Here is a 115,343-nt window from a genome sequence, read left to right as displayed (position 1 = left end):
ATCGCATCGAGTCTATCATAAGCGCTACTTTAGCATCTATCGACAGTTGCCCAAAATCAAGATTGGAGAAGGTGAATTTATTGGCCCCCAGAGCATTAATACTGATGTTATAGCCAGATGGGGAGAATAATAGATTTTTCGTTCTGGTGAACGTGAAGGTCGCTTTGGGGTATAAAAGGAACTGATTTGCTGTTGGTTGGTAGGCATAATGAAAGCTCTCATAAAGACTGTTTACAGATAACGACCTCTGGAAGTTGTCTCCATTATGCAGTTGACCAAGTGACAATAGAACGGCATTACTGTAACCGGTATTGTAATTGAGATTGGAAAAATTACCGGTAAGACTGTATTGATCAGCCACTGGATTTTTTCCAGGAACTACATATTGAGCTTGCAGAGCATTCTGGGTAAAGGAACCTTGAGCCAGTGCATTAAACTTATGCCCTTTACGATTGACAGGAATCACATGCAGTGCTGCTCGTCCTCGAACGCCTGTGTCAGTTCCATAACCCGCCCCAATTGAATACGAATACTTTGACACAGGTTGTAAATGTACTTGTACGGGTACAGTCTGACTATCCCCAATCTGCGGTTTCACCAGAACGGAATTGAAGTATCCACTGTTTGAAAGGTTATCGTTTAATTTAAGGATTTCATCGGTTGAATAGGCTTGCCCCGGATGAAATGGAACAAAACGATGAAGTAATTCGGGACTGATGTATGTTGGATCAAATTGTACCTGACCGAAATAATATAAAGATCCAGTATCAAATATAAGGGTAATTCGTGCCGTATTAGTCTGTTCATCAACCAAAACCTCTGATTTTTGGAAGACTCCATGCAGATAACCCAGATTTTCTGCCGTATTGATCAGACTTTGTTTTGCCTGATTATAGCGTTCGCTAAACAAAGGATCGCCAGCTTTTATAGGTGACTCTTTTATAATTTTGAGCAGCAAAGGGTTTTGGCGACCTTCGCCAAGAAGTTCAATATGGATAGAGGCAACATGAACCTGAGGTCCAGTATTAATGGTGATCGTTATGTTTTGATTGTTTATAGACGCGAGATAAACTTCAGCTTTGAAAAAACCATAAGGTTGTATGGCCTTAATAATCTGTATTCGTAACTCATCCGAGCTGAGTTCGGTTAATGGTTTGACTTCTTGCAGCTCTTTTAAACGCTGCTCCACATTGGCAAGAACTTTACCCGTAATACCATTTATCTTCAACGCAGGAGCTTTGGTGCTCTCAGCCAACAGGGGGAAACAAATAAGGATAAGGATTAGATATACTAATTTTTTCATGCGGCAGCTGTACTAATGTGTAGCATCCACTGCCTCCATTTCTTTCAATTTATAAATCAGATCCAGCGCTTCTCTCGCTGTTAATCTGTCCGGATCAATGCTTGCCAGTTTGTCTAAAACAGGTGAGCGTGCCGGATTGATGATTGGCGATTCAGTGATCGAGTGTTGTTTATGTTCCTGAATATGGCTTAAATAGTGATTTGCCAGTGAGAGTACCTCAGCGGGGATGCCAGCAAGGGCGGCAACTTCCAGACCGTAACTGCGATCTGTAGAACCTTCTTCGACACGATAGAGAAATATAATTCGTCCAGTATCGAGAGAAGCTTTCAAATGAACATTTCGTATGCAGGGTAATTCTTCCGGCAATCGCGTCAACTCGAAATAATGAGTTGAAAATAAGGTATATGCTTTCAGTGTTGTTGCAAGGTATGCACAGCTTGCATAAGCCAGAGCCATACCATCATAGGTACTGGTTCCGCGCCCAATTTCATCAATAAGAACCAGACTTTCATGGGTTGCCTGTCGTAAAATATGAGCTGTTTCAGTCATTTCCACCATGAAGGTTGAGCGTCCGGAGGCCAGATCATCGCTTGAACCGATACGCGTAAAAATGCGATCAATAGGCCCAAGTACCGCTTTATCAGCAGGTACAAAACTTCCAGTGTGCGCTAACAATACTATCAGAGCAGTCTGACGCATGTAGGTTGATTTGCCGCCCATATTAGGACCGGTAATCAGTACCATATTGTGTTCGGGATTCAGCATGAGGCTATTAGAAATAAACTGTTCCTGTACGAGCTGTTCTATAACGGGATGACGCCCTGCATGAATGGTGATTCCTGATTCCTCTACCAGTTCCGGACAATTCCAATTTAAACTTTGCGCCCGTTCCGCAAGAGTGACCAGAACATCCAGTTCAGCAAGAGCCTGAGCAAGTCCGGTTAATTCGTTAATATAATGCTGTATTTCTACCAATAAATTGTCATACAGCCATTTTTCCCGGGCTAAGGCCTTAACCTGAGCTGAAAGTACCTTTTCTTCAAACACCTTGAGTTCGGGAGTAATATACCGCTCTGCATTTTTTAAAGTTTGTTTTCTCAGGTACTCTGGCGGGGCTTTTTCTGCTTGTGTTTTTGATAGTTCAATATAGTAACCCTGTACATTATTGAATCCGAATTTCAGAGTAGAAAGACCTGTACGTTGTTTTTCCGCTTGTTCCAGATGGACCAGTTTTTCGTTTGCATGGGTACTTAAAGTGTTTAATTCATCAAGTTCTTCATCAAATCCAGGAGCAATTACGCCTCCATCCCGGATTAACACAGGGGGATTATCTATTATTGCTGCGACCAATAATTCCTGAAGTATGGGTATAGGGCTGATCTGTTCCTTTAATTGATTGATTAATGGAGATTGATTGTTTTTCAGAGCTTCCTTTAGATCAGGAAGCAATAACAACGTGTTGCGTAAGGCAACTAAATCACGAGGACGCGCAGATTTTAACGCGATACGAGATACAATGCGTTCTACATCACAACAGTGTTTAAGAATATGATGAAGTGCTGCATCCTGTTGCTCGTTTATAATTTCTTTAATACTCTGTTGACGAGCTTGAATCAGGCTGTGCTGTTTCAATGGTCTTCCTAACCATCTTTTTAATAATCGGCTTCCCATGGTGCATGCAGTATTATCCAGAATGGATAACAAGGTATGATTGCTGCCGCCATGAACATTTTCAATGAGCTCCAAATGTTTTTGAGTGGCTGCGTCAAGTTGCAGATAGTCCTGGGAATGTTCCAGGATCATTGAAGTAAGATGGGGTAAAGCCTGTTTTTGAGTGGTTTGTAAATAAGCGAGTAAAGCCCCAGCAGCTATTAAAGCTGTAGGATGTTCCTGTTCGCCAAACGCGGACAGATCCGCTACTGAAAATTGTTCTCGTACCTGTTTGAGCGCGCTGTCAGGACTAAACTCCCAACCTGGTCGGCTTTTGACAGTAAATTCGCTGCAGTAATCGTATAGTTTTGATGATTCCTGTATGAGAATTTCTGCAGGTTGTAAACGATTTAGTTCCGCTATAAGGTGGTTTTCTTCATCTAATTCAAGCAAATGAAAACGGCCACTGCTTAAGTCTACCCATGCCATGCCTGTTTTATGTCTGTGCTGATGCAAGGCTAACAGTAAATTATCTTTTTTGGCATCCAGAAGCGCTTCATCGGTTACCGTGCCGGGTGTAATGATTCGTGTTACTTGTCTTTCAACAGGTCCTTTACTGGTTGCTGGGTCGCCTATCTGTTCGCAAATGGCTACTGATTCGCCTTTTTTTAACAGTCTGGCCAGATAGTTTTCGACTGCATGATAGGGAAGTCCTGCCATCGGAATGGGCTTGTCTGCCGACTGCCCTCGGTGAGTCAGAGTTAAATCCAATAATTGTGCAGCACGTTTGGCATCATCAAAAAATAATTCATAAAAATCACCCATGCGGTAAAACAGCAGCATGTCCGGATAGTCTGATTTGATGCGTAAATACTGCTGCATCATTGGCGTGTGTGATGTGGTCATGAAATCGTGTCAAAATAAGAATGTCGCGATTTTAACAAAACTGTGGTTGTAAGTCAGTAAAGAGATTTTTTGTTTCTAAAAGGTACATTATGTGTCCGGATTAAAATTTTATTTTTTATAGATTGATGATAAGTCCTTCACTTAATGTGAATATTTGCTAGAATTAAGGTGATTTTATATAAAATCTAAATTTAATAGGGAGAATGGTTATGAATCGTTTAGCTATGATAGCTGCAACTGGATTTTTAGCAGTACTGTTAACCGCTTGCGGTGATAATGGTGCTTCTAAACCAACCGATGGTAAAACAGATACTACTGTTGACCAAACACAGACTAAAGGTGATGATGCAGGAAAAACCGATACTGGTACTGCTCAACCATCTACTGATGGTCAAAGTCACTAAGAGTTTTTAACTCTTGTTGATGCCTTAAGAAGCCCCATAAACATATGTTATGGGGTTTTTTCTTTATCAGGATCTACACGTGAATCACCTTAATGTATTAATTAAAGAAATAGCCTCTCATTTACGGGCATCAGAACAACAGCTGGTTACCGCTGAATCCTGTACGGGAGGTTTAATTGCTGGTTATCTGACGGAAATCCCGGGCAGTTCAGTATGGTTTGAACGAGGCTTTGTTACCTACAGTAATTTGGCTAAAAAGGAAATGTTAGCGGTTCCTGGTGAACTATTGGCTCAGTTTGGCGCTGTCAGTGAGGAAGTCGCTTCAGCTATGGCTGTTGGCGCACTGCGACATAGTGCCGGTCATGTTGCTGTATCGGTCACGGGCATTGCTGGACCGGATGGGGGTAGTATTGAAAAACCTGTTGGAACTGTATGCTTTGGCTGGGTTACACGTAATTCGTCTCCATTAACCCTGAAGATGCAGTTTGCTGGAACTCGGCATGATATTCGTGAGGCTGCTTGTCGACAGGCTTTGCAAGGTGTTCTTTCTCTGATTAAACCTTAAATCTTAAACAGTAACAAATGGTCTATTCCTGCCTTTCACTATGATTCAATTAACGAATTCAGGTTAATTTCTTTTCTTGATAATCACTCTGTTGGAAATAGCAGTGCGGACATGATGAATCAGTTTGCCGGCCGCACATATCTGTGTGATAATTTTGTCCTTGCACACTACTACTTGGAATTAATTATGGAAGAGAATAAACAAAAAGCATTATCAGCAGCCTTGTTGCAAATTGAACGGCAATTTGGCAAAGGTTCTGTAATGCGTATGGGCGATAGTACAGTATCTCGAGATATTGAAGCCATTTCTACAGGTTCATTGGGGTTAGATATTGCGTTGGGAATAGGTGGTTTGCCTAAAGGACGTATCGTTGAAATTTACGGTCCGGAATCATCAGGTAAAACAACATTAACTCTGCAGGTGATTGCCGAGTGTCAGAAAATGGGCGGTACTGCTGCGTTTATTGATGCTGAACATGCATTAGATCCTGGTTATGCTCAAAAATTGGGGGTTAATGTTGATGATTTAATCGTCTCTCAACCAGATACAGGAGAGCAGGCTTTAGAAATTACCGATATGCTGGTTCGTTCTGCTGCGGTTGATGTGGTCATTATTGACTCGGTTGCCGCCTTGACACCGAAAGCTGAAATTGAAGGTGAAATGGGGGATACTCATGTTGGTTTACAGGCACGATTGATGTCACAGGCTTTACGTAAACTTACAGCCAACATTAAGCGTTCCAACACACTGGTCATTTTTATTAACCAGATTCGTATGAAAATTGGCGTTATGTTCGGCAGTCCTGAAACAACAACAGGCGGTAATGCATTAAAGTTCTATGCTTCAGTTCGTCTGGATATACGAAGAATAGGTTCAATTAAAAAGGGCGAAGAAATATTAGGTAGTGAAACACGGGTTAAAGTAGTTAAAAACAAAGTTGCGCCACCTTTTAAAATGACTGAATTTGATATTCTATACAATGAAGGTATTTCACGTGAAAGTGAAATTATTAATCTGGGTGTTCAATTGAATCTGATTGAAAAATCTGGAGCCTGGTACAGCTATAAACAAGAAAAAATTGGTCAGGGTAAGGAGAATGTCCGCATGTATTTGAAGGAAAACCCTCAGATAGCTGCCGTTCTGGAACAACAAATTCGTACTGAATTGTTAGAGAAAAAGCTGCCTATGTTAGCGCCAGTGACTGAAGACAGTTTTGAGAGTATTGATGACTAAAGCATTTGATAGCGCCATACGCCTGTTAAGCAGGCGTGAACATGGCGCTATGGAACTCTCCAAAAAGTTAGAACGCAAAGGTTTTGATTCGACTGAAATTAAAGATGCCCTGGATGCCTGCCAGCGTCTTGATTTGCAAAATGATCATCGTTTTGTCGAACAATTTAGTCGGGCACGAATTCGTCAAGGATATGGTCCATTAAAAATCATTCAGGAATTAAAGAGCAAGGGAGTGGATCAGGAACTTATTCTCACTGAACTCGCTAAAGAGCGTGATAATTGGGTCGCTTATGCTTTGGATGTCTGGGAGAAAAAATGTAAGGGACGCACGGATTTGAATTTTACTGAACTACAGAAACAACAGCGCTTTTTGCTTTATCGTGGGTTTAGTATGGATATTATTGACGCGGTGGTGAAAGAGTTGAAGTGATTTTTGATGCATTCTTTTTCGACAGAAGAGGGTGTCTGCATGTGTCTGATGAAAGTGAATCAATAGATATAATTCAATTAACTTAAATGGTAAGTCGTAGAAAATGAAAAGTTCTGAAATTAGAAAGGCATTCTTTGATTATTTTGCACAACATGGTCATCAATTAGTTGAGTCAAGCTCATTAATACCCGCTAATGATCCTACTTTGTTATTTACGAATGCGGGAATGGTGCAATTTAAAGATTTATTTTTAGGGCTTGAAACCCGACCTTATCATCGAGCGGTGAGCGCTCAGCGTTGCGTGCGGGCTGGCGGCAAGCATAATGATTTGGAGAATGTAGGTTATACCGCCCGGCATCATACTTTTTTTGAAATGTTAGGAAACTTCAGTTTCGGCGATTACTTTAAAAGGGAAGCCATTAAGTTTGCTTGGGATTTTTTAACTCAAGTATTGCGGTTACCAACAGAACGCTTATGGATTACTGTCTATAAAGAAGATCAGGAAGCGGAAGATATTTGGTTAAAGGAAATGGGTGTTTCAGCCGATCGTTTTTCTCGTTGTGGAGAAAAAGATAATTTTTGGTCTATGGGGGATACCGGACCCTGTGGCCCATGTACCGAAATATTCTATGATCATGGTCCTGAAATTGCTGGTGGACCACCGGGTAGTCCCGAGGAAGATGGCGACAGATATATAGAGATATGGAATCTGGTATTCATGCAGTTTAACCGGGATAAAGACGGGATCCTCCATCCATTACCTAAACCCTCTGTAGACACTGGTATGGGATTGGAACGGCTGGCTGCCGTAGTGCAGGGTGTTCACAGTAATTATGAAATTGATAGTTTTCAATACCTGATTCATGCTATTGCCAAATTGGGTAGTGATATTGATATCGATCATACTTCATTAAAAGTAATTGCAGATCATATAAGATCCTGTTCTTTTTTAATTGTAGATGGCGTGGTTCCCGGCAATGAAGGACGCGGTTATGTGTTAAGACGGATCATCCGCAGAGCCGTTAGACACGGTAATAAACTGGGTTTGCCTTCTCCCTTTTTCTCTCAATTGGTACAGCCATTAATTGATGTGATGGGTGATGCTTATCCAGAATTAATTACATCTAAAGTACACATAGAAAAAATATTGCTTCAGGAAGAAAATCAGTTTGCACGAACTCTGGAACAAGGTTTAAGGTTATTGCAGGAGCAAATGCAAACAATTAAGGGCAAGCAGTTATCAGGTCAAGTAGCATTCAAATTATACGATACCTATGGCTTCCCTATAGATCTTACCGCGGATATTGCACGTGAGCATGGTTTGGAAGTTGATATGGATGGCTTCAATCACTTGATGCAACAACAACGAGAACAATCACAGGCAGCGAGTCAATTTACTGTAGATTATCATGCCAGTACTCAACTGGATCATCAGTCAGAATTTCATGGGTACGAGCAGGAAACCATGAAGGGAACCATTATTGCGTTGCTTCAGGATGGAACTGAAGTGAGCAGCTTGAGCAAAGGAGCAAAAGGGGCTGTTGTTCTTGATAGAACACCTTTTTATGCTGAAAGCGGTGGTCAGGTAGGTGATAAAGGGTATCTAACCGGCAAAGAATTTAATTTTCGGGTGGATGATACGCAAAAAGTGGGGCAGGCTTTAGTTCACTATGGTGAGGTGGTTGACGGTAGTTTAGCCTTGAATCAATCAGCTGATGCTCGAATTGATGTTCAACGACGAGACGCAATACGTCTGAATCATACAGCAACCCATTTATTGCATGCAGCTTTAAAAGCGGTTGTTGGTCAACATGTACAGCAGAAGGGATCATTAGTTGATGCCGAAAGAGCTCGTTTTGACTTCTCACATTTTGAACCATTAACCCCCTTACACATTCAACAGATTGAATTATTGGTTAATGATCAAATTCGCGCGAATAATGAAGTAGTGACTCAGGTGATGGATATAGAAGCCGCCAAACGAAGTGGTGCTGTTGCGCTGTTCGGAGAAAAATATGCCGAAGCAGTGCGCGTTTTATCTATGGGTGAGTTTTCCAAAGAATTATGCGGTGGAACACACGCGCGCCGAACAGGCGACATAGGACTATTCAAGATTATTGCTGAATATGGAATCGCAAGCGGTGTCAGACGCATTGAGCTGGTTACAGGCCGTTATGCTTTGGCATGGGTCAATGAACAACAGGCACTTTTAAATGATCTGGCGTCACAATTAAAAACCACATCAAGCAGTTTATCTGAGAAATTGTCACACTTAATTCAAGACAGTAAAAAGCAGGAAAAGGAAATCGCAAAACTGCTCAGTGAAAAAGCACAAAAATCAGGTGCTGATTTACTTGCTGAAGTGGAGCAGATTAATGGAATTAATGTACTGATCAAACGATTGGATGGTATGGACAGCCAAACCATGCGCACCACGCTGGATCAACTTAAATCCTCATTGGAGTCTGCAATAATTGTATTATTTGCTGTAGATCAAAGCAAAATGAACGTAATCGCCGGTGTAAGCAAAAATATTATAGGAAAAGCGCCATCTGCCGCTATGTTAGTTAGACATCTTTGTGGCAAAGGAGGCGGTCGTGATGATATGGCTCAAGGCGGGGGAATTGTTCCCGATGATCTGGATGCGAAAATAAAGGAAATCAGAGCAATGGTTGCTGGCTCATAAACTTTATAGTTTGAAGCGTCATCCCGAATGCAAGGAGAGATCTCCTGAACCTGGTACTAAGCCAGTATTTGGAGATCCTTCACAGCGTTCAGGATGACGAAACTGGGAAGCGTCATCCCGAATGCAAGGAGAGATCTCCTGAACCTGGTACTGAGCCAGCATTTGGAGATCCTTCACTTCGTTCAGGATGACGAAACCGGGAGCCGTCATCCCGAATGCAATGAGAGATGTCCTGATTGTGGTACTGAGTCAGTATTTGGAGATCCTTCACTTCGTTTAGGATGACGAAACCGGGAGCCGTCATCCCGAATGCAATGAGGGATCTCCTGATTGTGGTACTGAGTCAGTATTTGGAGATCCTTCACTTCGTTCAGGATGACGAAACCGGGAAGCGTCATCCCGAATGCAATGAGAGATCTCCTGAACGTGGTACTGAGTGAGTATTTGGAGATCCTTCACTGCGTTCAGGATGACGAAACCGGGATGCGTCATCCCGAATGCAATGAGGGATCTCCTGATTGTGGTATGGTTCCTGTATTTGGAATAAGGATTATTTAAGATCAGATGTATTCTGGGAGGAGAGTAACATGAGTTTTCTAAAGGAATTTAAAGAATTTGCCATGCGTGGCAATGTGGTTGATTTGGCCGTTGCAGTGGTTATTGGTGCTGCCTTCGGTAAAATAATATCATCCCTTGTTGATGGAATTGTCATGCCTTTAATTGGTTTGATCATTGGAGGCGTTAATATTGCTGGTGAGTCCCTGACGGTTGGCCATGCTGTGATTAAATGGGGCGCATTTTTACAAACCATCATAGATTTTACCCTCATCGCATTCTCTATTTTTCTGGCGGTTAAATTTATTAACTTATTACGGAAAAAAGAAGAAGAGCAAGAACCAAAATTGACCCCGGTTGAGGTGTTATTGACTGAAATCAGGGATTTAATGAAAGAAAGAAAATAGAATAAATGATCGGAATCGGATATTTTATATCCCTCTCAATCCGCACTTGTATAATAATTAATCAGTTGATTCTTTTTGTGCTATAATTTTGTTAGTTATTTAAATAATAAGGATATTTATGAACGACCTAATGAATTTAATAGCATTAATTATTGTGTTTGGTGTAGGTCTTTGGATAATTAATGCATTTATTCCAATGCCAGGTGCTATAAAGAGTCTTTTGAATCTTTTGGTTTTAATCGTTTTGATCATCTATATTCTGCAGTTTTTTGGAATAATCAAAACAATATTACCGATGATCAGAATATTAAAATAACTGCATTTTAATGACTGTATCCTTGACGCGCTGAATATTCCTTCGAAAAATGATAACTTCTGGAGACTCTCGGCAAAGGTTAATCCTCAATGCCATGAGGGTTATCCAGAGTGCTTGTATTTAGAGAGTCTCCTTGCCTTCGTGATGATGGAATTCTCTGATCTAATGAGATGTTTCGAAAAAAAATATGCATCCAGGGTTTGTTGACAATTGCTCTATAACCTTTTCGTGGCACGGCTTGTCCGTGCAAACCAGCAGATCTCTGGATACCGCGGACAAGCCCTGAATCTTAGTCACAAATTAAGAATCTTGGGGAAAAGTCATATTTGTGCACAAGAGTCAGGGACAAGTCGCGGTACGTGGGCATTTAAGTAGAATGAACAAAATAAATTGTCAACAGACTCTGGTATTTGAACCGGGTCATTTTATTTCTCAAATTAGAATCTACAGAGTATAAATTTTTTTCTCTTGACTTGGACTGTTTGATTTGATGTGCTTGGATATAGCTCTCTATATTGTATCGGATTATTGTTGAGAGTGATGTAACCAGGATGTTATTTATTTATACCAATGTATTAATATAAAGGGAGTTGTATTATGCCAAAGGTACACGATGTTGATAAAAATGCATTTGAGGTAGTGTGTAAAAAATTGGAAGGCATCAAGGACGAACTGAAACATTCACACAGTCTTGATATATTGAAATCCATTATTATTCGCTATGATGAAGTTAATTTAAAATCAGAGTCCATAACTCGTCATACTCAAGCAGATCAAAAGGCTGATAAAAAGCTGAACAGACTTACCTACCGTATTGATGAATTAATTTTTAATTCTATGTGTAATGCACTCGAGGCTATGAAACATGAACTGAAACACTGTAACAGTTCTGATAATTTAAATACCCTGATTCAGCACCGTTCCCAAATTAATACCGATACCAATGCGGTTTTAAGACATATTACAAAGAATCCAACCGCACAAGATAAAATTATCAAATTAGAGATAGGGATAGCCGATCATCTACGAAGAAAAAAACAGGAATTTTCTCTATCAGATGAAAAAAGTACTCAGAAAACTGATGAGAACAGCATCCCAGAACGTGTTAATCATTCGGGTATGAGCGAATTAAACAGGGATCATCAATTGGAGTTATCCAACAAAGATCATACGCAATCAGATAAAAAGGCATCAGAAGCCAATGACTCAGTCGTGAAGCACATTGTAACCAAAATATTTACCAGGCAAAAAATTAAAAGAACCTCTTCGGTGTCGTTTAATTTAGATCCTGTCTTAATCCCTGAACATGTTTCACCGGATCCATTGGATAGTACAGAGCATAGAGACCAAGAGCACTCGGTGGACGCTTCAGTTAATGAGCAGGACCTTCATTTCAAACAAATGAAGGCGAGGGAATTGCAACTGTCTCAGTTTGATAAATTAGTAAATCAGTTAATGAACAAGCGAGATGAGTTTCATAAACGATATCCTCTGGATCTTGATGATGATGGGAAAAAACCATATGGAGCTGCGTGTCAATTAGTCCATAAGCTAACGAGTTATTCTCAATCGTATAAAGATGGAATGATCGATCTTAAGGGATTCAAAGATCAAGCAACCAAAGAAATTCGTGAACAACGTAAAGGAGTTTTAAGTGAACACAGGGGGTGTAAAGAGGTAATGGCTAATATATTATTAGCCCTTGGTACACTTGGAGTAGGTTATGTTTTGGCTGCTTTATTTACGCAAAGTTTCACGCCGATCAAGCTAAATACCAGTACGGTAAATCAATTGGATGAGACCTTAAAAGCAGTTGAACAATCCGAGCGAACCTTTGAGGTCAGCATCCGCTGAGAATGTATTGGTACAGATGTACGCAAACGCCTACGTACCGCGGCTGGTCCGCGGTATCCAATATTCTTATGGATGAAGCAAACACACTCTGATAGCTAAAAATTACAAATACACCAGTCAGTTGGAGCTTTAATGCAGGAATTAACAATAAGAAATTATAAATTTGATAATGCGAAATTTGTTCTGATATTCTGTGTGGTATTACTGCATTTTATTTCACCTCATCGAAGTGGAATATTGACGCAGAGATTTGTTTTTACCTCTAATGTGTATGTTTGTCTGCAGTTATTGGCTATGCCTTGTTTTACTGTTATTTCGGGATTATTCAGTCAAGGTAAACTAACGGATAGTTCCATGGCTAAAATTCTCAGTAATTTAATTGCGCCCTATATTATCTTTGAATTAATTTATTCCTATGTAGCTCGTGATTACAATACCAAGTTATTGATAATAGAACCATTTTATATACTCTGGTATTTATTGTCTCTGGCAATTTGGAGAACAGTGCTTCCTTATTTCCTGCAAATAAAATTCCCTCTATCTACGGCAATTGTTGTGGCTTTGCTTATTGGCTTTTGTGGTAAAATGGGCGATGTATTTGCTTTGGGAACCACTTTTTTATATTTCCCATTCTTTATTTTGGGATTTAAGATAAATCAATATAGAGAGCGAGACTGGAATATAATTTACAAAGGAAGCGCTTTTTTAGTTCTATGTTGTATTGTGTACCTGGTATTCCAGATATCACCTAATAATGTTAAACAGTTTGAACCTATTTACCCTTATTATTCTATTTATCATTCCACCTGGAGCAAAGCGCTTTTTTTACGTTGTTTTTGGATGATGATTTCGGTATTTTTTAGTTTGGGTTTTCTTATCTTGATGCCATCGCGGCGCACTTTTTGGTCAGATTGGGGGCGGCGAAGTATTTATCCCTATTTGTTACACGTGTTTATTTTACTGGGTCTAATTGATTCAGGTTTATATCAGCAGGAGAGTTGGTATTATGTGTGGTTTGTAATTGCTCTTGCATTGCTGACCACCATTGCTTGTTCGATGAAATGGGTTACTCGTATAACCCATAAATTGATAGAGCCTGATTTAAAATGGCTCATAAAGCTAAAAAGAGAATAAAAATCCAGTCTTAAACAGAGCTCATTCGTTTATAAATAAAAAATGGAATACGGGTAATGACAGCCATGATTACATGCCAGAATTTGGGGAAATAAATCAATCGCTTATTTTTGTTTAGCGCGCTCCAGCATTCCCTGGCACAGTCCTTGGGTTGAGCCGCATGGAAAATACCCGGTAGTCCGAAGGTTTGTCTCGTATCAATAAAGCCCAATCGAGCAATAGTAATATGCTGGTTTTTTGTTGCTGATTGTTGTAAACCTTCAAGATATACTTCAATTGCAGCTTTGCTGCCACCATATAAACTGTTTTTTGCTCGGCCTCTACAGGCTGCCACAGAACTTAAAAAGAGTAGGTGATGCTGAGTTTGACTCATATCTAAATACGCTTGAATGAGCAAGGTTGTTGCCAGAATATTGACCTGTACCAATTGTGTAATGGATTGAGCTGTGAGGTGATTATTTCCAGTAAAATCACTGTGCGCTATAAATAAATCCAATTCGTGCTTATCCTGTTTTAAAACAGTCAATAATGTGCTGGCCGGTTGTGTCATATCCATTAATGCAATTTCACAAGGGATTTGATATCTGAGCTCTATATCTCTGGCGATAAGATTCAGTTGATCGTGATCACGTCCAACCAAGCGCAGAGCGTTCCCTTCCTTGGCGGCACAATGAGCGAATTCTTCGGCGATAATTGATGTTGCACCTATAATAACCCAGGTTCGTACAGTCATTCTGTTATCCTTAGTCTATTAGCAAGATCCGAACGCATAGGAGATTGATAGTGTTTGAGAATTTCTGACATATGAACATGATGTTCATACTGGCTACGAAATTGTTCTGGTGTAAGTAATAAATCCTTGGCTAAGTAAATACGGCCATTCAGTTCAGTAATGAGTTGATTCATTGCCATGATGGCTTTTTGAGCTTGGGGATTATTAATAAAATCAATGGCGAGTGTAAAACCAGGTTTACAGAATGATAGCAACCCCTCACCTGATTGAATGAATAATTTCAGTACAGCAAGCGTAGGAATAGCCTGATGGCTTCTAATAATCTGAATTAACTGTTCAATAGTATGATGTGCATTATCCTGATTGAATACTGCCTGAAACTGAATGAGTCCTTTGGGTCCATAAAGTCTATTCCAGTGCTTAATTTTATCCAGGGGATTATTAAATTCCAGTAGTGATAATTGTTCGACAGGTTTTTTACTATTGAAATATAATTTATTGAATAATTTCATATTCCATTGTTTTATTAAACCAAAGGGGAATTTACTGACGCTGTGTGATTTCTCTTCTTTGTAAGGAATGGACTCACAATGATTTGCCACGGAGAGGAGTGAACGTGGTTCTGAGTTTAATAGATCCAACCATGCTACTTGATACTGATATTTAAGACCGTAAGTCGACATGGTTTCAGTGAGTGATTTTATCGAGTCTAATTGTTTATGTTCTACCTGAACACAACGAGTTGCTTTTTTAAGTTTGATCCCAATACGGGTGATAACGCCTGTTAAACCTGCGCCACCAATGGTCGCAATAAATAAATCCTTATGTTCTTCACGGCTGCAGTGATACTTTTTATTTTTTAAAATTAAATCAAACCAGAGTATGTGGTGTCCGAAGCTGCCTTCGTGAGGGTTATTTTTGCCATGAACATCATGGGCAATACCTCCTGCAAGTGTGCCGTGTACTGTGCCAGGTAGTACGTAGGGAATGTACTCTGGATGGAGCAGAAATAAATCTTTTATAGAGACCGCGCCTTGGCACACGGCACTACCTGTGTTGATGTCAAAACTTATCAGATGGTTTAGTCTTGAGCTGTCAATTATAAGACCGTCCTGGTTGAGGCAACTGTCGCTATAACTTAATCCGGCACCTCTTACAAGCAAGGGTAATTCGTGATCATTTGAACAGTATTCTGCTAGTTGTTTTTCATTATCTGGCCGTAAACAGAGTGACTCGCTGTATTTTGCCCGGCTAAAGTTAGTCAATATCGTTTTTTTGCTGCGCATTGAGAGTTCATCAGATAATCATTTTGATTCCAGAGTTTCTCATGATTTATTTATTAATGAAACCCGATCAATGGATAATTTTTTGGCTATAATTTATTTAGAAACCTACGGTTAAGGATAAATTATGAATGATTTAAGCTCTTGGTTGATTGCAGTATTTCTTGTACTTTTTTCTGTAATGGTGAGTGCTGCAGATATTCCATCTGAAGTGGAAGGAACCCAGGATCTGGATCAATTGAGCTGTGTTGATGAGGCCACCCAAAATTGCATTGATAATGCGTGCTTAACTTCTGATGATATTGATTGCGAAGACAATTGTGGAAAATTGGCACAACAGAAATGTCAGGACGCAAACAATGAATAGATATAATGGGTTGACGCAAAAAGCTTCTTTGCAAAATATCAGTAAATTATCCTGAAATATCCTATCATTTCCTATGTTCTTTGGTAGTATTGCATGAATATTATTCTTTTTTATCAAGAACAAGGCTTACGAAAAACCTTAATATTCGGTAAAAAAACCTTTTGTGATTTTTGAAATTATTAAACCAATTAAATTATTGAAGTAAAACAAAAAGAGGTGCTCTCAATGTCAACAGATAAACCCGTTTTTAATAAAACAAATTCAAACAAAAAGAAAATTATGCCCTCCGAACAGAATGAGCCCAGAAAAAGAAAATCACTGGATCTTGATGGTGAAGATACTTCCAATGATAAAAATAACGAAGATCCTCTGATGGTTCTTATGGGCAAATTGCAGCAAAGTGTTGAGCGTATTGACCATTCAATAGAACAGATTAGTGGTATCAATTCAATAAAAAAGATGAGCGAGAGTCTTGCTGAACAGGCTGTTTCCGCTCTTGGCTCGTTCATTTTTGACAAGCAAAATGAACCCAGCTTAACATCTGAGCCAGTGAAACAAAACGTTAAAGCATCAAGACCTTTTAATTTATCACCCATGGCCGATTCTCTTAATGAGGACTCCTTTTTAAATAGCGTGAATACAAATCATCAGGTTAAATCTTCCAGTTCTGCTGATCTTGTATCACCTGAACTGGAATCCTCAACTGAACTCACTATGTCTTAATTGGTTCAGAATGAAGAAACTGTTTGTGATTTTTAAACATCAATTATTAGGAGTGAACTGATGAGCTTGATGGTTTTGGCGCAAAATGAGATTCAACAATCCATTAATATGGAACAGGCAATAAAGATAATGGAGTCTGCTTTTAAAGAATATCATGAGAATAAAGCGTTAACTCCTTTAAGAACTGGCATTTCCGTGGATAAAGAGCATGCCTTAATGTTAACTATGCCCGCATATTTAAGCCAGCAAAATGCCTTGGGATTAAAAGTGGTCTCGGTATTTCCTAAAAATAGAGAGCGAGATAAACCGGTGATCACAGGCGCATTACTGGTTATGAATGAACAGACAGGAGAACCGCAAGCTATTATGGAAGCAGGATATTTGACTGCATTAAGAACGGGAGCTGTTTGTGGGCTGGCGACACAATATTTGGCTCGACCTGATGCCAGACATGTTGCCATTATTGGCAGTGGTGTGCAGGCAATGACTCAATTGGAAGCGGTTTCTTGTGTGCGAACCATTAAAAGGGTCTCTATATGGTCACGTAATTTTGAAAATGCCTTAAGTTTTGCCCAAAAAATAAAATCACGCTTTGAAGTGACGTGCTATGAACAACTTCAGGATGCGGTGAGTGAGGCTGATATAATCTGCACTGCTACGTCAAGTACTGAGCCATTACTCTATTGGTCTCATTTAAAGAAACAAGTTCATATTAATGCCGTTGGTTCTCATACACCTGAGATGCGTGAAATAGCCAATGATGTGCTGGCTAACTCCATCGTCATTGTCGATCAAATGGACGCAGCGCTTAAAGAGGCTGGCGAGGTGGTTTTTGCATTACAGGAAGACTGTATTCAACTCAGCGATATAGTGGAGCTGGGGGCTGTAGTGAGCGGTAAAGAACATCAAATGAATTCTCGTACTACGGTATTTAAATCTGTAGGACTCGCTATACAGGATGTCAGTATCGCGCATGCCGTTTATGTTAACGCATTGGCAAAGGGATTAGGAACTCAGGTTAATTTAATGTAATTCTTTTTTAATGTTGTTGATGGTAAAGAAATCTGTTTTGGAATTCAGTTTTAGTGCACTTGATTTGAGTAATGATCTTACAATTCACTGACTCTTTATATTCAGCGAATATCCTGATCTGTTTTATATTTACGTCAATTCATTGACAGAGTAGATTTTGTTATGCCAAATTAGATGTTCATTACCTAACTTATTAATAAATATCGAAAATGTCATCCCGATTGAAACGAGGGATCTACTGAACGTGGTGCTGTGCCTGAATTGGGAGATCCTTCACTGCGTTCAGGATGACGAAACTTAACCGTCATCCCGATTGAAACGAGGAATCTCCTGAACGTGGTGCTGTGCCTGAATTGGGAGATCCTTCACTGCGTTCAGGATGACGAAATTGCCGGAGTTGGAAACGTCATCCCGAATGTAATGGAGGGATCTCCTGAGTGTGGCGTTGTGCCAGTAATGGGAGATCAACTGCACTGCGTTCAGGATTTAGGCATTTCGGGGTTATTGAGAATGTACTTCTTTATTATGTAGGATATTGATTTCACATCATAATTTATGATGGCATGTACTTTGCATAACTAAAAGGTGGAACTACTTAAATCGTACTTGAGCTAAAAGTACAGATACTACTGTCGAATTCGAATGGATTGATTATGGCTGAGAAAGATGTTTTATCACAAGAAGAGATAGATGCTCTGCTTGAGTCAGTTGATGACAGCTCTGAAGAAGCGTCTCAGGAGCCTGAAGCTCAAAATTCGGCGGTAAAACGCTCATCCAAAAAAAAACCTGTTAATACCGCTGAACACACTATCCAATCAGAAGAACCTATAGATACTCCAGTTGACGAAGGAGTGAAAACATTAAATTTTACTGGACAGGAACGTATAGCTAAGGGCCAATTACCTGTATTGGATAAAATTTATGACAGAGCGGTACGTATGTTTGCTACCGATATCTACCAGCTGACAGCTAAAGATTTTGAGATAAAACAGGAGCCGCTTTTAATCGTAAAACATCGGGATTTCATGGGAGGATTACCCAATCCCAGTTTAATGAGCATCTATAAATTTAAACCCTTGCGTGGTAAGGGAATTATCTTATTTGACAGTACCTTTGTGTACGATTTGGTTGATTATTATTTTGGTGGAAGCTCACAGTTCTATGCACAAAAAGATAAAACCGATTTTACTGCTACGGAATTGCGGGTTATGGAAGTGGTAACTAAAAAGTTGATTTCAAATTTGGTTCATGCCTGGGAACCCATAATTCAACTCGATATTATGAAGTTTAATGATGAAACCAACCCACAGTTGGTTAATATAGCTGAACCCGATGAAATGCTGCTGGTTGCGAGGTTTATTCTAAATTTCGGTAAGGAAACCGGTACATTCTATTTTATTTTACCCTATTCAATGGTTGAGCCCATTAAACAGCAACTGGAGTTGGGGGCTTCTCGGCCTGATGATGAAATCGATCCTGACTGGATTAAATCGCTAAAAGAAGAGTTGATGGATGTTGAGTTAACGGTCAGTGCTGCAATGGCTGAGACCGTTAGTACTCTGGGTAAGGTTATGTCATGGCAAGTCGGTGATTTTGTACCTTTGGAGATGAGCGAAATTGTTACTCTGGACATAGAGGGTACACCAAGTTTCACTGCGACTTTAGGAAGCACTAATGACAAACGAGCATTAAAAATAATAAAAAATATTAGTTATTAGGGGATATGAATGACTCAAGCCAAAGTAACAGCAAATGATCAAGCACAACAAGCTTCTAATGGGGCTCAGGATGCAGATAATGAAAAAATGGAGTTGATATTAGATATACCGGTATCGGTGACTGTTGAAATAGGTCGGACTAAAATGACTATTCGTAATTTACTCCAGTTAAACCAGGGGGGTATTGTTGCCCTCGATCGATTGGCAGGTGATCCACTGGATGTATTAGTGAATGGAACTTTAGTCGCTCATGGTGAAGTGGTCGTAGTAAATGATAAGTTTGGGGTTAGATTAACTGACATAGTCAGCAAAGCAGAACGGATTAAGCGTCTCAAATGATAAAAAAAGCATACTCTCTTTTAATAGTAACGTTCTGTCTGGTTAGTACTATGGCTTATGCTGTTCCGACAGATACTTCCAATATGATTTCTCAAGGCGAATTGACGCGAGTGATTTCAGGATTATTGCTTGTATTACTGGTGATAATCCTGCTTTCGTGGATTATAAGGCGTTTGCAAGGAGCTAATTTCTCCTCTTCAAAAGGCTTTCAATCCTTGGCGAGTCTGACTCTTGGGCCAAAAGAGCGAGTTATATTACTTAAGGTCGGTGTACGGTATCTATTAATGGGCGTGGGCTCCAGTTCCGTAACTCTGTTATATGATTTTGGGGAGCAGTTACCTTCAGGCTTTGATCCGGATAATAAATCAACTTTTGCCGATCTTCTTAAATCTGCTGTCGGAAAATCAAAATGAAAAAACAGTACTCAATTTTTATTACCTTGTTTTTTTGTTTGGTTCCGATGATCGTCTGCGCTGATCCTCTCTCATTACCTGCTGTAACGGTAAATTCAGGAGTAAATGGGGCGCAATCGTACAGCGTGAATCTGCAAATTCTTATTTTTATGACGGTACTGAGTGTCTTGCCTGGACTCTTAATGGCAATGACTGCTTTTACACGAATTATCATTGTTTTGTCTATTTTAAGACAAGCTATAGGTATGGCGCAGACGCCAACCAATCAAATATTGATAGGCATCGCTTTATTTATGACGTATTTTGTAATGTCTCCAGTATTTAATACAATTAATGAGCAGGCAATACAGCCTTATATGGCTGAAAAAATGCAATTTCCCGAAGCATTGACTAATGCCCAAAAACCTCTTCGCGAATTCATGCTCAATCAAACAAGAAAAAATGATTTGTCATTATTTGAAAAGTTTGCAGGTAACAATCCGGCTACTCTGGATGAAATACCGATGAGTGTTGTTATTCCGGCTTTTATTACCAGCGAGCTGAAAACAGCTTTTCAAATCGGTTTTATTTTGTTTTTACCTTTTTTGATTATTGACTTGGTTGTATCGAGTTTATTAATGGCTATGGGTATGATGATGCTATCCCCTTTAATCATTTCTTTACCATTTAAAATCATGTTGTTTGTGATGGTGGATGGCTGGACTTTGGTATTGGGCTCCCTGGCTTCAAGTTTTGCCATGACCTAGGAGATGGTATGACACCGGAAACTGTCGTTTCGCTTATGAGCGAAAGCGTTTATGTCATTTTGTTGTTGTTAAGTGTTCTGGTCTTGCCCGGGTTAGTTGTTGGATTGGTGGTGGCTATGTTTCAGGCGGCAACTCAAATCAATGAATCCAGTTTAAGTTTTATTCCGAAATTATTTGTTACTTTTCTGGTATTGGTGTTTGCTGGACCCTGGTTATTAAAGACTTTAGTAAATTATACAGATTCTTTAATTACCAATATTCCTTTTTTAATTGGATAAAACTGTTCAGAGTAAAAGCAGGGTTATGTGTGCTGAACAGACGATTACATTACAGAGTTTAAGGGATTAGAAATGAATCTGGATTATCAATCAATGATTCGTCTGTTTAGCCAGGTCATTTGGCCAATTGGGCGTATTGGCGGTTTGATGCTTACTGTTCCAGTCTTTTCTTCGGGATTATTGCCTCCAAGAATTAAAATATTTTTTCTTTGTGCTTTATGTTGGACTTGTGCTTCCTTCGTTCCCGAACAATTATCCTTTCTTCATTTTAATGGCCTTTATTTGGTTTATATCCTGCAGGAATTATTTTTAGGAATGTTAATGGGGTTTGTTCTTCAGCTTGTTTTTCAAGTATTTGTGCTGGGAGGTCAAATTATTTCGATGCAGGCGGGATTGGGATTCGCCATAATGGTCGATCCAGCAAGTAAAGCGAGCGTACCATTAATCAGTCAATTTTATCTTATAATGATGACTTTGATATTTTTGGCGTTAAATGGTCATTTGGCATTACTCGATGCACTATTGGAAAGTTTCAGAATGATGCCAATAGGACAGATTCCCCAGGACAACACTATGGTATGGAATGTTATCCTGTTTTCTGGTTGGATGTTTAAAGAAGCTGTATTAATTTCGATTCCCGCTATTTTGTCTTTATTAATAGTCAGTCTGTCATTTGGAATCATGACTCGGGTTGCACCACAGCTCAATATTTTTTCATTAGGATTTCCCATAACTTTGTTAATGGGCTTTGTGGTGATTAAGATTGGGTTATCTACTGTTGGAACACAAATGATTGAGAGTATTCAACATGGAATGCACTTTATTACAGGGATGCTGCACTGATGGCAGAAGAAGAACAGGCTCAGGAAAAAACAGAACAGCCCTCGGCTAAACGTCTCAAAGAATCGAGAGAAAAAGGGCAGGTTGCTCGTTCTAAAGACTTTAATGCAACGGTAATACTTTTATGTACCGGAGTTGGTTTTCTGATTTTTGGAAAACAACTGTCCTATCAACTGATTGATATGATGCGGCAGGCTTTTGAATTTGATGCTCAGATACTTCTAACTCCAACAGTTGCATTTGAACGACTCTATTTATTGGCAAAATCCGGACTGTGGTCATTAGTCCCCATTTTAGTAGTGATTTTTCTGTTGTCCTTAGGGGCTCCCTTACTTATGGGGGGATGGGTTTTTAGTGGTCAAGCCTTACAACCTAAATTTTCTCGATTGAATGGATTAAAAGGTCTTAAGCGAATGGTTTCTCTTAAGGGCTTAGTCGAGATGCTTAAGTCTTTTTTCAAGTTCATTTTAGTGGCTTCTTTTGCAATATTGGTGTTAAAAACTCAAATACCTGCATTATTGGCCTTAGGCAATGCATCCGTTGAAACCGCAATCGGAACCGGGGCTTTTATCATAATTAAGTCATTTGTGTTGATCTCGGCAAGTTTAATTTTAATTGCTGCTGTAGATGTGCCTTTTCAATTGTATGAACACAGTAAAGCAATGAAAATGACAAAGCAGGAATTAAAGGATGAATATAAGGAAACCGAAGGTAAACCGGAAATAAAGAGCGCAATTAGAAGGGCGCAACACGAAATAGCCAGACGCCGGATGATGAATGAAGTTCCCAAGGCGGATGTGATTTTAACGAACCCGACTCATTACGCTGTAGCAATATCGTATAAAAAAAAGGGAAACAAAGCTCCCGTTGTTGTAGCTAAAGGTAAGGATTTGATTGCCTTTCAGATTAGCAAGGTGGCCAAGTCTCATCGTGTTCCTATTATTGCAGTCCCATCACTGGCGAGAGCCATTTATTTTTCGACCAAATTAAATTCAGAAATTCCACGCGGATTATATGTTGCTGTAGCACAGGTTCTTGCTTATGTGTTTCAGTTAAAAGACAGACAACATTATGATTATAAACCTGAAATCTTGCAAAATGTCCCAATCCCACCTGAGTTGGTTCGTGAAGCAGAGGAGGATATTTAATGAATAAAGCGCTTAATTACTTGCATTATTGGATGCGTCAAGGCCTGGGTACACCCTTAATGCTCATCATTATGCTCAGCATGATGATGTTACCTTTGCCTCCTTTTATATTGGATATATTTTTTACTTTTAATATTGCTTTATCACTCGTTGTTTTGTTAGCCGTAATCTACAGCGAACGACCACTTGATTTTGCAGTTTTTCCGACGGTTATTTTACTGGCTACTCTATTACGGTTGGCATTGAATGTGGCTTCAACTCGGGTGGTATTGCTTAATGGTCATAATGGGACCGATGCTGCAGGGCAGGTGATTCAATCGTTTGGAGAAGTCGTTATAGGGGGAAATTATACTGTTGGTCTGGTGGTTTTCATCATATTGGTCGTTATTAATTTTGTCGTTGTAACGAAGGGCGCAGGAAGAGTGTCCGAAGTCAGTGCTCGTTTTACTTTGGATTCATTACCCGGAAAACAGATGGCAATTGATGCGGATCTTAATGCCGGATTGATTAATCAGGAACAGGCTATCAAGCGTAGAACTGATGTTGCTCAGGAAGCCGATTTTTATGGTTCAATGGATGGTGCCAGTAAATTCGTACGCGGTGATGCAGTAGCCGGGATATTGGTCTTGGTCATTAATATTGTGGGTGGTTTGATTATTGGAATAGTTCAACATGGGATGAGTTTTACTGATGCGTTACATAATTATATTTTATTGACTATTGGTGATGGTTTGGTCGCTCAGGTCCCTTCTTTGGTTTTATCTACAGCTGCCGCTATCATTGTTACACGTGTATCCAGCGCTCAGAACATGGGACAAGCCGTGCTTTCCCAAATTTTTGCTAATCCACGCTCCCTTATAATTGCTTCTTCGATTATAGGTTTGATAGGAATTATTCCCGGCATGCCTCATGTGGCATTTCTCATATTAGCGGCAGGCTTGGCTGGTATTGCTTATTTATTTATAAATCAGGCGAAAGAACAGAGCAAAGCTCAGGCAGACAGTCAGGTTGATCTGAGTCAGGTTAAAGAAGCTGGTGTGAGCGAGTTATCATGGGATGATGTAAATCCGGTCGATGTGATCAGTCTTGAAGTGGGTTATCGGCTAATTCCTCTGGTAGATAGTGCTCAAGGTGGAGTGTTACTTTCTCGAATAAAAGGTGTCCGTAAGAAGATTTCGCAGGAGTTAGGTTTCTTAATCCCCTCTGTTCATATTCGTGATAATCTTGATTTGAAACCGAACCATTATCGTCTTAGTCTGGCCGGTGTTGTGATGGGCGAGGCCGCCATCCACCCTGATCGATGGATGGCTATAAATCCTGGTCAGGTTTTTGGTGAACTTGAAGGAATACAAGGGAGGGATCCCGCCTTTGGCATGGAAGCCGTATGGATTAATGAAAGTCAAAAAGAGCATGCTCATACACTTGGTTATACCGTTGTCGATGCTTCTACTGTAGTAGCAACGCATTTGAGCCATATCCTGGATCTGAACAGCCAGCAATTGCTTGGATATGAAGAAACGCAGCAACTTTTGGATAAACTGGCAGTAAGCTCCCCTAAACTGGTTAAAGAACTGGTACCTGACGGTCTTTCTTTAGGAATGGTCAGCAAAGTACTTCAAGGTCTGTTATTGGAGCATATTCCATTAACTGATATTCGAACTATAGTCGAAACTTTGGCGGAAAATGCGCCAAAATCAAAAGATACTGAATTTTTAATCAGTCAGGTTCGGATAGCACTGTCCAGATTAATCACTCAAAAAATCAGTGGGTTAAACGAAGAACTGCCGATTATTACCTTAAAACCAGAGTTGGAACAATTATTGCAGAATACAATACAAAACAGTGGAGTCGGTGGAGTGAGTTTTGAGCCTGGAATGGCGGACAGAATACAACAATCCTTGTCTCAGTTTGCGTTACAACAACAAGCAAAACAAGAAAGTTCAGTATTAGTGGTTCAGCCAGGCATAAGGAGTGTGTTGGCACGATTTGTGCGTAACATATCCAATGACTTCCATGTATTATCCTATCAGGAAATTCCTGATAACAAACAAATAAGAATTATAGGTACAGTAGGTTAGACATAGTTAATGTAAGTAGGTTTCAGAAGCAGGAGGCTTTATGAAATTAAAACGTTTTGTCGCAGCGGATACGCGAAGTGCGATGCAACAAATCAAGGCAACTTTTGGTCCTGATGCCGTTATTTTGTCCAGTCATCATGTTGAAGGTGGTGTAGAGATTGTTGCAGCCATGGATTATGATGAATCCATATTAACTCCTAATGCAGCAGTTGCTGCCGCTGAACCTGCGAGTCAAATTGATCGATATGGAGTACACACCCCTCTCGATGATATGAAACAGGAAATTTTAACCCTGAGAGGCATGCTTGAAGCGCAACTAAGAGGTACTGTGGGAGGAGGAGATCCCCTTCACACCGTACTGCTGCAAAAGCTCCTGTATTTGGGGGTGAGTCATACGACTGCTGCTCTGTGGGCGAGATCTGTACGATCTGACCTTAATGAACAACGCGCCTGGCAATCTATATTAGCTCAAGTCACAGAACAAATACCGATACGTGATACGAACAGAATCGAAGAAGGCGGGGTTTATGCATTTGTTGGACCAACTGGTGTCGGTAAAACAACTACGCTTGCCAAAATTGCGGCACGTTTTAGTTTGCGATTTGGCGCTGATAAACTGGGCCTGGTTACTATGGATACTTATAGAATTGCCGCTCAGGAACAACTGGTTCTTTATGGAAAGATTCTTGGCGTTAAAGTATGCGTCGCACAGGATGAAGTGTCTTTAACCAGGGTATTGCGTCAATTAAGTGATAAAAAACTGATTTTGATCGATACGGCAGGAATGAATCCTGCCGATGAACGTGTTGCACGACAAATGCATGTCTTAAGTACCTATCTTCAATCCATTTCTAAAGTTCTGGTGCTTCCTGCTACAAGCCATTATCAGGTACTGATAGATGCTATTAAACGTTATCAGGCAAATAAAGTCGATCAATGTATTCTAACAAAGTTAGATGAGTCTCTTGCTGTAGGGGGTGCATTAAGTGCCGTCATAGAGTCGAGGTTAGGTGTAAGCTATTTGACACATGGACAGCGCGTTCCAGAAGACATAAAAATGGCTACACGACATCAACTTGTTGAGCTATTTGCTCAACAGGAAATTCAACTGTTCCAGAGTGATAAAGGTTTTAGAGAGGAACGGTCGCGTGTTGGGAGAGAGCATTATGTCGAAGCATAGCAAAAGCATCAAGGATCAAGCTTCTGGTCTGAGAAATTTATCTCGAACCAAGCCTGTAACTGTCATTGCGGTCAGTGCTGGAAAAGGTGGTGTCGGTAAAAGTAATGTGTCGGTAAATTTGGCAGTAGCTTTGGCTCAATTGAACAAAAATGTGATGCTGCTTGATGCAGATCTTGGATTGGCCAATGTTGATATCATGTTGGGTTTACATACTAAATATAACTTATCGCATGTCATTCAGGGCGTATGTCACCTCAGTGATATAATTCTGCAAGGCCCCAATGGAATCAGTGTCATTCCTTCCGCATCAGGAACCGAATTTATGACGCAGCTTACTCAGGCAGAACATGCTGGAATAATCGATTCATTTAATGAACTAACAGATGATTTGGATTACATGATTATTGATACTGCTGCAGGAATATCCGACACAGTATTAAGTTTTACCCGGTCGTCACAAGAACTGATCGTTGTCGTTTGCGACGAACCTACATCCTTAACGGATGCCTATGCTTTAATTAAAGTAATGAGCAAACGTTATGAATGGACGCATTTTCATATTTTGGCAAATATGGTGAGAAATATAAAAGACGGTCGTGAATTATTTAATAAATTATTCAGAGTTTCCGAGCAATTCCTTGATGTTCATCTAGACTATTTAGGAGCGATACCTTTTGATGAGCATATACACAAGGCTGTAAAAATGCAAAAACCGGTTCTCACTGCTTATCCTGATTCGGAAGCCGCTGAAGCATTAAGGGAGTTAGCTGATGCAGTAAGTAATTGGACATATAAGCCTGCATTGGGAGGAAATACGAGCTTTTTTTTAGAACGATTAGTAGCAGGTGATTTTTAAATTATTCACTATACTTAAGTTAGTGTTAGTGGTTTTGTTTTAGATTCTCATAGTTTTAATTATCTTGTGCTGTTATTGTAAGGAGAGTGTCGTGGATGCTTTAGCTGCATACAGCAAAGTAAATCAACAAACCCAGGAAACACTGGTAAAAAGTCATGCGATTTTGGTGAAACGAATAGCTCATCATTTGCTTGGACGATTACCACATAGTGTGCAACTAGATGATTTAATCCAGGCCGGGATGCTTGGCTTACTTGAGGCTGCAAGACATTATGATTCAACAAAAGGCGCTTCATTCGAAACTTATGCCGGAATTCGAATCAGAGGGCATATGCTTGATGAAGTACGACGAAATGACTGGGTGCCGCGTTCAGTATATCGTAATTCAAGAATGATATCTGAAGCAGTACGAAGTCTTGAGCACCGACATGGGCGTGAGGCCAAGGATTCAGAGATAGCAGAAGAATTGGGTTTACCCATAAACGAATACCATGACATGTTGCAGGATTCTGCGAGTAGTCATTTATATGGATTTGATGATTTGGGTGTAACGGATGACATTTTGCATAGTGAAGGCGCTGGGGAGTCCACTGAGCCACATATTAATATCATGCATAAAGATTTAATGAATCGTTTGACTCAAGTGATCGATGGACTCCCTCATAAAGAACGGATGGTATTGTCATTGTATTATGAACAGGATCTGAATTTGAAGGAAATTGGAGAGGTTCTAGACGTTAGTGAGTCTCGAGTTTCACAAATTCTAAGTCAGGCAACCCTACGCATCAAATCGCGGATAACGGAATAAAGAATAACAATGGATGCATTAACTTTAATAGGTTTACTTACTGGTTTTCTGGCGATTATCATTGGCCAAATTCATGAAGGAGGAGACATTAACTCCTTACTTAATTTGTCCGCGTTGTTAATCGTCTTGGGAGGAACTCTTGGTGCTGTCATGGTGCAAACACCAATGGTTACGTTTAAAAGGGCATTTAGGGTCTTACCCTGGATATTCAAACCTCCTAAACTTGATTTTGAAGAATGTAGATCCTTGTTGATTGATATGGCAAGGAAAGCGCGTCAGCTTGGATTGTTATCTCTGGAGGATCATCTTGACGTTGAAACAAATCCCTTGATTAGTAAGGGCCTGGAGTTATTGGTTATAGGTGTTGATAAACAAACGATAAGACAGGTTTTGGAAACTGAGATCGAGCGAAATGAACATCAGGATTTACGTGCCGCGCATGTATTTGAAAGTATGGGGGGATATAGTCCTACAATAGGAATTCTTGGGGCCGTAATTGGTTTGATCCAGGTCATGAGAAATCTGGCAGATCCCAGTGAGCTTGGTCTGGGAATCGCAGTTGCTTTCGTTGCTACAATTTACGGCGTAGGGCTTGCCAATCTTATATTTCTTCCCATGGCAAATAAATTAAAAAGTTGTATTTCTCATAAGGTGCATTTTGATGAGATGATTTTGGAAGGTTTGGTGGCAATAGCGAGTGGCGAAAGTCCTAATATGTTGGAGTTGAAACTTAACAATTTCGGGCGGCACAAGCATCATGAAATCAAGACGAAATAAACCAGAAGAGCATGTAGATAACCACAGATGGGTGGTTTCTTATGCGGATTTTATTACTTTATTGTTTGCCTTTTTTGTGGTGATGTACGCCATTTCTTCAGTAAATATTTCAAAATATAAATCTTTGTCTGACGGGATGAAATCCGCATTTGATAAAAAAGATAAAAATAAGGCTACTCAATCGACTGATGTAATGAAAGATGGTCCCGAAGAAAAAAAAACAAAAGGTACTTATAATGATGGACTTGATGAGTTAAGTAAGTCTTTGGCCACTTTGGAGGACGGTAATTATAAAATTAACCGACAGGATGGATGGATAGAACTACAGATAAAAGCCGGTTCTTTATTTGACTCCGGTGAAGCAGAATTAAAACCGGAAGCATTAATTAAATTGATGCAATTAGCTGAAAAGATTAAGACTTATCCATATCCTGTTGTGATTGAAGGGTATACTGATAACGTACCGATCGAAACGCCGCAATATCCATCCAATTGGGAGCTTTCGGCGACCAGAGCGGCTACAGTCGGAAGAATTTTAAATGGTTATGGAATTGATACAGGGCGTATCCTGGTTACTGGATATGGAGATCAATACCCTATAAGTGATAATTTGACTGAAGTGGGTAGAAGTTTAAATCGAAGAGTTAATATAATAATCGCTGCGAATCGAAAAATCGACAGGCTGATAAATCCTGAAATGGGGCAAACGCATAATGTCAGTTTTGGAGCCCCACTACTGACTGCGCCGCTGAAACAACAAGATACGGACAAAAAGGAATTGAAATGATCACAGCTATTTTATGTATAAATGTTCTGATTTTGATGTTTATTGGACATTATTTATTAAACCAACGCAAACAACTCATAGCTCTTAAGGAACAATTAGGTGTTTTGGAAAAAACTTCAGAACAGATATCTCGAGATCATCCTGTATTGATTAATGCCGATTTATTGTTCTCAAAACAATTAAAAGAAATTAACGAACAGCTGATCAGTATGGATAATCAATTACAAAATCTGGAAAACATCAGAGATAATGATGGAGGATATCAGCATGCGTTACGTATACTGGAAATGGGTGGGAACCAGGAGGAAATTGTGAACAGCTGTCATTTATCAAATGCAGAGGCTGAGTTGTTAATGAATTTGCAGGCTTATCGTGCTGCTATCAGGGCAACCTGATGTTCATTAGTTCGGTGATTGATTTACTAGTATACCATTCTTTAAATTCACTTTAGGCTGTGTTGACACGTTATCAACTTATTCTCAATGCCTAGAGATTTACTCCTGATAGCACCTCACTTTTTAAAAAAGATCATTGATTCAACTTAATTTCAATTTCTATAAGGTTGTCATTCATCATATCGCTATATACCGTGTTTTTATTGTTGTAATATTTTAACTACTATGATATTTTATGTCCTCTATGTCTAATTATGACTCAATTGGAGCTCGGAATTATCAATGAAAGATAAAGCAAAAAAATTAGTTAAAGCAGCTGAACGTTTCCTAAATCAAAAACGTTATGAAAAGGCTGAAGCAAAACTTCAAGAAGCCTTTAAACTTTCTCCTGATAGCGATATTGCCTGGTATACCAAGGGTCTTGTTCATTTGGCTAAAAAAGAATATGCGGAAGCTGTTTATATTTTTGAGAAGGTGGCTGACAGTTATCCTGTATACGAAGTCAGGGCAACTCTGAAAATTAACTTGATCTGTTATGAAGCAAGAAATTTTAGTCCTGAAGAGCTGGAGGAGTTAAAAAAACCTTCTGTTCAAGTGCTCAGGGATGTTTATTGTACACCACAATATCAAAATGAGTTCAATGATTTACGACGAAATCATCAAAAAATAAAAGACTTTGATTACAATAAAAAAATTGAATGGATTCTTTCATTAATGAGATTCAGCTTCAAATATTATTCTGCAGATAACAAACATTTCCCATTTGCAAACGCGTCACTACTAGGATCAACAACTGAGGCAATACAAAAGAGATTCAAATATGTTGGGAACAATGTTGCAAAATTTGTGATAAATAAATTCAATCCTCAAAATATTTCAGCCAGTATTGACAATTATGCGCTGGAGGTATTGGGCAACCTTGAAGATGATGTGTTTTTGGATGAATCACAAGTTATACTTCGTATGATTTTTGAAACCATTCATCAACTTCCCAGAGAGAAACGGGGAGCCTTATTGGATTTCTTACCGTGGGGTGCTAATTCATGGTACTTCCTGGAGTTTTGTAGTACTTTTTTTCGCGATTCCGAAGAAGACAGTTCCGTACCTTTTATGTATCCCGTTAATCATGGGGAGAGCGATGCTTCAATAATGTTATATAATGAGTTTCAAAAATCACTCATGATAGATAATTGTCTGGTTAAGGTTGTTATTCCGGATCTGCTTAAAGAAGATTTGCATCGTCTTTATCACTTTTTCACTACCGTTCAAGCGAATCTGATTGACCCACTAAACAGTATCAAACCTCTGGAAGAATTACCTAATTTGAAACCGCTACTATGGTATTTTAAACATACGTATCAATTTGCTCGTTTAACCGCATTACTTCCAGCCCCAATGGATCAAAAAACCTATGTGCATCATATTGATGGTGCGCAACCTTGTGAAATATCCCCATTAGTGCATTTGTTATTGCTCACACCTACAGAAGACAGTTTGGTGGGTAATTTAAAAAGTAAACTGGCTTTAATTCGTCGGATACAAATGGTTGGTGAAGTCTTTACTCGAAGAGGTTGGGGGAATCAGTTAGACACTATAGATTATGTTGATGCTGAATTGCTTAATGAAATCAGAAATGGATTGTCTCATCTTGAAGATCTGCATTCATTCGCTCATATCTTTGAACTGGAACATAATAACGCACAAATAATTGATCTTTATAAGGAATTGAACCATTTAAGGGATAAAATATATCAGGTGATAAAGAACAGACAAATGCAATTTAACACCTTACCTGATGTGACGTCTCCATTTAAAGTATGGAAAGGCTCCATGACAACGTACTGGAATAGAGTAAAGGATTATTATAAGCAACCAGTACCCTTTAATCCCCAAACCTTTGTTCCTTCTGTTCCATTGCTCGAAAATCAAACTCTTACAAAATTTTTAGATTCGATTAATAAGAACTCTCAATATTATAAAAAAGTATGCAGTATGCTCCGTGGAGAAATACCAATGGAGCAATTGTCCTTTGATGAAACAAAAGATCTTTCGACCCCTGCTGTAAGACAGGCAATAATTAAAAAAACATTGAAAACGGCCTCCAAAAAATACACTGAACTTAAAAATAATTTTATAAAACAAAAATCCGCAGAAAGAAAAGCAGAAGAACAGGCATTGCTCAATACCAAAAAAACGGTGATGCAAAATGATTATCCCCATCTCCGAGCTTTGGGTTTTACATCTTATGACCAATTACATAAACCGGAAAAGATGTCAGTACGATCGTTGTTGCATACCTTGCAGTCGCGGTTTGAATTTCTAAGAAAAATTCTGATCGATTCAGGTGTTAATTTTGATGATACTACATCTGCCGAGGTTGTTAAGTCTCTTATAACGTCTGATGTCGAAGTATTATTAAGTTGCTCCTATTTAATAACTCAGATAGTCAGTATCATGAATAAACTCGATGGTCTTGAGGCATTGGAAGTGATACATCCTCAATTGCCAGTCCGTTTACCGTGTTTTATCGCTTTAAGAAATGCGCTTGAACATAATGATCCGGTAATAGATAGCAAAGACAACAACTTCATACAGATGCAAAGCAATACCAATATTCTGATGGCTCAAATTACTCATGAGTTAATTGATCAATTTTTTGTAGCAACTATGAAGGCAGATCCGATATTAATGGCTGATAATCCGGATGACTTCATTACTGAAAAGGAAACTCCAAGAAGTAAACAGGCCGCAGCGATTGACTGTACGACTTTAGAATATCCTGATTTACCTGTCAGGATGATACCTGTTTATGGTGTTGGAGCGAGAGACTTGTTTTTTAATACAGTTACGTTTAATAGCGAGTTGCATCCTGCTGAGGTACAAGAAAGCAATACAATAAAAATTGGTTTAGACTAGGATGTGTTGACAATTCATCAATTTATTTCCAACAACCCGCGACGTGTTCGCGGGACGTCGAAATCGCAAATATCAACAGCCCCTAATAATGCAACCTATTCAATAGGGATTAATTGTTTTGAAGCACTATGAAATCAGTCAGAGCTATTGTTCCTAAAAACGTGAACTTGTTGCTGATTTTTTAATTTGATATAGTGCTTCTGTCTCAATTAAATGGATTTGATAATGAAATTAATTCACAGTTTATTGCTATTGATTGCAGTAATGCCGGTGTTTGCCCAGAGCGCCAATCCAGTTTTGGATGATCAAGTTACTGTTGTGCAGGGAAAAAATGGAATAACCAGGCATTATACCAATTCTGAACAGTCATTGTCTAATGACAGAACAATAAACTACCCTACCCAAATAGTACGGGTTGTTGGCACTATTGATACTCCAAATACTACTTGTGACGAAGTATTCAGAGAAATCGAGCAACTGTATCTTGATTATCTGTCACATTCCGGGATGTATTATATTAACAGTTACAGCTACTGTGGCTATGATCCTAAAACCGAAATGGCCAATCAATTTATTATTTCCAGTTATTTTGATCCGGTTAATGATAAAGCAGTCAGTGAGTTAACGGACTGGCTTGAGAGCATGAAAGGTGCTGAAATCTATGGTGTACCATTTACGGTTGAAAGTGCTAAAGAATTGATTGTTTCCTTAAAAATTTCTTCAGGATATAAAGAAGGGCGTGACGATCCTAATTTACTGGTTTACAGATCCGATACAACCAATCTTCTTTTTGCCAGTAATTATCAAATGAAAAAAGAATTAATAGATGATATCAGACTGCGATTTTACAGTTATGAGCCTAAAGTGATTTTACCCTTCCTGGAACATTGGTTTTTTCCAGGATCGGCCGACATTTATAAACAGGTATTAGCTTCGTCAAATTATGTTCTGTTAGAGCCTCATCGTATGTTCATTATGAACAAAGAACCGCAACTGTTCACTCCTATGTTAAATGTTGATTTTGCCCATCAATGTTTTGAGTCGAAAACCAAATTCTGTTTATAGTCCGTTTTTTTGCTGTTTTTTTAAGAGCAGGGACAGTCATGATGTTGCATTGCGCAGCATCATGATGTTTCTATCAGGTTCTTTAATAAAACAGATTCATCAATATCAATTCTTTATTGTACTTACACGTCACTTCCTATAGCTAGAAACTGACTTTCACGGTAAAATCACCTCTTTATTTTAGAGAGACACTTATGTTGGAAGTGAATCAAATCAGCCTTAGTTTGATCGATCTCGATAAGCGTATTGAATCGCTTAGGGGGTACCTTTGACTTTGAAGCTAAAAACGAACGTCTGGAAGAAGTAATACGAGAATTAGAATCTCCAACTGTTTGGGATAATCCTGAACAAGCGCAAGCATTAGGGCGAGAAAAAACACAATTGGAAGCCGTTGTACTTTCATTATCTGAATTAGGACAATCTGTTATTGATCTAACAGAGTTATTTGAACTTGCCAAAGAAGAGAACGACGAACAAACCATTAATGAAATTGGTGAGGAAGTTAAAGGCATAGAGCAACAGGTAGCCGGTTTAGAGTTCAGAAGAATGTTCTCCGGAAGAATGGATAATTCAAATGCCTATCTTGATATTCAATCCGGTTCTGGTGGAACAGAAGCTCAGGATTGGGCTGAAATGTTATTGAGAATGTTTTTGCGCTGGGGGGAACAACACGGCTTTGTTACCGAACTGATCGAATGTTCTCCTGGTGAAGTTGCCGGTATAAAAAGTGCTACAATCTATTTTAAGGGTGAGTATGCTTTTGGTTGGTTAAGAACGGAAACCGGTGTACACAGACTAGTCCGTAAATCTCCTTTTGATTCAGGAAACAGACGACACACTTCTTTTGCTGCGGTATTTGTTTCACCAGAAGTTGATGACGATATTGAGATTGAAATCAATCCGGCTGATTTACGTATCGATACTTATCGTGCGTCAGGTGCAGGTGGACAGCACGTTAACCGTACCGATTCTGCGGTTCGTATTACCCATATGCCTTCAGGAATTGTAGTACAATGCCAGAATGACAGAAGTCAACATAAGAACAAAGATCAAGCATTCAAGCAGTTGCGCGCAAAATTGTATGAGTTGGAAATGCAGAAGAAAAATGCGGAGCAACAGGCTTTGGAAGCGACGAAATCGGATATTGGATGGGGCTCCCAGATTCGATCGTATGTATTGGATCAATCGCGGGTAAAAGATTTACGTACTGGTGTTGAAACAAGTAATACGCAGGCCGTATTAGATGGAGCACTGGATCAATTTATTGAAGCAAGTTTAAAAGCAGGAGTAGGGTAGCATGACTGATGAGCATTTAGATGAGAGTGAAGTTTATCATATTCGCAAACAAAAATTAGCTGAGTTAAGAACAAGTGGTTTTAATTTTCCAAATCAATTTCGCAGGGAGAATCTTGCTGCGGAATTGAATAGTGAATTCAGTGAGTACGATAAAGATACTTTGGCTCAAAAACAAATTAAAGCAGTCGTTGCTGGACGAATTGTTCTTAGACGTATTATGGGTAAAGCAAGTTTCTTTCATATTCAGGACGTATCAGGCCGTATTCAGGTATACATCAGAGCCAATGATCTTCCTGAAGTCTATGAGCAATTTAAACATTGGGATCTTGGAGACATAGTTGGTGTCAGAGGTGAATTGTTTATAACCAATACTGGTGAACTCACTTTGAATGCAGAACATGTGGAACTGCTGACCAAATCGTTACGACCGTTACCTGATAAATTCCATGGTTTAGCGGATCAGGAAGTTAAATATCGTAAACGTTATGTCGATTTAATTGCTAATGAAGACAGTAGAAAAACCTTTTTAATTCGTTCACGTTTAATTCAGTCCTTCAGACAATTTATGGATAATAATCAGTATCTTGAAGTTGAAACGCCGATGATGCATCCAATTCCTGGGGGTGCGGTGGCTCGTCCTTTCGTTACCCACCATAACAGTCTGGATATGACCATGTATTTGAGAATCGCTCCGGAGTTGTACTTAAAGCGATTGGTTGTTGGTGGTTTCGAACGAGTATATGAGATAAATCGCAACTTTCGTAATGAAGGAATATCAACACGCCATAATCCTGAGTTTACTATGATTGAATTTTATCAGGCTTATGCTGATTATCAGGATCTGATGAATTTTACTGAGGAATTATTGCATTATTTATGTGATAAAGTATTAGGTACTCGTCAGGTTGAGTATCAAGGTCATCTCCTTGATTTTAACCAGCCTTTTGCTCGTATGTCTGTGAAAGAAGCAATTCTTAAACATCATCCTGATATTAAAGCCGAGCAATTGGAAGACATTGAGGGGTGCAGAGCAATTCTGGATCGTCTGAGTTTGCCTTATAAGGATTCTGATGGACTGGGTAAATTGCAAATGATCGTGTTTGAAGAAACAATTGAGCATCAGCTATTTCAACCTACATTCATTACTGCCTATCCAACGGAAATCTCTCCATTGGCCAGACGTAGTAATGCTGATCCTGAAGTAACTGATCGATTTGAGTTTTTTATAGCTGGCCGAGAAATTGCCAATGGCTTCTCCGAGTTGAATGATGCGGAAGATCAAGCTGAACGGTTTAGAAAACAGGTTGAAGAAAAAGATGCTGGCGATCTGGAAGCAATGCATTTTGACAGTGATTATATTGAGGCACTGGAATACGGTTTGCCACCAACTGCAGGAGAGGGTATAGGAATAGATCGTTTAGTGATGTTGTTTACTAATTCTCAATCCATTCGGGATGTTATTTTATTTCCGCATTTAAGACAGTAATTTTTCGGTGATTTATGGTTTTAGGTATCGTTCAGAAAGCAATAGCCTACACAAAGGAAGTGCAGGATATAGGTTTGTTTGGTGTTATGGCTGATTCACGCTTGTTCGCAGCATTTAGTGGATCTCCTTTTTATTATGTAATGCTTCCATTTATAGGTATTTTGCTGACTCTATCCGCGGCAATTAGCGGATATCAATTAGCACTTGCTGAGAATAAGAATTTCGATAAATGGTTTGGATTCATTATGTCTGGAGTGGGTGCTGTTCTTGCTAGTGTTTCGCTTTATGGGTCTGTTATAGCCTCTGCCCTCAATCTTACTTTTGCTGCAGGACCCTGGCTCTTTTTGAGCAGTGTAGTTTTAGCTGGATTGCACCAGGGAATTATGCTGGGTATTAATGCATACAGAGCATATGAGTCTTTATCCGGGTCTGTTCAACGCATGCATTATATCCAGGCTTCTTTGAATAATGCGTTTATTTTGGGATTATTAACTGCAGTTTCCGGGGCGATTACCTTTGTTATGCTGACTCCTGTTGCTCCGGTTCTGGGTACGGCCTGTGCTCTTACTGCACTTCTTATAACCGGGGTAAATTTAGTCTGGAGAATGATTCCCCATAATTGGAAGCTGTCCATAAAAGAGTTCTTCCATTTAAATAAACCCATTGTGATCACTATTGACCAGCTGGATCTTTCTTCAATAAAAACTGACATTCCTGATCTCAGGGCTACTCTTAGTATTTCTAGCCAGCGTTTATTTAGTCAAATTGAGTACTGTAGTGTATTGAAATCAATGGAATTATCACAAGCCCATGTATATATAAAAGATATTATTAACAGGAAAATTGAATTGCTTAATTCAAGTTCGACACCTCAAAATGAAAAGAATATTCAAAAAGCAGATTTATTAATGCACCTATCGACTCAACTGGATGGCAAACAATCAATTTCCAAGGCTGAGTTATTAAGTGCTTATCCTCTGGCTTTCCAGAGTTTCTGGGCTGAAAAGGGGGAAGTAGAACAGATATTCGATGCCGTAATGGTCTTACAGGATAAATATGAGCCTGTTATAAACGATGATGATGCACATCAATCTGAATTTATACAATCTTGTGTTTAGATGTTCTGAACGATCCTCAGTTTTATACGTGATTCTCGTGAACGTGTTGATTAATCCTGGCATTTAATTGCTCATCAGGCTAACAAAAAGCTAACAGATCATCATTTGCATCATCCTCGCGAAAGCGGGGATCCATGCATCAAATTAGCACCTGATTGTGTTTGTTCAATGGATCCCTGCTTTCGCGAGGATGACGTCATTGTGCTCAGTGTAAATGAACATAACCTATAAAATGATTAGATAAATGTCAGCAGTCCTTAGCGTTTTCACGAGAATGACGTATAAAATTGAGTATGGTTCTGGAACAAGTCGCGGTATGTAGGGGTTATAGAGCAATTGTCAACAGCCCCTGGTATTCTGGATATTCTTGTAAGGAACCGGGTTTATAGTGCTCTTTTTACCCGGTTCTAAAGTAGTTGGTTAATTCAAATGATTACCTATGATGATGCACTGATCCGCCGGTATGTCCGTGATCATTGGAGCCTGAATGACTGCCATGATGGACCGTTCCCCCACCACCAAATATCCCGCCACCACCAAATACGCTGCCTCCACCAAATCCACCTCCGTGTCCATGATGATGGTTATGATGATGGTTATGATGATGTCCACTGCCAGGTGTAACAATAATTGGAGGAGTAAAAATTGAACTACCAAAGAATCCACTATTTCTATATCCAGGAGAGCCACCTACAACGTAGGTACTTCTGCTTGAAAATAAGAAAGGTAAAACACAAATTGAAGCAATAATCAGAGCGGCAATTCCGACAATAGGTATTATTGGTGTGAAAGTAAAGGCAGCTGCGGTAGCCCCAACTGCCATACTTGTTGCAGCTGCTGTTTTAGCAGACGTTGTTAGGGCAATAGCTGTTATAATTCCTGCAGCAACTAATGCTGCTCCTACTCCAGCCATACACTTTAAAAGGAAGCTGTAATTGTTGTTATCATCAGCTTCATTTTTTTTATTTGGTATAGTATTCATTTTTACCTCAAGTTTTGTATCAAGTTAGTAAAGTCATTGAATGCATATATTTTTAAATTATTTTTATATTATTAATGTGCCGAAAGGATTGTACCGGATCAGCGCTAAAAGTCATCACTATTTTATCAATTTTGTGATTTATAGTTTTAATATTGTTCATATTGATAGTCATTGAAATAGTGTCATTATAGGGCTTGTGAAAGACCAGTTTGTTTTCACGATCAGCTAATGTTAGAAAAGTGTAAATTTTCGTTAAAAGAACCTGCTATAATAAAGATGTGTGGTATCTTCAAAATATATATAAAATATTCATATTGAACAATTTATTGAGTCGATTAAACAGATATAGGTGCGAATATGTCAAGCAAAGAAGATGAGATTAAGAAAAATCTACAGGCTGAGCGACTTAAGCAAGAGGCTTTGGGTCGAGAAATCGAACAGATGCGTCTTGAAGAAGAAAAGCGCAAAACTGCGGCATTGTTAGATGAGCAGCTTCCAAAATCGCAACCTGTTGAGGAAGTGACTCGATTCAATCTTCAACCTACTGGAATAGAGTCTGACGATTGGAAGAAAATCGTTGAAGATTTTAAGAAAAAATATCCCAATTCTCCAGTTGAAAATAACGTATTAATTTTTCCGACTAAAGATGATGCCATTGTATTTTTTACTGCTCAGGCCTCCCAGGAGCCGCCCCGCAAATTTCTTGCTTCCGAACTGGACCAAAATGGTAAACCCACGGGTTTTAATGTCTTTTCATGTGGCGATGGTACACTTTATCAAGGCACTTTAAACGAAATTGAAGAGCAATTAAAAACGGAACTGAAGGATAATCCTGATGATCCCAATTTAAAACAAGGTTTAGCGACTATTACACGGTTGTTAAATCCTGCCAAAGGTTTTAGGGAGACCTTGATGCAGGCTAAAGATTCTGAAGGTGCCGATTTGAAAGATGGACATCAGGCAGATCATGGCTCAGTCTCTCCACAAAGATCCAAATCGTAGAGTGACGAATGATTTAAATGTGTTCTCAAAATTTAAGGTTTCGTTGTTCTGCAGCTTATTCTGGTCTTATCTGTAGGATATCAGCATGCAGGAACTCGTTTTGACTGTGGAAGAAGGCTTGAAATATAGTTACTGAATTTCTTTGAATTAAATCGAGAGTTTTGTCCAGTGCTTCTTTTGTACCTAAGCCCTACTTGATATACCCTTTGGAACATAATATTTTGCCAAGGATTCTACTTGAGCACCACCTTCGGCTAATGCTTTTAGAAAAAAGTCTTCATCCAATTTGTTTGTATATTCTTAGGCGCGCCCATAATACCAACGCTTTGTTGGGAATTCGAAAGCTTTCTAAAATTGTGTCATTGATAAATAGTAATTAGCCCACATGATTAATTTGAATCCATGTGGTTAATCTGTTATCATGCAGGTCTTTTTTTAAACTAGACCAGTAATGTTGGTTTAAAATACAGGAGAAGCAACCTCACCATGTCCAAATCTCTACTGACTAAAGCTAAAAAAATCGTTGATATCCTCGAGCGGGAAAGCAACCATTCTTTTGATCCTGAAAAACTCATCAAATTCGATGAAATACCCACATATCATTATTTTATGGGAAAAGGTAAAAAGGATAAGGATGTTTATATCCCTGATGAGGATGAATTAAGAAATGAACATGAGTTACAACAACTCTTGGCGTCAGTGCTTTTTGCAGAAGAGGACCGTATTTTACAAGGTGACACTTTTGTTTCTAGTGAGTATTTTAAAGAAAAACTAACTCAAGCCTATCATTATGTTTCTACAAAATATGCCTCTCAAACTGAAGAGTTTCGTAAGTATAAATTAGACGCCATTGAATTTTTGCTGTGCCAAATAATTGGCCTGCGAGTATTAAAAGAAATTCGTTACAAAAATCTGCCTTTTCCATATGAGCCTATTACTGAAGAAATGGCTGATAAGGAATTTAACGGTCTGATTGATAAAATCGAAAACACACCAATAACCATGGCATTTACTTCTACTATTCCCAATTCTTACGTTGGCTGGTCAGTGTCTGATCGTGTGATGCAACATCAGCGATATGAGGTAACCAATAGTGCTTTTAAAAATAAAGACGGAAGTTATCGTACTCCTGTATCATCATGGCATGCCGACACATTGTCATCGGTTATCAATGGCTTTCTGCGCCAAATAGCAATGAAAAGCCGAAATAGGGGGAATGATTATCATTTTGAGAATAAAAATATGGCCTTAACCGGGCATGTCGTGCGAACAAAATTAACACGAAAATTTGGTGCCCAGCAACACAAACCTTTTCATATACCCTGTTTGATCAATTTTCTACAAACTAACTATAAAGACAGTTTCGTGATTGAAAGCTATCTTGATCTTTGTGCTGGCTGGGGTGATCGCCTGGTTGGAGCATTAGCCTCTTCCTCTTTAGGATTAAAGCGCTATGTCGCTACTGACCCCAATACAACCATTCATGCGGGGTATCAAGAAATAACATCCCGTTATAAACCTGCCGGATTTGAAGTCATCATCCATACGAAACCAATGGAGGATTGCGATATTACAGAATTATGCCCGGATGGAAAACCAAATCAACTCATGTATACCTCACCACCTTATTTTGGCTTGGAAAAATACCAGGGAGCGAATCAATCCTATCTACGTTACATGAGTTATAATGTCTGGAAAGAACAATTTCTCTATGTATTAGTGCAACAAGCAATCAAAGGACTTGTTCTTGGCGGCTATCTGGCAATCGAAATGGGTCGTGATAAGAATATTGATATTCCGGGAGATTTAAACTCTTACCTTAGTAAATGTAAATTTTTAACAGTTTTACATAGTTTTTATCAAAAAAATCATCAAAATTCCTGTACCTATTTGGCACGATTTACTGGTGATTATTCTATAGAGAAACCATTTCTTCATGTTGATGAACCAAAAGCAATCAATAATGTTCAATCTGCTGTAAATCAAAATAGTGAACCGGTAGAACAGAATGAGCTTGTTGTTGCCAGTAATTCAAATCTGTCATATAAAAAACGAAAGGGAATAATTTCTTTTTTTAGCCAAGATGAGAATAAAATAGTCTCTCAATCGATGAAAAAAATTGCATTAGAAAATAATCCAGGTTTTGATGCACGCCTTTCTTTTTTTGAAGTGCGAGAGGGAGCAACAAACACAGAACAAGATCTTCAGAAGCATACTATTAGGTTACTATAGGATTTATTCTCAATAAGACAACTCAGTGTTCGAGTTCTATTTTAGAATTAGGGGCATTGGGTGTCATCTCTTCATTTATAGTAGATATTAGGGTGTTGACAATTCATCAATTTATTCCCAACGTCCCGCGACGTGTTCGCGGGATTCAGGAATGCAGTATTATTAATGAACTTTATGTGTGCATCAAGTTCGAAATGGAGCCCGCGAACAAGTCGCGGTATTTGGGTGTTTAGGAGGAATTAAACAAGTTGAATGTTAATAGATCCTAAAAGTGAATCGGGTCTTAATCATCTTCCCAGCTTAAAGTACCTCCAGCTTGATATTCGATGACACGAGTTTCAAAGAAATTTTTCTCTTTTTTCAAGTCCATCATTTCACTCATCCATGGGAAAGGATTTTCAGCACCAGGGTATTGATCTGCCAAACCAATCTGGTTTAAGCGGCGATTTGCTATGAAATGCAGGTACTCTTCAAACATTTCGGCATTCATTCCCAGTATGCCATGAGGCATTGTATCTTTAGCATACTGATACTCCATCTCTACAGCCTCTCTGACGAGCTTGATAATTTCATCTTTAAACTCAGGCGTCCATAAATGAGGATTTTCAATTTTTATCTGGTTAATCACATCAATACCAAAATTCATGTGCATGGATTCATCACGTAAAATATATTGGAATTGTTCTGACGTACCTACCATTTTATTGCGACGACCCATAGATAAGATCTGAGTAAAACCAACGTAGAAGAATATACCTTCAAAAATCACGTAAAAAGCAATCAAGTCACGTAATAGACGCTGATCATTTTCAAGAGTCCCTGTATGGAAGGATTCATCACCTAAACTTTGAGTGAAAGGTAATGCCCAGGCTGCTTTAGTAGCAACTGACGGTATTTCCCGATACATATTAAATACTTCAGCTTCGTCAAGTCCCAGACTTTCAATTACATATTGATAAGCATGTGTATGCAGTGCCTCTTCAAATGCCTGACGTAATAAATATTGACGGCATTCTGGATTGGTAATGTGTTTATAAACTGCAAGAACCAGGTTATTCGCAACTAAAGAATCTGCAGTTGAGAAAAATCCTAAATTACGCTTGATTATTAAACGTTCATCCTCAGTAAGACCATTAGGATCCTTCCAAAGCGCCACATCGGCGCTCATACTGATTTCATTAGGCATCCAATGATTCGCACAGGCAGTAAGGTATTTATCCCAGGCCCAGCGGTATTTAAAAGGTACCAATTGATTGAGGTCAGCACGACAATTGATTATTTGTTTATCATCAACATGAATACGTGCGGCGCCCATTTCTAAAGCTTCAAGTCCTGTCGCGCCCAGAATTTGAGCCGCGACATGCTCCTGATTATTATATTGCATTAAATTTCTCCTGATTATTGGCACGCTTCACAGTCTGGATCAAGAATAGAACACACTTTCGGTTCTTCATCGATCAGCTTCACTGCGTTAAGAGCACCATCGGTAACTGTTGATTTTTCAGCGTTACTTGCACCTAAACTTCGTAAGTAATAGGTGGTTTTTAAGCCACGTATCCATGCGTGCATATAGAGTTGATCCAGTTTCTTGCCAGAGGGCTGAGCCATATAGATATTAAGAGACTGAGCTTGATCTATCCACTTTTGGCGACGGGATGCAGCTTCAACCAACCACATTGGATCAATTTCAAAAGAAGTAGCGTAACGTTTTTTCAATTCTTCAGGGATTCGGCTAATGGGTTGAACGCTGCCATTAAAGTATTTCAGATCATTGACCATCACTTCATCCCAAAGATTCAAAGCTTTTAAATCTGCAACCAGATAGGGATTCACTACGGTAAACTCACCTGAAAGATTGGATTTAACATACAGGTTTTGGTATGTAGGCTCAATCGATTGTGATACGCCGCAGATATTGGAAATAGTTGCTGTAGGAGCAATAGCCATCACATTGGAATTACGCATACCCTGAGTACGAACTTTAACTCTTAATGTTTCCCAATCCAGTCTTTGCGAACGATCCTGTTCCAGATACTTGTTACGTGCCTGTTGTAACAGATTAATTGAATCGATTGGTAATATACCTTTGCTCCACAAAGATCCTTCATAAGTAGAATAATTGCCTCTTTCTTTGGCCAGATCACAGGAAGCTTCAATGGCATAGTAACTGATTAATTCCATGGACGAGTCAGCAAATTCAATTGCTTCTTTGGAAGTATAATCAATTTTCAGTTCATATAATGCGTCCTGGAAGCCCATGATGCCTAAACCAATTGGCCTATGCTTCAAATTGGAGTTACGTGCCTGCGGAACTGAATAATAGTTAATATCAATGACGTTATCCAGCATACGGATAGCCGTAGTGATGGTTTTTTTCAATTTCTCTTTATCCAGTTTCCCATTTTTTATGTGAGCAGGAATATTAACGCTGCCCAGATTACATACCGCTATTTCTTCTTCAGAAGTATTTAATGTAATCTCTGTACACAGGTTGGAACTATGAATAACTCCAGCATGTTGTTGTGGCGAGCGAAGATTACATGGGTCTTTGAACGTCATCCATGGGTGGCCTGTTTCAAACAGCATGGAAAGCATTTTTCTCCATAATTTAACAGCCGATAGCGTTTTCGCATTTTTAATGATGCCCTGACGCGCCTTTTCTTCACTTTCAACATACAGGGTTTCAAAGGCTTTACCGTATTGATCGTGTAAATCAGGTACTTCATCTGGAGAAAACAAGGTCCAGTCGCCTTCTTCACGTACTCGTTTCATGAACAGATCAGGTATCCATAATGCAGTATTCATATCGTGAGTACGGCGTCGGTCATCACCTGTATTTTTTCGTAACTCAAGAAACTCTTCAACGTCTCTATGCCAACATTCCAGATAAGCACAAACAGCACCTTTACGTTTACCGCCCTGATTTACAGCAACAGCTGTTGCATCAGCTACATTAAGAAACGGAACTACTCCTTGTGATTTGCCATTGGTTCCTTTGATATGTGAGCCCATAGCACGAACTGGTGTCCAGTCATTGCCCAGTCCACCAGCAAATTTTGAAAGCAGGGCATTATCTTTTATTGCACTATAAATACCATCCAGATGATCGGGAACGGTTGTTAAATAGCAACTGGATAATTGAGGTCTGACTGTACCTGAATTAAATAGAGTAGGTGTCGATGACATATAGTCAAATGAAGAAAGCAATTGATAGAATTCAATGGCTTTGGCTTCCTTATCTTTTTCACGAATAGCAAGACCCATGGCGACTCTCATGAAAAATGCCTGCGGTAATTCATAACGAACGCCGCGATCATGGATAAAATAGCGATCATACAAGGTTTGCAGACTTAAGTAGGTAAACTGCATATCACGTTCAGGCAGCAAGGCTTTACTGAGTTTATCCAAATCATAGTCAGCCATTTTGGTATCAAGCATTCCCTGGGCAATCCCGTGCGCTATATAAGCTTTAAAGTATTCAGGGTAGAGCTTGCTCATTTCATCAAAAGTTGCGTCAGATTTGATTTTTAGCTTGGTTAGCGCTTCCATACGTAAGCTATCCAATAGCAGACGAGCACTGACGAATGTATAGTTAGGCTCTTTTTCAACAAGAGTACGCGCGGACATAATCAGTGATTTATGAACGTCTTCAAATTTTGCCTGATTGTATAGGTTACGCAATGCGTCCTTAATTACAGGTTCTGCTGTTACATGTTCCAGATCGCGAATTGATTCATTAACAATAGTATTGACTCTATCCATATCCAGTGGTTGTAACTCTCCATTGGGCATGGTAATCATTAATTGTTTGCTATCGCTGGGTTGTTGTTTTATTTCACTTTGACGTGCCTTGCGATGTTCTTCACGGTACAGAACATAGGAGCGAGCCACTTTATAATGACCGCTACGCATGAGAGCCAGTTCAACCTGATCCTGAATGTCTTCGATATGTATTGCACCACCGCTGGGTAGGCGACGTTTGAATACTTGAGATATTTGACGAGTCAGCTCTTCAATCTGTTGATGAATTCTATCAGATGTCGGCGCGCTTCCACCTTCGTCTGCAATAAATGCTTTTGTAATAGCAATTTTAATTTTAGTGTCATCATAGTTCACTACTTTGCCATTACGTTTAATTGTTTTAAGTAAACCTGGGGCATTAGCAGTCAATTCCAGTTGACTCGTTTGCGGCACATCTTTTACCGGATCAAGAATTTCGGACATTTTTCCTCCACGAAACATGTATTTGTCAACAGTTGATAAGGCTTAATTTACTGTTATTTTAATTATAGCAGAAACCCAACATATAGGATTTTTTTTGAAGCTAATAACAAGATAATGTGTTTTCGTCTGATGATCAAGAGAATAATTTGGGAATATTTTGTGGATAACTTGTGGGTTAAAATTTATAAACTGAGGGAATAAGCGAATATGCGTTTATTTTCATGAGGTTTTCAATTTATAGATTGTTATATTTTTTTTACAATAATTGCATCACTTACATTAGAAAAACCATGGACGTTAAGTTGGAATGAGTCAATATGTGCATACAATTGGCTTGAACTTCCTCCGTCAAGATTGATGGCATCAGTGCAAGAAAGGGGTGGGGCTTTTAACAACTGTGCCAGTTCAAAGGTCGACATGGCTGCATTCGTTGAAACCAGAATAATTACCTTGCCATCCTTTGTGATTCCTAATGCAGAGCGGTCTGCAACGCCGGGTTTGAGACTGGGGATTTGTCCTTTAATTAATAACCTGGGACCGCTTTGAATAGCGAACTCAATGTGCTCATCATGATTGAAGTGACTAATATTAGTTATATGTGGTGTGTTGTTTTTTACATAAAAAATGCCCCACCAACTGATTCGCTTCAATGGATTTTCCAATTTTTTATTATTTATTCTAAGCCCAAGAGGTTTAAATTCATGATCAAAAAATCCACCGTTGATACTTAACAGGGCTTTGCTGTGTTCGGCAAATTGATCGGTGGATGCATTTTTAAGAGAAAGCGATTTGGCATTTACCAGCGCCAATTGATTTTTATTTAAATCGATGCGAAAAACATGAACATGCGACCACGGAGTTAATAGTCCGCCCTCAAGATCCTGGTATTCTATTCCTGGTGATAATTCCTGCCATCGATCCGCTGAACAGGAATTGAATGGAAGTGTTAAACAAATAATCAAAAAAAGAATACGCAATAAATAAGTTATGTTTGCAGGATAAACATTGGTTTGCGAAGACATGTTATTGTATCCTTATGTACATCATTCAACACCACGGAATCTCATATGCAAATTAAATCGCAACATAACAATAGTGAAGTATATAAGTCAACTATTGAATTAACTCAATTGATGAATCAAGTATTGGAAATCGCCAAACAAAAGGGTGCTACAGATGCGGCTGTTGCTGTCAATAATGACAGAGGATTTTCTGTAGATGTCCGTATGGGCGAGGTTGAAACAGTTGCATTCAGTGAAGATAAAGGTGTTGGATTAACGGTATATATAGGTCAAAGAAAAGGTGGAGCAAGCAGTACGGACACGTCACCCGCTGCACTTGAGTCATTGGTACAGGCTGCATGCGATATTGCCAGGGTTAGTGCGGCAGATCCTTGTTTTGGTCTGGCTGATCGCGAGTTAATGACCAAAAAACATCCTGATCTTGATTTATTTCATCCCTGGGATGTGACACCACAACAGGCAATAGAAATTGCTTTAAAATGTGAAAAGTATGCTTTATCTCTGGATAAACGAATTGTTAATTCCGATGGGGTTAGTGTGTCTTCTTATGAGTCGCATCATGCTTATGCAAATACTAATGGTGGGGAAGGTTATATTCATAGTACTCGACACAGCATCAGTTGCTCTGTGATTGCAAAAGAAGGCGAGGAAATGCAAAGAGATTATGATTATACAACGGTGCGAAATGCAGCGGATCTGGTCGATACTGATTTGATTGCGCGAAATGCCGTTGAGCGTGCATTGAGTCGCTTGGGATCCCGGCAGATTGAAACTCAAACGACACCAGTTATATTTTCATCCAGAGTGTCAAGCGGTCTGATTTCCAGTTTTGTTAGTGCTATTAGTGGCTCCAATTTATATCGAAAAAATTCATTTTTGCTTGACTCCATAGGCCAACAGATATTTCCCGAGTACATTCGTATTTATGAACAACCTCATATACCCGGCGCTTTAGGTAGTTCTCCTTTTGATGGGGAAGGAGTTCCAACTCGACCCAATATCCTGGTTGATAAGGGGCGTATAGTGCAATACGTTCTTGGCAGTTATTCAGCTCGAAGAATGGGATTAAAAACAACTGCCAATAGTGATGGCGTGCATAATTTGACTGTAGATCCGACTGCTGGTGGTTTGCCTGAATTATTAAAGACAATGAATAAAGGCTTATTGGTAACTGAACTGATGGGGCAGGGAGTTAATGGTATAACCGGTGATTATTCACGAGGCGCAAGCGGATATTGGGTGGAGAATGGTGAAATTCAGTTTCCAGTTGATGAAGTGACCATCGCTGGAAATTTAAAAGAAATGTTTCACATGATACGTGCTGTCGGTAATGATATAAATCCGAATATTCCAACTCGATGCGGTTCAATATTGATAGAGAAAATGATGGTGGCCGGGAAATAAGGAGAGTTTGGACTTAAGCCTATGTAGTTCCTGGGATATGATGTAGCGATCTTTTTTATAGTGGCACTGTACTTGGTTTCTGCCACATTGAGGAGATCCCTCGCTTCACTCGGGATGACGGCGATTTATTCGTCATCCTGAATTTATACGTCATCCTGAACGCAGTGCTGAGATATCCCCTCATAATTCTAGCGAAGATAATTATCTACCATTCAGTATAAACTGTCGTCTTTACGAACGAAGTGAAGTAATCCAGAATACAGTTCCAATAAAGCTCCGTTCTGGATTGCTTCGCGTTGCTCGCAAAGACGGAAGATTAAATTGACCACTGAGCCTTAAATTAATACATTTCCGGTGTTATAAATTATGAGGAGATACTTCAGAACGCAGTGAAGGATCTCCCATCAAGTGATACGGCACTCGTCTTCCAGCCACATCGAGGTGTTCATTCGTTCCACTCGGGATTACGTTTAAATTAGTTGGTTTGATGATTATTAGTTGGCGATTCAAGTGTGGCGTGAAGATTTAGGATAAAACTCACTCATTACGCTTAGATCGCTTAAGCGTTTCATGTCGCGAACTTAGAATAACTTGATGTATTGCCATTACCTTTAGCGCAGGCTCTACCTACGCCAGATGACTGCAAATCAAGAGATGAATTTCAGATATATTAAATACGATTGACGAATTAAATTAATTTTTATCACGGAATATAATACGGCCTTTGGATAGATCGTAAGGAGTTAATTCTACCTTAACTTTATCTCCTGTAAGGATTCTAATGTAATTTTTACGCATACGACCTGAAATGTGGGCGGTTACAACGTGGCCATTTTCTAATTCCACACGAAACATAGTGTTAGGTAAGGTATCTATAACGGTGCCAGCCATTTCAATATGATCTTCTTTTGCCATAAGTCTCTCAATGATGTTACAAGTTCATAAAGGTGAAATAGTGCACTAATTTGAGAAAAATGGCAATCCAAGCGTGTGATTCATTTAAATTATTAGCATTTATTTCTGGTTTTTATATGGACTTATCCATCAAATTGTACATTTGTGAAAAAAACACGCGTTATTTCTAGGGGCTGTTGACCTTTCCGATTTCGACGTCCCGCGACGTTGGAAATAAATAGATGAATTGTCAACACACCCTGTTTAATATACCTGAGTGTATTTAATCGGTGTAGTTTATTGGCACCTGCACACGGTTTATTTTTGGATGGGATAACCTGCATCCATCCAACTGCGCAACCCACCATTAAGTGAATAGATGTGGGTGTACCCCATTTTTTGTAATGCATCAGCAACTAAAGCACAACGAAATCCACCACTGCAATACACTAATATGGGTCTATGAAGATCCGGGATTAGTTGTTCAATATCACGTTCAATAATTCCTTTACTTAAATGAATTGATGTAGGGATGTATCCATCAGATAATTCATGATCTTCCCGGATGTCTATCACTGTGATTTGTTCTTTGTTATCAATCATTCGTTTCAGATTGTGTGGGCTTATTTCTTTAATTCGTTTTTTAGCATCGTCTACTAAACTGAGGAATCCAGGGGAATGATTTTTCATAAACAATATTCTTCAAATTATTTTTGTTAAGCTTATCTTATTCTAATTAAAGTTGATATCAGTACCATTTTAAATTACAAATCAAGAGACTTAGGCTGTCTTAGAAGAAGTTATAGTAATTTTATACTATAGGTCTGAAAATCAAGTTGGAGAGTATTATGTTAAAAATTACAACTCATGTTTTTATACCTATAGAGGAAGTTGAATTAACCCCAATTCGATCTCAGGGCGCAGGCGGGCAACATGTAAACAAAAATTCTACTGCCATACATTTACGCTTTGATATTAACAAGTCTACTCTGCCTGAGGAATATAAATCGCGTCTTATGCTTTTGAATGATTATCGAATCACTGCAGAAGGTTTAATTATTATTAAGGCTCAGCGGTATAAAAGCCAGGAACAAAACAAGTCAGATGCTTTGCAGCGATTAATTGGAATAATTAAAAAAGCCAGTTATGTGCCAAATAAACGTAGAAAAACAAAACCCTCAAAATCATCAATAACCAAAAGACTGGATAGTAAAACGTTGAGAGGAACAATTAAAAAGTTAAGGCAACCTCCGCTATAAAAAGTCTTCGTTAAGTGGGTTTATTTGTATATTTAATCGAATAATGATGTACTGTAACGTACCGATTCAGGATTGATGGAGGTATCTCAGTGTTATGGATATCGGCACCCCATTTATGGGTTGCATTAGCGGCTACACTTTTTTTAGTGATATTCCACTATTTAAGTCCATGGTTTGCAAACCATTTACCTGGCAATGGAAGTGCTTTTGTCTCTTTTGCTGGCGGTGTGGCCGTAGCCTATGTTTTTTTGCATATGTTGCCTAATCTGGTTGAGTACAATAAACCCATAGGCCGTTTTCTTATGGCTAATCAATGGCTCACTCCGTTTACCGAGTTGTTGATTTATATTGTCGCATTACTAGGATTTCTGATTTATTATGGTTTTGATCTGGTTGCAGAGCGATATCGTGATGAAGGGGACGATGACGGCATGGTTTATGGATTACATCTTACCATGTTCTGTCTCTATAATTTTTTGATTACCTATACCATGTCGTTACGGGCTTTAACCAGTATCTCTGCTACAGCCTTGTTTACTTTTGCTATGGCGTTACATTTTGTTTTGACGGATCGTAAATTCTGTCGATTTTATAGTACACAATTTAATCATTTAGGGCGTTTTATATTGATAAGCGCCTTGTTAGTTGGCTGGATGTGTTCTGTAATTTTTGACCCTGTTAACGTATTAATTGCTGCGTTCATGTTGGCATTTCTTGCCGGTTCTGTTTTATTAAATGTGTTCAGAGAAGAAATTCCTGTATCAGGTCTGGCCAGTTATTATTGGTTTTCTTTCGGTGCCTTGCTCATTATGTTTTTGTTATTATTGCAAACATGGATACTTGTCTGGTATCCCGTATCAATTAAACCAGAACTGGCGAAGTTGACCTCTTCATTATATTAAATGCAACCTCCTAAGGAATTGCCAACATTCTCTATTGAGTACAATTATTTAATCCCTGTGTAAATTATGTACTATAATAAGTGAAGAAATCATAAGCTACATGGAGGTCTTATGGGCTATGTTATAGCTGTCAGCCAATCAAAGGGTGGAAGTACTAAAACAACTACAGCCATCAATTTATGTGGCGCTTTATTAGAGAAAGGCTATAAAGCAATAGTTGCGGATATGGATAAAGATAAACCTGATGCTATAAATTGGGCTAAACAAGGGGAACACATCAATTTCGTAATTGAACTTTTTGAAGAAAAACCCATGGATACAATGGAGTCATTAAGAAGAAGTTATGATTTTATTGTTCTGGATACTCCTCCCAACTACATGCCTGCAGCATTTAAAGCAATAATGCTTTCAGACTTAATCATTTTACCGTGTTCTCCAAGCTTTTTGGATCAAAGTAATCTGACGGATGCTATATCCATACCTAGAATGGCACAAAAACCTTTTAAAATTTTGGGTTGCAAAATCAATAAACGACATAAATTATCGGAAAAATTATTGTCTGAACTCATTAAATCTGGACAGGCATTTGAAACGTCCATATCCACTAAAGCAGCTGTATTGGAAAGTCCATTTCAGGGGAAATGGCTAGGAAATTATCGTCCTGGCTGTGATAGTCATAAAGAGTTTTTGTCTTTAGCAGACGAGGTCATTAAAATTGCTAATATATGGGCGAAACCTTATCCTCCTATTCATTCTCAAAATGCAGATACAGTGGCACAAAGAGTAAGTCCTGTATAGGCAATTGAAGGAGCACAAAATGCAAAATTTTTGTCTATCTGATGCGATCCTTGAACGATTTAAAGCTGTTGAACAGGAATTGGGATATTCTGAACATATTGTAAAGCTAGACTGTAACACCATTGATACATGGGAATATCGCGAACGAAGCTCTTTTGATTTAGGATGTATTGATTCGTTAGCTTTAAGTATTAAACATGCGGGGCAGTGTCAGCCTATCATTGTCGTCAGAGTCTCTGAGATTTTCAAACCTAAAGATAATCCATCGGCACAATATGTTGTCATTGCAGGGTACAGGAGATGGATGGCGTGCAAGACTCATCAGCTTGAAGTTCAGGCAGTGATTAGAAGTTTAAGTTTTGAGCAGGCAATAACTGTTCTTATAAGCGATTATGAGAAAGAAACGGTTTCTGATTATTCTAAGGGAATGTTATATCATACTCTATTAACTTCAGCGAAAATTACTCGTGATCAATTAAGTCACCGATTAAATATGAGTCGACAACAACTTGAGAATTACCTTGCATTCGCTCAGGTACCTTCAGAACTTTGGAGCGCGGTAGGTGACATGTCCAAAGTATCTGCCAGGACAGCAAGTACAATCAAAACCATATCTGATAAAGGAACCGTCTATCTTGATGCCTTATTCAGTATTGCAAAAAAAATTGCTCAAGGCTTTGGTGAAAAGCGAATACTCAGGGCAGTTGAGGCTAATATTAATGATCAGCTGAAACGCAGATCACCCGAGAACCTCGGCGATCATCAAATTGAATTTAATGGAAAAATTTTGATGAACCTGCATCAAGGGCGAATCAAATTGGATAAATCGCTGGTAAATCATGGTAATTTTAAAGAGTTGGTCGGAACTCTGGAGAAAAATATAACTGATTTTGCCAATTATTATTTTAAGGATAATTTCAAGGGATGATCCCAGTGACCCAGTTTATTGGGATTTTTTAGAGTTAACCCCAATAAATGAAGAAATTCTTTTCTACTGATGACGGTGGCGCCCAAGCGGAGTAAATGATTGGTTGGCATTTGGCAATCTATGAAATCAAATTCCCAATCTTTAAGTGTCTGGCATAAATAATATAAAGCAATTTTTGAGGCGTCAGTCACTTTATGGAACATGGATTCACCAAAAAAACCTTTTCCCAGACTGATACCGTATAATCCTCCAACCAGCTTATCATCTTGCCATACTTCAAATGAATGGGCATAGCCCATAGTGTGAAGGGTAGTATAGGCAGTAATCATTTCATGGGTAATCCAGGTATTATTGAAACGTCCTGAACAAGTAGCGCATGAAGTTATGACCTGTTGAAATGCGGTATCTATGGATAATCTAAATGGTTTTTTTAAAGATTTATTAAGACTCCTTGATACGTTCAATTGGTCAGGAAGCAGAATCAATCTGGGATTGGGTGACCACCACAGAATAGGACATCCTGGTTCAAACCAAGGGAAAATACCTTGAGTATAGGCTTGAAGTATGCGCTGTGGACATAAATCACCGCCTATAGCAAGCAATCCTTGTTTGTCGCTGGTTTCAGGGTCCGGGAAAATATAGCCAGTATCAACCAATGTAGTCCTTAATCCTTAAGGTAATATTATAAAGAACACAGCCAACAGAATGCGTTGGCTGTATCGTTCAGAGTACTGTTTTTATTGTGAATCCAGATATTTCTCTGCATCCAGAGCAGCCATGCAGCCAAAGCCTGCTGAAGTAATTGCTTGTCTGTATACATGATCAGCAACATCACCACAAGCAAATACACCGGGTATCGAGGTGCTGGTCGCCATACCATCCAGACCGGATTTTATGGTGAGATAGCCGTCTTTCATTTTTAATTGGTCGGTGAACAATCCTGTATTGGGAGTGTGGCCAATAGCTATAAAAACTCCATCTAAAGTTAATTCTTGTTTTTCATCCGTAAGTACATTGCGGATGGTCGCTCCAGTAACTTTTTTTCCATCACCCAGTACTTCATCCAGAGTTGAGTTCCATATCAATTTAATGTTACCAGTACGCGCCTTCTCAAACAGTTTATCCTGGAGAATTTTTTCAGAACGTAAACTATCTCTTCGGTGAATCAACGTAACAGATGCAGCAATATTTGATAAATAAAGTGCTTCTTCAACCGCTGTATTTCCACCTCCAATGACGCACACTGCTTTGTTACGATAGAAAAATCCATCACAGGTTGCGCACGCTGAAACGCCTTTTCCCTGATATGCTGATTCTGATTCCAGTCCCAGATATCGAGCAGAAGCACCTGTCGCAATGATTAACGCGTCACAGGTATAAGTCGTGCTGTCTCCTTGTAATGTAAATGGAGCTTGCGCTAAATCAGCTTTGACAATATGATCAAAAATGATTTGAGTATCAAAGCGCTCAGCATGCTTTTGCATCCGCTCCATCAGAGCAGGTCCTTGCAGACCTTCAACGTCGCCAGGCCAGTTATCTACCTCGGTGGTAGTGGTTAATTGACCACCTGGTTCCATGCCAGTGATTAACACTGGATTTAAATTGGCTCTTGCGGCATAGACTGCGGCGGTGTAACCTGCTGGACCAGAACCAAGTATGATTAAGCGGTGGTGATTGCTTGTGCTCATCGTCTCTGCCTTCCTTATATTTTGTGTTAAGATGGCAAATATTATGACAAAAACGAAAATAATAAAATACCTATGGCAAAACAAGACTCGGGAAAACAGGCTGGAACCCCTAAAAAATCCATGCCGAATTATGTTGCAAAGCGCTTGAGTGAAGGCGGTTTCATACTCATTTTATCAATTGCACTTTTTGTGCTGTTGTCATTATTTACTTATAAAGTAAGTGATCCGGGGTGGTCGCATGCTACCCGGCCTGGAGTCGATATTGCCAATGCTGGTGGGCAAGTTGGTGCTTATCTGGCGGATGCATTGTATTTTGCTTTTGGTTATTTTGCATTTTTGCTACCAATAGCTTTTGTATACGTTGCCTGGGCGATATTAAAGGATTTTCAAACTTTAAAATTCATTGACAGAACAGTTCTGATGCTTCGTTCAGCTGGATTTCTATTGATGGTACTTGGTGGTTGTGGCCTGTTAACTCTTGAACCGGAAATTAAAGCAGTGGACTCTATTCATAGTGCAGGGGGAATTATAGGCCAGGCAGTAAGTAATGGATGGTACCACATGTTGAATTTCCAGGGCGCTACCCTTGTTTTATTAGCCATGTTTTTAGTAGGGACTACCTTATTGACTGGCTTGTCTTGGCTTAAATCGATTGAATTAATTGGCAAGTATACACTTGTGGGCATTAATGCCACGTATATGGCTCTGAAAAAAGTAATTAATTCAGGTAAATCCAGAGTGGCATCTATTAAATCCAGTGAAATAGCTCCGGAACCTGCTGAAGTATCCAATAAAGAAAAATCCCTACCGCAATTATTCAGACCAAAAAAAGAAAAAGAGAAAGAAAAAGATCGTGAAAAATCCCCTCCAATTCTCATCGCTCCCGAGGAAGTTAAACCTGAGGTGATAAAAAATGTACGTGAATCCAGAGAAATTCGTCCTGCCAAGTTAATTACATCGGGCACCTTACCGGGATTAAATTTATTGGATAAAGGCCAGCCGGGTAAACCTATGGGTGGTTATACACATCAGGAACTAGAAAATGTATCGCGAGATGTAGAGCAACATTTATTGGATTTTGGTATACAGGCCGACGTAGTGGCTGTCCATCCCGGACCGGTCGTTACTCGATTTGAATTGCAGCTTGCTGCGGGTGTTAAAGTCAGTAAATTGACCGCATTAGCCAAAGATTTAGCCCGTTCACTCTCTGTGATTTCTGTTCGTGTTGTAGAAGTTATTCCAGGCAAAACGGTGGTTGGCCTTGAATTGCCAAATCACTCGCGGGAAGTGGTTCGATTATCAGATGTTTTATCTGCTGATGTATATCAACAGGCTCATTCACCACTCACATTGGCTTTGGGAGTGGATATTGCCGGGCATCCTATGATTGTGGATTTAGCTAAAATGCCTCATTTATTGGTAGCTGGTACGACTGGTTCAGGAAAGTCAGTGGGTATCAACGCGATGATATTAAGCATCTTGTTTAAAGCAACACCTGAGCAAGTTCGTTTGATTATGGTGGATCCCAAGATGCTTGAATTATCTGTATATGACGGTATTCCGCATTTATTAACACCCGTTGTAACCGACATGAAAGAGGCAGCCAGTGCATTGCGTTGGTGTGTTGAGGAAATGGAACGAAGATATAAACTTATGGCTGCTATGGGAGTGCGTAATTTAGCAGGTTATAACTCTAAAATCGCGGAAGGAATTGCTAATGGTACACCATTTGTTAATCCTTTATGGAAACCAGTAGATTCTATGGATGATACAGCGCCTCAATTACAAGCACTGCCTTATGTTGTTGTTGTGATTGATGAGCTTGCTGATATGATGATGGTGGTTGGCAAAAAGGTTGAACAATTAATTGCACGTATCGCTCAAAAAGCTCGAGCTGCAGGGATTCATATGATTCTTGCTACACAAAGACCCTCTGTTGATGTATTGACCGGACTGATTAAATCTAATATTCCAACACGTATTTCATTTCAAGTATCATCAAAAATTGATTCTCGTACTATACTTGACCAACAGGGCGCAGAACAGTTATTGGGGCATGGAGATATGTTGTATCTGGCTCCTGGAAGTGGGGCACCTTTACGTGTCCATGGCGCTTTCGTGGATGATAAGGAAGTCCATCGAATTGCTGATGATTGGCGAGCCAGAGGTGAGCCTGACTACATTGAAGACATTTTAAAGATGACCAGTGATGGGGGCGAAGGAGGATTTGACGAAGAAGGGCAATCAACAGAAGATGATGATCCTTTATACGATCAGGCCGTAGAGTTTGTTATTCAAACTCGTAAAGCAAGCATTTCTGCGGTGCAAAGAAGATTAAAAATTGGATATAACCGTGCAGCACGAATGGTTGAGGAGATGGAGCGAACTGGAATAGTTGGTCCACTTGATGGTGGATACCGGGATGTCCTGGTTTCATCAGTAACTGAGGAATGAGAATGAAAAAATTAATTTTAATGATCCTGTTTTGTTTTACCAGTAGTTTGTTCAGCCAGACTTCGGGAGAATTATTACAAGAGAAACTTAATGCGATCAGAACAATGACTGCAAATTTTAATCAGATAGTAAAGGCAAAAAAGAAGGAAGTATCTCGTTCTTCAGGTACCATGGCTTTACAGAGACCTGGACGTTTTCGTTGGCAAACGATCGATCCAATGGAACAGCTTGTTGTTGCTGATGGAACAAAAATGTGGGTTTATGATGTCGATTTAGAGCAGGTCACTGTTAAAAAGCAGGAAAAAGGGTTAGGTGGAACTGCCGCGTTATTTTTGAGTGGTTATGATGATACAGTCACCAGAGATTTTGAAGTAACCCAGAAAACTGTTGGTCAGGTCACTACCTTCGATTTAAAATCGAAATCCCCCAAAGAAAATTTCCAGCAGATTAAATTGATTTTCACTGAGGATAAGTTAACAGGTCTGGAGTTGCACGATCAATTAGGACAAGTAACTACTGTTAAATTAGTTCAAATAAAATCGAATCCTAAGTTACCCACTAAACTGTTTCAATTTAAGCCGCCAAAAGGGGTCGATTTAGTCCAGCAATAAAAAACAGACCGTTTTGATCTGTTTGCGGATTCAAATCGGTCAGCTTTAGCTAGTTTAGATAATGGCAAAATTCATAATGGTATTTACCAATGAGCTTGTTTAATACAGAACCTGTCCCTCCTTTAGCTGAATTTTTAAGACCCAAGCATCTTGATGATGTGATAGGACAAAGTCATTTGCTTGGTGAAGGTAAACCCTTACGACTGAGTTTTACCGGCGGGAAACTTCATTCCATGATACTCTGGGGGCCACCCGGGGTAGGCAAAACTACAATTGCACGTTTAACAGCTCAGGCGTTTGACTGTGAATGGATAGCATTGTCTGCCGTATTTTCAGGTGTTAAAGAAATACGCGCTGCCATGGAACAAGCGCAGGAACATTTAATTCATGATAAACAGACTATTTTATTTATTGATGAAATTCATCGCTTTAATAAAGCGCAACAAGATGCATTGCTTCCTTATACTGAATCAGGGCTGGTAACCTTTATTGGAGCGACCACCGAGAATCCTTCCTTTGAAGTAAACTCAGCACTGCTCTCACGCGCTCAGGTTTATGTTTTAAAGTCTTTAACGGAGGAGGAGTTAAAGGAGTTATTTCAACGTGCCTGTACAGCTGTTTTATCTCATTTGCAATTTGATGATGAGGCTGTGGACGTCATTATCGCTTGTTCTGACGGTGACGCAAGAAGGCTTCTTAATTTGCTTGAACAAATTAATACTGCGTGTACTGCAATGAATGTTACTGCAGTAACTAAAGAATTTGTAACGAATGCATTGGCTCCAAATTCCAGACGTTTTGATAAGGGTGGCGATAATTTTTATGACCAAATTTCTGCATTACATAAATCGGTACGTGGTTCTGATCCCGACGCAGCATTGTATTGGTTATGTCGTATGCTTGATGGTGGAGTAGATCCGCATTATCTCGCAAGACGCATCGTTCGAATGGCATGGGAAGATATTGGATTGGCTGATCCGAAGGGGATGCAAATTGCCAATGATGCAGCTACAACTTATGAACGGTTGGGTTCTCCCGAAGGGGAGTTAGCTTTGGCTCAGGCTGTTATTTACCTGGCGGTTGCTGCGAAAAGTAACGCAGGTTATGTTGCGTTCAACCAGGCCATGTCTTTTGTAAAAAAAGATAAGTCCAGGGAAGTTCCTGTCCATTTACGTAATGCTCCTACGAAGTTATTGAAAGAGTTAGGACATGGACGTGAATATCGTTATGCTCATGATGAACCTCAGGGTTATGCCGCTGGTGAACATTATTTTCCAGATGGAATGAAAGATCCTCAATGGTATAAACCCGTGCCAAGAGGATTGGAAATCAAAATCGCTGAAAAGCTCGCATTTTTAAAAAAACTGGATGAAGATTCAAAAAGTTAGGCAGTTACGGGTTACTACTCAAAGGCTCCAGGACTTTCGTCAATTCTGAGTACAACGCCACATTCAGGAGATCCCTCGTTTTACTCGGGATGACGGGTGTAGTAGTACGTCATCCAGAGCGCAGCGAAGGATCTCCAAATTCAGGCACAGTACCACATTCAGGAGATCCTTCCTTTCACTTGGTATGACGGGTGTATTAGTACGTCATCCAGAGCGCAGCGAAGGATCTCCAAATTCAGGCTCAGTACCACATTCAGGAGATCCCTCCTTTCACTTGGTATGACGGGTGTATTAGTACGTCATCCAGAGCGCAGCGAAGGATCTCCAAATTCAGGCACAGCACCATATTCAAGAGAGCCCTCATTTCGCTTGGGATGACGGATGTAAAATTAAAGGATCTGCAATTCAGGGCATTGTGCCGGCGATTAAGCTGTTTGATATAATGATTCACGGGTTATTGAACAAGTGAACACTACAGAAACCGTATTAAAACTTGCTCCAATCCAATGTTTTTTTTATTGATTTATTTCACTTATTTCATGTATAACTATTATTCTTTAAAATTAAAAGGAATTAAGTTCATGAAAATATGTAATAATTTCGTTTCAGCTTGTCTTTCATTAAGTATTTCCTCAATAGCTGTAGCTGGAACAATGGGACCCGCTGTACAGCCAGAATCCTGGTATCTTGTTGGTGGAGCGGGTTATTCCTGGTCAAACGATGCCGATATTGCTGTTGATCCCGCAATCTGGGATTATTCCCATCAAGGTTATTCAAACAATATAGACTCCGCGGCGCTCTTATTTTTTGGAGTAGGTCGTTACATGACCGACTATCTTCGTCTCGACGCTCGTTTTGAACACAGGGGTGATTACGACTATTCAAAGTATCAAACCGGAGCAAACAATGGAGTTGCTGGATTTACCGGTGATGTACGTACCCGAAAATTTAAAATGGACAGTAACAGTGTCATGGTTAATGGTTGGGTTGATTTGGGCACTCTCAATTCAAAGTTATTATGGCAAGTTGGTACTTTTTCAGTTCAACCCTTTGTTGGTGGTGGAATTGGGGTAGACTATTTGAATGTTAAAGATTTTAGAACCATAGCTGCTCCTTTTGGAGTTGGTCGAACAGAGATCGCCTCAGTCAATCAAACAAGCACTGATAGTGAATTTGCCTGGCGGGTTGGTGCTGGTCTCTCAGCTCAATTAACGCATCGAACTTCACTCACAGTGGGCTACGATTACTTTGACGGAGGAAAGATACCATTTCCTAACTACATCCTGTCATCCTTATCAGCACCAAGTGGAAGAACCGGTGTGAGCGTGACTCCCTGGAACGGTTCGTTTACGGCAAATGAGGTCTATGCAGAGTTACGCGTACTGATTTGATGCTCATATGTTGATTGGTATAATTTATAAATAAGTACATGCTGCTGAATCATCGAAGCATGCACTGAATCGATTTCATGATATTGCACTGAACAAGGTCATGAAATCGATGCTGCTTGGAATCTTGCTCTGCCAGTGTCAAAGTTATGACTAATATTTTCACTATGTATTAAAAATTATTCTGTTTTCCAATGAACGTTCAGTAGTGAATGCACTCTACAGAGAGCCAATGAATAGCCCAGAACAGCGGCGCTGACTTAGACTTTTAAATCATCATTACTTCATGACATGTCAAAAAAACCTGGAATTAAGAGATTATCTTGCACAAATCTTAAAAAAGACTGACTTTAAATTATTAATTATTTGATTTTAAAGACATTTTCATTTTGGCGTGAAATTTGCTAAAGTCATAATTATTTATCTGATTAATTAAAGATTTTATGCAATATTGTAATTACCAGACTTGTGCGGTAAAACCACAGATTGAATTTTCTGAATGGGATATCTTATCCAGTTTACCTATTGCGCTTGTTATCTTAAACGCACAAGGACGTGTGGTATGGTTAAATCCTTGCGCTGAAGCCATGCTTGGCTACGGATTAACAGGATCCTTATGGTTGGATGTCATTCAACGGGCATTTGTTCCTCGTGCTGACGATGGTCATGAGGTGTCTTTGGCTGATGGTCGACGGGTACATGTTGCTATTTCATCTCTTGATAGTTTACCGGGTATCTTAATTACACTATCGGATATTACAGCGACACGGGATTATGAGAAAGCGAGAGAAAATGAGAAACGATTGGTATCTATCGGAACGATGACTGCCCAGCTGGCTCATCAAATCCGAACTCCTTTATCTTCAGCTATTTTATATACCGAGCATTTAAATAACTTACCTGAACTTGATCTTCGCATAAAAAACTGGATAAGGCGATTACAAGAGTGCCATGCAAGTATTGAACAACAAATTCATGATTTACTCTTGTTTGCACGAGGTACATCAATTAAACCGACATTTATAGATATGACCTACTGGTGCTCTCAATTAATGCAAAGAGCACAGCCTTACATAGAGTCATCTTCAGCATTATTTAAAGTAAACAATCAATTGATAACTCGTGAATCATCCATTCACGGAGAGTCATTAATTGGAGCAGTTTTGAATCTTGTAATCAATGCTTTGCAATCAGAAGCTACAGAAATATATTTAACACTTGCATCTATGGATGATTCAGGTATACAAATATCAGTAGAGGATAATGGAAAGGGAATGAGTGACGAGGTAAAAACACAAGCCTTTTCACCTTTCTTTACTACTAAAGCACAAGGCACTGGTTTAGGATTAGCGGTTGTTTTTGCAGTTGTGAAAGCTCATGGAGGTAAAGTGACCTTAGAATCTGTTGAAGGCGAGGGTACACAAGTAAATTTGTATATACCAGGTATGAACAGAGTCGAATGAAACGAGAATAAAGGATATTTATGAGCCATGTTTTAATTGTTGAAGACGATCCCGTATTAAGAGAAGCTCTAGCTGAAACTATGACTATTTCCGGTCATACCTATATTACAGCCAAAGACGGCAAAGAAGCATTAACTTTGCTTGAGTTACATAATCCTGCAGTGGTATTAACTGATATCAGGATGGATAAGCTGGATGGCAATCAATTATTAACGGAAATCCATAAAAAACGTCCTGGACTTCCGGTTATATTAATGACGGCTTTTGGTTCTGTAGAGGATGCAGTCAATGCCATACGTCATGGTGCTGTTGACTACTTACAAAAACCATTTAGTGCTCAGGTATTAACTGAAAAAATCAATCAATACATTAAAATTGAAGTGGATGATAGTGGTGAACCAATAGCCCAGGATCCCAAAAGTCAGGCTTTACTCACTATGGCATTAAAGGTCGCTCAATCAGATGTTGGCGTCATGATTAGTGGAGAAAGTGGAACTGGAAAAGAAGTATTGGCTCACTTTATTCATGATCATTCTCCACGTAAAAAAAATCCGTTCATTGCGATTAACTGTGCAGCAATTCCAGAACAGATGCTCGAAGCAACTTTATTTGGGTATGAGAAAGGTTCATTCACCGGAGCCTATAAATCGACTCCTGGAAAATTCGAGCAGGCCCAGGGCGGCACCTTGCTTCTGGATGAAGTGAGTGAAATGTCTTTAAGTTTACAAGCTAAATTACTGAGAGTATTGCAGGAAAAAGAGGTAGAGCGTATCGGATCGAATAAAATGATCAGTTTGGATGTTCGTATACTTGCAACTACAAACAGACAATTGAAAGATGAGGTGCAGGCTGGCCGTTTTCGAGAAGATTTGTTTTATCGATTAAATATTTTTCCTTTGCAATGGCATCCTTTGAGAGAAAGGAAAAATGATATTATTCCATTGGCTAATTATTTAATCAGAAAACATTGTCAACACAAACAACCGGTTGTTCCGGTAATTAGTCCAACGGCACAAAAACTCATGTTGTCCTATCCCTGGCCAGGTAACGCAAGAGAGCTTGATAATGTGATACAACGAGCTCTGGTGTTGCAAACTCAAGGGATAATTGAAGGAGAGCATTTACAGTTATCATTAACCTCCACGATGACGCCTGAAACAACTGCAGCTGCAAGTAGTAAAAATTTACAAATTCATGAATTTGAATTGATTGAGAAAACTCTATTGGAGCATGAAGGAAACAGGCAACAAGTGGCAGCATTATTAGGCGTAAGTGAAAGAACATTAAGATATAAGCTGGCTAAAATGCGTGAAGAAGGATATGTCGTTTAACCTAGAGTAAACTCGATACAGTATTTTTTGATGGTTGAGTTGATTCCAATGGATATGATAAGGGGCAGGGAAGTGAGTGAAATAAATACTGTAAATTTAATGAATCAAATTCGAACGATGGCTGCTCAGGCAGAAGGGACAGTCAATGAGACGGATGCACAACAGACACCCTTTAGTCTTGTTTTTCAAAAGGCTTTGAGTCAAGTAAATGATATGAATCAAACTGCAGATGCCTTGAAAACACGTTTCGAGCTTGGTGATCCAAATGTAAGTCTTGGTGAGGTAATGATCGCCAGTCAAAAATCCAATTTGGGTTTTGAAGCAACTTTACGGGTTAGAAATAAAGTGGTTCAGGCTTATCAGGACATAATGAATATGCCTGTATAATACAGGTATTTGAATGGATCAGGATCTACAAAATACCCCCAGATAGAAGCAAAGGGATTTTTTAACGAAGAGATGGGGTGTTTTTCGTAAGTCCTTTGGAATCCTTGGGCTAATTCCTTGGGTACAGAACAAAATTACAGGAGTTTATAATGGCACTGGCTGATAATGCTTCTACTGCAGCGGCAAAATTTGCAAGCTTATCTATCCCTCGCCAAATTGGTTTGCTGGTTGGTTTAGCCGCAAGCGTAGCAATAGGTCTGGCCGTTGTTTTATGGTCACGCGAGCCCAGTTATATCCCTCTCTACAGTCAATTGAACCCTCGAGATACTTCGGACGTACTGGCTGTTCTGGAACGGAGTGGAATTGAGTATAAAATTGATCAAAATCATGGCGCGTTGTTAGTTCCTGCTGATGAGTTACAAAGTGCGCGATTGAAACTGGCTGCAGAAGGATTGCCTCGTGATTCCAGCGGTACAGAAGCGATGTTTGCAGGAAATGGAACATTTAACAGCAGTCAATTTATGGAAAATGCGCGTTATAAACAGGCTCTTGAAACAGAGTTGGCACGTACCATCAGTAAATTTAATGACATTAAATCAGCACGTGTTCATTTAGCCATTCCAAGAGAATCTGCATTTGTCAGAGACAGTCAACAACCTAGCGCCTCGGTATTTATCGACGTGTATTCAGGGCTGGAACTTAAAAAACACACGATTGCGGCTATAGTCAATCTGGTCGCTTCAAGCATCCCAAGTTTGAGTGCAAGCAGAGTAACTGTAGTGGATCAGGATGGCCAGTTACTGAATGAGGGGGCAGGGCAGACGTTATTTTCAGATACAGAGCGGTTTCTTGATTATCGCCAAACGTTGGAACAACAATATTCGCAAAAAATTCAGGAAATTTTAACTCCGATTTTGGGCTACGGGCGGGTACGAGCGAAAGTTTCGGCGGATATCGATTTTACCAGTTATGAACAGACACAGGAATTGTTTAATCCTGAACTGCCGTCGTTGCGAAGTGAGCAAACCATGCAGGAACAACGAAGTGCAACCAATGACGCTAGTGGCGTTGCTGGCTCTCTTTCAAATACACCACAACCGAATCCTGCCCTTGGTCAGAAAAATATTCCACCTAAAAATGCGGCTAATGGAGCAGTACCCCAGCAAACAACAACAGATCAAACTAAAGCGAATGATACTCGTACACAAAGTACTAAAAACTTTGAATTAGACAAGACAGTCAGTCATACAAAAAACCAACCTGGTACTATCAAGCGATTATCTGTAGCTGTTTTGGTTGATAATCGTGCCGTGATGAATGATAAAACTAAAAAAATGGAGAAAAAGCCATTAACTCCACAGGAAATCGAGCAAATAAAACTGCTTGTATCCGATGCTATAGGTTTGAATGTTAAACGTGGCGATAGTTTGAATGTTATTAACAGTAATTTTGTGAAACCAGATCCCATTGAACAGATACCCGATGAACGTTTTTGGCAGAAGGATAGTTTTTGGTCAATCATAAAACAAGTTTCAGGTGCATTATTTCTACTTGCCCTGATTTTTGGTGTGTTACGCCCCATGCTCAAAACTTTGGCAAGTAATAAGGATCAAGAACAGGCTAATTCGAAAGTAGCTGGAGAATTAGGTTTGGATGGCCAAATGTCTTTAAGTGATGCAAGTGATTATGAGTCTCAATTAAGTTTATTACGTCAAGTGGTAGATAAAGAGCCCAAGCGGGTAGCACAGGTTGTTAAATCATGGGTTGACAGAGGATAACGATGGATGGAATAGAACGCGCAGCAATTTTGTTACTCAGTATGGGTGAGAAAAATGCTTCAGAAGTATTAAAACATCTTGAACCCAGACAGGTTCAAAAAGTTGGCATGGCCATGTCTACATTAAGTTCCGTCAGCAAGGCTAAAATGCAGACTGTTTTAATTGATTTTATCAGTGCCATCGAAGATCAAACCAGTTTGACTGTAGATACAGAACATTATTTACGAACGGTGCTCATTGAAGCATTGGGCGAAGAAAAGGCCACTCCCTTTATAGACAGGATTTTAGTTTCTGATAAGGACAGTGGTCTGAATCGACTAAAGTGGCTAGATGGCCGATTAATTGCAGATGTTATCCGTAATGAACATCCGCAGATTATAGCCACCATATTAATTCATCTTGACAGTGAACAATCAGCAGAAGTAGTCAGCTATTTCAGTGCAGAAAAGCGTGCTGAGGTTTTGTTACGTATGTGCAATATTGACACTGTAAAACCAGAGGCTATTTCTGAATTGGGAAAGGTTATTGAAAAACAGTTGAGTGGCCAAACGGTAGGAAAATCAGCATCCGTAGGGGGAATTAAAACTGTTGCTGATGTGATTAACTTTCTGGATGGTGCCATGGAGGAAGAGGTTCTTGACAAGATTAAGGATTGGGATGAAGAGCTGAGTGATAAGATTCGCGATAAAATGTTTGTTTTTGAAAATATAGTCGATATGGACGATCGAAGCGTACAGACATTATTGCGGGATATTACCTCCGAGCAATTAAAATTGGCATTGAAAGGTACTACTGAAACGACGAGAGATAAAATCTTTTCAAATATGTCTAAACGTGCTGCTGATTTGTTGCGTGATGATATTGAAGTACAGGGTCCGGTTAAGGTAAGTGACGTTGAGCGCGCACAAAGAGATATTCTTGCTGTTGCCAGAAATCTTGCTGAAGACGGTAAGATATCACTCGGTTCTAAGGGTGGCGACGAAATGATTTAATCGTGGCAGAAACGTTTGTATTGCGTATATTCAGCACGTTATATACCTATAATCCTGCGAGGATAATTGACGTGTTATTTGGAGAGTTCAATAGTTCTCGCCAGATGGATGTCACTACTCAATAGCATCATGAGTTACGTCACTTATTGAGCAGTTACAGATTGAGTAATTAACGGTGTATTCCTATTTAACTTTATTAAGGTATTTCATCCTATGTCTAATGAATTTGAACCTTTTCATATGGAACGTAAAAACACTGACTTTAATGCCTGGGATTATCAGGGAACTAAAGGTGATGAAACGCCAGAAGTTAATCTGGAAGAGCAGTTGGTTGATGAAGTGGCGCTTATAAAACAGGAAGCAATTGAACAAGGTTTTGCTGAAGGAATGCGACAGGCGCAAGTCGAGATTGATGAGAAAAAAGCGGAACTGGTTCAATGGATAGAATTATTTAAAAATCCCGTTCAGCTGCTTGATGAACAGTTAACCCAAGAGTTGATTCAGACGGTTATTTGGTTAAGCCAACATTGTATTGGCGTTGAACTCACAGTGCATCCCGATAAATTTAAAAGACTGTTCAATGAAATCAAGAATGAATTACCTTCATTAAGTGGATCCAATATTCTGGGTCTGAATCCTTCTGATGTTGAGTGGGTTAAAACTGAAATCGGAGATAAAGAGGTCCCTGGAATTACCAATGCTTTATTTGCCGATCCTGCTTTGCATAGAGGTGATTTTTATTTAAAGGGAGAACATAGTGAATTGGATGGCAGACTACATACCCGAATGATGACTATATTTGCTCAATATATTAATAAAGACAACCTTAACGCTTCTTTTGAGCATCAGGACTAAGTAATGACTCTTTATAAGTCAAAATTACATCAGATCATTTCGGATATCACTCAGAAAAAAAATTCTGGATTATTGCATTGTGGCAGGATAAGTCGAGCTATAGGATTGACTCTTGAAGCTAAAGGATTTATTCAGCCTGTTGGTGCACGTTGTCTTGTGACTATAGATGATTCGCGATCAGTTGAAGCCGAGGTGGTAGGGTTCAGTAGTGAGAGTGTTTATTTAATGTCTATTGGAGCAATACAAGGTCTTGCTCCAGGAATGATTATCACTCCAACTGGGCGAACTGCCCAGGTAGGAGTTGGTCCTCAATTATTAGGACGTATATTAAATGGTTCAGGGGAATTAATTGATGAAGGACCTTCGCTGGAGTTGATTCATTCCTACCCCCTTATAGGTCCAATTATTAATCCTTTAAAAAGAGCCCCTGTGGACACTCCGTTGGATGTTGGTGTTCGTTCAATTAATGGCTTATTAACTATAGGCCGGGGGCAACGTATCGGGTTATTTGCTGGAAGCGGGGTAGGAAAATCCGTGTTGTTAGGGATGATGACTCGTTATACAAATGCCGATGTGGTCGTTGTCGGTTTAATAGGGGAGCGAGGAAGAGAAGTAAAGGAGTTTATAGAGTTTAATCTGGGAGAAGAAGGCCTTAAAAGGGCAGTGGTCGTTGCAGCACCAGCAGATGAAAGTCCTTTGATGCGATTGCATGGTGCAAAGGTCGCCACCAGTATCGCAGAATATTTTCGTGATCAGGGAAAACATGTGCTGCTGCTCATGGATTCATTGACTCGATTTGCTCAGGCACAAAGAGAAATAGCTTTATCAATTGGAGAAGCACCAGCAACTAAAGGTTATCCTCCATCCGTATTTGCCAAACTTCCCAAATTAGTTGAACGGGCTGGAAATGGCATGCCAGGAAAAGGTTCAATTACGGCATTTTATACCGTATTGACTGAAGGAGACGATTTGCATGATCCCATCGCTGATGCTGCCAGAGCTATCCTGGATGGTCATATTGTCTTAAGCAGAACGCTGGCTGAAGAAGGACAGTATCCCGCTATTGATACAGAGGCGTCAATCAGTCGAGTGATGCATTCTGTAGTTACTGAAGAACATATGAAAGACGCATTATCATTTAAAAAACTGGTTTCTGTTTATGAAAAAAATAAAGATTTGATATTGCTTGGAGCCTATGCAAAGGGAAGCGATCCTTTGCTGGATAAAGCGATTTTGGTTATAGATCGATTTAAAGAGTATATAGCCCAAGGCATAGACGAGCAGGTGAATTATAAAGAAAGTGTGTTAAAACTTTCACAATTGATTTCAACCTCTATTGGAGGTAATTAATGAGTCAGCGATTAGAACGTTTAATTCAGTTACTTCAGCTAAAAAAGGAAATAACAAATCACGCTTTAATGGAATTAATAAAATCCAAAGAGCAATTTAATCAAAATAAATTACGGCATGAGCAGCTTGTAGTTTATAGACAGGATTATTTGCATGAATTGGAGCAAATTGGCAATGAGGGCAGTACAGTAGGGCGTTTAAGGAATCGTATCGATTTTATTAGTCATTTAGATACAGCTCTAATACAATTGAATTCTCATTTGGCTCATTTGGCTAAAACCAGAAGTAAGCTGGAGTTGAATTACAAACACGCGAAAGCTGCAGAAGAAGGTGTAGCCAAACTCATTGAACGGGTAAAAAAAACGGAACAAATAAAATTAGAGCGTCAGGATCAAAAAGAAAGTGATGAGTATGCTCAAAAGCAATGGTATAGTAAAAAATCTTATGATCAATCGAATCCTTTCGGTGAATAATATAATAAAGAAAATCTGGATAGCGCTGGCTATCTTAATTATATTAGCGGCTGTTTTTTCAAGCATATTCCGCTCGTTAACCCCATGGGCGAAACAATATAAAGGTGAAGTAGAACATCATTTAACTCTTCTTTTAGGTCAACCAGTTACTATTCAAACGATGGAAACGGGATGGTATTGGTTTCAACCGGTGCTCAAGTTAAAGCATATCAGTATTATTGATGGTAAAGAAAAAGCATTGCAACTGGAGCAGCTGCTGGTAGGGATTAACTTATTCAAATCACTTTGGTATTGGCGTATTCAACCCGGAGTACTTTATATAGATGATATCCATCTTATCTTCCGGGAAAAAGACGGTCATTGGAACATAGATGGTATTTCTCCCGCTTCGATTCAAGATAATGAATTTACCCCAGAACGGACACAGCAAATTCTTGGTTGGCTTTCCCAGCAGGAACGATTAATAATTAAACATGTTTCAGCTCATTTTTATTTTAGCGATGGTGGAATTATTCCAGTTAGCGGGCTTAATGTATCCATAGCTAATCGAAGTGGTCGTTACAAGATAAGAGGTGAAGCACGGCTTCAACAGACAGACAGTACTGATTTTCAACTACTGGGCGATTTGCGATTTGATCCCAATCATTTTGAAAAAACTCAAGGACAAATCTATTTTGCAGCAAAACATATAGTCCCCGCTCAATGGCAAACTGTTTTTCCAAAAACCACTGAACAATTGGAAGGGGGGAAAGGTGACATAGCTGTATGGCTGGATCTGGATAAAGGAACTGTTTCTTCTGCTCAGGCTCAGGTGAAATTTAAACGATTAGCCTGGCGTTTAACCAATAAGAAAACGAGTGAGTTAATCCAATCCTTCCAAGCAAATCTTGCCTGGAAACCTAAGGATAAAGGATGGGAATTTCAGGCCGATCATATTAAATTGCGTGCTGCCGGAATCATTTGGCCAGAGAATCAATTGTTGATTAACTATAACAAACCAGCAAATCGTTATCAGATCTTTGTCAAATCAATAATTATTGAATCGTTGTTAACAGAAGCAATAAACTGGCCTTCTTCGCTACTTGAGTTATTACAGGCAAAGCCACACGGTGTATTGACAGATACTCAGGTCGTCATAAAGGATAAAGAAGTAAATTATATCCTCACCCGATTTGATCATCTGGGTTGGAGTGCAATAAACTCTATTCCAGCGGTGGAAAATCTCTCCGGCGCAATAAACTGGCAGCCAGAAGAAGGTCGACTTGAGCTGGATTCAGAGAACGCTACTTTAAAACTAAAAAACTATCCCTTACAGCAATTGGATCTTTTTAATGGTGCGTTTGAATGGAAGGATCTGAGCAATGGATTAAGGGTAAGTATTGAACGATTAATTTTAAGCAAACCTGATTTGACGATTAGCGCACAGGGAGTTCTTGATCAGGTAACTCGACAATCTGTTGGACATGTCCGTCTTGATGCTGATTTTTCTGGCAAAAATTTAGAGCAATGGACTGCGTACTTGCCTAAAGAATATTTGAAACCCAAATTGTATCTATGGTTGACCACTGACATCAAACGAATAGCTAATGCAACTGGAACAATTCGATTGAATGGTTTGCTTAGTGACTTTCCATTTGACAATAATAATGGGGAATTTTCCATAACCAGCCATGGCAGTGGAGGCGAATTGTTCATTACTTCCAAATGGCAGTTAATTAGAGATTTGGAGGGTTATATACGCTTAAAAAATCGCAATCTTGAGATTGATTTGGTGCATGGTGACTTTCAAGGAGTACCCGTGAATCAGATGAATTTACGTATTGATGATATTGGCAAAGATAAGGAAACACTGTTAATTCATGGAATTATCCATGGACAAGCGCAAAAAATGATGAACTTTGTCATGGCATCTCCATTAAAACAAAAACTTGCAGCATTAAAACGTCTGGCAATTGATGGATTGGTATTATTGAATTTGCGTTTGGAATTGCCTTTATATCCTGAAAATGATGATAATCTTGTAAGAGGTGATCTTTCTTTTGAAAATAACACGATTTCAATAAAACATCAGGTGGGATCAATTAAAGTTGAGGATGTGCACGGTGATTTATCTTTTGATGAAGAAGGGGTTACCCATAGTGCTTTGGTGGCCAATGCATTTGGCTTTCCATTAAATATCAAAATTCAATCCGTTAAAAAACCAGAACCCGAAACCTCGGTACTCGTTGATGGTGAGTGTACAGTGGATTCATTAAAAAAACAGTTTAATATCCCCTTATTATCTGTTTTTAAAGGGATGTTTTCAGTCAATGCGATAATCAAAATTACTAATGATCCTAATGATATGGATAGTATAGTACTCAAATCCAACTTACAGGGATTAGCCATTAATCTTCCCTCGCCAATGGGGAAACCTTTTAATACTCAAGTTCCGTTGGAAGTTAAACTGGATTTTAACCCTCAAAAAGCAATACGATTACGCTCGAACTATAATGGTCGCTTAAGCTCGGATGTATTGTTACAGGAACACAAAGGAACATTTGAATTTAAGTCAGGACAAATTAGATTAGGGAGTTCACAAGCCGTCTATCAAGATAAACCCGGTTTGTCTGTTGTGGGAACTTTAGCTGGTTTTGATTTATATGAATGGAAAAAAGTATATGATACCTTTGCCACAGAGCAGACAGGAACTTCCTTATTAGACCAAATACGAATAATTAATGTTAAATTGGGTAAGTTAAGTTTCCTTAATCAACATTTTGATGATATGACAGTGAAAGCTAAGGTCCTGCCTGGCAGTGATTGGTCATTTACCCTGAATCAGAAAAATATATCAGGTGATTTAACTTATCGTTCTGCAACACATTCACTGAGCGGATTTATTAAGTACTTACATTTGGCTTCGTTTGAAAAAACGGGTCGTTATTCTGAGGGCTCAGATAAGTCGAGTCCTGATCAAATTCCTAACCTCAATTTACGTATCGATAATTTCTCGATAGGGACAAAGCAGATTGGTAATATGACATTGAAGAGTCAATCCTCTCCAGAACGATGGTTTATTGATTACTGTAGAATTGATTCATCATTTTATCAGGTTAATATTAATGGTGAATGGACTCAAAAAGGAACGGTCAATCAATCGAAATTGCAGGTTAAAATGCATTTAAAAGATTTGGCCAAAAGTCTGGAGCTATGGCAGATTACGCCCGCGGTTGATGCCGGCAAAGGCGATATGGAATTTAATGGAGGTTGGAATGGTACTTTGTATGATTTTTCTTTAGCTTCATTAAATGGAACCATGTACCTGCAGCTTAAAAATGGACGAATAACTCATTTGAGCCCTGAAACCGAGGAAAAACTGGGTTTAGGAAAGCTGTTAAGTATTTTGAGTTTACAAACCATTCCAAGACGTTTGAAACTTGATTTTAGTGATCTCTCGCATCAAGGGTACAGTTTTGATGTATTTAAGGGTAATTTTACGGTTAAAAAAGGCATCATGAATACACAGGACAGTTATATTGATGGACCTGTAGCATACGCCAGTATGAAAGGGGATCTTGATTTGGTTCGTCGTTTGTATGATTTGAATTTGAGCATTTCGCCGCACATCACTGCCAGTTTACCAATAGTTGCTACCATAGCGGGTGGCCCTATCGCTGGGCTTGCTGCATGGGTAGCGAATAAAATTATTAATCAAAGTATGCAGAAAATTACTGGATATAGTTATAAGGTTTCTGGTCCATGGAATCAACCTATAGTTCAGCAGTTGAGCATTGAAAAGAAAATTATCAAGAAATGATTTAATTATGCTGGCATCATTATTTTTAGTCTATTGGAAGCTTATCCGGTTTCAGGAAACTCCTGACAATACCCCTTATTCGCATTTTTTATTAGGTATCAGTATCCTATTTTTAACTTTGGTGATGACCCTTCAATGGAGATTTTCAGAGTTTGAGTTCTCTGATGATTTGTTAATTACCACTTTGATTGCAGTAAGTTTGGTTTTTTCATTTGTATTTTATACTTTCGCCCTTCTTTATTTTAGAGGTCTGGGTTCGCGATGGGTGCAAACAGTGACTTGTTTATGTGCCTCGCATGCAATTATTCATCTATTGGCCAGTCCCTTATTTTTAGTAGATCCCTACCTCGCGCATACCACTTTAAAAAATCCAATCGTTTTATTTATTGCTGTGATATATTTATTCGTGACTCTGGGTTTATCTGTATGGCAATTTGTAATAACTGCCTATATCTATAAATTTGCAATGAACAGTACTAATGTTCAATCTGTTTTGGCTGCTTTTGGCTTAATTGCAGTTAACGTATTAACGGTTTCTTTTTGGCGATGACATTATGACACATTTACATGTATTAGGTTTAAGTGGAACATTCATGAGTGCTTTAGCTTTGCTTGCGAGGGATGCTGGATTTAAAGTGACCGGAAGTGATGCTAACTGTTATCCGCCTGTGAGTGATTTGCTTGCAGCCAAAGGTATAACCTGGACAGAGGGATATGAAGACAGCACACTGGCTTTGCAAGCAGATTTGGTGGTCGTTGGCAATGCCATCAAACGTGGAATGCCGGTTTTGGAAGCCGTTATTGAAGCAGGTAAAAATTATACTTCGGGTCCACAATGGCTTGCAGAGAATATTTTACCTCGGTATCAGGTTATAGCCGTAGCGGGTACTCATGGAAAAACAACAACTACGTCGATGATTGCCTGGATACTCGATCAGGCCGGATTAAATCCAGGCTTTTTGATTGGTGGCGTCGCAACAGATTTTAATACCAGCGCATGTTTGGGCAAAGGAAAATGGTTTGTCATCGAAGCGGATGAATATGATTCTGCTTTTTTTGATAAACGCCCCAAATTTATGCATTACCGACCAAGAGTCGCGGTTTTAAACAATCTTGAATTTGATCATGCGGATATTTATCCTGATTTAGCCGCTATTCAACAGCAATTCCATTTTTTATTAAGAACAATACCAGCTAGTGGTGTTGCGATAAAACCACGGGATGACAAAGCGTTGAATGAAGTTTTAGCTCGTGGTAAGTATTCTCGAGTAGAAGAGTTATCCCTGACGGGTGAGGCAGACTGGACGGTTGAACTGTTGGATGAGAGTGGCTCTGCCTTTAAGATACGTCATTCAGGAAAGGTAGTGGCGGAGATCCATTGGAATTTGATTGGACAGTTTAATGTGGAGAATGCTTTAGCCGCTATTGCTGCCAGTGCTAATGCCGGCGTGAGTCCGGAGGTTGCAGCAAGAGCTTTGGAGTGTTTTACACCGGTTAAAAGACGTTTGGAGGTAAAATCCAATCGTCATGGCATCACGGTATATGATGATTTTGCTCATCATCCTACGGCCATTACCAAAACTATTGATGCTTTAACCCGCAGCAAAAGGCATCAGCGCATTTTCGCAGTCATGGAATTTGCTTCTTATACTATGCGTACTGGTGTTCATGCTGGAGAAATGGCGCATGCATTGGCCCCTGTAGATGGTGCTTATGTATTGGAGCCTCATGATTTTGATTTGAACGAATCAGTGTCTTCCTGGACTTGCCCTTATAAAATTTGTAAAAACAACGATGAAATTGTGAAGGAAATTACTGGAATCGTAAGGGAAGGCGATGCTGTTTTAGTGATGAGTAACAGGGGATTCAACGGAATTCATCAGCAATTGGTGCACTCGATAGATCAGCGTTATTTATGATTTCTAACGCTTTTCTATCATAACAGTTTGATAATTATCTCATCCTGTATTTATCCGTCGTCGTGAACGCAGTGAAGGATCTCCTGAATGTGGCAAAATAACCATACTCCTGCCACATTCAGGAGATCCCTCGTTGTACTCGGGATGACGGGTTATTGTTCGTCATCCTGAACTTATCCGTCATCCTGAACTTATCCGTCATCCTGAACGCAGTGAAGGATCTCCTGACTGTGGCACAATAACCATACTCCTGCCACATTCAGGAGATCCCTCGTTTTACTCGGGATGACGGGTTATTGTTCGTCATCCTGAACTTATCCGATATCCTGAGCTTATCCGTCATCCTGAACCTATCCGTCATCCTGAACCTATCCGTCATCCTGAACCTATCCGTCATCCTGAACGCAGTGAAGGATCTCCTGACTGTGGCACAATGACCATACACCTGCCACATTCAGGAGATCCCTCGTTGTACTCGGGATGACGGGTTATTGTTCATCATCCTGAACTAATCCGTCATTCTGAACTTATCCGTCATCCTGAACGCAGTGAAGGATCTCCTGACTGTGGCACAATAATCATACTCCTGCCACATCCAGGAGAACCCTCGTTTTACTCGGGATGACGGGTTATTATTCGTCATCCTGAACTTATCCGATATCCTGAGCTTATCCGTCATCCTGAACCTATCCGTCATCCTGAGCGCAGTGAAGGATCTCCTGACTGTGGCACAATAATCATACTCCTGCCACATTCAGGAGATCCCTCATTTTACTCGGGATGACGGGTTATTGTTCGTCATCCTGAACGCAGTGAAGGATCTCCTCAACGTGGCACAATCATAATCAGGAGATCACTAAGTTCGGAATGTCGTCATTAACAGTTACTTTCCTGTGTTAATTTAACGATTTGAAATATTTGTTGTCAAATAGATAAATTAATAGTTGCAATATTTTTTATAGGTTGATATAAAAAATGAAGGTGTCTTGATTATCACGGACAAATTACTCGCTGCAGTTTTTGCGGGTGAACACCAGCAGGAGGAAAGCCATGCTCGAGTTTGCCGTATTTAAGCAAAACGCAATGCTACTTACCAGAAAGTTAACGCGAAGCAATTCTCAATATCTGGGCTGCATGGGCTTCTTTTCTGCGTTAATACCTAATAGTGGTTCTCTTGATGACTCGATGACTATTGGCATGATAGCTGATAGTTTTAATACAGATCTTGATGATAGTTTACTTTTATACGTAAGATCGTTTTTTCGACATTCAGTAGTCAAGCCCGAAGAGTTTATAGACTTTAAAAACAAGGTGCTAATAGGAATATACATATTGATGCTGTCGCGTTATAGTTCAACTGTATGTTCTTATGTAAATAAAAATTTTATTGATCTATTGCAACACGATTTAGGGATCAGCTCACTGTCGGATCTTACTAACGATCTGTTTGATCAAAGTTTGACAGCACTGAGCCAATATTGCTCCTATGTTTATGAGCATAGAACAGATAAAAAAATTTATAATGATTTAAATAATCGTTTGGGCACAATGATACAAGGGGATATTGAAGAAGTTCGAAATTCCAGATTCATTCCAGATGATTCATGGTATGGTGCTTATTGTGGTATGTTTTGTTCAATATGGATGACTAATAAGTCTTAAAGGAGGTTGTATGCCATTTACTCCACCCTCATTTCCGAGCTTAAGAGCCGATACTCTTAATTTGGATGAAAAGCTTTCAATTACGCTCGGCAGGTATAAAATTGTCCCCGTTTCTCAACCTTCAGCAGCTTCATCATCAATGCAGGAACAAGTTGTACCAAGCGCACTGGAAATTCTCCTGGCCAGGACTGATGGTGTTATTAATTGTAAAAGCGATCGAGATACTGCCAAGGATGCTTTAAATCAGTTATGTATCGAGTTGCGGGAAATATTGAAGGAAGGTAAAGAAGATAAATGCAAACAGGCTACTCAGTTTTTGCTGGGTGCTTTGTTGCATCGATATTTTAGAATATTAAAAGAATACGATAGATCGAATTCATATCTCTCTTATTTGTTTAAGCCTTATGATGAACGAAATTGCCAGCTCTTTGTTGCAGTAAGAAAAGCATTGGGGCTTCCTGATGAAATGCCGAAGGATTACAGAAAGAGTGATTTAGAAAAACTTGATGTATCCACTGTAGTCACTGCTTTAACCGCATTTCGAGAGAATATGAAGTTAAATGATCGATTTCTCAAATACCCACATTATGCTAATGATGCAAATTTTCAACCTTATCTGGAAGACATTATCAAAGACCATCTGGCCCGGGGACAAGGGGTTTTATTACAGTTTAAAGCTATTAGATTTATTCAATCTTTAGTTAGACAGGTCGATGCCGATCAGAAGGAAACAGATGAGACTCTAGTAAAATGGTGTAAGCAGTTAGCTAAAGATCACCGTGATTTTAAACAATTAAAAATTGCAGATATAGAGCAACATTTGATAAGTAATGTAGAGTCAAAACCAATTAGAGAGAAGATTGCTGATCTGTTATATACCCCTATGATAGAGGACAATCTTGAAACTATGGATCATTCCGTTTTTGTCTCTTATATGACAAAAGCTAATCTAGATACAGCAACTTATACGGTAGTTGGTGGTTATTCATTATTGCTATTATCAGGTAGTATACAACGAGAGTTAGTCTTTGAACTTCATAAGGCTTTGGGTATTTCGAGGTCACCAGACGATTTAACTTTTAAAGACATGCTAAATGGCGCTGATTTTTTTCAACAATATATGAAATATAATCCGTCGGTCGTTTTAGATTATGAATACTTTAATGATCGCTCCGGATTGGATACTTATCTTAGCAATTGCATCATTAAATTAACTGAGAAATGTAAAGTACATGAAGTAGAGAGTACTGAAGAGAAGAAATTTGTATTGATGTAGTCTTGCTGTTTAAGATGAATGGTTCACTTGATGTATTGTCATAGCATTGACATTCCAAGGACAATCCGACGCTGTTGAAGACTTCCCCCTCACCCTAACCACTTCGCTGAGGTGGGGCGAGGGAAAAGAGAAAGAGCAGGGGAAATCTGCAACAACGCCGGACAAGCCCTGAGAGTGCCTCACTTTTTTAAAATGCATATTGATTAATCTTATTTTGCAATTTTTATAAGATTGTCATCCTCACGAAAGCGGGGATCTATCCTAAAAATTAGCACAATGCCTCATTTTTGCATGGATCCCCGCTTTCGCGAGGATGACGTATAAATAGTGAGGATCGATCAGGGACAAGCTGCGGAACTTCGGTCTTTATTCATCCAAAATTCCCGCACAATAGTTCTGAACATAAAGTTCATCATTCTAATGTGCGGTAAACTGCAGTTGTCCATCCTTATAAGTAACCTTTATAGTTTCTCCTGAACGGAATGTTCCATTTAATAAGGATTGAGCCAGTGGATTTTCCAGCTTTTGTTGAATTGTTCTTTTTAAAGGTCTGGCTCCATATACCGGATCAAAGCCTGCTTCAGCAAGATAGGCCAAAGCTTCTGGTGTAACTTCAAGATTGATATCTTGCTGTTTCAACCGATGATGCAGGTATGCTATCTGAATTTCAGCAATTTTGGCGATTTGTTCCTTGAGCAAGGAATGGAATACCACAGTTTCATCAATACGGTTAATAAACTCTGGGCGGAAATGTTGTCCTACCATCTCCATTACAGCCGATTTTATTTGATCGTAATCAAATTTGCTGCCCATCTCTTGAATCAACTGAGATCCTAAATTAGAGGTCATCACAATAACGGTATTACGAAAATCCACTGTACGTCCCTGACCATCAGTGAGACGACCATCATCCATTACCTGTAAAAGAATATTAAAGACATCGGTATGAGCTTTTTCCACTTCGTCCAGAAGAATTACGGAATAAGGTCTGCGTCGTACTGCTTCTGTCAAATATCCTCCTTCTTCATATCCTACATATCCTGGAGGAGCGCCAATTAATCGGGCTACAGAATGTTTCTCCATGAATTCAGACATGTCGATACGAATCATGGCTTCTTCAGTATCAAAAAGGAATGAGGCAAGAGCTTTACATAATTCTGTTTTTCCTACTCCGGTTGGCCCCAGAAAGAGGAAAGAACCAATGGGACGATTCGGGTCTGACAAACCGGCTCGTGACCTTCTAATTGCATTGGAAACAGCATCAACCGCCTCATTCTGTCCAATTAGTCTATTATGGAGGGCTTCTTCCATCTTAAGTAGCTTTTCTTTTTCGCCTTCCATCATTTTTGAAACGGGAATCCCGGTCCATTTTGAAACCACTTCGGCAACTTCATCTTCAGTTACTTTATTGCGTACTAACTTGGTTTCCACACTATCCAGAGCAGCGACCTGACTCAGTCTTTTTTCCAGTTCAGGGATTCGGCCGTACTGTAATTCCGACATTCTGCTCAAATCACCGGCTCTTCTGGCTGTTTCCATTTCAAGTTTGGCTTGTTCCAATGCTTCTTTAATCTGAGTGGAACCTTGCATGGTCGCTTTTTCGGCCTTCCAGATTTCCTCAAGATCAGAGTAGCTTTTTTCCAGTTCATCGATGCTGTGTTGTAAATCAACCAAACGTTTTTTGGACGCTTCATCATTTTCTTTTTTCAAAGCTTCTCTTTCGATTTTTAACTGGATTAATCGTCTGTCCAGCTTATCCATGCTTTCGGGCTTGGAGTCTATTTCCATACGGATTAAACTTCCCGCTTCATCAATCAAATCAATCGCTTTGTCAGGTAACTGACGGTCACTGATGTATCGATGAGACAGTGTTGCTGCAGCAACTATCGCTGGATCAGTAATTTCAATCCCATGATGTACTTCATATCGTTCCTTTAATCCTCTGAGGATCGCTATAGTATCCTCAACACTGGGCTCATCAACGAGCACTTTTTGGAATCGACGCTCAAGCGCTGCATCTTTTTCAATATATTGTCTGTATTCATCAAGGGTTGTAGCACCAATGCAATGAAGTTCACCACGAGCCAGGGCTGGTTTAAGCATATTTCCTGCGTCCATTGCACCTTCAGCTTTACCAGCGCCCACCATGGTATGTATTTCATCTATAAATAGAATAATCTGGCCTTCCTGTTTCGACAGATCATTGAGTACTGCTTTCAGCCGTTCTTCAAATTCTCCACGGAATTTTGCTCCAGCGATCAACGCGCCCATATCCAGAGAAAGCAATCGTTTATCTTTCAACCCCTCTGGAACTTCTCCATTGATTATTCGTTGAGCTAATCCTTCGACTATCGCTGTTTTACCAACGCCTGGTTCACCGATGAGAACCGGGTTATTTTTGGTTCTTCTTTGCAGAACCTGAATGGTACGACGGATTTCATCATCACGACCGATGACCGGATCCAGTTTCCCTTGTTCAGCTCGTTCAGTCAGATCCAGAGTGTATTTTTCAAGGGCCTGGCGTTGCTCTTCAGCGTTCGCGTCATTTACTGTTTCGCCGCCTCTTAAATCATCAATGGCTTTCTCAATGGATTTTATGTCTCCACCAGCCTGTTTTAACATTTTAGCGAGCGAACTGTCCTCAGTAATTGCCGCGAGAACAAATAATTCACTGGATATAAAATTGTCTTTTCGTTGTTGAGATAGTTTATCCGTTAGATTAAGCAGTCGATTGAGGGCATTTGATATATGTATGTCTCCGCCAGTGCCTGATACTTTAGGTAATTTTTCCAATGCCTGATCTAACAGAGTTCTTAAGAGCGCGATATTGACTCCTGCTTTAGTGAGCAGGGGTCTACAGCTACCTCCCTGTTGATCCAATAAAGCTTTCATTAAGTGTTCAGGTTCTATAAATCCATTATCTCTACCTAGCGCCAATGACTGGGCATCGGCCAAAGCCATTTGAAATTTTGAAGTTAGTTTGTCCATTCGCATAGCTTCACCTTTATAGTTATTTTAGGGTATTATTTCATTTCTTACTGCCGTAAAATGGGGACAGTTTTAATTTTTTCAAGAGCTTAAAATGAATAATGATTTAACTGATTCTAATGTAGATTCGCAAACTTTGCTTAATCAAATTGTTCTTGATTATATGAAAGAAAAAAAGAGAAAGCGCAGATGGCGATGGATTTCACGAACTCTGTTTGTTCTTATTATAGCTTATATAGGTTATAAAATTGTCTCATACAGCAGTGATAGCACGGGTACGAATATTAAAGCTCATGTCGGTTTAATCGATCTGAATGGTGAGATTTTTGATTCAAAGAACGTAAACTCGGATAATTTTGCCAAAGGAATGCAAAGCGCTTATAAAAATAAAGGATTGAAGGCTTTGATTCTCAGGATTAACAGTCCTGGCGGCAGCCCTGTTCAAGCTGAGTATATGTATAACACCATCAAGTATTATCAAGCCCGATATCCCAACATCAAAATCTATTCTGTCTGTGTGGATATGTGTGCTTCAGCCGCTTATTATATTGCTGTAGGCGCTGACAGTATTTATGCCAGCCCCTCAAGTCTGGTGGGATCTATAGGCGTATTATACAATGGATTTGGTTTCGTTGATGGTATGGAGAAAATCGGAGTAACACGAAGATTGGTTACTTCGGGTTCTAATAAAGGATTTTTAGATCCGTTTTCACCGATTACTGATACTCAGAAACAAAAATTGCAAACCATGCTCGATATCATTCATCAACAATTTATCAATCGGGTGAAAGAAGGAAGAGGCAGCCGTTTGCATATTGATGAAGACACGTTTTCTGGCTTGTTCTGGACAGGTGAGCAGGCACTGGCAAATGGTTTGATTGACGGTTATGGCAGTAGTGGCCAGGTGGCGCGTGAAATTATCAAAATCGATAATATTATTGATTACACTCAAAAACAAAATTTGTTTGAACGAGTAACTCAAAATATTGGTACTGCCATGGCAGATGAATTACCTTTAAGTTTTGGAATTAAACCAGGTTTTAAGTAAGAGTTGTTGCCAATTTCTATAGTGCTGTTTAGCGATGTGTTTCTGAACGATCTGTCATACTCGCGAAAGCGGGGATCCATGCAACAATGTGGGAAAGAGCAAATTTTATGGGCGGATCTCTTCATTCGCGAAGATGACACTATGAGGATGTGTTGACATTTCCGATATAGACGTTGCGAGACGTTGGAAATAAATTAATGAATTGTCAACTCACCCTCATTTAATCGTATTATTTCAATGCGGGAGCAATGGTCTGTAACAGTGATTTGAATACTTTAGGAGTTCCAGCAACCACATCACCGTTTTGCAGAAAATCTTCTCCGCCATGAATATCGCTAATTAAACCACCTGCCTCTCTAATTAATAGAGAGCCTGCTGCGATATCCCAGGGGCGTAAACCCAATTCCCAGAATCCATCAAGACGACCACTGGCAACATAAGCTAAATCAAGAGCGGCAGAACCGGTTCTTCTAACACCTGCGCATTTACCCATTAAGGCTTCAAAAGTCGGTAAATATCTTTGAGCCAGACTGAGGTTACGGAAGGGCACACCGGTTCCAAGGAGTGATGCGCTCAATAGCGTTTGTTTGGACACTCTGATTCGTCTATCGTTTAATCGAGCACCGCGTCCTCTGCTGGCAGCATAACATTCATGACGTAATGGATCATAAATTACACCGTGTTCAATTCTGTTTTTAATTTTTAACGCAATGGAAACGGAGAAAAATGGAAATCCATGTAAATAATTGGAAGTACCATCTAGTGGATCAATAATCCAGACTGATTCACCATCACCCTCCTGGAAACCACTTTCTTCTGCGAGAATTCCGTGTTCTGGATAAGCTTTATGGATTGCATTAATAATGCTTTGCTCTGCCTTTATATCCACTTCGCTAAAATACTCTTGACTGTTTTTAGCTGTAATCTTCAAACGGTCCACTTGTTCCATGTGTCGGATAATGATTTCGCCGGCTTGACGTGCTGCACTGACTGCTATATTTAAAAGTGGTTCCATGGATATACTCTTTATCTACAAAATCAGCAATTCTACCACAAATTTTTTGTACATAGAGAAGTCCAATCAATAAATGCTGTGATATAGTTAGAGAAAGTATTAAATATAAGTTTTTTTTATGAAGTTAAGTTCAATTCGTATTGTTTTAGTTGCAACCTCACATCCAGGAAATATAGGCTCAACAGCACGTGCCATGAAAACCATGGGCTTAAATTCCCTCTATCTGGTCACACCCAAGTCATTTCCAGATTATAAAGCAAAGGAAATGGCAGCTGGGGCAGATGATATATTAGAAACAGCCGTAGTGACCCATACTTTAGAGGAAGCCCTGAGTGGATGTCAGTTGATTCTGGCAACCAGCGCGAGACCGAGAGGTCTTTCCTTGCCAGGGTTACTTCCTGTTTCAAGCGCAGAGCTGATTGGCCGGCAATCTGATAACACTCAGGTTGCAGTTGTATTTGGCAGAGAACATGCAGGACTTACAAATGAAGAGTTATTGAAATGTCATTATCATATCAATATTCCAAGTAATCCTGAATACAGTTCACTTAATTTGGCACAGGCAGTTCAGATTATTGCCTATGAAATACGAATGAATCTGTTATCACCAAAAGCGGAGGTTTCATCACGGACTGATGAATATGCGACTGCGGATGAAATTGAACAGTTTTATGATCATTTAAAAGATGTATTTATTGAAATTCAATTTTTGAAAGCAGCTAATCCCCGAAAATTAATGCAACGTGTTCGGAGATTATTTAATCGGGTTATCTTGGAAAAAATGGAAGTCAGCATTTTACGGGGGATGTTGAGTCAGGTTCAAAAATCTCTGGAATGGGCTGGCAAAAAGAACAGGAGTGATATTGATGTCTAATTTGCCAATATATTTGGATTATATGGCTACTACACCCGTAGATCCCAGAGTTATAGAACAGATGATTCGCTATTTAGGCCCAGATGCTCATTTTGGTAACCCTGCTTCCTCTACACATATTTATGGCAAGACAGCTGCCATGGCCGTTGAACGAGCTCGTTTGCACATTGCAGATGCAGTAAACGCATCAGCACAAGATATAGTATTCACCTCTGGTGCCACAGAGTCTGATAATCTGGCGATTTTAGGTGCAGCGAGATTCTATAAAAATAAGGGAATGCATCTCATCACCATGAGTACTGAACATAAAGCAGTGCTTGACAGCTTTCATCAATTAGAAAAAGAAGGTTTTCAGGTTACTTATCTTCAACCTGAGCCTGATGGTTTACTCGATTTAAAAAAACTTGAAGTTGCACTCAGAGAAGATACCATTTTAGTATCCATTATGCATGTAAATAATGAAATCGGCGTGATTCAGGATATCGCGGCAATTGGTGAATTATTGAAAAACAAAGGCATCATTTTTCACGTTGACGCAGCGCAAAGTGCAGGGAAGTTAGCCATCAATTTAGGTACGCTTCCTGTAGATTTAATGTCCTTTTCTGCACATAAAATGTATGGACCAAAGGGGATAGGGGCTTTATACGTTCGACATAAACCGCGAATCAGATTACAGCCTCAAACCTTTGGTGGTGGCCATGAAGGTGGTTTGCGCTCTGGTACACTGGCTACTCACCAGATAGTAGGTTTTGGAGAAGCGTTTGCGTTGGCGGAACAGGAACGTGAAGAGGAGCAGGCCCGTCTCCTGTCTTATCGACAGCAATTATGGGCTGGCGTCAGGCATTTAGCTGGAATTCAATTAAATGGTAATGAGGATATGCGTATCGCCGGGAACCTGAATATGTCTTTTTCGGGATTGGATGGGGATGCTTTATTATTAGCATTGAGGGAGTTGGCTATTTCTACTACTTCAGCCTGTACGTCGGCAAGCATACAACCTTCGTATGTCCTTAGAGCTATTGGTCTGACTGATGATATGGCGCAAAGCTCCATCAGATTATCTATAGGACGATTTACTACAAAAGAGCAAATTGAAAAGACGATATCAGTAATTTGCCATCAGGTGAATCGATTGCGTGAAATGTTACCAATATGATATATAATAAAATAGTGCAGGATTGTTTTTTTCAACCTAGGCATGTTGGAGTTATTGATTTAGCAGAACCGTTGGTTAGTTATTATAGAATTGAACAGCAAAAGCCGACAGCGATTATTGATTTATACATTCAATGTTCACCTATTGGATTGATCAGTAAGGCGTGTTTCAAGGCGAATGGAAATCCTTTTATTATTGCCGCTATGGAATGGTTGTGTCGAAGGGTTGAAGGCACTGATGTATTGAAACCAGAGTCCGTTAATTATCAGTTGTTAATTAATGAGTTGGAAATTCCGATAAGTCAATATCCTGTTGCTTTACTCATAGAAGATGTTTATAAAGAGAGCTTGAAATTGATAAAGAAGAAACTTGAGGGGTATGAATCATGAGCGTGGTGATGCAACACGTCAGCAATGTTGATCCGGGGATTACTTTAACTGATTCCGCAATTAAGCACCTGGTCTCCTATTTGAATAAAAACCCTGATAATCGTGGTGTGCGATTGTCTGTCAAAAAAACAGGTTGTTCAGGTCTGTCTTATGTAGTGGATTATGTAAAATCACCATTGGAAGGGGATGTTGTGATGCCTCTGTCTGGTGATTATTTAATCTGCATCGATAAGTCCAGTGTTCCTTTTCTTAAAAATATGCATGTTGATTATGTCAAGCAGGGATTAAATTATAAGTTTATTTTTAATAATCCTAATCAAACGGGCCAGTGTGGTTGTGGAGAGAGTTTTACTGTTGTTTGAAGACTCCTAAGTTTTAAATTAAGTACTTCATGCCAGCATTGGTCTAACATAGAATGCGTATCGTGTTCTATGCCCATCTTTTTTGTTAAAAAACATCTTGTCATATGATGCGCCAGGCTTATAAAGGGAGAAAAGCTAACGTGTATGAATTAAGATTTTATAAAAGTGGATATTTGGTAAAACCATCTATAGACCTCAGTTTTGAGTATCCTGTTAAGGATAACTATTACTATATAGGGGAGCGTGATACTGATTGCATCAGAGGTTTAATCATTGATCGGCACAGTAAACATACAGTAACCCTGTTGGCCTTGCCTCTCATAACATGCAGCGCCTATATTTTTTCATTTTCAAATTATGATGGTGTTGAAAAAGCAATTATATATCATACGACCTCTATTGGTCCTAAACATGCCGGATGGATTGCTTCGCAAATCGCTTCTGAAACTGATTTGTCGACTGTATCTATCATTATAGCAACTCCTGCAGATGACCTGATTAATCCTGACAGTGGTGCAAATTTAATTGATATCAGCGAGGATCATTCGGTGTATTTACAAAAAGTGGGCTTCACGGGCAAAGTTCAGATTCTGTTTGGTTGTAATAATTATATAATTAACAGCAAAGGCAAACATGGGTGTGGTAAATGTACCTATGATTTGGTTTTTCATAAAGCAACACGATTTGAGGCGTATGCTGATCACCAGGAGGAAGAACAGGGCCTTGATGAAAACCAATGTACTTGTCTGCTCCTTTGAATTGCCAATCACCTTTAAATATATCTTTAATTTCAGCGGCGATATTAACTAAAAACATTGATTTTCATTCACACCTTGTGAGGTATCCTCAAGAACAGGTCATAAGGCGTTATTATTACTTTTAAGAATAGTCAATATGAAAAAAAAATAATGAATTTTTTTTAAAACTTATTAAATGACTATTTTATTAAATAAATCATACAATTATTTTAACAATCCTTTCGAAAATGATACAATAAATCTTCTTAATATTTCCTTAAGAAATGAATATCATTGAAACAATGTTTACACTCTTTGAGATATTTGTTATTATATCGGTCATGGTGTTCGGTGCGTGGATCTGCCGAACATAATATATTATTCATTATTTTGTACTAGGAGATTAAAATGAATGCAGTTATGCAAGAAGTGGTTCAAGGTAACGAAGCACTGTCGCATCAAGTTATTAGTGCAGTAAAAGGTTATTTAACCAGCGTTGGTAATAAGGATGCTAATTTAAATTTATATCAATTAATTGTAGAAGAAGTAGAAGCTCCTTTATTTCGCACAGTTATGGAACTAACACGTTACAACCAATCAAAAGCTGCTCGAGTTCTTGGTGTTAGCCGCGGTACTTTACGCACCAAATTGAAGCGTTATTTTGATGATGAATTTATTGGAACTCGTGATTTCTAATTTGGATATTTATTATCTGGATACAGCACTTCTTTATTAGTTTTCAGTATTTATTCATCGGTATATGTGGTCTTTGGCTAAGCACTCTGCTACTATTGATAACAGAGTCGGTCAGGCAATCGCTCTTTGTTTCGACAAAGGGAGGAAAGTCCGGGCTCCAAAGGGCAGGGTGCCAGGTAACTCCTGGGAGGTGTGAACCTACGGAAAGTGCCACAGAAAATATACCGCCCGCTTGTTCTTCTTTTTGAGGCTGGTCCTTAAATTGATTAGAGCAAGCGGGTAAGGGTGAAATGGTGCGGTAAGAGCGCACCGCGCGATTGGCAACAGTCGTGGCAGGGAAAACCCCACCCGGAGCAAGACCAAATAGGAATCCAGTTGACTGCAAAGTCATATCGTGCGGCCCGCACGGGATTCGGGTAGGTCGCTTGAGGCGTACGGTGACGTGTGTCCCAGATGAATGATTGTCCGCGACAGAACCCGGCTTATCGACCGACTCCATTTTACACATCATATAGTTTTTATACCTCACAAAATTGCCTGTACCAGTAGTAAAGGTCTCGCGTCCTGATGTTTGAGTATTCGTCTTTTGATGTAACATAAAAACCTTTTAAACAACGCTTCGTATTGATCTAAATATTCTTAATTCTGACTGAATCGAGTTACTATTCGATAAACTTGTAATCCACTAAACGATTCAATCAAAATGTTTTGGTACTTTTGATTAATTCAATTAATGTGCTGTTAACGTAGGATGTAATCCTTCTGTTGAATCTTCATCCAGAACAGACAGATCTGAAGGCTCAGTCTGCTCTGAGTGATCCCACTCGTTTAGCTCATCATTATTTAATTCTTTTTCATATCTCCTGGTATTTAAATTCCATGGAGTCTTATCATAATATACGTTTTCAATTTCGATATCTGAATTGATCTTAAAGTAATTCATTAAAAATAGGATAATTTTTTGAAATATATTCGCCTGGTTTGCTTCCAGATAATTAAACGCATTTATTGCTTCTGGAGTTTCAGTAATCTGAGTAATATTGCATGTATCGATAGCAACTCTATTTGGAGTAATATCAACTTCGACTCTAGCGCTTAACTGGGGCTTAGCGGTGGATTTGGTAATATCTCGCCAACTAGCCAAATAGATAAGTTTCACTCGTTGATTATTTTTTACTTCAATATTGAGATTGTAATCAGAAGTTAAATAAAACGGATGTTCACTACCTGCAAATAAAGCATTGAAGGCAGAACCCAGGCCAAAGTGTATTCCAGCTTTATTTTGTAATATCAGAGACAGTATTTTGTTTTGAAACGTAGGATCAGAAATACCCCGCAGTTCCAAACTAGCTCTGAAGTTATCGATTGTGATTTGATGTTCCTGGTTAACCAGCTGCTTTAATTCTGGAAATACAGCATATGAGTCAGATCTTCCTATTTCTGTTTCATCATCTGAACTAAAATCATTAATTATGTCCTCTTTTTTAAATTTGAGGACTATATTATTCATCTGTTTAATTTTGCCAAAAAAATCTGAGGGCTTACTCGTTTTGGTAGAGTAAATTAAATTTAAAGATCGGTTTCTCATTTTTATTACCCCTCGATACTGCTTTAGTTAAGATTATATCGAACTCACATTAACTCAATATTAAGTGCTTTATGGTAACAAAAGTGAATAGAGCAGATAGGGTGATTAGGTCGTGAAAGCAATGCCCGACATGGAATTTTTATGTCGGGCGTTGTTAGAATTATGCAGGATTGTCAGTGAGTGCCAAGATGTTTTTTAACTAAGTTATTGATTTGCTCTGGATTGGCCTGACCCTTGGTCTGTTTCATTATTTGACCGACAAAAAAGCCCAGTAGTTTTTCTTTGCCTGCTTTATATTCTGCTGCCTGATCTGGATATTGGTGAATGATTTTTATGATCAGTTCTTCCAGAGCAGCACTATTATCCATTTGCTGATACCCTTCACGCTGTATTATGGCGTCAACATCATCTTTGCCATCCCAGAGTTTGGTGAAGATAGATTTCGCTATATTGGAGGAAATTGAATTATCCTGGATTTTATCCAATAACGCAGCCAAGGTTTTTGCTGAAATTGGCAGGGTATCAAAAGACAAACCATGTTCATTGAGCGAAGCAGCATACTGTCCTTTTAACCAGTTAATAATTAATTTATCAGTACTTTTGGTGTGTGATTTTATAGTCTTATAAAATTGATATGCTTCAGGGGATGATAATATAAAATTTATATCCTCATCATTTAATGAGGGAATATCATTTAATTCCCGGATAATTTTTTCGGGTAAGTCAGGTAAACTGTTTTTAATTTCAGCTATTTGAAATCGAGTAACCTGTATGGGTAATAAATCAGGATCAGGAAAATATCGATAATCGTTTTCATTCTCCTTATCCCTCATCGTATGCGTTGAATTCGTATCAGGATTATAAAGACGAGTTTCCTGAATTATTTTTTGACCACTTTCAAGTACATCCTGATGTCTGGAGCGTTCAAAGGCGATTGCTTTTTCAATAAATCTGAATGAGTTCAGGTTTTTGAGCTCCGTTCTGGTGCCCAGAACTTTGGAGCCTTTGGGTTTAATGGAGAGATTGACGTCGCATCTGAAAGAGCCTTCTTGCATATTACCATCGCAAATACCCAGAAATCTCACGAGTTGATGAAGTGTTTTTAAGTATTTAATTGCCTCTTCTGCTGAATACAGGCAGGGAGCTGTAACAATTTCTAGTAGGGGTGTACCCGCGCGATTTAAATCAATCCCTGTATAATTATTGTGAGCTTCATGCAAGGATTTTCCTGCGTCTTCTTCCAGGTGAGCACGAACAATGTCTACAATTTTATGACTGCCATCATCAAGCTGGATCTTTAATTGTCCATTGCTGACTATAGGTTTTTGAAATTGGCTGATTTGATAACCTTTAGGTAAGTCAGGGTAAAAATAATTTTTTCTTTCGAATATGGATAAATCATTGATATCCGCATTGATCGCCAATCCTAATTGTATCGCCATAACCACTGCTTGTTGGTTTAATACAGGCAATACTCCAGGTAATCCAGAGTCAATAAAACAGGTATGTGAGTTAGGTACTGCGCCAAAAGCAGTAGATGCGCCTGAAAATAATTTGGATTTTGTTTTTAATTGAGCATGTACTTCAAGCCCAATTACGGTATCCCATTCCATAAATCACCCTATGTTGTTTGGGCTGGACAAATGCCAGCTGGTATGTTGTTGGTATTGATGGGCTATGTTAAGCAGGTGACCTTCACTAAAGTGTTTACCCATTAACTGCAACCCGATGGGTAATCCATTATCAAACCCTGTGGGTATTGAAAGAGCTGGTAATCCAGCCAGGTTAGCCGCTACAGTAAATACATCTGCAAGATAATTTTGAATCGGGTCGGCAATTTTCTCCCCCAGTTTAAACGCACAGGTTGGTGTGGTCGGGCCAAGGATAACGTCTACTGAATTCAAGGTTGTCATTAATTCTTCCTGAATTAACCGTCTGATTCTCTGTGCTTGAACATAATATGCGTCAAAATATCCAGCGGAAAGAACATGGGTGCCGGTGAGGATTCTGCGTTTTACTTCTGCGCCAAAGCCTTCACTGCGTGAATGAGTTATTAACTCCATGAGGCTGTTTGATTTCTTACTTCTGTGACCAAAACGTATCCCATCATAACGAGACAGATTGGATGATGCCTCCGCGCATGCGAGGACATAATAACAAGGAACCCATAATGGTTGCAGTTTCAGGTCCATTTCAACAATGTGCGCTCCAAGGCTTTTAAATACCTCGACTGCTTCCAATATGGCATGCTGAATTCCTGCATCAACTTCTGGCTGAAAGAAACAGGATGGTAGACCAATTCGTAATGCATGCAATGGCTTATTAATTTCAGCACTATAATCCGGGAGAGAATGATCAACTGAAGTAGAATCCCTATGATCGAAACCAGCCATTGCCTGTAAAATCAACGCAAGATCCTCTGCACTTTTCGCTAAAGGTCCTGCTTGATCCAGACTTGATGCGTAGGCGACCATACCGAAACGCGAGACTAATCCATATGTTGGTTTAATTCCGCTGATTCCGCAAAATGCGGCTGGTTGTCGTATGGAGCCTCCTGTATCAGAACCAATAGCGTAGGACACGAGACCTGCAGCGACAGCCGCAGCTGAGCCACCCGATGAACCACCGGGTACGCGTTCGTTATCCCAGGGGTTTTTTACTGCCCCAAAATAACTGTTTTCATTCGCGGATCCCATGGCGAATTCATCCATGTTGGTTTTGCCTATCAGTATCGCTCCATGTCCTTTTAATTTTGTTGCTATGGTCGCTTCATAAGGAGCTTTGAAGTCTGCCAACATTCTGGAGCCGCAGGTCGTCGTCATGGTTTGGGTACAGAAGAGATCTTTAAGTGCCATAGGAATTCCTGTCAGCACGCTGCCTTGACCCATTTTTATTAATTGATCTGCCAGTTGCGCTTCAATGAGCGCTTGATCTGCGTCAACACTGATAAATGCATTAAGATGCTGATTTGTCTGGATTTTATTAATGCAATTCTGCGTCAGTTCGACACTGCTTACTTCTCCGTTACGGAGGGCTTTGGAGAGTTGGTTCAGAGAAAGTTGTTCCATGATTATTTACCGGATTCTATAACTTTAGGGACTAAATACAGATTGTCTTCAAACATGGGGGCAATTGCTTCCAGTTCAGCGATACAATCCTCTTCTGTAACTTCATCAGTTCTTAAGCGTTGATGCAGTGCGAAAGGATGAAAAAGTGGGGCTACTTCAGTGGTATCAACTGCCCGAAGTTGATCCACAAAATCCATTATTGAGCTAATTTCCTGAGTTAATTGGGTTGAATGTTCAGCATCAATTTCCAAATAAGCCAAACGCGCAATTTTTTCTAAATCCTGGGTCGAGATAGTCATAATGGCATCCAAATCGAAAGTTCCCCATTATAGCGAGATTGTAATGAAAATGAAGTCTTGGAGTCATTGGAAAACGAATTATATAGATTAGAACTCACTATGTGCCGATTCAGTACTTTGCTGGATTCTTCATAATAGGAATTTTACCTATTATCAGGACTGTTGAACGATTTAATAAATCACTTTCTTGCAGAAGGATTTAATTAAAGTAGAATGAATAGCAGTTCATTATTATAGAGTGTTACAACCATGTTACAGCATTATAAAACCCAAGGGGGTGTTCATGTCGAGTTTTCTCAACATTCTCTGGATTATCGTCAGGGAATAGAGTCATTGCTTGAACGCATCGATTCTCATCGAGGCGCATTGTTTGCCTCAAGTTTTGAGTTTCCTGGGCGTTATACCTGTTGGGATATTGGATTTTATAACCCTCCACTAGCGATAGTATGTAAACAGAATTTAATTAAAATAGAAGCGTTAAATCAGCGTGGGGAAGTTTTATTGGCTTTTCTTCATCCTTTATTAACAGCGCAGGATAATCTGGAAATAAGCATCAATACGAATGTTTTATGCCAACTCACAATTAAATCAACTGATAGGGTATTCAGTGAAGAGGAGCGAAGCCACCAACCCTCAGTATTTAGTGTTATCCGATTAATTCTGGCGTTTTTTAAATCGGAAGAGGAGCACTATCTGGGATTATATGGTGCATTTGGTTTTGATTTAATTCACCAATTTGAACAATTAACCCAACATAAAAAAAGAGACGATGCTCAAAGAGAAATGGTGATCTATTTACCTGATGAAATTTATATTGTAAATCACCGTAAAGAAGAGGCCTTTTTAAGGCGTTATGACTTTCAATATCAAGGTAAATCAACAGAGTCTCTAGCTCGAGATGGAGTTTATTCACCCTATAAGTCACCGAATAAACCTCTAAAGGAGTGTGATCATGCTCCTGGGGAATACGCTCAGGTTGTTGAGAAGGCGAAGGAACGCTTTGCTTGTGGCGATTTATTTGAAGTGGTGCCCAGCCAGACTTTTTACACCCATTTTACTGATCAACCTTCTTCATTATTTAGTAAAATGCGCCGTACCAATCCATCTCCTTATGGTTTTTTCATTAATTTGGGTGAAGGAGAATATCTGGTCGGAGCATCACCCGAAATGTATGTACGAGTACAAGGCAGGCGAGTAGAAACCTGTCCTATCTCGGGGACTGTTAAACGAGGTGCTGATGCTATTGAAGACGCACAGAACATTCAGTTTTTATTGGATTCTGAAAAGGAAGAATCTGAATTGACCATGTGTACTGACGTCGATCGCAATGATAAATCACGCATATGTGAAGCAGGGAGTGTCAAGGTTATTGGACGACGTCAAATCGAAGTGTATTCACGGCTTATCCATACTGTAGATCATGTTGAGGGCATTTTAAGGGAAGAGTTTGATTCCGTGGATGCTTTTTTAACGCATATGTGGGTGGTTACTGTAACAGGCGCTCCAAAGATTTGGGCGATGAACTTTATAGAACAGCATGAAAAATCACCTCGGAAATGGTATGCAGGTGCGGTAGGCTGGTTTGGTTTTGATGGCAATTTAAATACGGGCCTGGTATTACGTACAGTGCGAATCGAAAAAGGTATTGCTGAGGTCAGGGTAGGGGCTACTTTACTTTATGATTCAGTTCCCGAGTCAGAAGAACAGGAAACTCGCTTGAAAGCTTCCGCTTTTCTGGATCTTCTGAGAAATTCTGAGCCACAACTTAATAAAAATGTCCTATCATTCCCTCAGACAGGCAAGAATAAAAAAGTATTGCTTATTGATCACCAGGATTCTTTTGTTCACACTCTGGCGAATTACCTTCGTCAGACAGGGGCTTCAGTAAGTACTATTCGTTATGATAATGCACTAAGCTATTTACAAAATAGTAAGTACGATTTGGTGGTTTTATCACCTGGACCAGGAAGACCTGCTGATTTTAATTTATCGGCCACCATTCAGGACATCATCAATCGCGGCATTCCATTATTTGGTGTCTGTCTCGGGCTGCAAGGAATTGTGGAACACTTCGGCGGAACTTTGGATGTGCTCGATTATCCCATGCATGGAAAATCATCCCAGATCACTATTTTAAAATCGGATGGTTTATTTAATGGCATGGGTCATTCAATTAAAGCAGGAAGATATCATTCTCTTTATGCCCGATTAGCAGCAATGCCAAAAGAATTATTGGTTACCGCAATGAGTGATGACGGGGTAGTCATGGCTATTAGTCATCAACATCTGCCGGTGCACGCAGTGCAGTTTCATCCAGAAACCATTCTGTCTTTAACCCATCAGGCTGGTCTTAGAATTATTACTAATTTAATGGATATGGTGAAATGAAATGGGCAAAAAAATACTGATTCTTTATGCTGTATCCATCGTTTTAGGGGTGATAACCGGTACTATAGCATCCTTGTTTCAGTTAGCTATTGCCGGCCTGGTATCCTTAATGAATTCATTTTATGGTGTAGTCAGTGCTCATGGTTGGCCTGAAGGATTAATTTCTGCGCTGGTGACTATGATGATGGTTCTGCTGGCTTTTTTAATGGTTAAATTCGTTGCTCCAGAAGCTTCGGGTAGCGGAGTTCCTGAAATAGAAGGTACTTTGCTTCATATTCGCCCAATATTTTGGAAGCGTTTAATTCCGGTAAAGTTTTTCGGTGGAATTTTGTCTATATCTGCAAATATGGTTATGGGACGTGAAGGCCCTACGATACAGATGGGCGGAAATCTGGGGGACATGTTGGGTGATTTACTTCGGCTCCCACGTGAGAGACGAGATACTTTAATTGCTGCGGGATCTGCCGCCGGTCTTGCTGCAGCATTTAATGCACCGCTTGCTGGTGTATTATTTGTTATGGAAGAAATGCGTAATCAATTTAATTATTCATTTACCAATTTTAAAATGGTTATTATTTGTTGTGTTATGGCAACGATTACCTTACATGCGATTATTGGGCCAGATCCAGCAATTAAAATGCAATTATTTGAATTACCCAGTTTGAGTGCTTTGTGGTGGTTTTGTTTGTTTGGCATTGTAGTGGGATTCGTGGGTATCGCGTTTAATTTAGTGTTAATGGGAACACTTCGTCTACTGGATACTCTTCATCCCAGGAATAAAATGATCTATGTGCTGATTGTTGGATTTTTAGTAGGATATCTGGCCTATATTCATCCTCAAATGGTCGGTGGTGGTTATGACATTATTAATCAGGCGCTGACCATGTCTCCTGCATTCGGTGTTTTATGTTTATTAATAGTTATCCGATTTTTTACAACGATGATGTCTTATTCTACAGGCATCCCCGGAGGAATTTTTGCCCCGATGCTTGCTTTGGGAACCTTGCTGGGTTTGGCTGCTTACCATTTATTTGGATATTTTAGTATTGATACATCAATACATCCGGGGATGTTTGCTGTTGCAGGAATGGGGGCTTTGTTCGCTGCCTCAGTACGTTCTCCAATAACCGGCGTCGTATTGGTTGTAGAAATGACCCAAAATTATTCATTAATACTGCCTTTGATGATTACTTGCATCACGTCAACAACAATAGTGCAATTAATGGGTAATGAACCCATTTATACGCAATTGCTGGAGCGAACTTTAAAGCTTGGTTCAAAGACTGAAGAAAAGAAAGTTGATATGTCTGAATAATTGTGTTCATTTTAGGGTTTGAAGATCATTCCAATTTTGACGTCCCGCGGCTTGTCCCTGAGAGATCCTCACAAAATTGAAGCATCTTATAAGTGCCTACGTACCGCGCTTTATGCGCGGTATCCATAGTGATGGTAGTGCTATGCAAATACTGTTTTCCTTAGGAGCAAAGCCTGGATACCGCGCATAAAGCGCGGTACGTCGATTTTTAATTATAAATCAATTGGTTACGCTCACATTTTGTGACCATCTCTCAGTGCTTGTCCGCGGTATCCACTATGATGCTAGATCCGTTCCTTATCTCTGGATACCGCGGACAAGCCGCGGTACGTAGACATTGTCGGATGTAAAGTAAAACTCAGGACAAATTGGAAGTCCTCGTTTTAGCGAGGATGACATATAAAATGTGTCGTTAGTTCAGGAACAAATAGCTGGAGATTGATAATTAATTGATGACGGGTTTAGACATCCTTTTAATGTTGAATCAATACCACTTTAATCAATAAGAACCACTATTTTTCCAAAGTGTTTTCCTTCTTGCATGCGTTCATGTGCCTGTTCAATTTGATTGAAATGAAATTCCGAATCTATTATTGGTTTGAGAGTAAGGTTTTGCAGATGATTAAACCAGTTTTGATGCGCTAATCTCCATAATCTGGCTTTTTCTTTAACACTTTGTGCTCTCAATACAAATCCAATGATTTGCAACCTTTTACGCATTATCAGAGCCAGGTTGCATTCAACGCTGCTTCCTTTCAAGCAGGCGATTTGTACTAATTTTCCTTTGGGCTTTAATAAATGAAGATGCTTGTTAAAATAATCCCCACCTATAAAATCTATAATTAAACTAATGCTGTGATCTTCAATTAAATTTTCAAAATCATTTTCTTTATAATTTATTACTAAATCAGCTCCCAATTCCAGTGCCTTTTGTCGCTTGCTCTCGTCTCCAATAGTGGTAATTACTTTTGCTTGGCTGAGTTTGGCCATTTGAATTGCCAAAGAAGCGATGCCACTTCCTGCGCCATGAATCAATAAAGTGTGTCCCTTTTTTAAAGAACCCAGATCAAAAAGAGTCGCATAGACAGTGGTTAAAGCCTCAGGAATAGCCGCTGCCATAGAATAGTTCCACTGTGCGGGGATACAATGAGCTAATGAAGACTCAACAGCACAATAGCTTGCATAGCCTCCACTGCCAACCAGTCCATATACTCTATCTCCAGGTTTAAACTGTTTTACATTGGCTCCAATTGCAATCACTTCTCCTGCCACTTCGAGACCTGGAATATCTGATTCACCGGTAGGAGGCGGATATTTGCCTAAACGTTGCATTAAATCGGCTCTGTTTAATGCGGTAGCATGGACTTTAATGAGTATTTGATTTGGAGAGAATGCAGGTTTGGCTCCCTCAGTCATAATTAATTGACTGTGTGAACCTGGATTTTCTATATGAATATATCGCAAAAAATATCTCCCTTTGTGAACCTAAGATCTTAATAACCCTGAGAAACGTCATTCCGAATGCAATGAGAACTCTCTCGAACGTAGTGCTGTGCCTGCATTTGGAGATCCTTTACTGCGCTCTGAGTGACGAAATTCCCGCATGAATAGAGAAGTTGCTTATGAACACTCTAACTCAATGATACTAATATTAATAATTTATACTATATTATCGTTATTAGCGCTCGCAAATTGATTCAAAATAGCTATATAATCTTTATTTAGAGAGTTGTAATTATTATTACATCATTTACCGCTCCATGGTTGGCTAATGGCTAAATTTAATCACCAAAGTTTCTATGCTTGGCTATTTATAGTACCGCAACTTTTTATCACAGTAGTGTTTTTTATTTGGCCTGCTTGTGGCGCATTGGTTCAGTCATTTTACTATACTGATGCCTTCGGCTTGCATCAGCATTTTGCAGGTTTAAGCAATTTTTCAGATCTGTTTGATGATCCCAGCTATGTTAAGGCAGTTTGGGTTACCTTTATTATCGCAATCAGTGTTACAGCAATTACAATGAGTCTTGGTTTATTGATGGCTACGCTAGTTAATAACAGAGTCAAAAGTCAGGGTGTATATAAATCTTTGTTAATTTGGCCTTATGCTATAGCTCCGGCAGTTGCAGCCATACTCTGGCGCTTCCTGTGTCACCCGACTTTAGGTTGGATGACTCATTTTTTAAATGCAATAGGAATTCATTTTGATTATGTAAATAATGCGAATCAAGCATTGCTGGTTGTAATTTTAACAGCAAGCTGGCAACAATTCAGTTACAATTTTTTATTTTATTTTGCTGCCTTAAAAGCCATCCCTCAAACCTTAATTGATGCCGCGATAATGGATGGTGCTTCTTCCTGGCAACGATTTGTGCAGATTATACTTCCTTTATTATCTCCAACGACCTTCTTTCTCTTAATTATGAATTTAATATATGGTTTTTTTGATACATTTGGGATAATTCAGGTAATGACGCATGGTGGACCAGGGAATAGCACAACCAACTTGATTTATAAAGTATATGAGGATGGATTTGAAGGAATGGATCTGGGAAGTTCATCAGCCCAATCGGTGTTATTGATGGTCATTGTAATTCTCGTTTCATTAGTTCAATTCAAATATCTTGAAAAAAAGGTACATTACGAATGAGCCATTTAAATCGCTTCTTCTCTCATGGTCTTTTATGTGTTTTTATTCTTTTTATGTTATTACCTTTATACCTTGCAATAGTTGCCGCCAGTCATGAAGGTTCTGCTATGATGCAATCCCAGCTTCCTTTACTACCCGGCACTTCTTTTTTTAAAAATCTGAAACTGGTTTTAACTGAAGGAATGGCTGTTACTGGGGGCGAACCAATTACCGTGATGCTTTTGAATAGTCTGCTCATGGCTTTTGGTATTGCTTTTGGAAAAATTATATTGGCTTTAGGATCTGCCTTTGCTTTGGTTTACTTTGATTTTCCTTTTAAAAAATCATGCTTTGCACTTATTTTTGCAACAATGATGTTGCCTGTTGAAGTCAGAATAGTTCCTACTTTTCAGGTTGTGGCATCATTCGGATTATTGAATTCATTTACTGGATTATCTCTGCCATTATTAGCATCAGCTACAGGTACATTTTTGTTCCGTCAATTTTTCAAAACTATTCCCAAGGAACTGGTTGATGCCGCAAAACTCGATGGCGCAGGGCCAGTGCGATTTTTCTTTGACATTGTATTACCGCTATCCCGTACTCAAATTTCCGCTTTATTTGTCATATTATTTGTATATGGATGGAATCAGTATCTCTGGCCTCTGGTAATTACTACAGAAACCAAAATGGCCACTATAGTTATGGGCATTCGTTATCTTGCCGGTGTCGCCGATCAAGTTCCTGAATGGCATTATATTATGGCCGTTGCGCTTATCGCTTTAATTCCACCATGCATGATCGTCATGTTAATGCAGCGTTGGTTTGAAAAAGGATTAAAATAACTATGGCTACAGTCGATTTAATTGAAGTCACTAAAAAGGTAGGAACAACATCCATTTTGGAACAACTGACAGTCAGTATCAAAAAGGGTGAGTTTATGGTGGTTGTTGGACCATCGGGTTGTGGAAAATCGACATTATTACGACTAATTGCTGGTCTGGATAATTTAAGTTCTGGAACAATACGGATCAATAACCAATGTGTAAACGACATCCCGGCAGCCCAAAGAGACATGGCGATGGTATTTCAAAACTACGCCCTCTATCCGCATATGACGGTATTCGATAACATGGCCTATGGATTAAAAATGCGGCGGCTGAGCAAATTTGATATTAATCAGCGAGTTAGAGATGTCGCCAAATTACTGCATCTGACACCGTATCTTGAACGAAAACCTCAGGAGCTTTCTGGTGGCCAAAAACAAAGGGTGGCTATGGGGAGAGCCATAGTACGATCACCTTCCGTTTATTTATTTGATGAACCACTATCCAATTTAGATGCCAAGTTACGTACCGAAATGCGTCATGAAATAAAGAAACTGCATCAACAATTCAACACAACCAGTTTATATGTTACTCATGATCAAACCGAAGCAATGACTATGGCAGAACGCGTATTAGTATTGAATCAGGGAGTAGTCGAACAACTTGGTACGCCGCAGGAATTGTATCAAACTCCTGCAACTGAGTTTGTTGCAGGATTTACCGGTCACTATCCGATTAATTTCTTTACTGGTATTTTTAACAAAGGCTCGAAGACTATTCAGACTGGATTGGGAGTTGATTTTCCTGCTCCAAAATGGATAGAAACTATAGAGGACAATGCTGCGCTTACTTTGGCTGTCAGGCCAGAACATATCCAACATTCCAGTGAAAACAATACACATTCCATAGCACTAAAGATTGAATTTATAGATGATATGGGCGCGGACAAACTGATTCAGGCAAAAAGTATTCATAATGGAGAGCGTATTAATTTACGTTTACCTGCTGATTATTCATTTCCTGATGGACAAATCTTTGTAGAGTTACCTAAAATGAAATTACATGTTTTTCATCAAAAATCTGGTAAGCGTATTGGAGAATGGTGTGGCGAAAATTAAAGATAAAAATAAATTAAAACCTTTTGATGCTCCGGTCTACAGCTACTGGTCAGCACTTTATATGTCCTTTTATTCAAAGAGATTATATATCGATGTAGGGAAACGTTGGCGAGGAATCGGGCTACTTTATCTTTTATTAGCTATCTTGATTGGCGCTATTCCTTACTCTTTAAAAATGAGCGCTGAATTTAATACTGATTTTCATAATCAGATGATAGCACCGATACTCTCGTTGCCTACTATTTATATTCAAAATGGAGAGCTCAATTTCGATAAACCAATGCCTTATTTCATTAAAAATGATAAAGGACTTGTATCTGTTATCATCGATTCAACAGGAACCGTAACTGAGTTTACCAAGGAATACCCTTATCTGACCTTGCTTATTAATAAAGATAAAATGTCGATTAAAATTCCTTCTCCTTCAATAATGGCTATTGGTACTGATCAAACAATCAGAGGACCTGTAATTGTCCAGCCTTTTGATAAAGGCATGAATATGATGTTTGATGGTAAAAGCATCATTAATAGCAGTTCCATATATGGTTTAAAATATGCGGCACAATTAATGATTTATCCCGTAGTTGTTGCAATTTTTTACTCTTTGTTGGTGGTTTTTTTCCTTGTTCTGGCTTTTTTGGGACAGGTTTTTTCAAGAATATTTTTCTCATTTAAACTAAAATTTAGCCAATCTTGTCGTTTATTTATGGTATCGGCTACCCCAATGCTGCTTGTCTTGATGATGTTTATCACCTTGAATGCCATATTCTATGGATTTGGATTCATTTTATTGGCTTTGATTGGTGTTTATTTCAGTTTTGCGATCAGATCATTACGCTCTGACAGTAAGAAAATGGTGTCATGATGAAGGAGTTAATCCATTTTGCTCATGGAAATGGATTTCCTTCATTATGCTATAAGCAATTTTTAGATCAGTTGGCTGTCCGTTTTGATTTGTGCTACGTGGACAGGATTGGGCACAATCCAGATTATCCTGTGACTGAAAATTGGCATAATCTGGTAGAGGAGGTTATTGCCAGTATTGAACAGCAAGCGAATCAAAAGGTGATTGCAGTGGGTCATTCTTTAGGAGGAGTTTTAAGCTTGTTGGCGGCGATTGAGCGACCTGATTTATTTAATGCAGTGGTATTACTTGATTCACCTTTAATTGGTCCAATTAAATCGAGTATGGTTCGGTTGGCAAAAGCTTTAGGTGTTATTGACCGGGTGACACCAGCTTATAGAACAAAAGGCAGAAGGGTTTATTGGCAAGATCATGATCAATTGCTTCGATATTTGAAAACAAGAGATTTATTTAAATCATTCACGGATGACTGTATAAATGATTACATCACGTACGGTCTGGATTTAAAAGAAGATGGTTATTATTTGAAATTTGACAGGCATATTGAATATCAAATATATAGAACGATCCCGCATGTTATTCCCAGTTTTGAAGGGAGGTTAATGGTTCCAGCTGCTTTACTGTATGGAGATAAGAGTACTGTTGTTGATCGTCTGGATGTACGTTATATGCGGAAACACTTTCATATAAAAAGTTTTAAAACCAAGGGGACACATTTATTTCCAATGGAACACCCAAAGTCTGTTGCTAAGCAGGTTATTGAGGCTATAGATGCTATACTTCTAAGATAACCACAAGTTACTTTTAATTGGCTGATAATAAGGAGAACTCTGTGTTACATGTACTATTAATACTTGCGACAATAGGTGCGGCAGGGATATTGATAACCCGTCAGGCGTCAATATCGGTATGGGCTATCAGCTTTACAATTTTTATGAGTTTGATCCTTCATTTTGGTTCTCCAGGTTGGTTTGCGCAATCTCTGTTATGGACAATTGAACTGATATTAATCGCAGGAACAGTAAAACCGTTGCGAAGAGAGTTAATTTCGAAACATCTGTTTAAGGTGATCAGCAAGACAATGCCGGCAATGTCCAGCACTGAACGAGAAGCATTGGAAGCAGGGACAGTGAGTTGGGAAGGCGATATCTTCAGTGGTGCTCCTAATTTTACAGAACTAAGAAGCGCCCCCGTCGTTCATTTGACTGCAGAAGAACAAGAGTTTCTTGATGGACCAGTAAATATTTTATGCTCCATGCTCGATGATTGGGATATTACGCATAATCGCACTGATTTACCTCCTGAAGTATGGCAATTTATCAAAGATAATCGGTTCTTGGGCATGATTATTCCTAAACAATATGGTGGTTTAGAATTTTCTGCAACCGCACAAATGTCTATATTGGTGAAAATTTATGGTCGTTCAATAACTGCAGCAACAACAATCTCTGTACCCAACTCTTTAGGCCCAGGTGAATTATTACTTAAATATGGAACTGAAGAGCAAAAGAATTATTACCTCCCACGATTGGCTGATGGTCGTGAAGTCCCCTGTTTTGCATTGACTGGGCCAAATGCCGGTTCTGATGCTGCTTCTATTCCGGATCAGGGTATTGTTTGTCGTCAGGAGTTTAATGGTGAAGAAGTGATTGGGGTTCGTTTGAATTGGGATAAGCGCTATATCACTCTATGCCCAGTTGCAACTGTAGTAGGCTTGGCATTCAGAATGTTCGATCCGGATAATCTACTCGGTAAAGGCGAAGATATAGGTATCAGTTGTGCTTTAATACCTGCAACAACACCTGGTGTGATTAAAGGTAGAAGACATTTCCCGTTAAATACAGGTTTTTTAAATGGACCTACTCAGGGTAAAAATGTATTTATTCCTCTGGATTATTTAATTGGTGGCGCCACTATGGCAGGTCAAGGCTGGCGCATGTTAATGGAGTGCCTCAGTGCTGGCCGGGCTATTTCACTGCCTTCAAGCGCAAGTGGCGGTGCTCAGGCCGTGTCTCTTGCTTCTGGCGCTTATGCACGTATTCGAAAACAATTTAATCAACCAATTGGTAAGTTTGAAGGAATAGAAGAGCCCTTGGCTCGAATTGCAGCGAATACTTATATTATCGATGCGTCCTTAACCATGGCTGCAGCTGCTATTGATCATGGGGCTAAACCCTCAGTTGCTGGTGCAATTCTAAAATATCATACTACTGAACGAGCCAGAGCAATCGCTTTGGATGCTATGGACATTCATGGTGGAAAGGGTATTTGCCTCGGTCCTAATAACTATTTAGGCAGAGGTTACCAAGGATCTCCAATTGGAATTACGGTAGAGGGTGCAAATATTTTAACGCGCAGCTTAATTATTTTTGGTCAAGGTGCCGTTCGTTGTCATCCTTATGTATTTAAAGAATTGGAAAGTGTGCGCAATAATGATTTGGAGCAATTTGATAAAGCATTTTTTGGTCATGCAGGATTTACTATCGCGAACTTTACCAAGTCACTCGTGTTTGCCTGGACAGATGCCCATATGTCAAAAGCTCCGGCCAGTTCAGTAAAACGATATTATCAATTAATACATAAATACAGTGCGAACCTTGCCTTTCTTGCTGACTTTTCAATGGTCGTGATGGGTGGTGAATTAAAACGAAGGGAAAAACTCTCTGCTCGCCTGGGTGATATGTTAAGTTGCTTGTATATGGCATCCAGTGTCCTGAAACGCTTTTATGAAGACGGTGAGCCTCCTGCTGATCTGCCTTTGGTGCAATGGAGCTGTCAACAATTATTACATGAATGTGAAGATGCAATGCATGGTGTGATTATTAATTTCCCAGCACGTTGGGCTCGAATTGTCTTGCCATTAATTTTAAAACCATTCGGTAACCGAAGACATATACCTAACGATCGATTAGGGCATCAATTAGCCAGAATGTTAATTGAACCCAATGAAACACGTTCACGATTAACACGCCTGGTTTATAGTAAGCCTGGCGACAATTGCCCATTAGGTCGAATGGAAGAGGCTTTTCATAAAATTTGTTCTGTTGAAGATTTGGAACGCAAGGTAATGAAAGCTGCCAAAGAGCATGTGTTGAAATCATTGACCTTTAAAGAGCAAATTGAAGAAGCGTTAAATTGCGGAATACTGAATTCTGCTGAAGCTAAAGAGCTGGAAGAGGCTGAACTTGCACGACAAGAAGTGATTAAAGTGGATGATTTTGCTGATGATGAACTGAGACGTGCACCTTTATCTTCTGAGAATAAGTCTGTAAAAAGAAAGACTGTTAAGGACACTATAGAAAGTGAAATTGTATAAATAGATTTGATGTTCTCCACCTTGGGGCACTGCCATTTTGACTGGGTTATTCTTTGTCTAATGGTAGCGCCTTATCAATTTAATTAAAAAGTAGTGATACCTTAATTTTAGATGTTCAATCAATTGAACCATTTAGTGCTGCTGGCATTCATTTTTTGATTCCTGTCGTTTGCTCCTATTGCAAAGACCTTTAGATATTATGACTAACCGAATACTCTTAATTGTATAAAAATCCATAAGTTTAAATAACCACAATATGTGATTAGTAAAGAAGTATTTTACTTATAAATTAGCGTTTAAAATAATTACTATATATTGATGATATCAAGCATTGAATTGGCATATTCTATACTTTTAAGGTAGAGCTTTGTAAGCTCTTCTTCATTTATAGGCAATGAATTAAGACTGGTAAAATTTGCCTGTTCATAGTCAATTGAAAATTTAAGGAATGAACCTAACTCTCCTTTCTTATAGAGTAATGCATCATTTAGCTTCTCACTCAAATGAATTTTTGATAAGAGCAAACCTAAAGGCTTATTTAATATGCCATCCAAGGTAGATAAGATCCCTACAGTATATGCTTGATGAGGGGTTGAATGTTTCATTGTTTGAGCCAATGATTCGCACATTTTAGCTCGGATTAAGGTGCGCTCTAACAGGTCAGGTGCTATCTCATCAAAACTCGCTAATAACAATAAATTCAACCAGTTACGAATTTGTATTAGCCCTAACTGGCCAATTGCATCAAGCAATGAATCAAATTTTCTACTGGAATACATAGAAGGTGAATTCGCTAAGCGCAAAATTCGATAACTTAATTTGGGAATTTGTAAAATAATTTCTTCAATGCGCTCAATACTGACATTATCGTCATTCAGTTCAGTCAATAGACGTATGAGTTGCGCTTTATTTTCAGTGATCACTGTGCCTTCAACTGATTCTGGTTTGTTTAGAAAAAATCCTTGAAAATATTGAAATCCAAAATCTTGACAGATTTTAAATTGCGCTTTGTCTTCAATTTTTTCTGCTAAAAGAATACCCTTATAATTGTTTAATGGCGCTAATTGATTCTCTATTTGTTGCTCATTTTGGTTGAGAACATCAATTTTTATGATATCTGCAATTTCAATAAGCTCTTCAAGATTTTTATTGTACACAAAATCATCTAAAGCAATTTGATAACCTTTATCTTTGAGTGTACGTAAATTGTGTACTATTTCTTTGTCCGCTAATACTGTTTCAAGAACTTCAATAACAACTCTATCTTTGGGAAGTAACATAGGTATTTGTTGAATGATATTATTATAAGTAAAATTGATGAACGCTTTTTTTCTTCCAATGAGTGCATTGAAGTCCAGGTTTGTAAACAGTTGACTAAGTACTGAGGAGGTTGCTGTATCACCTTCATGGTGATTGTTATTATTCACTTCTGCCGAGAGTATACTTCCATTACGGTACAGTATTTCGTAAGCATTTACGATGCTGTTTTTATCATATATTCCTTGACGAGCGAGTAATATACATGGTTTGTGATCAGTCATTATAATATTGTTCCTATTCTATAATTTTGTTGATTGTTCAACGGACTGATTTACTTTTAAATGAGCTGTATTATTCTTAAAAAGACACCATCAATTAATCTAAAATGTTCTCTCGTAAAGTAACGTTCATTCTTTGATTTTAATTATAGCTGATTTAATTGGTTATTTGATTTTATGTTCCTATATAAAGTGAAAAATAACAGAACAATTTCTTATTTATAATAATCTAATGATGTACTGTTTTGAATTAAAGTAAGAATGCAATTTCAATAATTGTGACAGCTTGAGATCGTCTAAAAATCTAATAAAAATCAATAAAATGCAGTTATCAATAGGTTGATTCTGATCAAAGATTTAAGCTTGTTCTGCAACATCAGGCATTGTGATATTTAATTCCAGAACCGCATTATCACCCATACGTTCCAGATTAACACTAACCTGATCACGGGTAATATGTACGTATTTTGCTATAACTGCAAGAATTTCTTCTTGCAGTTTAGGTAAATAATCAGGTGTATTACGTTGAGAACGCTCATGAGAAATAATGATTTGTAGCCGTTCTTTAGCAACTGATGCGGTAGAGTTTCTTCTACGGAGGTAATTAAAAATGCTCATATTGTCACTTCCTCCTTGTTTTTACCAAATAAGCGACGAAGTAATCCTTTACGCTCATTATTAATAAAGCGCATTGGTCGCTCTTCCCCGAGAAAACGTGCTATAGCATCCTGATAGGCAATACCTGCATCACTCGCTTCATCAAGTATTACTGGTGTACCTGTATTCGATGCTCTTAAAACGGATTTAGATTCGGGTATTACTCCAATTAATGGAATTGCTAAAATTTCTTTGACATCAGTAACTGACAGCATTTCACCACGCTCAACACGCTCGGGATCATAGCGAGTTAGCAAGAGATGCTCCTGAATTGGCGCTGCATTTTCAATAGCTCTTTTAGTCTTGCTGGCCAATATGCCTAAAATTCGATCTGAATCTCTAACGGATGATACTTCCGGATTGGTCACAACGATCGCATGATCAGCAAAATACATGGCCATTAAAGCGCCAGTTTCAATTCCTGCAGGGGAGTCACAAATGATAAAATCAAAATCTTTAGCTAATTCATTTAGTGTTTTTTCTACGCCCGCAAGGGTTAATGCATCTTTGTCTCGAGTTTGTGATGCAGGTAGAATATACAAATTAGGGACACGTTTGTCCTTAATAAGCGCTTGATTCAAGCTTGCTTCACCATTGATGACATTAACAAAGTCATATACTACACGGCGTTCACAGCCCATGATGATATCTAGGTTTCTTAAACCTATGTCAAAATCTATAACTACAGTCTTATGCCCTAATAAAGCAAGACCCGAAGAAATAGCCGCAGATGAAGTGGTTTTTCCCACTCCGCCTTTACCTGATGTGATTACTATTATTTTAGCCAACGCTGAACCCTTCCTATTCTTCGATTCAACACAATATTTAACCAACAGTGTACACGCTAATCATTCCTCAGTTCAAGATGTCAAGAGCTACAAAGAGAATTAAACCTGAAATTAATAATAAAGTGTAATAATTATGATTTAAATGTTTAACTTTTCTTACAAATGGAGTAAACTATTCGGTTAATTTAACTACTGGAGTGAGAACAACATGGCTCTTTCCATTGTACAGCAAGCTTTGACTTTTGATGATGTTTTACTGGTACCTGCCCATTCCCTTATTCTTCCTAAAGATGTAATTTTAAAAACCAAATTAACGCGCTCAATAAACTTGAATATGCCTTTGCTTTCAGCTGCAATGGATACGGTTACTGAAGCACGATTGGCTATTGCCCTGGCTCAGGAAGGTGGTATTGGTATTATTCATAAAAACATGAGCATTACAGATCAGGCTGAAGAAGTCAGACGAGTTAAAAAGTTTGAAAGTGGTATGGTTAAAGATCCTATTTCAGTAACACCCGATGTAACAGTTAAAGAATTGCTTGATGTGATGACCAAATATAACTTTTCGGGTGTTCCAGTTGTTGATGGACAAAATCTGGTTGGAATTGTAACCAGTCGCGACATTCGATTTGAAACCAATATGGCTCTTACTGTAGCACAAGTAATGACCCCCAAGGACAGGCTGGTTACAGTCAAAGAAGGAGCCAGTAGAGAAGAAGTGCGTAGCTTGTTGCATAAGCACCGAATTGAAAAACTTTTGGTTGTAAATGATTCCTTTCAATTAAGAGGTTTAATTACTGTAAAAGACATTCAAAAAGCTAAAGATAATCCTTACGCGTGTAAAGACGGATCAGAGCAGTTACGTGTCGGGGCGGCTGTTGGCGTTGGCGATGGTACAGATGAACGTGTGGAAGCACTCGTTGAAGCAGGTGTGGATGTTCTGGTTGTTGATACTGCTCATGGGCATTCTCAGGGCGTATTAAACCGGGTTAAATGGATAAAACAGCATTTTCCGGAAGTTCAGGTAATTGGTGGAAATATCGCTACGGCTGCCGCTGCTCGCGATTTATACGCTGCAGGTGCTGATGCTGTTAAAGTAGGTATAGGCCCAGGTTCCATATGTACTACACGAATTGTGACAGGAGTTGGAGTACCGCAGATCAGTGCAATAGCTAATGTAGCTAATGAACTTAATGGCTCCATTCCGGTTATTGCTGATGGAGGCATACGTTTTTCAGGTGATGTATGTAAGGCTTTGGCTGCTGGTGCAGATACCGTGATGTTGGGCGGCATGTTTGCCGGTACTGAAGAGTCGCCTGGTGAAATTGAATTATATCAAGGACGTACTTATAAAAGTTATAGAGGAATGGGTTCTATTGGAGCGATGTCCTTGGCACAAGGTTCCAGTGACCGCTATTTTCAGGATGTTTCGCAAGGTGCGGAAAAACTGGTTCCTGAAGGAATTGAAGGGCGGGTACCTTACAAGGGGCCAGTACAAACAATAATTCATCAATTACTGGGTGGACTACGATCCTGTATGGGGTATACAGGTTGTTCAACCATTGATGACTTACATTCCAAAACAGAATTTGTACAGGTTACCAATGCGGGAATACGTGAATCACATGTACATGATGTGAGTATTACCAAGCAGGCGCCTAATTATCAGGTGGATAATTAATAATGATTGATTTAAAACAACGTCCTTTACTTATTCTGGATTTCGGATCTCAGTACACGCAGTTAATTGCACGACGAGTTCGTGAAATGGGAGTTTATTGCGAAATATATCCCTATGATATTAATCAGGATCTGTTCAAGCAACGAGATCCTTGCGGCGTGATTTTATCTGGTGGTCCTTCAACAGTTACCCATGATGCCAATCCTCGAGCACCTCAATGGATATTTGATGCTGGCATACCTGTATTAGGTATTTGTTACGGAATGCAGACTATGGCTGTACAACTTGGAGGCGAGGTTCAATCGTCTTCAATAAGAGAGTTTGGTTATGCTGAATTGAGCCTGCATGGGAAGAGCAAACTTTTTGAAAATATTGAAGATCGTACATCAGATAAAGGGGAAGCGCTTTTAGATGTATGGATGAGTCATGGAGATAAAGTTACTCAACTACCCTCAGGTTTTAAAATAATCTGTGAGACTCGTAATGCGCCTATTGCTGGAATGGCTGATGAGTCACGTCAGATGTATGGACTTCAATTTCATCCCGAAGTTACCCATACCTTGCAAGGATTACGTATTTTACAACGTTTTGTTGTTGATATATGCAAGGCCTCAACTACCTGGACTGCAGGACATATTATTGATGAAGCAATCAGCAAGGTACGAAAACAGGTAGGTCATGATAAAGTGCTTCTTGGCTTATCTGGCGGTGTTGATTCTTCCGTTGTTGCTGCTCTATTACATAAAGCCATAGGCAAACAATTAATTTGTGTTTTTGTTGATACTGGGTTGTTACGTTTAAATGAAGCAGAACAGGTGATGACCATGTTTGGTCAACACATGGGAATCAATATTATCGCTGTTAATGCTGAAGAGAAATTTTTATCCGCTTTGCAGGGAATTACTTGTCCGGAAGAAAAACGAAAAATAATCGGCAGAACGTTTATTGAGGTATTTGACGAAGAAGCTCAAAAGATCCAGGAAGTGACCTGGCTTGCTCAGGGAACTATTTATCCCGATGTTATTGAGTCTGCGGCAACAAGTACAAATGGAGCATCAGTGGTCATTAAATCGCACCATAATGTAGGTGGATTGCCAGAAACGTTGAATTTAAAACTATTAGAGCCTGTTCGTGAATTATTCAAGGATGAAGTGCGTAAAGTGGGTCTTGAACTAGGGTTACCTCATGAAATGGTGTATCGACATCCATTTCCGGGCCCCGGATTAGGCGTTCGTATTCTTGCTGAAGTGAAAAAGGAATATGCGGACATCTTACGTAAAGCAGATGCCATATTTATTGAAGAACTTCATGCGGCGCAACTGTATCATAAAGTCAGTCAGGCTTTTGCGGTATTTTTACCAGTAAAAAGTGTTGGCGTAATGGGTGATGGACGTCGCTATGATTACGTGATCTGTCTGCGTGCTGTAGAGACAGTAGATTTCATGACCGCTCATTGGTCTCAATTACCATGGGACTTTTTAGGTACAGTATCCAATCGTATTATCAATGAAGTAGAGGGCGTGTCCCGAGTTACTTACGATATTTCAGGCAAGCCTCCTGCAACTATAGAATGGGAATGAACGATAAATTCTGGATGCAAATGGCTTATGAACAGGCACTTCTTGCTCAGTCAGAGGGAGAGGTGCCGGTTGGTGCCGTATTAGTGAGTAAAGACAATGAATTATTGGGCATTGGTAGAAATGCTCTGCAAAACAGCCACGATCCGTCAGATCACGCGGAATTCATGTCCATCAGACAAGCCTCTCAAAAACTTAAAAATCACCGGCTTTTGGATACCACCCTCTATGTGACGCTCGAACCTTGTGTCATGTGCGCGGGACTCATTGTTCAGGCTCGTATCAAACGTTTAGTCTTTGCAACTCGAGATTTTAAAGGTGGAGCAGCCGGATCTGTATTTAATCTTCTTCAAGGTTATCCATTGAATCACAAGGTATTAATAGATGAAGGACTGATGCAACATGAATGTTCTAATCTATTGTCGGATTTTTTTAAAACGTGTCGTTAAGAGTATTACTATTGCGTTAATTCAGATCGTTAAGAGTATTTTAATATCAATCTGATATACTTCTATAATTAAACCAAGGTCTATTTCTGATATAGAGGTAATTGAACTGTGGTCGCATTTAAATGTTTAGGTAATAAATCAGTCATACAAGCGCAAGTTTCTGATCATGAACCCATTATCGATGGGGCTGTCTGTGTATTTAATTTGATGTGTCGAGGGAGTGGCTCCAATAATTATTTCAAAAAATCAGAGTCAACTACGGAATACGTACAACGATTGGATCAACTAATCAATGTCATCAGGGAGCTGAAAAACTCAGGAGTTGATGTATTTATATTTCAGGAAGCGCCTCAATACAATAGTGCTGATGACAGAAGCAACTCGTTTTATAATAAATTAAAACAGATTCCTGGTTTTGAATCCCTTAATATAAATAATATAACGAATACAACGGGCACCCGTTCAGCATTATTCACTATTGCTGATTACAATCGCTATCCAAAACAAATAAATACTACGGCTAAATCCAATATTCCTATTCCAGGGCGGGTTCAATCGGTACAGATTACCTCTCTTGATTATCAAACTATGACTGTAGTTAATATTCATGGTGATTACATGAAGCAGAGTGACACTCGTAATGCGCTTCGGCAGTGTGTATCACGGGATTCTGCTGCTGTAATTGGAGGTGATTTTAACATCAGTACTGGTGCAGCTGATTTCAATGAATTTCAAGGAGCTGGCATCTATCAAAAAGCAGATTTGTTTGGTACTTGTGATGGTTTACTTGCGAGTAGTAATGGCAGAGTACAGGATTTTGTGCCTGTGATTAATAAGCAACAGGATTCAATAGGTATAACGGTTAATAGTCATGAAGCGAAAACCTTATTAGATAATTTTAAATACAGTCCTTATTTTCGAGCACTTCATATTGGTTTGAATCAATCAGGATATATACCCAATATACAATTAACCAGCCCCCCCGAATTATTAGCTAATAGAAAGTCACTGATTACTTTTACAGGTACTCATGCAGTGGCTCTCAGTAATGCTTTTAATAGTTACTGTCACAATCAGGTTAATAAGGAAAGCACGCACAAAACCCATCATACCTCAACAGATACTGATGTATCCAAAGTTGAGTCTGCGAGAGCGCTTTTTTTCAAATCCCATCGTGAAGCGTTTAAGAAATCCCAATCAGGTTGTTTTGGCTTTTTTAGAAGAACTGAAGTGCGTTCAAATATGACATTAACTGAAATCATTGAACATGCTCAGAAGCATGATAATCGAAGTCGTAAAGTATGTGTGGCTTTGGGATGGATGGATAAAAATGGAGCTTTGAACGAGGTGGCCAGGGAGTTGATTCAAATAGACACCCCAAGATTGTCCAATCAGCTTTTTTAGCTGGTCTTTATCCATATATCTTTAGAATGTTTTGGTAAAGCGAGTTAATATAAGTTGAGTAGGTATTTGTATTAATAAATGGTTAAGCTACCTCAATGACCTGAGGTAGTGGCTCTGTAAATGACTGAACTGACGGTAGTGATTCTAATGTCAGTTCAACTTCATTTTCAACTGATTGTCTGGGCGGAGTGTCTTGGGAGTTTGATTGAGTATCACTTAAAAAAGTGTCCAATGAATTGGCTTGATTATCCAATATAGAATAGTCGTTAATCACTTCATACGTAAAAGCTACATCAGCGATTTTACCGATAGATCCATCACTATAATTAAAAGTCCCTTGTCCAAATTCAATAATGCCTGTATCCGTGATTTGATATTGATTATCAGATTCCAGTTGAATACTTAGAATGTTTAATTCATCCAAATTCATAAATTGATTATTTTGAGTTACTCCAAAAGAAGCCCAATCTTTATCATCCTGATCCAATTGGTTATTATGATTTGTATCAAATGCCTTTAACCCTTCCAAATCAGTACGAGCTCCATCACGATAGCTTATAAATGAAATTTCACTGGTGTCTGTAAGACTTCCATCGGCATTTTTATCAAAAGTAAGTATTCCATCTTCCATACCTATCCATTGCGTCCTATCCAAAAAGCCATCACCATTGGCATCAAAAAGTATTGGTTGGTTTGAGTAATGTATGCCATCACCATTCAGGTCAAGCACTACCGGGGGAATTACAGGCGTGAATACACCTGCATTGAATGAATACATAACGCCATTGAAGCTATAAAATTCAAAGTTTACATAAGTATCTTTTTCCAATCCTTCTACAGTATTGGTCACTGTGAGAATTTGAGTTCCAACATTGTAGCTGAATGTATAGTCACTATAATTGAAACGTAGTAAGGCGGTATCGATGTCAATTCCACCATTTGACACATCGTTTCCTTTTCCATCGTTCACGACATCGTTACCTGCGTCTCCGAATAGAGTATCGTTGCCATCATTTCCGTTTACATTATCATTGTGTTCATTACCATGAATGGTATCGTTACCAGCGTTCCCGTAAAGAGTATCATCGCCCAGATTGCCATTGATGATATCAGTACCCAGGCCACCATCGACGGTATCATTTCCTGTTGAACCGGTAACTGTGTCGTTACCACTGCCTGTTTGGATGGCATCAATGTCAGTTAATGCGGTAGTGGAAAAATTCCAGTTTTCATTAACACCATCCCGGCCTTGAATGATGTTGGTACTGGGATTGCTTGCGCCATTGATTTGTTCTATGGAATTCGCTGCGCTATAAGTAGTACTTAAAAAGACGGTTGCATTGGTTGCTGCAATTATTTGATCCGTACCTGTACCGCCCTGGAAGGTATTGACCCCAGATTCACCAGCATTCACTCTAAAGGTGTCATTGCCTGCGCCCCCATCCATGGTATTGGTACCATTTCCACCTTCAATGCTGTCATCACCATCATCACCAAAAATAGAATCATTACCCTCATTGCCATACAGCAGATCATTGCCATTACCACCTCTTAAGGTATCATTACCCAAGCCACCGTCGATGGTATCATTTCCTGTGGAACCGGTAACTGTGTCGTTACCACTGCCTGTCTGAATGGCATCAATGTCAGTTAATGCAGTAGTGGAAAAATTCCAGTTTTCATTAATCCCATCCTGACCTTGAATGATGTTGGTACTGGGGTTGCTCGCGCCATTGATTTGTTCTATGGAATTTGCCACGCTATAAGTAGTACTTAAAAAGACGGTTGCATTGGTTGCTGCAATTATTTGATCCGTACCTGTACCGCCCTGGAAGGTATTGACTCCAGATTCACCTGCATTCACTCTAAAGGTGTCATTGCCTGCGCCCCCATTCATGGTATTCGTACCATTTCCACCCTCTATAATGTCATCACCATCATCACCAAAAAGAGAGTCATTACCGTCGTTGCCGTAGATCAGGTCGTTATTTTCATTACCATGAATGGTATCGTTACCGGCATTCCCGTAAAGCGCATCATCACCCAGATTGCCATTGATAACATCAGTACCCTCATTGCCATAAAGGGTATCATCACCATTAAAGCCATTGAGTGTATCATTGCCCAGGCCGCCGTCGATGGTATCATTTCCTGTGGAACCGGTGACGGTATCGTTACCACTGCCTGTTTGGATGGCATCAATATTTGTTAATGCAGTAGTGGAAAAATTCCAGTTCTCATTAACACCATCCTGTCCTTGAATAATATTGGTACTGGGATTGCTG

General features: G+C 39.3%; 97 protein-coding genes and 1 other RNA gene (1 of these 98 cut by a window edge). 75 read left to right on the top strand and 23 right to left on the bottom strand.

All coding sequences use genetic code 11. From position 1 onward, the window contains the following. Both Lqua_RS07235 and mutS read right to left on the bottom strand, forming a co-directional pair. On the bottom strand, positions 1–1,303 hold the 5' portion of the coding sequence (locus Lqua_RS07235) for an autotransporter assembly complex protein TamA (protein WP_058473599.1). Its footprint begins 386 nt before the window's first position; 1,303 of the gene's 1,689 nt are visible here — the first part of the coding sequence; it begins with the start codon at positions 1,301–1,303; the stop codon falls past the left edge of the window. 12 nt (positions 1,304–1,315) lie between these two features. Further along, positions 1,316–3,859, bottom strand: a complete 2,544-nt coding sequence (gene mutS / locus Lqua_RS07230; RefSeq protein ID WP_058473598.1) for a DNA mismatch repair protein MutS — start codon at positions 3,857–3,859, stop codon at positions 1,316–1,318. 209 nt (positions 3,860–4,068) lie between these two features. Here mutS and Lqua_RS07225 point away from each other — a divergent pair, with 209 nt between their 5' ends. From Lqua_RS07225 to Lqua_RS07185, 9 genes are all read left to right on the top strand, one after another. Continuing rightward, positions 4,069–4,263, top strand: coding sequence for a hypothetical protein (locus Lqua_RS07225; RefSeq protein WP_058473597.1), 195 nt, complete (start codon positions 4,069–4,071; stop codon positions 4,261–4,263). Positions 4,264–4,342: 79 nt separating this feature from the next. Further along, on the top strand, positions 4,343–4,828 hold the full coding sequence (locus tag Lqua_RS07220) for a CinA family protein (RefSeq protein ID WP_058473596.1): 486 nt from the start codon (positions 4,343–4,345) through the stop codon (positions 4,826–4,828). A gap of 186 nt (positions 4,829–5,014) precedes the next feature. Then, positions 5,015–6,061: a recombinase RecA gene (recA, locus tag Lqua_RS07215; protein ID WP_058473778.1), complete on the top strand. Its 1,047-nt coding sequence runs from the start codon at positions 5,015–5,017 to the stop codon at positions 6,059–6,061. Next, a complete protein-coding gene (gene recX / locus Lqua_RS07210; RefSeq protein WP_058473595.1) occupies positions 6,054–6,491 on the top strand; it encodes a recombination regulator RecX in 438 nt (145 codons plus the stop codon). Before recA ends, recX begins: the two co-directional genes overlap by 8 nt. Before the next feature lie 103 nt (positions 6,492–6,594). After that, positions 6,595–9,177, top strand: coding sequence for an alanine--tRNA ligase (alaS, locus tag Lqua_RS07205; RefSeq protein WP_058473594.1), 2,583 nt, complete (start codon positions 6,595–6,597; stop codon positions 9,175–9,177). A 587-nt stretch (positions 9,178–9,764) separates the two neighbouring features. Continuing rightward, positions 9,765–10,139 (top strand): large-conductance mechanosensitive channel protein MscL, encoded by a 375-nt coding sequence (mscL, locus tag Lqua_RS07200; RefSeq protein WP_058473593.1) that lies wholly within the window; start codon positions 9,765–9,767, stop codon positions 10,137–10,139. A gap of 118 nt (positions 10,140–10,257) precedes the next feature. After that, positions 10,258–10,455: a Thivi_2564 family membrane protein gene (locus Lqua_RS07195; RefSeq protein WP_058473592.1), complete on the top strand. Its 198-nt coding sequence runs from the start codon at positions 10,258–10,260 to the stop codon at positions 10,453–10,455. Positions 10,456–11,052: 597 nt separating this feature from the next. Then, entirely contained in the window at positions 11,053–12,309 is a 1,257-nt protein-coding gene (locus Lqua_RS07190; RefSeq protein ID WP_058473591.1) for a hypothetical protein, read from the top strand. 132 nt (positions 12,310–12,441) lie between these two features. Next, complete coding sequence (locus Lqua_RS07185) at positions 12,442–13,443, top strand: acyltransferase family protein (protein WP_058473590.1); 1,002 nt, start codon at positions 12,442–12,444, stop codon at positions 13,441–13,443. Positions 13,444–13,453: 10 nt separating this feature from the next. Here the strand turns inward: Lqua_RS07185 and Lqua_RS07180 are convergent, their stop codons facing one another. Next, the gene (locus Lqua_RS07180) at positions 13,454–14,176 is read right to left on the bottom strand and encodes an SDR family NAD(P)-dependent oxidoreductase (RefSeq protein ID WP_058473589.1); all 723 of its coding nucleotides are present in this window, start codon (positions 14,174–14,176) and stop codon (positions 13,454–13,456) included. Next, on the bottom strand, positions 14,173–15,462 hold the full coding sequence (locus Lqua_RS07175; protein ID WP_058473588.1) for an FAD-binding oxidoreductase: 1,290 nt from the start codon (positions 15,460–15,462) through the stop codon (positions 14,173–14,175). The genes Lqua_RS07180 and Lqua_RS07175 overlap by 4 nt, the downstream gene beginning before the upstream one ends. Before the next feature lie 124 nt (positions 15,463–15,586). On the opposite strand from Lqua_RS07175, the gene Lqua_RS07170 reads away from it, so the two are divergent. From Lqua_RS07170 to Lqua_RS07060, 22 genes are all read left to right on the top strand, one after another. Next, entirely contained in the window at positions 15,587–15,826 is a 240-nt protein-coding gene (locus Lqua_RS07170; RefSeq protein WP_058473587.1) for a hypothetical protein, read from the top strand. Between the two features lie 225 nt (positions 15,827–16,051). After that, positions 16,052–16,549: a hypothetical protein gene (locus tag Lqua_RS07165; RefSeq protein ID WP_058473586.1), complete on the top strand. Its 498-nt coding sequence runs from the start codon at positions 16,052–16,054 to the stop codon at positions 16,547–16,549. A 60-nt stretch (positions 16,550–16,609) separates the two neighbouring features. After that, on the top strand, positions 16,610–17,581 hold the full coding sequence (locus tag Lqua_RS07160; protein WP_058473585.1) for an ornithine cyclodeaminase family protein: 972 nt from the start codon (positions 16,610–16,612) through the stop codon (positions 17,579–17,581). Between the two features lie 653 nt (positions 17,582–18,234). Further along, complete coding sequence (locus Lqua_RS07150; protein WP_058473583.1) at positions 18,235–19,299, top strand: flagellar motor switch protein FliM; 1,065 nt, start codon at positions 18,235–18,237, stop codon at positions 19,297–19,299. 9 nt (positions 19,300–19,308) lie between these two features. After that, on the top strand, positions 19,309–19,638 hold the full coding sequence (fliN, locus tag Lqua_RS07145) for a flagellar motor switch protein FliN (RefSeq protein ID WP_058473582.1): 330 nt from the start codon (positions 19,309–19,311) through the stop codon (positions 19,636–19,638). 50 nt (positions 19,639–19,688) lie between these two features. Further along, positions 19,689–20,051 carry a flagellar biosynthetic protein FliO gene (fliO, locus tag Lqua_RS07140; RefSeq protein WP_058473581.1) on the top strand — a complete coding sequence of 121 codons (363 nt, stop codon included), beginning with the start codon at positions 19,689–19,691 and terminating at the stop codon, positions 20,049–20,051. Positions 20,052–20,098: 47 nt separating this feature from the next. After that, entirely contained in the window at positions 20,099–20,797 is a 699-nt protein-coding gene (fliP, locus tag Lqua_RS07135; RefSeq protein WP_420798056.1) for a flagellar type III secretion system pore protein FliP, read from the top strand. An 8-nt stretch (positions 20,798–20,805) separates the two neighbouring features. Continuing rightward, positions 20,806–21,075 carry a flagellar biosynthesis protein FliQ gene (gene fliQ / locus Lqua_RS07130; protein WP_058473579.1) on the top strand — a complete coding sequence of 90 codons (270 nt, stop codon included), beginning with the start codon at positions 20,806–20,808 and terminating at the stop codon, positions 21,073–21,075. Between the two features lie 72 nt (positions 21,076–21,147). Next, a complete protein-coding gene (fliR, locus tag Lqua_RS07125; protein ID WP_058473578.1) occupies positions 21,148–21,918 on the top strand; it encodes a flagellar biosynthetic protein FliR in 771 nt (256 codons plus the stop codon). Beyond that, positions 21,918–23,063 carry a flagellar biosynthesis protein FlhB gene (gene flhB, locus Lqua_RS07120; RefSeq protein ID WP_058473577.1) on the top strand — a complete coding sequence of 382 codons (1,146 nt, stop codon included), beginning with the start codon at positions 21,918–21,920 and terminating at the stop codon, positions 23,061–23,063. Before fliR ends, flhB begins: the two co-directional genes overlap by 1 nt. After that, entirely contained in the window at positions 23,063–25,141 is a 2,079-nt protein-coding gene (gene flhA / locus Lqua_RS07115) for a flagellar biosynthesis protein FlhA (protein WP_058473576.1), read from the top strand. Before flhB ends, flhA begins: the two co-directional genes overlap by 1 nt. A 40-nt stretch (positions 25,142–25,181) precedes the next feature. After that, the gene (gene flhF / locus Lqua_RS07110) at positions 25,182–26,321 is read left to right on the top strand and encodes a flagellar biosynthesis GTPase FlhF (protein WP_058473575.1); all 1,140 of its coding nucleotides are present in this window, start codon (positions 25,182–25,184) and stop codon (positions 26,319–26,321) included. Next, positions 26,308–27,177 carry a MinD/ParA family protein gene (locus Lqua_RS07105; protein ID WP_058473574.1) on the top strand — a complete coding sequence of 290 codons (870 nt, stop codon included), beginning with the start codon at positions 26,308–26,310 and terminating at the stop codon, positions 27,175–27,177. The genes flhF and Lqua_RS07105 overlap by 14 nt, the downstream gene beginning before the upstream one ends. 91 nt (positions 27,178–27,268) lie before the next feature. Next, positions 27,269–27,985: an RNA polymerase sigma factor FliA gene (locus Lqua_RS07100; RefSeq protein WP_058473573.1), complete on the top strand. Its 717-nt coding sequence runs from the start codon at positions 27,269–27,271 to the stop codon at positions 27,983–27,985. Positions 27,986–27,994: 9 nt separating this feature from the next. Further along, the gene (locus Lqua_RS07095) at positions 27,995–28,762 is read left to right on the top strand and encodes a flagellar motor protein (RefSeq protein WP_058473572.1); all 768 of its coding nucleotides are present in this window, start codon (positions 27,995–27,997) and stop codon (positions 28,760–28,762) included. After that, complete coding sequence (locus Lqua_RS07090; RefSeq protein WP_058473571.1) at positions 28,743–29,549, top strand: flagellar motor protein MotB; 807 nt, start codon at positions 28,743–28,745, stop codon at positions 29,547–29,549. Before Lqua_RS07095 ends, Lqua_RS07090 begins: the two co-directional genes overlap by 20 nt. Next, positions 29,546–29,944 (top strand): DUF2802 domain-containing protein, encoded by a 399-nt coding sequence (locus Lqua_RS07085; RefSeq protein WP_058473570.1) that lies wholly within the window; start codon positions 29,546–29,548, stop codon positions 29,942–29,944. The genes Lqua_RS07090 and Lqua_RS07085 overlap by 4 nt, the downstream gene beginning before the upstream one ends. A 282-nt stretch (positions 29,945–30,226) precedes the next feature. After that, complete coding sequence (locus tag Lqua_RS07080) at positions 30,227–32,860, top strand: tetratricopeptide repeat protein (protein ID WP_058473569.1); 2,634 nt, start codon at positions 30,227–30,229, stop codon at positions 32,858–32,860. A gap of 225 nt (positions 32,861–33,085) precedes the next feature. Further along, positions 33,086–33,925 carry an Lpg0189 family type II secretion system effector gene (locus tag Lqua_RS07075; RefSeq protein ID WP_058473568.1) on the top strand — a complete coding sequence of 280 codons (840 nt, stop codon included), beginning with the start codon at positions 33,086–33,088 and terminating at the stop codon, positions 33,923–33,925. A 194-nt stretch (positions 33,926–34,119) separates the two neighbouring features. Next, a protein-coding gene (prfB, locus tag Lqua_RS07070) for a peptide chain release factor 2 (protein ID WP_115148709.1) occupies positions 34,120–35,221 on the top strand; the annotation gives its coding sequence in 2 pieces (ribosomal slippage) (positions 34,120–34,194 and positions 34,196–35,221; 1,101 coding nt in all). A 1-nt stretch (position 35,222) separates the two neighbouring features. Next, the gene (gene lysS / locus Lqua_RS07065) at positions 35,223–36,707 is read left to right on the top strand and encodes a lysine--tRNA ligase (protein WP_058473567.1); all 1,485 of its coding nucleotides are present in this window, start codon (positions 35,223–35,225) and stop codon (positions 36,705–36,707) included. A 14-nt stretch (positions 36,708–36,721) separates the two neighbouring features. Continuing rightward, entirely contained in the window at positions 36,722–37,825 is a 1,104-nt protein-coding gene (locus tag Lqua_RS07060) for a hypothetical protein (protein ID WP_058473566.1), read from the top strand. Positions 37,826–38,258: 433 nt separating this feature from the next. Here Lqua_RS07060 and Lqua_RS07055 read toward each other — a convergent pair whose 3' ends face one another. After that, positions 38,259–38,807 (bottom strand): hypothetical protein, encoded by a 549-nt coding sequence (locus Lqua_RS07055; RefSeq protein WP_058473565.1) that lies wholly within the window; start codon positions 38,805–38,807, stop codon positions 38,259–38,261. 357 nt (positions 38,808–39,164) lie between these two features. Between Lqua_RS07055 and Lqua_RS07050 the strand changes: the two genes are divergently transcribed. Both Lqua_RS07050 and Lqua_RS07045 read left to right on the top strand, forming a co-directional pair. Then, positions 39,165–39,809: a hypothetical protein gene (locus tag Lqua_RS07050; protein WP_058473564.1), complete on the top strand. Its 645-nt coding sequence runs from the start codon at positions 39,165–39,167 to the stop codon at positions 39,807–39,809. Positions 39,810–40,295: 486 nt separating this feature from the next. Next, positions 40,296–42,041 carry a hypothetical protein gene (locus Lqua_RS07045; RefSeq protein ID WP_058473563.1) on the top strand — a complete coding sequence of 582 codons (1,746 nt, stop codon included), beginning with the start codon at positions 40,296–40,298 and terminating at the stop codon, positions 42,039–42,041. A 283-nt stretch (positions 42,042–42,324) separates the two neighbouring features. Here Lqua_RS07045 and Lqua_RS07040 read toward each other — a convergent pair whose 3' ends face one another. From Lqua_RS07040 to Lqua_RS07030, 3 genes are all read right to left on the bottom strand, one after another. Beyond that, positions 42,325–43,425 (bottom strand): ribonucleotide-diphosphate reductase subunit beta, encoded by a 1,101-nt coding sequence (locus Lqua_RS07040; RefSeq protein ID WP_058473562.1) that lies wholly within the window; start codon positions 43,423–43,425, stop codon positions 42,325–42,327. A gap of 14 nt (positions 43,426–43,439) precedes the next feature. Beyond that, entirely contained in the window at positions 43,440–46,265 is a 2,826-nt protein-coding gene (locus Lqua_RS07035) for a ribonucleoside-diphosphate reductase subunit alpha (protein WP_058473561.1), read from the bottom strand. Positions 46,266–46,510: 245 nt separating this feature from the next. Continuing rightward, entirely contained in the window at positions 46,511–47,287 is a 777-nt protein-coding gene (locus Lqua_RS07030) for a phosphodiester glycosidase family protein (RefSeq protein ID WP_058473560.1), read from the bottom strand. A 45-nt stretch (positions 47,288–47,332) separates the two neighbouring features. Here Lqua_RS07030 and pmbA point away from each other — a divergent pair, with 45 nt between their 5' ends. Further along, complete coding sequence (pmbA, locus tag Lqua_RS07025; protein ID WP_058473559.1) at positions 47,333–48,691, top strand: metalloprotease PmbA; 1,359 nt, start codon at positions 47,333–47,335, stop codon at positions 48,689–48,691. 693 nt (positions 48,692–49,384) lie between these two features. Here pmbA and infA read toward each other — a convergent pair. Further along, on the bottom strand, positions 49,385–49,606 hold the full coding sequence (gene infA / locus Lqua_RS07020) for a translation initiation factor IF-1 (RefSeq protein ID WP_006872751.1): 222 nt from the start codon (positions 49,604–49,606) through the stop codon (positions 49,385–49,387). 297 nt (positions 49,607–49,903) lie between these two features. After that, positions 49,904–50,275: a rhodanese-like domain-containing protein gene (locus Lqua_RS07015; RefSeq protein ID WP_058473558.1), complete on the bottom strand. Its 372-nt coding sequence runs from the start codon at positions 50,273–50,275 to the stop codon at positions 49,904–49,906. A 158-nt stretch (positions 50,276–50,433) separates the two neighbouring features. Between Lqua_RS07015 and arfB the strand changes: the two genes are divergently transcribed. From arfB to Lqua_RS06995, 4 genes are all read left to right on the top strand, one after another. Beyond that, positions 50,434–50,844, top strand: a complete 411-nt coding sequence (arfB, locus tag Lqua_RS07010) for an alternative ribosome rescue aminoacyl-tRNA hydrolase ArfB (RefSeq protein ID WP_058473557.1) — start codon at positions 50,434–50,436, stop codon at positions 50,842–50,844. A gap of 89 nt (positions 50,845–50,933) precedes the next feature. Next, positions 50,934–51,746 (top strand): hypothetical protein, encoded by an 813-nt coding sequence (locus Lqua_RS07005; protein ID WP_058473556.1) that lies wholly within the window; start codon positions 50,934–50,936, stop codon positions 51,744–51,746. A 111-nt stretch (positions 51,747–51,857) separates the two neighbouring features. Then, on the top strand, positions 51,858–52,544 hold the full coding sequence (locus Lqua_RS07000; RefSeq protein ID WP_058473555.1) for a ParA family protein: 687 nt from the start codon (positions 51,858–51,860) through the stop codon (positions 52,542–52,544). Between the two features lie 19 nt (positions 52,545–52,563). Then, positions 52,564–53,472, top strand: coding sequence for a ParB/RepB/Spo0J family partition protein (locus tag Lqua_RS06995; protein WP_058473554.1), 909 nt, complete (start codon positions 52,564–52,566; stop codon positions 53,470–53,472). Here Lqua_RS06995 and aat read toward each other — a convergent pair. After that, a complete protein-coding gene (aat, locus tag Lqua_RS06990) occupies positions 53,445–54,128 on the bottom strand; it encodes a leucyl/phenylalanyl-tRNA--protein transferase (protein ID WP_058473553.1) in 684 nt (227 codons plus the stop codon). The two genes, Lqua_RS06995 and aat, sit on opposite strands and share 28 nt — an antisense overlap. An 81-nt stretch (positions 54,129–54,209) precedes the next feature. Then, a complete protein-coding gene (gene trxB / locus Lqua_RS06985) occupies positions 54,210–55,160 on the bottom strand; it encodes a thioredoxin-disulfide reductase (RefSeq protein WP_058473552.1) in 951 nt (316 codons plus the stop codon). Between the two features lie 72 nt (positions 55,161–55,232). Between trxB and Lqua_RS06980 the strand changes: the two genes are divergently transcribed. The 17 genes from Lqua_RS06980 (at position 55,233) to Lqua_RS06900 (ending at position 78,286) form a co-directional block, all read left to right on the top strand. Continuing rightward, positions 55,233–57,614, top strand: a complete 2,382-nt coding sequence (locus tag Lqua_RS06980) for a DNA translocase FtsK (protein ID WP_058473551.1) — start codon at positions 55,233–55,235, stop codon at positions 57,612–57,614. 2 nt (positions 57,615–57,616) lie between these two features. After that, positions 57,617–58,225, top strand: coding sequence for an outer membrane lipoprotein periplasmic chaperone LolA (gene lolA, locus Lqua_RS06975; RefSeq protein ID WP_058473550.1), 609 nt, complete (start codon positions 57,617–57,619; stop codon positions 58,223–58,225). Between the two features lie 89 nt (positions 58,226–58,314). Further along, positions 58,315–59,613 (top strand): replication-associated recombination protein A, encoded by a 1,299-nt coding sequence (locus tag Lqua_RS06970; RefSeq protein ID WP_058473549.1) that lies wholly within the window; start codon positions 58,315–58,317, stop codon positions 59,611–59,613. A gap of 581 nt (positions 59,614–60,194) precedes the next feature. Next, entirely contained in the window at positions 60,195–61,004 is an 810-nt protein-coding gene (locus Lqua_RS06965; protein WP_058473548.1) for an outer membrane protein, read from the top strand. 440 nt (positions 61,005–61,444) lie between these two features. Next, complete coding sequence (locus Lqua_RS06960; RefSeq protein ID WP_058473547.1) at positions 61,445–62,464, top strand: sensor histidine kinase; 1,020 nt, start codon at positions 61,445–61,447, stop codon at positions 62,462–62,464. Between the two features lie 20 nt (positions 62,465–62,484). Next, a complete protein-coding gene (locus Lqua_RS06955) occupies positions 62,485–63,795 on the top strand; it encodes a sigma-54-dependent transcriptional regulator (protein ID WP_058473546.1) in 1,311 nt (436 codons plus the stop codon). Between the two features lie 72 nt (positions 63,796–63,867). Next, positions 63,868–64,182 carry a flagellar hook-basal body complex protein FliE gene (gene fliE, locus Lqua_RS06950; protein ID WP_058473545.1) on the top strand — a complete coding sequence of 105 codons (315 nt, stop codon included), beginning with the start codon at positions 63,868–63,870 and terminating at the stop codon, positions 64,180–64,182. A 149-nt stretch (positions 64,183–64,331) separates the two neighbouring features. Continuing rightward, positions 64,332–65,960, top strand: a complete 1,629-nt coding sequence (gene fliF / locus Lqua_RS06945; protein WP_058473544.1) for a flagellar basal-body MS-ring/collar protein FliF — start codon at positions 64,332–64,334, stop codon at positions 65,958–65,960. Between the two features lie 2 nt (positions 65,961–65,962). Then, positions 65,963–66,952, top strand: coding sequence for a flagellar motor switch protein FliG (gene fliG / locus Lqua_RS06940; protein WP_058473543.1), 990 nt, complete (start codon positions 65,963–65,965; stop codon positions 66,950–66,952). Positions 66,953–67,165: 213 nt separating this feature from the next. After that, a complete protein-coding gene (locus Lqua_RS06935; RefSeq protein WP_058473542.1) occupies positions 67,166–67,807 on the top strand; it encodes a flagellar assembly protein FliH in 642 nt (213 codons plus the stop codon). A gap of 3 nt (positions 67,808–67,810) precedes the next feature. Continuing rightward, a complete protein-coding gene (fliI, locus tag Lqua_RS06930) occupies positions 67,811–69,157 on the top strand; it encodes a flagellar protein export ATPase FliI (RefSeq protein ID WP_058473541.1) in 1,347 nt (448 codons plus the stop codon). Further along, the gene (gene fliJ, locus Lqua_RS06925) at positions 69,157–69,630 is read left to right on the top strand and encodes a flagellar export protein FliJ (RefSeq protein WP_058473540.1); all 474 of its coding nucleotides are present in this window, start codon (positions 69,157–69,159) and stop codon (positions 69,628–69,630) included. Before fliI ends, fliJ begins: the two co-directional genes overlap by 1 nt. Continuing rightward, positions 69,602–73,429 (top strand): YhdP family protein, encoded by a 3,828-nt coding sequence (locus Lqua_RS06920; RefSeq protein ID WP_058473777.1) that lies wholly within the window; start codon positions 69,602–69,604, stop codon positions 73,427–73,429. The genes fliJ and Lqua_RS06920 overlap by 29 nt, the downstream gene beginning before the upstream one ends. A 7-nt stretch (positions 73,430–73,436) precedes the next feature. Next, a complete protein-coding gene (locus tag Lqua_RS06915; RefSeq protein ID WP_058473776.1) occupies positions 73,437–73,979 on the top strand; it encodes a hypothetical protein in 543 nt (180 codons plus the stop codon). 1 nt (position 73,980) lies between these two features. Further along, entirely contained in the window at positions 73,981–75,348 is a 1,368-nt protein-coding gene (mpl, locus tag Lqua_RS06910) for a UDP-N-acetylmuramate:L-alanyl-gamma-D-glutamyl-meso-diaminopimelate ligase (protein WP_115148714.1), read from the top strand. A gap of 1,050 nt (positions 75,349–76,398) precedes the next feature. After that, positions 76,399–77,010 carry a hypothetical protein gene (locus Lqua_RS06905; protein WP_058473538.1) on the top strand — a complete coding sequence of 204 codons (612 nt, stop codon included), beginning with the start codon at positions 76,399–76,401 and terminating at the stop codon, positions 77,008–77,010. Between the two features lie 10 nt (positions 77,011–77,020). Then, entirely contained in the window at positions 77,021–78,286 is a 1,266-nt protein-coding gene (locus Lqua_RS06900) for a cytochrome P450 family protein (protein WP_058473537.1), read from the top strand. Positions 78,287–78,703: 417 nt separating this feature from the next. Here the strand turns inward: Lqua_RS06900 and clpB are convergent, their stop codons facing one another. Further along, positions 78,704–81,280, bottom strand: coding sequence for an ATP-dependent chaperone ClpB (gene clpB / locus Lqua_RS06895; protein ID WP_058473536.1), 2,577 nt, complete (start codon positions 81,278–81,280; stop codon positions 78,704–78,706). 88 nt (positions 81,281–81,368) lie between these two features. Between clpB and Lqua_RS06890 the strand changes: the two genes are divergently transcribed. Then, positions 81,369–82,322: a S49 family peptidase gene (locus tag Lqua_RS06890; protein WP_058473535.1), complete on the top strand. Its 954-nt coding sequence runs from the start codon at positions 81,369–81,371 to the stop codon at positions 82,320–82,322. A gap of 229 nt (positions 82,323–82,551) precedes the next feature. On the opposite strand, the gene Lqua_RS06885 is transcribed toward Lqua_RS06890, so the two are convergent. Beyond that, positions 82,552–83,337, bottom strand: a complete 786-nt coding sequence (locus tag Lqua_RS06885; protein WP_058473534.1) for an inositol monophosphatase family protein — start codon at positions 83,335–83,337, stop codon at positions 82,552–82,554. A gap of 118 nt (positions 83,338–83,455) precedes the next feature. Between Lqua_RS06885 and trmJ the strand changes: the two genes are divergently transcribed. The 7 genes from trmJ (at position 83,456) to rnpB (ending at position 88,052) form a co-directional block, all read left to right on the top strand. Further along, entirely contained in the window at positions 83,456–84,211 is a 756-nt protein-coding gene (gene trmJ / locus Lqua_RS06880) for a tRNA (cytosine(32)/uridine(32)-2'-O)-methyltransferase TrmJ (protein ID WP_058473533.1), read from the top strand. Beyond that, a complete protein-coding gene (locus Lqua_RS06875) occupies positions 84,204–85,367 on the top strand; it encodes an IscS subfamily cysteine desulfurase (RefSeq protein ID WP_058473532.1) in 1,164 nt (387 codons plus the stop codon). The genes trmJ and Lqua_RS06875 overlap by 8 nt, the downstream gene beginning before the upstream one ends. Next, positions 85,364–85,756 carry an iron-sulfur cluster assembly scaffold protein gene (locus tag Lqua_RS06870; protein ID WP_172459531.1) on the top strand — a complete coding sequence of 131 codons (393 nt, stop codon included), beginning with the start codon at positions 85,364–85,366 and terminating at the stop codon, positions 85,754–85,756. The genes Lqua_RS06875 and Lqua_RS06870 overlap by 4 nt, the downstream gene beginning before the upstream one ends. Beyond that, complete coding sequence (locus Lqua_RS06865; RefSeq protein WP_058473531.1) at positions 85,753–86,118, top strand: HesB/IscA family protein; 366 nt, start codon at positions 85,753–85,755, stop codon at positions 86,116–86,118. The genes Lqua_RS06870 and Lqua_RS06865 overlap by 4 nt, the downstream gene beginning before the upstream one ends. Positions 86,119–86,258: 140 nt before the next feature. Beyond that, positions 86,259–86,876, top strand: coding sequence for a hypothetical protein (locus Lqua_RS06860; RefSeq protein WP_058473530.1), 618 nt, complete (start codon positions 86,259–86,261; stop codon positions 86,874–86,876). 387 nt (positions 86,877–87,263) lie between these two features. Next, positions 87,264–87,551, top strand: coding sequence for a helix-turn-helix domain-containing protein (locus Lqua_RS06855; RefSeq protein ID WP_058473529.1), 288 nt, complete (start codon positions 87,264–87,266; stop codon positions 87,549–87,551). A 103-nt stretch (positions 87,552–87,654) separates the two neighbouring features. Next, positions 87,655–88,052: RNase P RNA component class A (gene rnpB / locus Lqua_RS08085), an RNA gene on the top strand. Positions 88,053–88,281: 229 nt separating this feature from the next. Here the strand turns inward: rnpB and Lqua_RS06850 are convergent. From Lqua_RS06850 to gatC, 4 genes are all read right to left on the bottom strand, one after another. Continuing rightward, entirely contained in the window at positions 88,282–89,139 is an 858-nt protein-coding gene (locus Lqua_RS06850; protein ID WP_058473528.1) for a hypothetical protein, read from the bottom strand. 173 nt (positions 89,140–89,312) lie between these two features. Next, the gene (gene gatB, locus Lqua_RS06845; protein WP_058473527.1) at positions 89,313–90,752 is read right to left on the bottom strand and encodes an Asp-tRNA(Asn)/Glu-tRNA(Gln) amidotransferase subunit GatB; all 1,440 of its coding nucleotides are present in this window, start codon (positions 90,750–90,752) and stop codon (positions 89,313–89,315) included. Positions 90,753–90,755: 3 nt separating this feature from the next. Beyond that, positions 90,756–92,207: an Asp-tRNA(Asn)/Glu-tRNA(Gln) amidotransferase subunit GatA gene (gatA, locus tag Lqua_RS06840; protein ID WP_058473526.1), complete on the bottom strand. Its 1,452-nt coding sequence runs from the start codon at positions 92,205–92,207 to the stop codon at positions 90,756–90,758. Between the two features lie 2 nt (positions 92,208–92,209). After that, positions 92,210–92,506, bottom strand: a complete 297-nt coding sequence (gene gatC, locus Lqua_RS06835; protein WP_058473525.1) for an Asp-tRNA(Asn)/Glu-tRNA(Gln) amidotransferase subunit GatC — start codon at positions 92,504–92,506, stop codon at positions 92,210–92,212. Positions 92,507–92,755: 249 nt separating this feature from the next. Here gatC and Lqua_RS06830 point away from each other — a divergent pair, with 249 nt between their 5' ends. Then, on the top strand, positions 92,756–94,894 hold the full coding sequence (locus tag Lqua_RS06830) for an anthranilate synthase component I (RefSeq protein ID WP_058473524.1): 2,139 nt from the start codon (positions 92,756–92,758) through the stop codon (positions 94,892–94,894). A 1-nt stretch (position 94,895) separates the two neighbouring features. Further along, positions 94,896–96,209 (top strand): H(+)/Cl(-) exchange transporter ClcA, encoded by a 1,314-nt coding sequence (gene clcA / locus Lqua_RS06825; RefSeq protein WP_058473523.1) that lies wholly within the window; start codon positions 94,896–94,898, stop codon positions 96,207–96,209. A gap of 495 nt (positions 96,210–96,704) precedes the next feature. Here the strand turns inward: clcA and Lqua_RS06820 are convergent, their stop codons facing one another. Further along, the gene (locus tag Lqua_RS06820; RefSeq protein WP_058473522.1) at positions 96,705–97,673 is read right to left on the bottom strand and encodes an NAD(P)H-quinone oxidoreductase; all 969 of its coding nucleotides are present in this window, start codon (positions 97,671–97,673) and stop codon (positions 96,705–96,707) included. 307 nt (positions 97,674–97,980) lie between these two features. Between Lqua_RS06820 and Lqua_RS06815 the strand changes: the two genes are divergently transcribed. Genes Lqua_RS06815 through Lqua_RS06790 form a run of 6 tightly spaced genes read left to right on the top strand, consistent with a single transcriptional unit; the run spans position 97,981 to position 104,964 of the window. After that, a complete protein-coding gene (locus Lqua_RS06815; protein ID WP_058473521.1) occupies positions 97,981–98,859 on the top strand; it encodes an ABC transporter permease subunit in 879 nt (292 codons plus the stop codon). Beyond that, positions 98,856–99,683, top strand: a complete 828-nt coding sequence (ugpE, locus tag Lqua_RS06810; protein WP_058473520.1) for a sn-glycerol-3-phosphate ABC transporter permease UgpE — start codon at positions 98,856–98,858, stop codon at positions 99,681–99,683. The genes Lqua_RS06815 and ugpE overlap by 4 nt, the downstream gene beginning before the upstream one ends. A 2-nt stretch (positions 99,684–99,685) precedes the next feature. Continuing rightward, entirely contained in the window at positions 99,686–100,783 is a 1,098-nt protein-coding gene (locus tag Lqua_RS06805; protein ID WP_058473519.1) for an ABC transporter ATP-binding protein, read from the top strand. Beyond that, on the top strand, positions 100,728–101,648 hold the full coding sequence (locus Lqua_RS06800; protein WP_058473518.1) for a DUF1189 family protein: 921 nt from the start codon (positions 100,728–100,730) through the stop codon (positions 101,646–101,648). Before Lqua_RS06805 ends, Lqua_RS06800 begins: the two co-directional genes overlap by 56 nt. After that, a complete protein-coding gene (locus tag Lqua_RS06795) occupies positions 101,648–102,439 on the top strand; it encodes an alpha/beta fold hydrolase (protein WP_058473517.1) in 792 nt (263 codons plus the stop codon). Before Lqua_RS06800 ends, Lqua_RS06795 begins: the two co-directional genes overlap by 1 nt. Positions 102,440–102,480: 41 nt before the next feature. Further along, positions 102,481–104,964, top strand: coding sequence for an acyl-CoA dehydrogenase (locus tag Lqua_RS06790; protein ID WP_058473516.1), 2,484 nt, complete (start codon positions 102,481–102,483; stop codon positions 104,962–104,964). Positions 104,965–105,272: 308 nt separating this feature from the next. Here the strand turns inward: Lqua_RS06790 and Lqua_RS06785 are convergent, their stop codons facing one another. The 3 genes from Lqua_RS06785 to minD form a co-directional block, all read right to left on the bottom strand. Next, the gene (locus Lqua_RS06785; RefSeq protein WP_058473515.1) at positions 105,273–106,505 is read right to left on the bottom strand and encodes an EAL and HDOD domain-containing protein; all 1,233 of its coding nucleotides are present in this window, start codon (positions 106,503–106,505) and stop codon (positions 105,273–105,275) included. 354 nt (positions 106,506–106,859) lie between these two features. Beyond that, complete coding sequence (gene minE, locus Lqua_RS06780) at positions 106,860–107,120, bottom strand: cell division topological specificity factor MinE (RefSeq protein ID WP_058473514.1); 261 nt, start codon at positions 107,118–107,120, stop codon at positions 106,860–106,862. Next, positions 107,117–107,947: a septum site-determining protein MinD gene (gene minD, locus Lqua_RS06775; RefSeq protein WP_058473513.1), complete on the bottom strand. Its 831-nt coding sequence runs from the start codon at positions 107,945–107,947 to the stop codon at positions 107,117–107,119. Before minD ends, minE begins: the two co-directional genes overlap by 4 nt. 208 nt (positions 107,948–108,155) lie before the next feature. On the opposite strand from minD, the gene guaB reads away from it, so the two are divergent. The 4 genes from guaB to Lqua_RS06755 all read left to right on the top strand — a co-directional run bounded on the left by guaB (position 108,156) and on the right by Lqua_RS06755 (position 113,058). Next, a complete protein-coding gene (gene guaB, locus Lqua_RS06770) occupies positions 108,156–109,628 on the top strand; it encodes an IMP dehydrogenase (RefSeq protein ID WP_058473512.1) in 1,473 nt (490 codons plus the stop codon). A 2-nt stretch (positions 109,629–109,630) separates the two neighbouring features. Continuing rightward, positions 109,631–111,208, top strand: a complete 1,578-nt coding sequence (gene guaA / locus Lqua_RS06765) for a glutamine-hydrolyzing GMP synthase (protein ID WP_058473511.1) — start codon at positions 109,631–109,633, stop codon at positions 111,206–111,208. Beyond that, positions 111,205–111,654, top strand: coding sequence for a tRNA adenosine(34) deaminase TadA (gene tadA / locus Lqua_RS06760; protein ID WP_058473510.1), 450 nt, complete (start codon positions 111,205–111,207; stop codon positions 111,652–111,654). Before guaA ends, tadA begins: the two co-directional genes overlap by 4 nt. Positions 111,655–111,762: 108 nt before the next feature. Then, a complete protein-coding gene (locus tag Lqua_RS06755; protein ID WP_058473509.1) occupies positions 111,763–113,058 on the top strand; it encodes a hypothetical protein in 1,296 nt (431 codons plus the stop codon). Positions 113,059–113,140: 82 nt separating this feature from the next. Here Lqua_RS06755 and Lqua_RS06750 read toward each other — a convergent pair. Next, a partial coding sequence (locus Lqua_RS06750; RefSeq protein WP_193787175.1) for a calcium-binding protein occupies positions 113,141–115,343 on the bottom strand: 2,203 nt, incomplete at its 5' end.

The sequence above is a fragment of the Legionella quateirensis genome (assembly GCF_001467955.1).
GTDB lineage: Bacteria > Pseudomonadota > Gammaproteobacteria > Legionellales > Legionellaceae > Legionella > Legionella quateirensis.
Note: the sequence above shows the minus strand (reverse complement) of the source record. Positions and strands in the feature narration are given on the sequence as shown.

What these genes read in the sequence shown, in the direction of transcription:
- Lqua_RS07015 (WP_058473558.1), bottom strand. Translation starts at nt 50,275, where the DNA reads ATGAAAAATCATTCCCCTGGATTCCTCAGTTTAGTAGACGATGCTAAA.
- Lqua_RS07050 (WP_058473564.1), top strand. Translation starts at nt 39,165, where the DNA reads ATGTCAAGCAAAGAAGATGAGATTAAGAAAAATCTACAGGCTGAGCGA.
- Lqua_RS06995 (WP_058473554.1), top strand. Translation starts at nt 52,564, where the DNA reads ATGCAAAATTTTTGTCTATCTGATGCGATCCTTGAACGATTTAAAGCT.
- Lqua_RS06900 (WP_058473537.1), top strand. Translation starts at nt 77,021, where the DNA reads ATGCCATTTACTCCACCCTCATTTCCGAGCTTAAGAGCCGATACTCTT.
- Lqua_RS06865 (WP_058473531.1), top strand. Translation starts at nt 85,753, where the DNA reads ATGAGCGTGGTGATGCAACACGTCAGCAATGTTGATCCGGGGATTACT.
- Lqua_RS06785 (WP_058473515.1), bottom strand. Translation starts at nt 106,505, where the DNA reads ATGACTGATCACAAACCATGTATATTACTCGCTCGTCAAGGAATATAT.
- alaS (WP_058473594.1), top strand. Translation starts at nt 6,595, where the DNA reads ATGAAAAGTTCTGAAATTAGAAAGGCATTCTTTGATTATTTTGCACAA.
- Lqua_RS07190 (WP_058473591.1), top strand. Translation starts at nt 11,053, where the DNA reads ATGCCAAAGGTACACGATGTTGATAAAAATGCATTTGAGGTAGTGTGT.
- clcA (WP_058473523.1), top strand. Translation starts at nt 94,896, where the DNA reads ATGGGCAAAAAAATACTGATTCTTTATGCTGTATCCATCGTTTTAGGG.
- Lqua_RS07195 (WP_058473592.1), top strand. Translation starts at nt 10,258, where the DNA reads ATGAACGACCTAATGAATTTAATAGCATTAATTATTGTGTTTGGTGTA.
- Lqua_RS07090 (WP_058473571.1), top strand. Translation starts at nt 28,743, where the DNA reads ATGAAATCAAGACGAAATAAACCAGAAGAGCATGTAGATAACCACAGA.
- fliG (WP_058473543.1), top strand. Translation starts at nt 65,963, where the DNA reads ATGGATGGAATAGAACGCGCAGCAATTTTGTTACTCAGTATGGGTGAG.
- fliI (WP_058473541.1), top strand. Translation starts at nt 67,811, where the DNA reads ATGACTCTTTATAAGTCAAAATTACATCAGATCATTTCGGATATCACT.
- clpB (WP_058473536.1), bottom strand. Translation starts at nt 81,280, where the DNA reads ATGCGAATGGACAAACTAACTTCAAAATTTCAAATGGCTTTGGCCGAT.
- Lqua_RS07040 (WP_058473562.1), bottom strand. Translation starts at nt 43,425, where the DNA reads ATGCAATATAATAATCAGGAGCATGTCGCGGCTCAAATTCTGGGCGCG.
- Lqua_RS07055 (WP_058473565.1), bottom strand. Translation starts at nt 38,807, where the DNA reads ATGAATACTATACCAAATAAAAAAAATGAAGCTGATGATAACAACAAT.
- Lqua_RS06980 (WP_058473551.1), top strand. Translation starts at nt 55,233, where the DNA reads ATGGCAAAACAAGACTCGGGAAAACAGGCTGGAACCCCTAAAAAATCC.
- Lqua_RS06885 (WP_058473534.1), bottom strand. Translation starts at nt 83,337, where the DNA reads ATGGAACCACTTTTAAATATAGCAGTCAGTGCAGCACGTCAAGCCGGC.
- trxB (WP_058473552.1), bottom strand. Translation starts at nt 55,160, where the DNA reads ATGAGCACAAGCAATCACCACCGCTTAATCATACTTGGTTCTGGTCCA.
- arfB (WP_058473557.1), top strand. Translation starts at nt 50,434, where the DNA reads ATGTTAAAAATTACAACTCATGTTTTTATACCTATAGAGGAAGTTGAA.
- pmbA (WP_058473559.1), top strand. Translation starts at nt 47,333, where the DNA reads ATGCAAATTAAATCGCAACATAACAATAGTGAAGTATATAAGTCAACT.
- Lqua_RS07095 (WP_058473572.1), top strand. Translation starts at nt 27,995, where the DNA reads ATGGATGCATTAACTTTAATAGGTTTACTTACTGGTTTTCTGGCGATT.
- fliF (WP_058473544.1), top strand. Translation starts at nt 64,332, where the DNA reads ATGGCACTGGCTGATAATGCTTCTACTGCAGCGGCAAAATTTGCAAGC.
- Lqua_RS06970 (WP_058473549.1), top strand. Translation starts at nt 58,315, where the DNA reads ATGAGCTTGTTTAATACAGAACCTGTCCCTCCTTTAGCTGAATTTTTA.
- Lqua_RS07080 (WP_058473569.1), top strand. Translation starts at nt 30,227, where the DNA reads ATGAAAGATAAAGCAAAAAAATTAGTTAAAGCAGCTGAACGTTTCCTA.
- guaA (WP_058473511.1), top strand. Translation starts at nt 109,631, where the DNA reads ATGATTGATTTAAAACAACGTCCTTTACTTATTCTGGATTTCGGATCT.
- Lqua_RS07085 (WP_058473570.1), top strand. Translation starts at nt 29,546, where the DNA reads ATGATCACAGCTATTTTATGTATAAATGTTCTGATTTTGATGTTTATT.
- Lqua_RS06805 (WP_058473519.1), top strand. Translation starts at nt 99,686, where the DNA reads ATGGCTACAGTCGATTTAATTGAAGTCACTAAAAAGGTAGGAACAACA.
- infA (WP_006872751.1), bottom strand. Translation starts at nt 49,606, where the DNA reads ATGGCAAAAGAAGATCATATTGAAATGGCTGGCACCGTTATAGATACC.
- Lqua_RS07030 (WP_058473560.1), bottom strand. Translation starts at nt 47,287, where the DNA reads ATGTCTTCGCAAACCAATGTTTATCCTGCAAACATAACTTATTTATTG.
- Lqua_RS06955 (WP_058473546.1), top strand. Translation starts at nt 62,485, where the DNA reads ATGAGCCATGTTTTAATTGTTGAAGACGATCCCGTATTAAGAGAAGCT.
- Lqua_RS07075 (WP_058473568.1), top strand. Translation starts at nt 33,086, where the DNA reads ATGAAATTAATTCACAGTTTATTGCTATTGATTGCAGTAATGCCGGTG.
- Lqua_RS06850 (WP_058473528.1), bottom strand. Translation starts at nt 89,139, where the DNA reads ATGAGAAACCGATCTTTAAATTTAATTTACTCTACCAAAACGAGTAAG.
- Lqua_RS06870 (WP_172459531.1), top strand. Translation starts at nt 85,364, where the DNA reads ATGATATATAATAAAATAGTGCAGGATTGTTTTTTTCAACCTAGGCAT.
- Lqua_RS07170 (WP_058473587.1), top strand. Translation starts at nt 15,587, where the DNA reads ATGAATGATTTAAGCTCTTGGTTGATTGCAGTATTTCTTGTACTTTTT.
- Lqua_RS06815 (WP_058473521.1), top strand. Translation starts at nt 97,981, where the DNA reads ATGGCTAAATTTAATCACCAAAGTTTCTATGCTTGGCTATTTATAGTA.
- Lqua_RS07165 (WP_058473586.1), top strand. Translation starts at nt 16,052, where the DNA reads ATGTCAACAGATAAACCCGTTTTTAATAAAACAAATTCAAACAAAAAG.
- fliP (WP_420798056.1), top strand. Translation starts at nt 20,099, where the DNA reads ATGATCGTCTGCGCTGATCCTCTCTCATTACCTGCTGTAACGGTAAAT.
- flhF (WP_058473575.1), top strand. Translation starts at nt 25,182, where the DNA reads ATGAAATTAAAACGTTTTGTCGCAGCGGATACGCGAAGTGCGATGCAA.
- Lqua_RS06890 (WP_058473535.1), top strand. Translation starts at nt 81,369, where the DNA reads ATGAATAATGATTTAACTGATTCTAATGTAGATTCGCAAACTTTGCTT.
- lolA (WP_058473550.1), top strand. Translation starts at nt 57,617, where the DNA reads ATGAAAAAATTAATTTTAATGATCCTGTTTTGTTTTACCAGTAGTTTG.
- Lqua_RS06905 (WP_058473538.1), top strand. Translation starts at nt 76,399, where the DNA reads ATGCTCGAGTTTGCCGTATTTAAGCAAAACGCAATGCTACTTACCAGA.
- Lqua_RS06855 (WP_058473529.1), top strand. Translation starts at nt 87,264, where the DNA reads ATGAATGCAGTTATGCAAGAAGTGGTTCAAGGTAACGAAGCACTGTCG.
- Lqua_RS07180 (WP_058473589.1), bottom strand. Translation starts at nt 14,176, where the DNA reads ATGACTGTACGAACCTGGGTTATTATAGGTGCAACATCAATTATCGCC.
- Lqua_RS07045 (WP_058473563.1), top strand. Translation starts at nt 40,296, where the DNA reads ATGTCCAAATCTCTACTGACTAAAGCTAAAAAAATCGTTGATATCCTC.
- Lqua_RS06935 (WP_058473542.1), top strand. Translation starts at nt 67,166, where the DNA reads ATGTCTAATGAATTTGAACCTTTTCATATGGAACGTAAAAACACTGAC.
- Lqua_RS07160 (WP_058473585.1), top strand. Translation starts at nt 16,610, where the DNA reads ATGAGCTTGATGGTTTTGGCGCAAAATGAGATTCAACAATCCATTAAT.
- Lqua_RS06920 (WP_058473777.1), top strand. Translation starts at nt 69,602, where the DNA reads ATGATCAATCGAATCCTTTCGGTGAATAATATAATAAAGAAAATCTGG.
- gatA (WP_058473526.1), bottom strand. Translation starts at nt 92,207, where the DNA reads ATGGAACAACTTTCTCTGAACCAACTCTCCAAAGCCCTCCGTAACGGA.
- flhB (WP_058473577.1), top strand. Translation starts at nt 21,918, where the DNA reads ATGGCAGAAGAAGAACAGGCTCAGGAAAAAACAGAACAGCCCTCGGCT.
- fliN (WP_058473582.1), top strand. Translation starts at nt 19,309, where the DNA reads ATGACTCAAGCCAAAGTAACAGCAAATGATCAAGCACAACAAGCTTCT.
- recX (WP_058473595.1), top strand. Translation starts at nt 6,054, where the DNA reads ATGACTAAAGCATTTGATAGCGCCATACGCCTGTTAAGCAGGCGTGAA.
- fliO (WP_058473581.1), top strand. Translation starts at nt 19,689, where the DNA reads ATGGCTTATGCTGTTCCGACAGATACTTCCAATATGATTTCTCAAGGC.
- Lqua_RS07225 (WP_058473597.1), top strand. Translation starts at nt 4,069, where the DNA reads ATGAATCGTTTAGCTATGATAGCTGCAACTGGATTTTTAGCAGTACTG.
- Lqua_RS06915 (WP_058473776.1), top strand. Translation starts at nt 73,437, where the DNA reads ATGCTGGCATCATTATTTTTAGTCTATTGGAAGCTTATCCGGTTTCAG.
- recA (WP_058473778.1), top strand. Translation starts at nt 5,015, where the DNA reads ATGGAAGAGAATAAACAAAAAGCATTATCAGCAGCCTTGTTGCAAATT.
- Lqua_RS07035 (WP_058473561.1), bottom strand. Translation starts at nt 46,265, where the DNA reads ATGTCCGAAATTCTTGATCCGGTAAAAGATGTGCCGCAAACGAGTCAA.
- Lqua_RS07105 (WP_058473574.1), top strand. Translation starts at nt 26,308, where the DNA reads ATGTCGAAGCATAGCAAAAGCATCAAGGATCAAGCTTCTGGTCTGAGA.
- minE (WP_058473514.1), bottom strand. Translation starts at nt 107,120, where the DNA reads ATGAGCATTTTTAATTACCTCCGTAGAAGAAACTCTACCGCATCAGTT.
- Lqua_RS06965 (WP_058473548.1), top strand. Translation starts at nt 60,195, where the DNA reads ATGAAAATATGTAATAATTTCGTTTCAGCTTGTCTTTCATTAAGTATT.
- Lqua_RS06875 (WP_058473532.1), top strand. Translation starts at nt 84,204, where the DNA reads ATGTCTAATTTGCCAATATATTTGGATTATATGGCTACTACACCCGTA.
- ugpE (WP_058473520.1), top strand. Translation starts at nt 98,856, where the DNA reads ATGAGCCATTTAAATCGCTTCTTCTCTCATGGTCTTTTATGTGTTTTT.
- gatC (WP_058473525.1), bottom strand. Translation starts at nt 92,506, where the DNA reads ATGACTATCTCGACCCAGGATTTAGAAAAAATTGCGCGTTTGGCTTAT.
- Lqua_RS07150 (WP_058473583.1), top strand. Translation starts at nt 18,235, where the DNA reads ATGGCTGAGAAAGATGTTTTATCACAAGAAGAGATAGATGCTCTGCTT.
- Lqua_RS06795 (WP_058473517.1), top strand. Translation starts at nt 101,648, where the DNA reads ATGAAGGAGTTAATCCATTTTGCTCATGGAAATGGATTTCCTTCATTA.
- lysS (WP_058473567.1), top strand. Translation starts at nt 35,223, where the DNA reads ATGACTGATGAGCATTTAGATGAGAGTGAAGTTTATCATATTCGCAAA.
- mscL (WP_058473593.1), top strand. Translation starts at nt 9,765, where the DNA reads ATGAGTTTTCTAAAGGAATTTAAAGAATTTGCCATGCGTGGCAATGTG.
- Lqua_RS06960 (WP_058473547.1), top strand. Translation starts at nt 61,445, where the DNA reads ATGCAATATTGTAATTACCAGACTTGTGCGGTAAAACCACAGATTGAA.
- Lqua_RS06800 (WP_058473518.1), top strand. Translation starts at nt 100,728, where the DNA reads ATGTTTTTCATCAAAAATCTGGTAAGCGTATTGGAGAATGGTGTGGCG.
- Lqua_RS06830 (WP_058473524.1), top strand. Translation starts at nt 92,756, where the DNA reads ATGTTACAGCATTATAAAACCCAAGGGGGTGTTCATGTCGAGTTTTCT.
- fliQ (WP_058473579.1), top strand. Translation starts at nt 20,806, where the DNA reads ATGACACCGGAAACTGTCGTTTCGCTTATGAGCGAAAGCGTTTATGTC.
- flhA (WP_058473576.1), top strand. Translation starts at nt 23,063, where the DNA reads ATGAATAAAGCGCTTAATTACTTGCATTATTGGATGCGTCAAGGCCTG.
- mutS (WP_058473598.1), bottom strand. Translation starts at nt 3,859, where the DNA reads ATGACCACATCACACACGCCAATGATGCAGCAGTATTTACGCATCAAA.
- guaB (WP_058473512.1), top strand. Translation starts at nt 108,156, where the DNA reads ATGGCTCTTTCCATTGTACAGCAAGCTTTGACTTTTGATGATGTTTTA.
- Lqua_RS07000 (WP_058473555.1), top strand. Translation starts at nt 51,858, where the DNA reads ATGGGCTATGTTATAGCTGTCAGCCAATCAAAGGGTGGAAGTACTAAA.
- Lqua_RS07060 (WP_058473566.1), top strand. Translation starts at nt 36,722, where the DNA reads ATGGTTTTAGGTATCGTTCAGAAAGCAATAGCCTACACAAAGGAAGTG.
- fliJ (WP_058473540.1), top strand. Translation starts at nt 69,157, where the DNA reads ATGAGTCAGCGATTAGAACGTTTAATTCAGTTACTTCAGCTAAAAAAG.
- gatB (WP_058473527.1), bottom strand. Translation starts at nt 90,752, where the DNA reads ATGGAATGGGATACCGTAATTGGGCTTGAAGTACATGCTCAATTAAAA.
- Lqua_RS07175 (WP_058473588.1), bottom strand. Translation starts at nt 15,462, where the DNA reads ATGCGCAGCAAAAAAACGATATTGACTAACTTTAGCCGGGCAAAATAC.
- fliR (WP_058473578.1), top strand. Translation starts at nt 21,148, where the DNA reads ATGAATCTGGATTATCAATCAATGATTCGTCTGTTTAGCCAGGTCATT.
- trmJ (WP_058473533.1), top strand. Translation starts at nt 83,456, where the DNA reads ATGAAGTTAAGTTCAATTCGTATTGTTTTAGTTGCAACCTCACATCCA.
- Lqua_RS07185 (WP_058473590.1), top strand. Translation starts at nt 12,442, where the DNA reads ATGCAGGAATTAACAATAAGAAATTATAAATTTGATAATGCGAAATTT.
- tadA (WP_058473510.1), top strand. Translation starts at nt 111,205, where the DNA reads ATGAACGATAAATTCTGGATGCAAATGGCTTATGAACAGGCACTTCTT.